The sequence below is a fragment of the Solibacillus sp. GQ1 genome (genome assembly GCF_059758555.1).
On the sequence record NZ_JCAXEX010000003.1, the window covers coordinates 1 to 115343 of the forward strand.

General features: G+C 40.1%; 103 protein-coding genes, 1 tRNA gene, 1 other RNA gene and 2 riboswitches (1 of these 107 running past the window's edge). Of the genes, 74 read left to right on the top strand and 31 right to left on the bottom strand.

The annotated features are described in order from the left end of the window. Positions 1 to 72 (top strand) — tRNA-Glu (locus tag AC6CH1_RS14285). Positions 73 to 187: 115 nt separating this feature from the next. Next, positions 188 to 610, top strand: coding sequence for a hypothetical protein (locus AC6CH1_RS14290; protein ID WP_498318117.1), 423 nt, complete (start codon positions 188 to 190; stop codon positions 608 to 610). Between the two features lie 403 nt (positions 611 to 1013). On the opposite strand, the gene AC6CH1_RS14295 is transcribed toward AC6CH1_RS14290, so the two are convergent. Then, positions 1014 to 2138, bottom strand: a complete 1125-nt coding sequence (locus AC6CH1_RS14295; RefSeq protein WP_251690459.1) for a cupin domain-containing protein — start codon at positions 2136 to 2138, stop codon at positions 1014 to 1016. A 57-nt stretch (positions 2139 to 2195) separates the two neighbouring features. Beyond that, positions 2196 to 3146: a fumarylacetoacetate hydrolase family protein gene (locus tag AC6CH1_RS14300; RefSeq protein ID WP_498318119.1), complete on the bottom strand. Its 951-nt coding sequence runs from the start codon at positions 3144 to 3146 to the stop codon at positions 2196 to 2198. Between the two features lie 239 nt (positions 3147 to 3385). Here AC6CH1_RS14300 and AC6CH1_RS14305 point away from each other — a divergent pair, with 239 nt between their 5' ends. Further along, positions 3386 to 4600, top strand: a complete 1215-nt coding sequence (locus AC6CH1_RS14305; RefSeq protein ID WP_251690461.1) for an FAD-dependent monooxygenase — start codon at positions 3386 to 3388, stop codon at positions 4598 to 4600. 29 nt (positions 4601 to 4629) lie between these two features. Here the strand turns inward: AC6CH1_RS14305 and AC6CH1_RS14310 are convergent, their stop codons facing one another. Continuing rightward, entirely contained in the window at positions 4630 to 5391 is a 762-nt protein-coding gene (locus AC6CH1_RS14310; RefSeq protein ID WP_498318121.1) for an IclR family transcriptional regulator, read from the bottom strand. A gap of 52 nt (positions 5392 to 5443) precedes the next feature. On the opposite strand from AC6CH1_RS14310, the gene AC6CH1_RS14315 reads away from it, so the two are divergent. Both AC6CH1_RS14315 and AC6CH1_RS14320 read left to right on the top strand, forming a co-directional pair. After that, positions 5444 to 5953, top strand: coding sequence for a DinB family protein (locus AC6CH1_RS14315; RefSeq protein ID WP_498318122.1), 510 nt, complete (start codon positions 5444 to 5446; stop codon positions 5951 to 5953). Positions 5954 to 6082: 129 nt separating this feature from the next. Further along, positions 6083 to 7081 carry an MBL fold metallo-hydrolase gene (locus tag AC6CH1_RS14320; protein ID WP_498318124.1) on the top strand — a complete coding sequence of 333 codons (999 nt, stop codon included), beginning with the start codon at positions 6083 to 6085 and terminating at the stop codon, positions 7079 to 7081. 46 nt (positions 7082 to 7127) lie between these two features. On the opposite strand, the gene AC6CH1_RS14325 is transcribed toward AC6CH1_RS14320, so the two are convergent. Together AC6CH1_RS14325 and AC6CH1_RS14330 are read right to left on the bottom strand one after the other, a co-directional pair. Continuing rightward, positions 7128 to 9281, bottom strand: coding sequence for a leucine-rich repeat domain-containing protein (locus AC6CH1_RS14325; protein WP_498318126.1), 2154 nt, complete (start codon positions 9279 to 9281; stop codon positions 7128 to 7130). A gap of 141 nt (positions 9282 to 9422) precedes the next feature. After that, a complete protein-coding gene (locus AC6CH1_RS14330) occupies positions 9423 to 10484 on the bottom strand; it encodes an S-layer homology domain-containing protein (RefSeq protein WP_498318128.1) in 1062 nt (353 codons plus the stop codon). A 139-nt stretch (positions 10485 to 10623) separates the two neighbouring features. On the opposite strand from AC6CH1_RS14330, the gene AC6CH1_RS14335 reads away from it, so the two are divergent. Both AC6CH1_RS14335 and AC6CH1_RS14340 read left to right on the top strand, forming a co-directional pair. Beyond that, a complete protein-coding gene (locus AC6CH1_RS14335) occupies positions 10624 to 12576 on the top strand; it encodes an S-layer homology domain-containing protein (RefSeq protein WP_498318130.1) in 1953 nt (650 codons plus the stop codon). A 158-nt stretch (positions 12577 to 12734) separates the two neighbouring features. Beyond that, complete coding sequence (locus AC6CH1_RS14340; protein WP_498318132.1) at positions 12735 to 13664, top strand: AEC family transporter; 930 nt, start codon at positions 12735 to 12737, stop codon at positions 13662 to 13664. A 407-nt stretch (positions 13665 to 14071) separates the two neighbouring features. Here AC6CH1_RS14340 and AC6CH1_RS14345 read toward each other — a convergent pair whose 3' ends face one another. Beyond that, entirely contained in the window at positions 14072 to 15562 is a 1491-nt protein-coding gene (locus AC6CH1_RS14345) for a catalase (protein ID WP_251690468.1), read from the bottom strand. 316 nt (positions 15563 to 15878) lie between these two features. Between AC6CH1_RS14345 and AC6CH1_RS14350 the strand changes: the two genes are divergently transcribed. Continuing rightward, complete coding sequence (locus AC6CH1_RS14350) at positions 15879 to 17726, top strand: SLC13 family permease (RefSeq protein WP_498318134.1); 1848 nt, start codon at positions 15879 to 15881, stop codon at positions 17724 to 17726. A 63-nt stretch (positions 17727 to 17789) separates the two neighbouring features. Here AC6CH1_RS14350 and AC6CH1_RS14355 read toward each other — a convergent pair whose 3' ends face one another. The 3 genes from AC6CH1_RS14355 to AC6CH1_RS14365 all read right to left on the bottom strand — a co-directional run bounded on the left by AC6CH1_RS14355 (position 17790) and on the right by AC6CH1_RS14365 (position 22229). Continuing rightward, positions 17790 to 18752, bottom strand: a complete 963-nt coding sequence (locus tag AC6CH1_RS14355; RefSeq protein WP_498318136.1) for a fumarylacetoacetate hydrolase family protein — start codon at positions 18750 to 18752, stop codon at positions 17790 to 17792. 165 nt (positions 18753 to 18917) lie between these two features. Further along, positions 18918 to 20126, bottom strand: coding sequence for an MFS transporter (locus AC6CH1_RS14360; protein WP_251690471.1), 1209 nt, complete (start codon positions 20124 to 20126; stop codon positions 18918 to 18920). Positions 20127 to 20402: 276 nt separating this feature from the next. Further along, positions 20403 to 22229, bottom strand: a complete 1827-nt coding sequence (locus AC6CH1_RS14365; protein WP_498318138.1) for a V4R domain-containing protein — start codon at positions 22227 to 22229, stop codon at positions 20403 to 20405. 449 nt (positions 22230 to 22678) lie between these two features. Between AC6CH1_RS14365 and AC6CH1_RS14370 the strand changes: the two genes are divergently transcribed. From AC6CH1_RS14370 to AC6CH1_RS14465, 20 genes are all read left to right on the top strand, one after another. Continuing rightward, positions 22679 to 23878 (top strand): acyl-CoA dehydrogenase family protein, encoded by a 1200-nt coding sequence (locus AC6CH1_RS14370; protein ID WP_498318140.1) that lies wholly within the window; start codon positions 22679 to 22681, stop codon positions 23876 to 23878. 101 nt (positions 23879 to 23979) lie between these two features. After that, positions 23980 to 24972 (top strand): VOC family protein, encoded by a 993-nt coding sequence (locus AC6CH1_RS14375; RefSeq protein WP_498318142.1) that lies wholly within the window; start codon positions 23980 to 23982, stop codon positions 24970 to 24972. Between the two features lie 11 nt (positions 24973 to 24983). Then, positions 24984 to 25838: an alpha/beta fold hydrolase gene (locus AC6CH1_RS14380; RefSeq protein ID WP_498318144.1), complete on the top strand. Its 855-nt coding sequence runs from the start codon at positions 24984 to 24986 to the stop codon at positions 25836 to 25838. 68 nt (positions 25839 to 25906) lie between these two features. Continuing rightward, positions 25907 to 27391 (top strand): FAD-dependent tricarballylate dehydrogenase TcuA, encoded by a 1485-nt coding sequence (tcuA, locus tag AC6CH1_RS14385; protein ID WP_498318146.1) that lies wholly within the window; start codon positions 25907 to 25909, stop codon positions 27389 to 27391. A 13-nt stretch (positions 27392 to 27404) separates the two neighbouring features. Then, a complete protein-coding gene (locus AC6CH1_RS14390; RefSeq protein WP_498318147.1) occupies positions 27405 to 28262 on the top strand; it encodes an alpha/beta fold hydrolase in 858 nt (285 codons plus the stop codon). A 20-nt stretch (positions 28263 to 28282) separates the two neighbouring features. Next, positions 28283 to 29491, top strand: coding sequence for an acyl-CoA dehydrogenase family protein (locus AC6CH1_RS14395; RefSeq protein WP_251690478.1), 1209 nt, complete (start codon positions 28283 to 28285; stop codon positions 29489 to 29491). Positions 29492 to 29518: 27 nt separating this feature from the next. Then, positions 29519 to 30472, top strand: a complete 954-nt coding sequence (locus AC6CH1_RS14400; RefSeq protein ID WP_251690479.1) for a VOC family protein — start codon at positions 29519 to 29521, stop codon at positions 30470 to 30472. Positions 30473 to 30542: 70 nt separating this feature from the next. Continuing rightward, complete coding sequence (locus AC6CH1_RS14405) at positions 30543 to 31019, top strand: flavin reductase family protein (protein ID WP_179946262.1); 477 nt, start codon at positions 30543 to 30545, stop codon at positions 31017 to 31019. Between the two features lie 14 nt (positions 31020 to 31033). After that, a complete protein-coding gene (locus AC6CH1_RS14410) occupies positions 31034 to 31804 on the top strand; it encodes a 2-keto-4-pentenoate hydratase (protein WP_498318149.1) in 771 nt (256 codons plus the stop codon). Positions 31805 to 31821: 17 nt separating this feature from the next. Then, positions 31822 to 32709 carry an acetaldehyde dehydrogenase (acetylating) gene (locus AC6CH1_RS14415; protein WP_427711707.1) on the top strand — a complete coding sequence of 296 codons (888 nt, stop codon included), beginning with the start codon at positions 31822 to 31824 and terminating at the stop codon, positions 32707 to 32709. After that, positions 32706 to 33701 (top strand): 4-hydroxy-2-oxovalerate aldolase, encoded by a 996-nt coding sequence (gene dmpG, locus AC6CH1_RS14420; RefSeq protein ID WP_498318151.1) that lies wholly within the window; start codon positions 32706 to 32708, stop codon positions 33699 to 33701. The genes AC6CH1_RS14415 and dmpG overlap by 4 nt, the downstream gene beginning before the upstream one ends. Before the next feature lie 134 nt (positions 33702 to 33835). Continuing rightward, complete coding sequence (locus tag AC6CH1_RS14425; RefSeq protein WP_498318153.1) at positions 33836 to 34789, top strand: SMP-30/gluconolactonase/LRE family protein; 954 nt, start codon at positions 33836 to 33838, stop codon at positions 34787 to 34789. 139 nt (positions 34790 to 34928) lie between these two features. Further along, on the top strand, positions 34929 to 35879 hold the full coding sequence (locus tag AC6CH1_RS14430) for a VOC family protein (RefSeq protein WP_498318155.1): 951 nt from the start codon (positions 34929 to 34931) through the stop codon (positions 35877 to 35879). A gap of 52 nt (positions 35880 to 35931) precedes the next feature. Beyond that, the gene (locus AC6CH1_RS14435) at positions 35932 to 36717 is read left to right on the top strand and encodes an FAD synthetase family protein (protein WP_498318156.1); all 786 of its coding nucleotides are present in this window, start codon (positions 35932 to 35934) and stop codon (positions 36715 to 36717) included. 14 nt (positions 36718 to 36731) lie between these two features. After that, complete coding sequence (locus AC6CH1_RS14440; protein WP_498318157.1) at positions 36732 to 37595, top strand: isocitrate lyase/PEP mutase family protein; 864 nt, start codon at positions 36732 to 36734, stop codon at positions 37593 to 37595. Between the two features lie 22 nt (positions 37596 to 37617). Further along, complete coding sequence (locus tag AC6CH1_RS14445; protein ID WP_498318159.1) at positions 37618 to 39036, top strand: FAD-dependent oxidoreductase; 1419 nt, start codon at positions 37618 to 37620, stop codon at positions 39034 to 39036. A gap of 9 nt (positions 39037 to 39045) precedes the next feature. Further along, a complete protein-coding gene (locus tag AC6CH1_RS14450; RefSeq protein WP_498318161.1) occupies positions 39046 to 39780 on the top strand; it encodes an SDR family NAD(P)-dependent oxidoreductase in 735 nt (244 codons plus the stop codon). Positions 39781 to 39801: 21 nt separating this feature from the next. Further along, complete coding sequence (locus AC6CH1_RS14455; RefSeq protein WP_251690492.1) at positions 39802 to 40248, top strand: GlcG/HbpS family heme-binding protein; 447 nt, start codon at positions 39802 to 39804, stop codon at positions 40246 to 40248. 5 nt (positions 40249 to 40253) lie between these two features. After that, complete coding sequence (locus AC6CH1_RS14460; protein WP_498318163.1) at positions 40254 to 41633, top strand: FAD-dependent oxidoreductase; 1380 nt, start codon at positions 40254 to 40256, stop codon at positions 41631 to 41633. Next, a complete protein-coding gene (locus tag AC6CH1_RS14465) occupies positions 41630 to 42475 on the top strand; it encodes an aspartate/glutamate racemase family protein (protein WP_251690494.1) in 846 nt (281 codons plus the stop codon). The genes AC6CH1_RS14460 and AC6CH1_RS14465 overlap by 4 nt, the downstream gene beginning before the upstream one ends. Positions 42476 to 42526: 51 nt before the next feature. Here the strand turns inward: AC6CH1_RS14465 and AC6CH1_RS14470 are convergent, their stop codons facing one another. Continuing rightward, the gene (locus tag AC6CH1_RS14470) at positions 42527 to 43996 is read right to left on the bottom strand and encodes a helix-turn-helix domain-containing protein (RefSeq protein ID WP_498318165.1); all 1470 of its coding nucleotides are present in this window, start codon (positions 43994 to 43996) and stop codon (positions 42527 to 42529) included. Between the two features lie 156 nt (positions 43997 to 44152). Here AC6CH1_RS14470 and AC6CH1_RS14475 point away from each other — a divergent pair, with 156 nt between their 5' ends. From AC6CH1_RS14475 to AC6CH1_RS14505, 7 genes are all read left to right on the top strand, one after another. Continuing rightward, positions 44153 to 45487 (top strand): YjiH family protein, encoded by a 1335-nt coding sequence (locus AC6CH1_RS14475; RefSeq protein ID WP_498318167.1) that lies wholly within the window; start codon positions 44153 to 44155, stop codon positions 45485 to 45487. A gap of 25 nt (positions 45488 to 45512) precedes the next feature. Next, positions 45513 to 47174 (top strand): urocanate hydratase, encoded by a 1662-nt coding sequence (hutU, locus tag AC6CH1_RS14480; RefSeq protein ID WP_087617084.1) that lies wholly within the window; start codon positions 45513 to 45515, stop codon positions 47172 to 47174. A 45-nt stretch (positions 47175 to 47219) separates the two neighbouring features. Continuing rightward, positions 47220 to 48449, top strand: coding sequence for an imidazolonepropionase (gene hutI, locus AC6CH1_RS14485; RefSeq protein WP_498318350.1), 1230 nt, complete (start codon positions 47220 to 47222; stop codon positions 48447 to 48449). Beyond that, positions 48446 to 49414, top strand: coding sequence for an agmatinase family protein (locus AC6CH1_RS14490; protein WP_498318169.1), 969 nt, complete (start codon positions 48446 to 48448; stop codon positions 49412 to 49414). Before hutI ends, AC6CH1_RS14490 begins: the two co-directional genes overlap by 4 nt. A gap of 337 nt (positions 49415 to 49751) precedes the next feature. Beyond that, positions 49752 to 50018 (top strand): hypothetical protein, encoded by a 267-nt coding sequence (locus tag AC6CH1_RS14495; RefSeq protein ID WP_251690499.1) that lies wholly within the window; start codon positions 49752 to 49754, stop codon positions 50016 to 50018. Then, the gene (locus AC6CH1_RS14500; RefSeq protein ID WP_498318171.1) at positions 50011 to 51207 is read left to right on the top strand and encodes an RtcB family protein; all 1197 of its coding nucleotides are present in this window, start codon (positions 50011 to 50013) and stop codon (positions 51205 to 51207) included. The genes AC6CH1_RS14495 and AC6CH1_RS14500 overlap by 8 nt, the downstream gene beginning before the upstream one ends. Positions 51208 to 51338: 131 nt before the next feature. Then, positions 51339 to 52394 carry a nitric oxide synthase oxygenase gene (locus AC6CH1_RS14505; RefSeq protein WP_498318172.1) on the top strand — a complete coding sequence of 352 codons (1056 nt, stop codon included), beginning with the start codon at positions 51339 to 51341 and terminating at the stop codon, positions 52392 to 52394. A 43-nt stretch (positions 52395 to 52437) separates the two neighbouring features. On the opposite strand, the gene AC6CH1_RS14510 is transcribed toward AC6CH1_RS14505, so the two are convergent. Together AC6CH1_RS14510 and AC6CH1_RS14515 are read right to left on the bottom strand one after the other, a co-directional pair. Then, positions 52438 to 52992 (bottom strand): restriction endonuclease, encoded by a 555-nt coding sequence (locus AC6CH1_RS14510; RefSeq protein WP_498318173.1) that lies wholly within the window; start codon positions 52990 to 52992, stop codon positions 52438 to 52440. A 61-nt stretch (positions 52993 to 53053) separates the two neighbouring features. Next, positions 53054 to 54253, bottom strand: a complete 1200-nt coding sequence (locus tag AC6CH1_RS14515) for a CynX/NimT family MFS transporter (RefSeq protein ID WP_498318174.1) — start codon at positions 54251 to 54253, stop codon at positions 53054 to 53056. A 142-nt stretch (positions 54254 to 54395) separates the two neighbouring features. After that, positions 54396 to 54576: riboswitch (Lysine riboswitch) on the top strand. Positions 54577 to 54668: 92 nt separating this feature from the next. On the opposite strand from AC6CH1_RS14515, the gene AC6CH1_RS14520 reads away from it, so the two are divergent. From AC6CH1_RS14520 to AC6CH1_RS14535, 4 genes are all read left to right on the top strand, one after another. Next, complete coding sequence (locus tag AC6CH1_RS14520; RefSeq protein ID WP_427711755.1) at positions 54669 to 56123, top strand: amino acid permease; 1455 nt, start codon at positions 54669 to 54671, stop codon at positions 56121 to 56123. A gap of 257 nt (positions 56124 to 56380) precedes the next feature. Then, positions 56381 to 57076, top strand: coding sequence for an RNA 2'-phosphotransferase (locus tag AC6CH1_RS14525; protein ID WP_498318175.1), 696 nt, complete (start codon positions 56381 to 56383; stop codon positions 57074 to 57076). A gap of 125 nt (positions 57077 to 57201) precedes the next feature. Then, positions 57202 to 57303: riboswitch (purine riboswitch) on the top strand. A 147-nt stretch (positions 57304 to 57450) separates the two neighbouring features. Next, positions 57451 to 58023 carry a xanthine phosphoribosyltransferase gene (locus tag AC6CH1_RS14530; protein ID WP_251690506.1) on the top strand — a complete coding sequence of 191 codons (573 nt, stop codon included), beginning with the start codon at positions 57451 to 57453 and terminating at the stop codon, positions 58021 to 58023. Between the two features lie 89 nt (positions 58024 to 58112). Continuing rightward, positions 58113 to 59402, top strand: coding sequence for a nucleobase:cation symporter-2 family protein (locus tag AC6CH1_RS14535; RefSeq protein ID WP_251690507.1), 1290 nt, complete (start codon positions 58113 to 58115; stop codon positions 59400 to 59402). Positions 59403 to 59560: 158 nt separating this feature from the next. Here the strand turns inward: AC6CH1_RS14535 and AC6CH1_RS14540 are convergent, their stop codons facing one another. From AC6CH1_RS14540 to AC6CH1_RS14550, 3 genes are read right to left on the bottom strand one after another with little or no spacing between them, the layout of a single operon-like run. Beyond that, positions 59561 to 61171: a PilX N-terminal domain-containing pilus assembly protein gene (locus tag AC6CH1_RS14540; RefSeq protein ID WP_498318177.1), complete on the bottom strand. Its 1611-nt coding sequence runs from the start codon at positions 61169 to 61171 to the stop codon at positions 59561 to 59563. 1 nt (position 61172) lies between these two features. Beyond that, the gene (locus AC6CH1_RS14545) at positions 61173 to 61613 is read right to left on the bottom strand and encodes a PilW family protein (RefSeq protein ID WP_498318179.1); all 441 of its coding nucleotides are present in this window, start codon (positions 61611 to 61613) and stop codon (positions 61173 to 61175) included. A gap of 14 nt (positions 61614 to 61627) precedes the next feature. Further along, complete coding sequence (locus AC6CH1_RS14550; protein WP_498318181.1) at positions 61628 to 62110, bottom strand: type IV pilus modification PilV family protein; 483 nt, start codon at positions 62108 to 62110, stop codon at positions 61628 to 61630. Between the two features lie 420 nt (positions 62111 to 62530). Between AC6CH1_RS14550 and AC6CH1_RS14555 the strand changes: the two genes are divergently transcribed. The 9 genes from AC6CH1_RS14555 (at position 62531) to AC6CH1_RS14595 (ending at position 71844) form a co-directional block, all read left to right on the top strand. Next, positions 62531 to 63922 (top strand): VanW family protein, encoded by a 1392-nt coding sequence (locus AC6CH1_RS14555; RefSeq protein ID WP_498318182.1) that lies wholly within the window; start codon positions 62531 to 62533, stop codon positions 63920 to 63922. Between the two features lie 14 nt (positions 63923 to 63936). Next, entirely contained in the window at positions 63937 to 65601 is a 1665-nt protein-coding gene (locus tag AC6CH1_RS14560) for a GspE/PulE family protein (RefSeq protein ID WP_498318184.1), read from the top strand. A 12-nt stretch (positions 65602 to 65613) separates the two neighbouring features. After that, on the top strand, positions 65614 to 66657 hold the full coding sequence (locus AC6CH1_RS14565) for a type IV pilus twitching motility protein PilT (RefSeq protein WP_498318186.1): 1044 nt from the start codon (positions 65614 to 65616) through the stop codon (positions 66655 to 66657). Then, a complete protein-coding gene (locus AC6CH1_RS14570) occupies positions 66654 to 67862 on the top strand; it encodes a type II secretion system F family protein (protein ID WP_498318188.1) in 1209 nt (402 codons plus the stop codon). Before AC6CH1_RS14565 ends, AC6CH1_RS14570 begins: the two co-directional genes overlap by 4 nt. A 97-nt stretch (positions 67863 to 67959) precedes the next feature. Next, positions 67960 to 68403, top strand: coding sequence for a prepilin-type N-terminal cleavage/methylation domain-containing protein (locus tag AC6CH1_RS14575; RefSeq protein WP_498318189.1), 444 nt, complete (start codon positions 67960 to 67962; stop codon positions 68401 to 68403). A 123-nt stretch (positions 68404 to 68526) separates the two neighbouring features. Beyond that, the gene (pilM, locus tag AC6CH1_RS14580) at positions 68527 to 69504 is read left to right on the top strand and encodes a type IV pilus biogenesis protein PilM (RefSeq protein WP_498318191.1); all 978 of its coding nucleotides are present in this window, start codon (positions 68527 to 68529) and stop codon (positions 69502 to 69504) included. Then, complete coding sequence (locus tag AC6CH1_RS14585) at positions 69501 to 70091, top strand: PilN domain-containing protein (protein ID WP_498318193.1); 591 nt, start codon at positions 69501 to 69503, stop codon at positions 70089 to 70091. The genes pilM and AC6CH1_RS14585 overlap by 4 nt, the downstream gene beginning before the upstream one ends. Further along, positions 70091 to 70801: a potassium transporter gene (locus AC6CH1_RS14590; RefSeq protein WP_498318195.1), complete on the top strand. Its 711-nt coding sequence runs from the start codon at positions 70091 to 70093 to the stop codon at positions 70799 to 70801. Before AC6CH1_RS14585 ends, AC6CH1_RS14590 begins: the two co-directional genes overlap by 1 nt. Before the next feature lie 290 nt (positions 70802 to 71091). Further along, on the top strand, positions 71092 to 71844 hold the full coding sequence (locus AC6CH1_RS14595; RefSeq protein WP_498318196.1) for a prepilin peptidase: 753 nt from the start codon (positions 71092 to 71094) through the stop codon (positions 71842 to 71844). A 54-nt stretch (positions 71845 to 71898) separates the two neighbouring features. On the opposite strand, the gene AC6CH1_RS14600 is transcribed toward AC6CH1_RS14595, so the two are convergent. The 9 genes from AC6CH1_RS14600 to AC6CH1_RS14640 all read right to left on the bottom strand — a co-directional run bounded on the left by AC6CH1_RS14600 (position 71899) and on the right by AC6CH1_RS14640 (position 81129). Continuing rightward, positions 71899 to 72123, bottom strand: a complete 225-nt coding sequence (locus tag AC6CH1_RS14600; RefSeq protein ID WP_251690519.1) for a hypothetical protein — start codon at positions 72121 to 72123, stop codon at positions 71899 to 71901. Positions 72124 to 72209: 86 nt separating this feature from the next. Then, the gene (gene fumC, locus AC6CH1_RS14605; protein WP_498318197.1) at positions 72210 to 73601 is read right to left on the bottom strand and encodes a class II fumarate hydratase; all 1392 of its coding nucleotides are present in this window, start codon (positions 73599 to 73601) and stop codon (positions 72210 to 72212) included. A 371-nt stretch (positions 73602 to 73972) separates the two neighbouring features. Further along, positions 73973 to 74284: a hypothetical protein gene (locus AC6CH1_RS14610; protein ID WP_498318198.1), complete on the bottom strand. Its 312-nt coding sequence runs from the start codon at positions 74282 to 74284 to the stop codon at positions 73973 to 73975. A gap of 106 nt (positions 74285 to 74390) precedes the next feature. Further along, complete coding sequence (locus AC6CH1_RS14615) at positions 74391 to 74951, bottom strand: SLOG family protein (RefSeq protein ID WP_498318199.1); 561 nt, start codon at positions 74949 to 74951, stop codon at positions 74391 to 74393. Positions 74952 to 75022: 71 nt separating this feature from the next. Next, positions 75023 to 76225 (bottom strand): ornithine--oxo-acid transaminase, encoded by a 1203-nt coding sequence (locus tag AC6CH1_RS14620; protein ID WP_498318201.1) that lies wholly within the window; start codon positions 76223 to 76225, stop codon positions 75023 to 75025. Positions 76226 to 76291: 66 nt separating this feature from the next. Continuing rightward, entirely contained in the window at positions 76292 to 77455 is a 1164-nt protein-coding gene (gene norA, locus AC6CH1_RS14625) for a multidrug efflux MFS transporter NorA (RefSeq protein ID WP_498318202.1), read from the bottom strand. A 112-nt stretch (positions 77456 to 77567) separates the two neighbouring features. Next, complete coding sequence (locus AC6CH1_RS14630; RefSeq protein WP_251690525.1) at positions 77568 to 78401, bottom strand: MerR family transcriptional regulator; 834 nt, start codon at positions 78399 to 78401, stop codon at positions 77568 to 77570. A gap of 119 nt (positions 78402 to 78520) precedes the next feature. Continuing rightward, positions 78521 to 79705, bottom strand: a complete 1185-nt coding sequence (locus AC6CH1_RS14635) for a YbfB/YjiJ family MFS transporter (protein ID WP_498318204.1) — start codon at positions 79703 to 79705, stop codon at positions 78521 to 78523. A 149-nt stretch (positions 79706 to 79854) separates the two neighbouring features. Then, entirely contained in the window at positions 79855 to 81129 is a 1275-nt protein-coding gene (locus AC6CH1_RS14640; protein WP_251690527.1) for an L-lactate MFS transporter, read from the bottom strand. A gap of 808 nt (positions 81130 to 81937) precedes the next feature. Between AC6CH1_RS14640 and AC6CH1_RS14645 the strand changes: the two genes are divergently transcribed. The 17 genes from AC6CH1_RS14645 (at position 81938) to AC6CH1_RS14725 (ending at position 101919) form a co-directional block, all read left to right on the top strand. Next, complete coding sequence (locus AC6CH1_RS14645) at positions 81938 to 82549, top strand: flavin reductase family protein (RefSeq protein ID WP_498318205.1); 612 nt, start codon at positions 81938 to 81940, stop codon at positions 82547 to 82549. 20 nt (positions 82550 to 82569) lie between these two features. Continuing rightward, positions 82570 to 83679, top strand: a complete 1110-nt coding sequence (locus AC6CH1_RS14650; RefSeq protein WP_498318207.1) for a mandelate racemase/muconate lactonizing enzyme family protein — start codon at positions 82570 to 82572, stop codon at positions 83677 to 83679. Then, positions 83680 to 84357, top strand: coding sequence for a GNAT family N-acetyltransferase (locus AC6CH1_RS14655; protein ID WP_498318209.1), 678 nt, complete (start codon positions 83680 to 83682; stop codon positions 84355 to 84357). Positions 84358 to 84821: 464 nt separating this feature from the next. After that, positions 84822 to 85004, top strand: a complete 183-nt coding sequence (locus AC6CH1_RS14660) for an amino acid transporter (protein WP_427711809.1) — start codon at positions 84822 to 84824, stop codon at positions 85002 to 85004. A gap of 164 nt (positions 85005 to 85168) precedes the next feature. Beyond that, positions 85169 to 88300 (top strand): AfsR/SARP family transcriptional regulator, encoded by a 3132-nt coding sequence (locus AC6CH1_RS14665; protein ID WP_498318211.1) that lies wholly within the window; start codon positions 85169 to 85171, stop codon positions 88298 to 88300. 372 nt (positions 88301 to 88672) lie between these two features. Then, positions 88673 to 89926, top strand: coding sequence for a substrate-binding domain-containing protein (locus AC6CH1_RS14670; protein ID WP_251690533.1), 1254 nt, complete (start codon positions 88673 to 88675; stop codon positions 89924 to 89926). Between the two features lie 94 nt (positions 89927 to 90020). Further along, entirely contained in the window at positions 90021 to 90779 is a 759-nt protein-coding gene (locus tag AC6CH1_RS14675; protein ID WP_251690534.1) for an ABC transporter ATP-binding protein, read from the top strand. Then, positions 90772 to 91479 (top strand): ABC transporter ATP-binding protein, encoded by a 708-nt coding sequence (locus AC6CH1_RS14680; protein WP_498318213.1) that lies wholly within the window; start codon positions 90772 to 90774, stop codon positions 91477 to 91479. The genes AC6CH1_RS14675 and AC6CH1_RS14680 overlap by 8 nt, the downstream gene beginning before the upstream one ends. Before the next feature lie 12 nt (positions 91480 to 91491). Beyond that, entirely contained in the window at positions 91492 to 92355 is an 864-nt protein-coding gene (locus tag AC6CH1_RS14685; protein ID WP_498318215.1) for a branched-chain amino acid ABC transporter permease, read from the top strand. A 4-nt stretch (positions 92356 to 92359) separates the two neighbouring features. Continuing rightward, entirely contained in the window at positions 92360 to 93385 is a 1026-nt protein-coding gene (locus AC6CH1_RS14690) for a branched-chain amino acid ABC transporter permease (RefSeq protein ID WP_498318217.1), read from the top strand. After that, the gene (locus AC6CH1_RS14695) at positions 93382 to 94386 is read left to right on the top strand and encodes a 3-oxoacyl-ACP synthase (protein WP_427711818.1); all 1005 of its coding nucleotides are present in this window, start codon (positions 93382 to 93384) and stop codon (positions 94384 to 94386) included. Before AC6CH1_RS14690 ends, AC6CH1_RS14695 begins: the two co-directional genes overlap by 4 nt. A gap of 1 nt (position 94387) precedes the next feature. Then, positions 94388 to 95287 (top strand): intracellular short-chain-length polyhydroxyalkanoate depolymerase, encoded by a 900-nt coding sequence (phaZ, locus tag AC6CH1_RS14700; RefSeq protein ID WP_498318218.1) that lies wholly within the window; start codon positions 94388 to 94390, stop codon positions 95285 to 95287. Positions 95288 to 95303: 16 nt separating this feature from the next. Next, a complete protein-coding gene (fabG, locus tag AC6CH1_RS14705; RefSeq protein WP_427711822.1) occupies positions 95304 to 96035 on the top strand; it encodes a 3-oxoacyl-ACP reductase FabG in 732 nt (243 codons plus the stop codon). A gap of 15 nt (positions 96036 to 96050) precedes the next feature. Continuing rightward, complete coding sequence (locus tag AC6CH1_RS14710; protein WP_498318220.1) at positions 96051 to 97529, top strand: class I adenylate-forming enzyme family protein; 1479 nt, start codon at positions 96051 to 96053, stop codon at positions 97527 to 97529. A gap of 144 nt (positions 97530 to 97673) precedes the next feature. Continuing rightward, the gene (locus tag AC6CH1_RS14715) at positions 97674 to 99776 is read left to right on the top strand and encodes an MMPL family transporter (protein ID WP_251690541.1); all 2103 of its coding nucleotides are present in this window, start codon (positions 97674 to 97676) and stop codon (positions 99774 to 99776) included. Between the two features lie 104 nt (positions 99777 to 99880). Next, positions 99881 to 100549 carry a response regulator gene (locus AC6CH1_RS14720; protein ID WP_251690542.1) on the top strand — a complete coding sequence of 223 codons (669 nt, stop codon included), beginning with the start codon at positions 99881 to 99883 and terminating at the stop codon, positions 100547 to 100549. Beyond that, entirely contained in the window at positions 100546 to 101919 is a 1374-nt protein-coding gene (locus AC6CH1_RS14725) for a sensor histidine kinase (RefSeq protein WP_498318221.1), read from the top strand. The genes AC6CH1_RS14720 and AC6CH1_RS14725 overlap by 4 nt, the downstream gene beginning before the upstream one ends. 52 nt (positions 101920 to 101971) lie before the next feature. Here the strand turns inward: AC6CH1_RS14725 and AC6CH1_RS14730 are convergent, their stop codons facing one another. From AC6CH1_RS14730 to madL, 3 genes are all read right to left on the bottom strand, one after another. After that, a complete protein-coding gene (locus AC6CH1_RS14730; RefSeq protein WP_498318223.1) occupies positions 101972 to 102910 on the bottom strand; it encodes a carbohydrate kinase family protein in 939 nt (312 codons plus the stop codon). 257 nt (positions 102911 to 103167) lie between these two features. Continuing rightward, a complete protein-coding gene (gene madM, locus AC6CH1_RS14735; RefSeq protein WP_251690545.1) occupies positions 103168 to 103929 on the bottom strand; it encodes a malonate transporter subunit MadM in 762 nt (253 codons plus the stop codon). A gap of 1 nt (position 103930) precedes the next feature. Next, entirely contained in the window at positions 103931 to 104338 is a 408-nt protein-coding gene (gene madL / locus AC6CH1_RS14740; protein WP_427711829.1) for a malonate transporter subunit MadL, read from the bottom strand. 192 nt (positions 104339 to 104530) lie between these two features. Between madL and AC6CH1_RS14745 the strand changes: the two genes are divergently transcribed. The 7 genes from AC6CH1_RS14745 to AC6CH1_RS14775 are packed head-to-tail and all read left to right on the top strand — an operon-like array spanning position 104531 to position 111189. Then, positions 104531 to 105181, top strand: a complete 651-nt coding sequence (locus AC6CH1_RS14745) for a GntR family transcriptional regulator (RefSeq protein WP_251690547.1) — start codon at positions 104531 to 104533, stop codon at positions 105179 to 105181. A 23-nt stretch (positions 105182 to 105204) separates the two neighbouring features. Continuing rightward, positions 105205 to 106131 carry an ACP S-malonyltransferase gene (locus tag AC6CH1_RS14750; RefSeq protein ID WP_498318225.1) on the top strand — a complete coding sequence of 309 codons (927 nt, stop codon included), beginning with the start codon at positions 105205 to 105207 and terminating at the stop codon, positions 106129 to 106131. A 2-nt stretch (positions 106132 to 106133) separates the two neighbouring features. After that, on the top strand, positions 106134 to 107783 hold the full coding sequence (mdcA, locus tag AC6CH1_RS14755) for a malonate decarboxylase subunit alpha (RefSeq protein ID WP_498318226.1): 1650 nt from the start codon (positions 106134 to 106136) through the stop codon (positions 107781 to 107783). Positions 107784 to 107795: 12 nt separating this feature from the next. Further along, positions 107796 to 108665, top strand: coding sequence for a triphosphoribosyl-dephospho-CoA synthase (locus AC6CH1_RS14760; protein ID WP_251690550.1), 870 nt, complete (start codon positions 107796 to 107798; stop codon positions 108663 to 108665). Further along, positions 108619 to 108915, top strand: coding sequence for a malonate decarboxylase subunit delta (locus AC6CH1_RS14765; RefSeq protein WP_498318227.1), 297 nt, complete (start codon positions 108619 to 108621; stop codon positions 108913 to 108915). The genes AC6CH1_RS14760 and AC6CH1_RS14765 overlap by 47 nt, the downstream gene beginning before the upstream one ends. Then, complete coding sequence (locus AC6CH1_RS14770) at positions 108908 to 110596, top strand: biotin-independent malonate decarboxylase subunit beta (RefSeq protein ID WP_498318228.1); 1689 nt, start codon at positions 108908 to 108910, stop codon at positions 110594 to 110596. Before AC6CH1_RS14765 ends, AC6CH1_RS14770 begins: the two co-directional genes overlap by 8 nt. Continuing rightward, positions 110587 to 111189 carry a malonate decarboxylase holo-ACP synthase gene (locus AC6CH1_RS14775; RefSeq protein WP_498318230.1) on the top strand — a complete coding sequence of 201 codons (603 nt, stop codon included), beginning with the start codon at positions 110587 to 110589 and terminating at the stop codon, positions 111187 to 111189. Before AC6CH1_RS14770 ends, AC6CH1_RS14775 begins: the two co-directional genes overlap by 10 nt. A gap of 137 nt (positions 111190 to 111326) precedes the next feature. Here the strand turns inward: AC6CH1_RS14775 and AC6CH1_RS14780 are convergent, their stop codons facing one another. The 4 genes from AC6CH1_RS14780 to AC6CH1_RS14795 form a co-directional block, all read right to left on the bottom strand. Then, entirely contained in the window at positions 111327 to 111857 is a 531-nt protein-coding gene (locus AC6CH1_RS14780) for a GNAT family N-acetyltransferase (protein WP_498318231.1), read from the bottom strand. A gap of 181 nt (positions 111858 to 112038) precedes the next feature. After that, positions 112039 to 112230, bottom strand: a non-coding RNA gene (ssrS, locus tag AC6CH1_RS14785) — 6S RNA. A gap of 147 nt (positions 112231 to 112377) precedes the next feature. Beyond that, positions 112378 to 113022, bottom strand: a complete 645-nt coding sequence (locus tag AC6CH1_RS14790) for a YfbR-like 5'-deoxynucleotidase (RefSeq protein ID WP_427711843.1) — start codon at positions 113020 to 113022, stop codon at positions 112378 to 112380. Between the two features lie 361 nt (positions 113023 to 113383). Next, the gene (locus AC6CH1_RS14795; RefSeq protein WP_427711845.1) at positions 113384 to 113554 is read right to left on the bottom strand and encodes a YjfB family protein; all 171 of its coding nucleotides are present in this window, start codon (positions 113552 to 113554) and stop codon (positions 113384 to 113386) included. 570 nt (positions 113555 to 114124) lie between these two features. Between AC6CH1_RS14795 and AC6CH1_RS14800 the strand changes: the two genes are divergently transcribed. Both AC6CH1_RS14800 and AC6CH1_RS14805 read left to right on the top strand, forming a co-directional pair. After that, positions 114125 to 114868, top strand: a complete 744-nt coding sequence (locus AC6CH1_RS14800) for a 3D domain-containing protein (protein WP_427711847.1) — start codon at positions 114125 to 114127, stop codon at positions 114866 to 114868. 86 nt (positions 114869 to 114954) lie between these two features. After that, on the top strand, positions 114955 to 115343 hold the 5' portion of the coding sequence (locus AC6CH1_RS14805) for a superoxide dismutase family protein (RefSeq protein ID WP_498318233.1). Its footprint extends 151 nt past the window's final position; 389 of the gene's 540 nt are visible here — the first part of the coding sequence; its start codon is at positions 114955 to 114957; its stop codon lies off the right edge, out of view.

The window sequence follows — 115343 nt, forward strand, 5'->3', positions numbered from 1 at the left end:
GGCCCGTTGGTCAAGTGGTTAAGACACCGCCCTTTCACGGCGGTAACACGGGTTCGAATCCCGTACGGGTCATATACACTTGAAAGAAAACACATTGCAAATTATGCAATGTGTTTTTTTGTTATTTTAAAAATGAATTCAACATAGGGAATTATTTGAAATACTGAATGTTAAGGAGTTTGAAGAAATGAGTATGATAGTCTATATAGGCTTTAATTTTCCGATAAAACTAAATGAAGGTGATGTAGAACATGAATATGAAGTTGACTATGTTTGCCCCGATGCAGAACATCTTAACATAGTTAAACAAAAGCATTTTACGACACCCTATATCTTTAAGATTTTACAATTTGCAAATCCTATTTGGGAATTGACGGACTATAATAAGGCTTATTCTCCACATAACTATGAAAAATCCCAAAAAAATTTTCTCGATTTATGTCATTATCTAAAAGAATTGCTCCCGAAAGGTGATATTTGTGAAATATACATCTGCTGGGACGGAGAAGAAAATGAAGAGCTAGAAGTTGAATTGAAGATTAATTTAAATGATTTACAAATTGAAGCCATTGAAATATATGAAAAGTGCTTTATTCATTTAGAAAACTAAAAGGTTAAATTTAGTATGAGTATTGTCATGAAAGGAAAATAATTAGAGGAACTTAATTTGCTGAGCTCCTCTAATTATTTATTTCAAAGTCAACAATTAATTTAACAGAGCCTTTTATTTAGTAAAGGGAAAAATGAAGGTTACCTGATAGACTGTCCAGCTGTAATGAGGCCATACAAATAGTAAATCATACAGCTATTACAACTTTATACTTTAATAAAAAACATCCTACAGACAAATCGCTTTCGGCATGGACGATTTATCGATGTAGGATGTTTTTTTGAGATATATTATAAAAGGGATGCGTGGAAAATTGTTCAAAGTTCAATTGTTATACTGTGTGATTATAAATGAAGAATTTTACGATCTATAAAAATTGGGCAGAACTTTTATAGATGCTGCATTAACGGAATGCTGCTTTAAATTCTCCAGTCACTTCCTGGTGCCCATTATTCGATTCATATGCTTGCTCGATTTCTAGTTCAAAACGATCCATAATCGGAATATCGTTTACAGAGAATAAGTAGGAATCTTTAGAAGCAAAGTGCTCATACCAAGCCCAGTTTGGAACTACGAAATAATCGCCTTTCTTCCAATCGAAGCGTGTACCATTTATAACCGTGTAGCCTTCACCTCTATGCACCTGATAAACAGTAGAGTGCGTGTGGCGTAAAGCCTTTGTATGCATGCCGGCTGGTAAGTGCTGCATACGTGTACCTAATGTCGGGTTGGCTGCTTTACCTGTAGAAGGATTAATATATTCAACAGCAAAACCATGATGCGGGTCCGGATCAAATGACATTAAGCCATTAATTCCTTCAACCGTACGATCCCATTTATAGTTGGCAAGTGGTGCTACTGTATACTTGTCATCTCCGACAGGGCGTACCATTCCTCCACGATAACGCTTTTCCGTGAAGTTATCCGGAATATTCGGCTCTTGTAAACCGCCTTCATAAGGGTCGAAGAAAGTACCGCCGATTCCGTATAAAGTCGGGATATCCAGCGCGTCTGTCCATAACATCGGCTCATCGCCAACGTGTTCATGCCCGTGCCATAAACCTTTAGGTGTAATTAAAAAGTCGCCTTCCTCCATGAAAATACGTTCGCCTTGTACGATTGTGTAGGCGCCTTGTCCTTCAGAAATAAAGCGCAATGCTGATTGAGAGTGACGGTGAGATGGGGCTTTTTCACCCGGTAACAGCATTTGTACCGCTACGTAAATCGTTTGTGTAGTAGATGCCCAACCCCATGGCTGACGATATGTTAATCCTGGATTTTGGAAATAGATTGCACGACGTTCTCCACCACGATCTGGTGTAAAGATTTGTGCTGCTTCGCCCATTTTCTTTTTAATTAGTTCATCACTCCAAAGGTAAGCTTGTGCTTGTGGCTTTGGTGTATGATTCATAATTTCCGGAATGGCTTCCCAAAGTGGACCTAAATGATATTGTTCAATGTCTTTCGTAAAATCCTTTACCGTGTCACTTTTCATAAACTCTTTTACTTCTTCTGATACTCCTGCCATACATCTTCACTCCTTTAATAGTAATTGTGCAAAAAGAATACTAGACCGTATTGAAGGTTATACACTTACTGGCACATTTGCAGCTGCTACTTTGTTTTCCAGAGCACCAACTTTATCAATTTCGATGCGGACAACATCACCGTCTTTCAAGAAAGTCGGAGGATTCATTGCAACCCCAACACCACCTGGAGTACCTGTTAAAATTACATCACCCGGCTCTAATGTCATTAAGTTAGAAAGGAAAGCAACTAGCTTTTGTACAGAAAATACTAAGTTAGCCGTGTTCGTTTGCTGGCGTACTTCGCCATTCACTGTCAATACAACAGATAACCCTGATGGATCCGGTAATTCATCAGCTGTTAATAAATAAGGTCCCATCGGTGCAGAACCGTCTACTGTTTTACCTTGCAGCCATTGTAATGTACGACGTTGAATATCACGATAAGTCACATCGTTCGTAATTGTATAGCCGGCTACGTAATCCAGGGCGTCTTCTTCTGAAACATTACGGGCTTGTTTGCCAATAACAAATGTAAACTCTGCTTCATAATCAAGCTGTTCAGAAATCGGATAGAATGGAATATCATCATCCGGACCTAAAAGTGTGTTGGCAAATTTAGCAAAAATAACGGGATGTGTTGGCAATTCACGGCCCATTTCCAGAATATGTTCACGGTAGTTGTGACCTACGCAAATGATCTTTCCTGGATTTAATACTGGTGCTCCAACATGTACTTCGTTACGATCAAAAATCGCTTTTGTAATAGAAGCATTTGGATTCTCTAAAATGAAGTCGACAGCTTGTTGCGCCAATTCAATAGATTTTTTCCCGCCTTCATAAATTCCATCTGTAGTTGCCGGCACATAAGCATGGGCAATTTCCTTATAACGATATTCACCTTCTGCTTGCAATTTCGCTTCAAAAGCATGGTTTAAATCGATTACTTGTTCCTTCACAATCGCTCCAGCACGTGTAATACCGTTCACTGTATAGTTGACTAATTTCATAGTTATCCTCCTTTATCGAAATAGAATACAAAGTTCTCTATTTAAAGAAAATATAAAGTACTTTAGGTAGTAAAGTCAATATTTTTCAGAAAAATCTTTTAAATAAGTGATTTAGGACCTATTAAAATCAATTAATTATCAGTAAATTTAGAAATATTATTGACAAATGTTTCTCTTTTACGTTACATTTTCATTATAAGTAAACAAAGTTCTCTATTTATAGAATCGGAGGTAATGATATGACAAATATTAGTGATGTAATTGTAGTTGGTGGGGGAATTGGTGGTTTAGCGACAGCGCTTTCAATAGTACAACGCACAGATAAAACGGTAGCAGTATTAGAACAAGCACCTGCATTCGGAGAAATAGGAGCAGGTATCCAATTAGCACCTAACGCACTGCATGTATTAGACCAATTAGGTGTTAAAGAAGAAATATTGAATGTAGCGGTCGTACCGAAGCGCTTAGTGCTAAAAGATATTTATACGGCAAAGGAATTAGCTGTACTTGATTTGACTGACGGTTTCCAGGAGCGTTTCAAGCAGCCGTACGTTGTATTGCACCGCTCGGATCTACACCGTGTTTTATATGAAGCATGTTTGAAAAATAACCGTATTTCATTTAAAAACGATGAGCAAATCCAAACAGTATCACAAACGCCAGGTCAAGTAACGATTACAAACCAACGTGGTGAGTCCTATACAGCAGAAGCAGCAATCGGGGCAGATGGTATTAAATCAAATGTACGTAAGCTATTTTCTCAAGACGAAATGATCTGTTCAGAGTATGTAGCATACCGTGGGACATTACCGATTGAAGAGATTACTGCTGAAGGCGATATTGCAATGGATGACGTTATTATGTGGATTGGACCAAACTTACACTTAGTACAATATCCTGTTCGTCGCGGTGAGTTATATAATCAAGTCGTTGTGTTCAAAACATATGACTATAAACCGGAAGGCGATTGGGGTACACCGGAAGAAATGCAACAACGCTTTGAAGGTGCACATCCGGATGTAGAACGTGCGTTAAAATATATTTCGACTCAATTCCGCTGGCCGATGTTTCACCGTCTTCCAATTGAAAACTGGACAGATGAAAATGTAACACTATTGGGAGACGCGGCTCATCCAATGCTTCAATATTTAGCACAAGGCGGTGCTCAGGCACTTGAAGATGCATATGTATTAGGCGAAGCTCTGGAAAATGAAGCAACATACAATGAAGCATTTCTACGCTACCAGAAAGAGCGCCAGCCGCGCACAGCAATGGTACAAAATTCAGCGCGTCGCTGGGGTGAAATTATTCACGCAAATACAGCTGACGACCTTGACCGTGCGCTTGTGTTATTACGTGATCATTTATTCGGCAGTCACAAGGAAACAAACTATGATGTAGCAGACTTTTTATATAATTACTTCAACACACGCAAAAGTGAAGTTAAGAGCTGAATAAGGGAAAATTAAAAAGAGAAAGGGGATTAGTTCCCTTTCTCTTTAAAGCCATATACAGTCGACATTTCTTTACTCATATCAATAATTTGCTGCATCATTTCAGATGAAGTGTCTGTAGGAACGTCCTCTTCAAAGCCAACAACTGTGATGGCACCGACAAGCTCATTTTTGTAATTGAGTATTGGTAAACCGATAGAGGAAACATGACGGACAAGAGGCTCATGTGCAAACGAAAACCCGTTTTTGCGAATTCCTTTCAGCTCGCGTTGAAAAGCCGCAACATCAAAATTGGTAAGTTCATTTTGCTGAGCTTCAATCCAGTTCGTAATTTCCAAGGAATTAGCATAGGCCGCAAAAATTTTTCCTGTAGATGAATTAATCGGCAGTTTCGTACCGACTTGCGCACCGATACTTAAGCCAAAATTCGTATTCCAAATATTTGTGATAACCGGGGAATCATTTACCCAAAGCGATAGCAATGTCGTCATATTTGTGAGATTGCTAAGTTCTTTAAAATAGGGTGTAAGGCGTTCGATAAAATCGTCGTTTTGCATGGCAGCATTCCCGTATTCCAAAAATTTATAGCCGAGTGAATAGCTACCGGTCTTTTGATCACGATAAAGCAAATCTAACTGGATAAGTGTATTTAAATATTTATAGAGATTACTTTTAGAAATGCCTGTTTGTTCCTGAATATCGGAAAAACGTAGTGGGTGGTCGCTTTGCGCAACGACATCGATAATTTGAATACCTAATGATAATGATCCGATTGTAGTACTGCTTGACATAGTATTCTATTCACCTTTCTTAAAAAGTCATTCAAAATAAGGAGATTATATCATGAAAACTAATGTTATGGAAAAGAAGTTTGAAAGTTTCGAGAAAAGCATCAATAGTATGGTTGATCTAATAAGTGTAACAGAGAAGGATGTGCTGTATAAAAAACCATCCGAAGAAAAATGGTCGGTTATGCAAATCGCTGCTCATATTATTGAAGCAATCGAGTTTTGGGTAGCCGATTTAGAAGCGTTATTAGTCGTACCAGGAGCAAAATGGGGACGTAACCATGAACATGTCCGTCGTTTAGCGGCGGTAGATGTAAATTATGTAGCGACTGTTTCAAAGGAAAAAGCGATTGAAAGGCTCAATGCGCTCATTCCTTTAGTGAACGAAAGCTTTGCAAAAGTGCAACAGGAAGATTTAGAGAAAACAGCCCCTAGCTACAACCCGAATTTTGATGGCAAGCCGTTATCATTTCTAATCAACCATCTAATTGTATTGCATACTGAAAGTCACGTAGGGCAGATGCAACGCCATATAGAATTGGTACAGCCGCAAAAAGTAGAGTAAGAGTCGGAAGTATCCACTGTTTGATGTGCGTATAGTAAGGTATTATAAAGATACAATAGAGAGGGCTGTCTGGAATGGATTTCGGGGCATGCCCTTTCTGCGTATAAAACAGTGGAAGCAGGTGGAAAAGTGGATACAATAATAAAAACAGGGAATAAAGCAGTCTATCCGATTATTTTCCCTTCTGACTATAGTGGATTGGGGAGTATTAACTGTTATGTCTACCAAAATGGAGAAAATTATACATTAATCGATGCGGGCATTAAAAATGAGGAATTTGAGCAGTTTTTTTATAGGAAATTGAAAGAATATAATATAGAAATTAATCAAATTACCGGTATTATTTTAACTCATTTTCATAATGATCATATCGGGGTAGTAAATCAAATAACGAATGATTACCCGATTCCTGTCTATGCCAGTGAAATTGCCATTCCTCGTTTGAAGTGTGAGCATGATTATTTACAGCAGAAGCTTAGCTTTTACTATGATTTGTATGAGCAATACGGGGTACCAGAATTTGGACGTGAACGAATGGCAAAAATGGAGAATACCCTTCAAAATAAAGAACAGGTGATGATCTATCCACCGATTATGAAACTGGAAGACGGGCAAGAAATCGGAGGATTACGCGTAATGACTGCTCCTGGCTATTCACCGGATTCAATTTGTTTGTTTGATGAGGAGACAGGATGGCTATTCGCGGGGGACTTTTTATTGGCTACTGGTATGACGAATGCTTTAATCGATCATGACGAATCAGGAAACGTAACGAACCCGATTAGCCAATATATAGACTCGATTGAAAAAATGAAAGCTTACAATGTGCGCACCGTGTTTGCCGGACATAAAGAGATTTATGAAAACTTGAATGAAGTGATGGAGAAAAGCTTAAGTAAAATAGAATACAAGCTGCAAAAGGTTGTATCTAAAATAAGTGAAGGACATCATCATACTGCGAAACAAATAGGAGAAGCAATCTATGGTGCCCGCTTTGCGAAATATTTTACATTTATTATTTCTGAAATTATCGGATTAACACTTCTGGCAGAACAACGCGGTTTGATTGTGCGTGAGTTGCGGGACAGGGAATGGTATTTTACCGTTACAAGTTTGATTGAAAAATAAATGTAAACAGCTGCCCGGGAGAGGCAGCTGTTTTTGTTATAGCGTATTATTTCCATCTCACATAAAGTGTCGTCGGAGTTGTTTGGGGCTTATTCCATTTTGCGAAAGCTTTTGTATACTTACTCGTTGTATAAAGATTGTTCAGCGGTTTTGTATTGATACCAAATTCATATTTAGCAGATGCTTTATTAATGTCGGCGGATTTAATAATCGTTGTTTTCTTACCTTGTAATGTAATGGTTTTCAGCGGGTTCATAAGCACTGAACTGAACTCTAATGACTGGACATTTGCAGGCACTGTCAGCTTTGTTAGCTTATTATTGAAAAACGCACCATTGCTGATTGTCGTTACTTTAGAAGGAATCGAAACCGAGCTTAGCGCATTGTTCGCAAACGCAGCTTCTTTCAATACTTTTATATTTTTAGAAATTTGGACTGATTTTAATTTGTTATTAGCAAATACATACGGTCCCATCGCTGTTACACTGTCCGGTATGACGAGGGAAGTTAACCTGTTCATATCAAAGGCATGCTGGCCAATTGATGTTAACCCGTATTTTAATGAAACAGATGTTAAAGCATTGTTTATGAATGCATATTGTTCGACAACTTTAATGTTATTAGGAATCGTCACTTTAGTTAAATTATTATCCGCAAATACAAAGCTTTCAATCACAGTTAGTTTTGACGGAATGGTGATTTTAGTTAATTTATTATCGCTAAAGGCTCCGTACTTAATACTTTGCACATTTTCCGGGAGTGCTAGCGATGTTAATTCGTTTGTTTCAAAAGCTTGGTCACCAATTAGCTTTAATGTTGCCGGGAATTTCACAGATTTAAGTTTATTTGTATGAAAAGCGAATCTTTCAATGGCCACGACAGATTTTGGAATTGTTACATCTGTTAGTTTATTGTTCGCAAATGCATTGGCCGAAATAGTTTTTAATCCATCTGACAACGTTAATGCAGTCAAACTATTAAAGGCAAATGCATACTGTCCTATATTTGTTACGCTGTTCGGTAATGATAGGCGCGGCAGCTTATTGTACTGGAATGCACTGTGGCCAATTGTCTGTAATGTATTCGGTAAAGTTAAACTTGTGATGCCATTGTTCGCAAAAGCGAAGTCTGGAATGGTTTTAATCCCTTTGCCGACTTTTACTTGTGACAAGCGGTTTGCGTAAAAGGCTTTTTTGCCAAGGTGCGTAACAGAGTCTGGGATCGAGACGCCGGCAATTTTATTATTGCTGAATGCTTCCTTACCAATAGTTTTCAAGTTGTTCGGTAAGACAAGAGTTTTCCCTCCAAATATGTTTTCACTGAAGCTGAACGCATTGTTGCCGATTACTTCCACACTAGCAGGAAGTTGAAGCGGCATATTTTTATCGTAATTAACGGATGCAAATGCATAGGGTCCGATAACACGAATTGTATTTGGCAATGTTATACTAAATGGCTTTTTATTCAATGCTTTGTCAGTAGCTGAAACGATGGAGTGTTTAGTTGTAAAGGCAAATGGTGCGATTTCGGTAACGGGAATGCCATTGATGGCAGCCGGAATATTGAACGACTCAGCGCCTGCATTTTCGTCAAAGCCGGTAATTTTAATTTCCTGTTTACCTTTATATTCGGTAATAGCATAATATAAATTTTCATATTGGTGGTCCTGATTACTTTGTAAATGAGCAGGTAATGTCACATCTACATTACGATCGCTGTATAGAGCGCCGACGATTGATGAACCAATTGTTGTGACTGAATCTGGAACAGTAAGGGATGAAATGGAATTCCCCATAAAGGCTTCTGTCCCGATTGCTTCAAGTCCGACTGGTAATGTAACGTTTTGAAGAGAGTTGTTTATAAATGCTCCATCACCGATTCGTTTCAACGTTTTGGGAAAACTAACGGTATGGACGATTCTCTCTTCATAATCAGGCGCATCATAATTAAACCATTCTGTATCAATCGCAAAAGCATTATCCGCAATTTCCGTTACAGGAAAGCCGGCGATTGTTTCGGGAATAGTTAAATTTTTTGGTGCAGAAGAGCCAATAATTCGTACCTCTTGTTTTCCATTTTCAGCTGTAAAAATTACATAATGAAAATTTTTGTATGTCTCATATGGTGCAGCAGTTGCAGAACTGCAAAATCCGATAATAGAAACGAGCATTAACGCACAGGAGATAATGATTTTTTTCATAGGTTAAATCCTTTCTTTATTTTGGAATTAACGTACAGACGGATTATTTGGAAATAAGTTTCAAAATTAAATCAATATTATTTAATGGTAAATTACAACTTGAAAAGGTTCCTGCCACCTTATTAGACAAGAACCTTTTTGCTACTCTAAAGTGAGCGTTCCACTATATGTCGTTCCTTGATCACGGCCGGCTTCACAATAAAACTCGGTTGTTTTAATTGTCTTATTAGTAAGCCGTTCGAATTCAATAACACAACGGTCACCATCTGCTGTTTTGGATAACCGCGCTTTTGTATCGGTTGTGAATGTCGCTGTTCCTTCAATAGTGCCGGATGCCCAGCCGTCATACGTATAATAGATCAATTGGAAACCGGTTTTCGTACTATTAGAGATTGTTAATACACGCCCCTTTGAATCCAAGTCGCCTTTCCCGTAAGTATGAAAATACGTATACTCGCCGTCCCAAGTTTTATTTGGCTTCTTGTCGGCAGCAGGGGACCAGTTTGCACCTGCGCGTAATGAGCGATCTAGCATATTGCGGGCTGAGGTAGCACGCTGATAAAGAGGGCTATTACTAGCAAAGCTTTCTTCTGCTATGTCTGAACGATAAAAGAAGTTTTTATTTTGCATGTTATAAAAAAATAGAACAAGCTGTGCACGCGTTAAATTATTTGTTGTACCGAAAAAACGCTGTAAATTAGTTTGCTCATACTTTGCATTTTGTCCGTTAGAAATATGATGATCGAGTAAAAAACGGATTGCTTTATTTAAAGTCGTTTGTCCATCTGCTATATAGGCAATTGCCTGTGCAACAGTCCCACGCTTTACAGCAGTTCCTCGGATGTTGTTATGAAAATAGCCGTTTAAAGGTACTTGATAGGCAGCAAGCGTATTATAGTTTGCATCAGATGGGATCGCTTTCGGTGTGAACTTTTCCAGTTCTCCCGAGACAGGCTCCAAATCAAAGTATCCTACTAAAATTTGGGCAAATTGTTGTTCTGTGACCGGTTGGTTTGGACGGAATGTACCGTTAGCATAGCCGTTTATAATATTGAAATCATATGCCCATTTAATCGCATCATACGCATAATGGTCTGATGGAACATCTTTAAACACTTGCTTCGCTGCCAATGAGTTAGCCGGAAAAGTAAAAAAAGATAGCCCTAAAATAATAGAAATAAATGCTAAGTAGAAGCGTTTCATAAAAAAGCCTCCTTTATAATTGGATTAATTTTACTTTAACATGACTTTCTCTGAATTCCACTTACTTTATATTCTAAAATATGGGATAAGAGCCGATATAATAAATACGGTATATAAAATGAGATAGGTAGTGATACATATGAATAAATCGAAGTTAATGCTAGCTGCTTTAGTTGCAGTCCCAGTAAGTGTTGGCATGATGGGGGAAGTAGAGGCGGAGCAAACCGAAATGTTGGGCGATTCTCTGGCAACACCTGTAGATATTAATAAAGTGATAGATGGATTGAATACAAACTCGACTAGACTGGAACTAGAAAAAGTTCAGGAAGCTTATAACAATCTTTCGCTGGAATTACGCCAACAAATTAATAACTTCGGCAAAGTGGAAGTACTTTTGGAAGACTTGAAGAAGAAGGAAGCGCAAATCGCCAATCGTATCGCCGCCGAAAAAGTTACCGAAATGATTCAAACATTCAACGATGAGCCAACGCCTGCTAAGATTAGTGCAGCCCGAAAAGCTTACGATGCATTAAATAGCGAGGCAAAAAAGCTAGTAGATGAGCGAGTAGTTACAAACCTGGAATACTTTGAAAGCCGTTTAGCTGTGCAAAAGGGCCAAGCTGAAAAAGAAGCAAAAGTCGTGATGGATCGCATTAAACGTATCGATAAAACAAAATATACCGAAGCTCAGATCAAGAGTATTCGGCTGGCGTACAATTCATTGAGTGATTTTGCGAAGTCGTTTGTAACAAACCTCAATATTTTAATTGATGGCGAGAATTATATTATTTATCAAAATACGGTTGTTAAGCAGGCAAAGCTTGATGCCAATGCATTTGATGTATACATGAACGATATTAGCCGCAGCTCGACGACACAGGAAATTGCGAGAGCTCGTTCCCTTTACAACAAATTATCGGCGGAAGCGAAGAGACATGTAACAGCGTTGGAAAAGCTTGTCCGCCTTGAAACTATGTGGAGAGATCCGCATTATATTGAACTTGTTTATACGTATTACCCTGATTATATTCATGAAATAAAGCCAGGCGGAGTAGTTATTGAGAAGCCAGCATACGACCCGCTTTACATTCCGGACGATTCCGCAAGTACAGTGGCAACAACGATTCCAAAAACGGCAAACTGGTCCCAATATGAAACAATGACATACCAAAATGGGCGATATACAACACAGATTACCGCTTCTCAAGTAAAAAACATCGCAGACCGGAATATGCGTTTAAAAGCCGGAGATATTGAAATCGTTATTCCTACATCTGAAATACAGACTTCTAAAGCAACTGTGGGTGTATCTTTAAATGTGACGAATAATCAGCTGCACATCCAATTTACTGAAGGAAATCGTGCAAAAACATTTGAAAGTACAGTAGAAGTTCATGTTCCGGTAGCTAAATTAAAAGCGAATACTTCGCAAGTTATTCAACGTGTTCTATCAACCGGTACATCACCGGCATCATTTAAAGTGGATGGCTCAAAATTCATTATCCGCACAGTGACAGGTGGTACTTTTAAAGCATCGAACAGCCAAGTTATTTACACGGATATTCCGAACAATGATCAAGGACGTGCGATTCGAGAGCTGACAAAGCGTGGCATATTATTTAATACGAAAAGCCGACTAGTTCAAAGCTATAAACAAGTAAGCAAAATCGATGCAGCAGTGATGATTGCATCTGCACTTGATGTATCAAGTAACACTAAATCAAAATATTTGGATATAGCAAATACCCAGCAGTTAAAACTAGTTCAAGGTTTATTGGAAGCAGGTATCATGAGCGGGGCCACATCGAGCCGTTTCGCACCTAATGCCTCGCTAACAAAGCAAGAAGCAGCCATCATTATTGCCAACATGTACCGCTATTTAAATCAGGATTTGGCAAAGGCGTATAATGAGTTAAACTTCAGCTATCCAGATGTAACAAACCTGACATTGGAAGCACGTCAAAGCATTGCGATTTTAGAGCTGTTTGGGGTTGTTGATGGGGAAGGTTCGTTTAATCCTGAGAAAACATTATCACGCGGGGAGTTTGCTGAACTATTTTACAATGCATTAATAGCAATCGATTACTTATAAAATTCTCAAATCTATGATTTTCTATCCGGAAATCATAGTTTTTTTAAGAAAAAAATCGCTAAGCTGAAAACGGAAAAACTGTCAGATCTTCTGACAATTCCTTTGCAAATACGCTATAATTAACAACTACAGCACACATGCACAAAAGGAGTTTTCGCATGGTCTATTTATCGATGATTTTCTTCAAAATTGTTGCACCGATTTTAATTTTGCTTATTATAGGTGCCGTATTACAGCGCAAGTTTCAGTTTAACCTTAAAGCATTATCCCATCTCATTACATACTGTTTCATGCCCGCAGCGGTGTTTATCAATATTTATGAAACATCCATTGAAATGAGTGTGCTCGGACAAATTACAATTTTTATTATTTTATTTATCGGTGCGCAAATGCTGTTAAGTCAGCTGCTCGCAAAACTGTTAAAACTTGATAAAAAGGAATCGGCTGTTTTTAAAAACAGTGTTGTACTTATAAACTCCGGCAACTATGGGATTCCGGTTGCGCAAATGATTTTCGCGACCCAGCCAATTGGGGTAGCGATACAAGTCATTCTTGTTATTTTTCAGAATATGACGACGTATACATATGGCTTGTATAATTTAATTTCATCAACAAAATCAGGAATTGCAATTGTCCGGGACTTTTTGAAAATGCCGATTGTCCATGCGCTTATTATTGGCGCGGCATTAAATTACTTTCATGTCCCGATTCCGGAAACGTTTAGTATTCCACTTGAACATATTGCAGACGGATTTGTAGCGGTTGCACTTATTACATTAGGGGCACAGCTTTCTACAATCGAAATGCGTTCGATGTTCAATAAAACCATTTTTGTCAGCTGCTTTACACGGTTAATAGTCGGCCCGGCAACAGCACTTCTTATTATTTTTGCATTGGGCTTAGACGGGGTAGTGGCACAGTCGCTATTTATCGCAAGTGCATTCCCGACATCGAGAAACAGTTCGAGCTTGGCACTTGAGTATGATATTGAATCGGCAACAGCAGCCCAGACAGTACTGTTTTCTACGATTATCAGCTGTTTAACGGTGACGTTTGTTATTTATTTATCGACAATATTATTTGCATAATAGCGTTAAAACTATTTGTAAGAAACGGTTACTTTTAAAAATTGTTTGGAATGAAGGGCGACTCCAGCGGGAACAGCAAAATTTATTTTGCGACGAAAGCGAAGCGACAGGAGCACCGACGCCTGAGACTACAGGCTCAGGCCGTGCCCGCGGAAAGCGTCCCGGAATGGAAATCAATTTTACGCACAGCTAAAAAACCCATTTTTCTCATAGAGAAAAATGGGTTTTTGGGTTATGTGGCAGCTCTTTTTCCATAAAAAAAACCGCAAGTATCCCCTCAGATACTTGCGGTTGTAAGCGATTATAGTTGGATATCAATAACGCTTTCGTAATCTAGTAAAACTAAATTATTGAATAGCTATTGAATTTAACAATTTGAGCAAGAAGCTAAATTCATAGAGTAAATCTTAGTACATACTTACCGTATTAGCGTATGGGTTTGAAAGGTCCATACCATCTAATGAAAGACCCATTGCCTTCGCTACACCTTCACCATATGCTGGATCAGCTAAGTAGCAGTGTAAAATGTGACGACGTTTGATGAATTCTTCAACACCGTTCATTTCAGCAGCAGTTGTTTCAAATAAACGTTGTTGCTGTTCCGGTGTTTGAAGACGGAATAATTTACCTGGTTGCTCGAAGTAGTTGTTGTCATCTTCACGGAAGTCGTAGATGTCAGCTGGACCATCAAGAGCTAATGCAGGATCTTTATATTGTGTTTGACCTTGTAGGGCACCGTAGCTATTTGGATAGTAAGTAATAGCTGCACCACGGTTTCCGTCAGCACGGCCTTGTCCATCACGGTGATATACCATGAATGGGCATTTTGGTGTGTTTACAGGAATTTGGTGGTGGTTAACGCCTAAACGGTAACGAGTTGCATCTTGGTAAGCGAATAAACGAGCTTGCAACATACGGTCTGGTGAGAATGAAATACCAGGGACAACGTTTGATGGAGCGAATGCAGCTTGCTCAACATCAGCGAAGTAGTTTTCCGGGTTACGGTTTAATTCGAATTCCCCAACTTCAATTAGTGGGTACTCAGACTTGTACCAAACTTTTGTTAAATCGAATGGGTTGTCTTTAGAGTTGCGAGCTTGCTCTTCAGTCATCACTTGGATGTACATTTTCCATTTCGGGAAATCGCCTTTTTCAATTGACTCGAATAGGTCACGTTGTGAAGATTCACGGTCTTTACCGATAATTTCAGCAGCTTCTGCACCTGTTAAGTTTTCGATACCTTGTTGAGAACGGAAGTGGAATTTCACGTAAACGCGTTCGCCGGCTTCGTTGATCATTGAGTAAGTGTGAGAACCGAATCCGTGCATTTTGCGGTAGCCGTTTGGAATACCACGGTCAGACATTACGATTGTTACTTGATGTAATGCTTCAGGTAATGAAGTCCAGAAATCCCAGTTTGAGTTACCGTTGTGCATGTTTGTTTTTGGATCACGCTTAACAACGTGGTTTAAATCCGGGAAGTGTAATGGATCACGGAAGAAGAATACAGGTGTGTTGTTACCAACCATATCCCAGTTACCCTCTTCAGTGTAGAATTTTAATGCGAAACCGCGAATGTCACGCTCAGCATCAGCCGCACCGCGCTCACCTGCTACAGTTGAGAAACGTGCGAACATTTCTGTTTTCTTACCAACTTCAGAGAAGATTTTTGCTTTTGAATATTTTGTGATGTCATGAGTTACAGTAAATGTACCGAATGCACCTGAACCTTTTGCGTGCATACGACGCTCAGGAATTACTTCACGGTTAAAATTCGCTAATTTCTCAATTAGGAATACGTCTTGTAATAAGATCGGGCCACGGCGACCAGCTGTTTGAGAATCATCGTTCGATACTACTGGAGCACCAGTAATTGTTGTTAAACGTTCGTTTGTCATGTATAGTTCCTCCTAAATCTTTTTGAAAAACTCTTCATAAATAATATAACAAATCTAAATCATAATTTCTACTAGATTATAATAATTCTTTTTAAGGAATCTTTATATTAAAGAATTAGTTATTAATAATGGATATTGAAGAAGATTCTGATAACATAGTTTTCTAGTAAATTATACCTTTTATTAGCAAGAAAAGGTAAATATTACTCCGCATTTTAGTTAATAATAGCTTTTTATTTATTAATCGACAAAGGTGGGGAGTTCTCCTATTATTTCCTATATAATAAAAGCGACTACCATACGAAAGGACATGGTTATGCAACTTATATTAACTTTTATCATTTTGGCAGTTACGATTATCTTATTTACGACGAATCGATTGCGGGCAGATCTTGTCGCAGTAATGGCACTATTATCATTTGTTATATTAAATATTTTAACACCTGCTGAAGCGCTGGCAGGATTTTCGAATTCTGTAGTCATTATGATAGCAGGGCTATTTGTTGTCGGGGCAGGTATTTTAAGAACAGGACTTGCTGGTATGGCAGGAAATCTACTATTGAAATGGTCGGGAGATAATGAGCTCCGTCTCTTTATTTTGCTGCTGGTCATCGTCGCAATTGTCGGGGCGTTTATGAGCAATACTGGTACGGTCGCGTTAATGCTGCCGATTGTAGTTTCGATTGCAATCAGCATTAAAGTCAGTCCGTCCAAGTTTTTAATGCCGCTATCCTACATTGCGAGCATGTCGGGGCTGATGACATTAATTGCATCGCCGACAAACTTGATCGCTTCACAAACACTCATTGATCATGGCTTCGAAAAACTTGGATTTTTCACGATAACTCCAATCGGAATTATCGCGACGATTACCGTTATTATTTATTTAGTATTAGTACGTAATGTGCTGTTACCTAATGAGGAAAACCGATCTCAGTCAAATGCGGGATATAAGCTCTCTCCAAAGAAAATTGCCAAGGAATATGATCTGCATGATAAGCTGTTTCGTGTTGTCGTTAATGAGCATTCAACAATCTCGGAACAAAAGCTCGCTGATTTGAAACTTCCGGCAACCTATCATATTTATATTATGAAAATAAAACACGGTGCTGTGCAGGAAGGGCTTAATTTAAGGCCGATGACGTACCAGGAGCTGGCGGGACCGACAAGTATTATTCATGTTGGAGACGAGCTGTATGTACAAGGTTTGGCCGATGATGTAGCACAGTTTGCCCATGATTTTGCATTAACTGTTCAGCCATTTGAAGATCATGCGAAAGAGCTCGTTACGAAGAAAATCGGTGTAGCGGAAGTGTTATTAACACCTCAATCACGTCTTATTAAGGAAACGGTTAGTAAAATCGGTTTCCGTGAAAAATACAACTTAAACATTTTAGGAATCAACCGTAAAGGCGAATATTTATTGAAGAACATGGCCGATCAGAAGCTGCGTTTCGGTGATGCGATTTTAGTGCAGGGAACATGGGATGAAATTGAGCTGTTGTCCCGCGAAACACAGGATGTGGTCGTAGTAGGTCAGCCGCGCGAATTAGCAGGAGCTATTGCAGCAAACGGAAAGGCACCGATTGCCGGTATTATCATGCTGCTGATGATCGGGCTTATGGTGTTTGAAGTATTTGATGCTGTCATTGCTGTATTAATCGGGGCGGTTCTTATGATTATTACAGGCTGTCTGCGCAATATGGATGATGCCTACAGTAAAATGAACTTCGAAAGTATTGTACTTGTAGCGGCAATGCTTCCGATGGCGACAGCGCTTGAGAAAACAGGCGGGATGACGATTCTCGCTGAAGGCATTATCAATGTACTCGGTGATTTCGGTCCATATGGTGTATTGATGGGAATTTATTTATTAACCGTTGTTTTCGGGCAATTTGTTAGCAATACGGCAACGGCGGTACTGTTTTCGCCGATTGCCATCACTGCAGCACTTGCTATGGATGCGAACCCGTATACATTCATGATTGGGGTAGCAACTGCTGCTAGTATGGCGTTTGCAACACCGATTGCATCTCCGACAAACTCCCTTGTCTTAACAGCGGGCGGCTATAAATTTATGGATTTCGTTAAAGTCGGTGTTCCGTTACAAGTCATTATGTTTATTGTCATGATGATTGCAGTACCGTTGCTGTTTCCGTTTTAATCGGTACAGAAGGTAGAATTTTTATAAGGGGTATCTGAATAGGCATGTCATTCAAATACCTCTTTATTTTATTGTAACAGCCTGTACAATTTTATTTTCCTGTACGCCTAAATCAATGACACCATCTTCACTTTTAATTTCCAGGCGCATCACATCGCCAGGCTGTAAATAGCCGTTATCTTTTTGTGAATTATAGAATGCCTCTACTTTTTCTTCATATGAGATGGAGTTATCATAAATAATGCTTAAAATATCAGCATTCAGACGTAGACCTACACCAGCAGGAGTACCAGTTAAAATAAGGTCACCGGTTTTCAAATCAAAGATGCTCGACATTTCGGTTAAAGTTTCAGTCGGTTTAAACAATAGCTGATCTGTTTTCACCTGCTGCCGTGTCTCGCCGTTTACGGATAAATGGAGCTCCAACTTTTCCAAATAATCAATTTCGCCGTCTTCCAATAAGTAAAGATACGGTCCAGTAGGGCAGAAGCCGCGATAGCTTTTTCCTTTAAACCATTGCTGTTCAACGATTTGGACATCCCGTGCTGAAACGTCATTCGTAATAACCAATCCTGCAATATAATCTTTTAAATTATGCTCCGTCACTTCAACCGCTTCCGTCACGTCCTGCTTCAAAATAATGCCTAGCTCAATTTCATAGTCGAGTAAGTGAACATGTGCAGGGCATACGATATTTGCTGTTGCAGAAGTTAACGTACTTGGAGCCTTAGTAAATAATAGGTTATAGGGCGGCTTCTGCTGTGAAAAACCGGCTTCAACACGGTGTGCGCTGTAGTTAGTACCTTGGCAGTAAATGTTTGCATCGTCTGTTACAGGCGAAAGAATGGTAATGTCAGCTTGGTTCACAATATGACCAGACTGTTTTGCAGTAACAACATCCTCCATACCCGTTGTTAAAATATCCCGTAATGTTCGGTAAGAACCGTTGATTACATATAGTTCATCTTCTAACACACCCCATTGAATCAAATCACCTTTTTGAAAACGTACTAATTTAATTCCCATTACAACCCCTCCTAAAATAGTAAAGCTAACGTAATTTTAGATGAAATAATAAAAAATAGTTAGTTGTAAATTAATGGATTTATAAAGAAGAAATCAATAAAAATTAATGAATAATAAAAAAACTGTTCAACTATGGGGATATCCATAGCGAACAGCTTTTTAATGTTAAGCAACTTCTGTCTGGCCTTCACTATCATTAATGGATAGTGGTGATTTTCTTGTTATAATAACTGCCCAGACAATTGCTAAAACAAATAGACCAATAGAAGATACTAGTAAAGTAGAGCGTCCGCCTTCCAAGCCAAATACACCTAGGAGAGTGGCAAACATATAAGGGCTTACAATACCGCCCAAGCCTTGACCTGCAGCAGCGATTCCGACATAAGAAATCCCTTTTGCCATGTTTGATAGCTCCGATACTCGTGCTAATACGCCAGGAAGTACGATTCCTAAACCCATGCCGCCGAGTACACTTGCTACAAAGATCATCGGTAAACTGCCTACTGCAGAACACCATAAAATCCCGGTAGCTGTTAACAGTACACCAAATGGTACGATCAGGTTTGGGATCACCGAACGCAGTTTACCGAAGATGAAGCCTGTTATTAATGTACCTGTTGTAAAGAGTGAAATCGCCAGACCGGCTTCCGTCGCATTTCCTAAACCTTCAGTCTGAATAATAATTGAGATATTTGTTACATAGCCATAAATGAAGGCAGAGAAAATAATTTGCCCAATTGTAAAGCCATATACTGTTTTTGGCGCTTTAAAAAGAACATCTTTAATTGAAGCATTGGGTACATCTTGTTTTTTCGGCTCCGGTAAGAACAGGAAAGTAATGGCTAAAATCCAAATAGGGAATAAGTACACTAGGAATCCATAGTTCCAACCGTAAGCGTCTGCCAGCATACCGCCAACTACTTGGAAGAAAATTGCCCCAACACATGCGATTGTCGATGTACCGAATCCAATCAGGAAATCACGTTCACGACCATCAAAGAAACCAGTAATGATATCAATGGATAAAGGTAAAGTTATACCAACACCAAGGCCTAATATACCGCGGAAAACAATAATTGCGAATAGATTGCTTAAGAAGAATGGCATGATACCACCGATTAAGAATAAAATTAAACCGGTCATTAATAATGCACGTTTAGAAAATTTATTTGCTAGCTTACCATAGAAAAGGGAAGGAAAAATTTGAAGCAAACCTGGCATTGTCGCAATTAACATAACAGTAGTAGGGCTAAACTCCGGGAAGGCTACAATAAGGTCTGCCATAATTGATCCCGCTACACCAGCAGCTACGTCTTGGAAAGCGATCAGGACAATTAAAAACTTTAAAAAACCTCTTTTGGATGTTGGAAACATTAAATACCCCCTAATTTTTATTTTGTTTGAATCTTAAAGACTTAGCATGTTGTGCAAAATACCCCCCTCAATCGATTGAATATTCAGATATTAACATGTAAGCCCTTTCACGGTAACGATAATAATTTGCGGAAAAGTATTTTTTAATTAAACAAAAATTGTTAAATAACGTTACGGAGTTCTTTGTCTGAATGCGTTTTTAATAATCGAAAGTAACCACAAATAAAAAAGAGTACAAAACTACGGAAATACCGTTGTTCTGTACTCGAAATTCAGTTATTCTATTTCAATTTCACCTAAAACTATTAATGATTCGATTAAAAGGATTAATTCAAAGAGGTTTTTAGAGCTGCGCAGGTTCCGATCGAGCAATTCTTCAATTTTTTGAATTCGGTAAACAAGCCCGCTCATCGATAAATTCAAGTCAACCATTGTCAGATTTAGGTTTCCGTTATGATTTAAAAATGTGTATAAAGTCTTCAAAAATTCGTCTCTTTTATTTGGTTTTAATGACAGAATAGGTTCCAGCTCACGATGAGCCAATTTCACTATAATATCGCTGTTTTGGTGATTAATTAACGAACCAAGTATATTCGTATTCTCGAAATATACAATCATGTCCCGCTTATTAATATTTAAAGAAGAAATTGCCTGACGATGTGCTTCCACAATGTCATCAATATCATTAATGACGCGGCTTAGTCCAATACGGAAATCATAATTTCTGAATTTGCGCTGCAAATGCTTCAATATATTTTGGAAAATATCATCGGTATCATCCTTTTTAGGGAACAAAAATACAATTTCATCCTGGAATTCTGTAATGAAAATCGATGTTTGATGCATTTCCAAATAGACAATGACTGACTGAATAATTTTTGAAATAGTGGATGCTTCATGAACGGGTATTCCTTTTTTAGTGATGCCAAGACTTCCGATATAAAAATCTTCATTTAAATCAATTTGTAGGAGGTAACTGCGGCTGATCATACTTTTCTTTGATGTATACTGCTGCTGCAGCAACTGTTCAAAAAAGTAAGCTTTAATATTTTCAGTCGCTTCCAGACTCGATTTTTCATTTAAATAACAAAGGGAGATGGAAACAGCCGAGCGTTGTAAATAATGCATTTCTTCTTTAAAATTCGTATCCTGCGAAAAATATATGAATGATATATAACCGATAATTTGCTTCTGTACGATAATCGGACTAATTAACCGGGTATGTTTCGGACAATCTACCTGACTTGGCTGCATAGGGTCGATTGGCTGGATTAAGATTTTTCCGGACTTCGTTTGGGGCATTTGCTGAATAAAGTCGTCTTTAATAAAATCCAGCTGCTCCTGAGTCATACCGATCGAGTGGTGTGTATTAAAGCTTAAATCCTGTACGATAGCAGGTATATTCAACGTATTGTAGATAGTTTCCAAAATCTGGTCGATATGCATTCCCTGTGAAATACCCAATGTTAAGTTGTTATGGAAAGTCGATACCTTTTCTGTATGTTTCTTCTCTTCGAAAAGCTCCATATATGTTTTGTTCAAGTCATCGATCATACGCGTCTGACTAATTTTCTTTAAGTCGGATTGAGTTTCAGGATCCCAATGCTCCAGCATGCGCATTTCAAATGCACAATGCTCGTCTCCTTTGGCACGACAAGTCATTTCCACAATATATACTTCCTTTTTCGTCAAATAAGAGGTAAAGCCGCTTGAATAACCGGCCAATGTATGACAAATACAAGAATCGCTTTGCCCGAAATGTTTCAGGTGCTCCTCAACTTCATAAGAATTAACCCAAATTCCTTTAGCGTACATATACTTGACCGTATCATCAGAGTGTAACTGTAAAACTCTTTCCGAAAGGAGATCTGTAATTTGTCCGGAGGCAAGATGATACCCAACAGCACTGTTTAATTTTTCGGTTAATGTAAGTGGTAAATAATCGACTTCTTTTGCGTGAGTAATACCAATATTCCAGCCGTAACGCTGTAAGAAAAATTTTGCGTACTCAAGGCCTAAGCTTTCGATTAATTCCTTCCTTAAAATCCCAAATGTATTAGTAGTAGTGTACAACGCTTTATCTACATAAGATGAGCCAGTCATTTTCAACCTCCTGAATATTCGGAATATTAACTATTTTTAAATGAAACATACCACACTTTACATTGAAATGAGAAGATAATTTTTAATTTTTGTTAAATATTAGTAAAAAAATTACTATTTTCAACTTGTTATTATTTTTTATAGAAACTTTAATTCGGGTTCTGTCACTACGATTTTTTCAAATATAACGTATTAAAATTATTATCCGAAAAGCTGCTCTACATAGAAAAAGCGTTTAATTAAATTGGAAAAATGATTGCCGTATAGATGAAACAAAAAGGCTTGAACAATCTATAAAAATCGTATTTTTATATGATTGGACGTTTGCTGTACGATCAAGATTCGTTAATTTTTACTTATATTTGATTGTAAATTCCATAGATATTCACCATATTATTCGTAATTTAAAACCGTAATATTGGATTTAACAAATAAAAGGAGTTGAAATGATGACGACAGCGCTTACAGAAAGACAAATTGAAGTAATGAATAAAATGCAGGAGATTGCAGCGAATGTTCGTAAACGTGTAAAGGAAACAGAGGAGATTAGAAGAATACCAGAAGCGACAATGCAGGAATTGAAAGATTCTGGCTTAATGTATATTTTACGTCCTGAACGATACGGTGGTTTACAGGCAAATGTCGAAACTTACAGCCAGGTCATTATTGAACTATCGAAAGCATGTGCTTCAACTGGATGGATTGCTTCTCTTTGTGCAATTCGCGATATTATGGTGGCGGAATCATTCAGTGAAAAGGCCCACTTGGAAATTTTCTCTGACAACCCGGAGGATGTATTATTTGCAGGTGTATATGAACCAAGATCTTGCACTGTACGGAAAGTGGAAGGCGGTTACCTTGTTGAGGAAGGTCACTGGATGTTCTGTTCAGGTTCACTGCATGCGACATGGGGTTACTTCGGTATGTATACAAAAGATGAGAACGATAACATTTTAGAGCAGCTGTTAATGACAGTACCATTTGATGTACTGGAAATTGAAGACGACTGGCATACGTTAGGTCTTCGAGGAACGGGCAGTAATGCGGTGAAAATGAAAAATGTTTTCGTACCGGAACACCGAGTTACATCATTTGTGAAAATTTTAGACGGAGATTTCCAATCACCGCATTTACGCGATATTCCATTATATAACTCTGCACTGTTCCCATGTTTAATTTTATCATTGGGCTTACCGGGTCTTGGTGTTGTGAAAGAGATGCTCGATAATTTCAAACAATCATTACCGTACCGTACTGCCCAGCATATGGGTGTGAAAATGATTAAAGATGCGGCAAGCACACATCAGTTATTAGCAACAGCTGAGTTAAAAGTAGAAACTGCTGAACTTTACTTTATGAATTTAGCAAAATCGATTGATGAGTGGGCAGCAAAAGGGGAGATTATGCCAAAAGATTTACGCCTGAAAGCTTTGGCGGATATTGGCTACGCAAATGAAATGCTGAATGACGCGGTTCAGGCAATTTTAAAAGCGAGCGGATCCGGCTTTGTATATGATGCCAGCCCGATGCAGCGTCTCCTTCGTGATTTCTTAACATTAAACTCCCACCGTTCATTGTCACCGGTTATTACGAGAGAAAACTATGGCAGACAATTAGCAGGTTTACAGCCAAATCAAATTCGTTATTAAGTAAATATTTACGGATTTTTCAGAAAAAACAAAAAAGTTTTCTTGTAGTTTGAGAGTTGTGAATTAAAGTACAGTTACTTTTAAGTAAGGGGGCTAAGTGAATGAAACAAGCAATAGCAAAATTAGGGTATGTCGCATTACAGTCTTCGAATGTGGAAGCATCATTGCATTTTTTCCAAGATGTTATCGGCCTTGAGCTAACAGAACAGATTGGAGATACGTATTATTTACGGGCGTGGGGAGACTTCCAGCACCATACACTGTCCATTGCGCCAGGTGAAGCAGGTCGGGTAACCCATATCGGTTTCCGTACAAAGCGCAAAGAGGATGTTGCTTTATTCGCGGATCAATTAGGCGGAAAAGGCTATGAAATTGAGCATATCGCTGCTTGGACAACACCGGGAATCGGTGAAGCAATCCGTTTTACAGCACCATCTGGACATCGATTAGAACTTTACTATGATATTGAAAAACCGGTTGTGGAAGAAAGCCGTCGCTCTGTCCTGAAAAACCAAACGTATAAATCATACAACAAGGGCGCTTCTCCTCGACGTCTTGACCACGTTAATATTCATACTGATGCGGATTCAAGTGTCACTTATAAATTCTTCACGGAAGAACTTGGTTTCCGGATCAATGAATGCGTTGAAACAGAAGAAGGGGATATTTTAGCCGGTTGGATGAGTGTAACACCATTGGTACATGATGTCGCTTTAGTATCTCATGAAAAACTTGAAACAACAGCGCGATTCCACCACATTTCTTACTGGCAAGACAACTCAGGCGATTTGCTGCGAGCTGCAGATATTTGCAAAGAGCACGGACTGCAAATTATAGGACCTGGAAAACATAGCATTTCACAGGCAATTTACTTATATGTGATCGATCCTGGAAGCGGTTGCAGAGTGGAGCTGTTTACAGGCGGCTACTTAATTTTCGAGCCGGACTGGGAAACAGTTGTATGGCGTCCCGAAGAACGTGCATTTGGAAACACTTACTGGGGGGACAGCATTACAGGCAATCCGCTTATTGTCCCAACAATTGATGCAACAGGTATTAAAGAAAAGAAAGCAGTTCCAGCATTAGAAGTATAGGAGGATGAAAAATGACAGTAGCAAATGAAGTGACAATCAGATCAGGTCACGTGAAAACAGGTAAATATACATCATTTGTCCATGAGGCAGGTTCAAAGACAAATGAAACGATTCTATTTTTACACGGTTCAGGTCCTGGTGTAACATCAATCGCCAACTGGAGTTATGCATTAAATGACTGTGGAAATGATTTTCACTGTTTAGCACCTGACCTATACGGTTTTGCGGATAGTGATCATCCGGATGAACCGCTAAAAAACCGTCAATTATGGATGGATTGCTGGGTTGAGCAATTAATTGAGCTGCTAGATTACTATGAAATCGAAAAAGCCCATGTAGTAGGGAACTCGTTAGGCTGTTCCATTGCGCTAGAACTGTTGCTTGAATATCCTGAACGTTTTGACCGCGTTGTATTAATGGGTCCGGGTGGCACACCAAATACGAAGCTAAGCTTAGAATTGGCTCGCGCAAAATCATTCTATGACAATCCTTCTAAAAAACGTTTACAACAAATTATGGGTTGGTTCGTTTACGATAAAGACACAATGCAACCGGTTATTGACGGTTTAACAGATGCACGCTATGCCAATGCGATGCGTGAAGAAGTGAAGCGCTCAAATAACTCAATTTTCTCAACGGCAGCTGTACCGATTCCAGTCGTAGCATTGAACCGCATTAACCATGAGATTTTATTAATTCATGGTCAAAACGATAAAGTATGCTCAATCGAATCAAGCTATTATTTAGCAGAACATATTCCGAATGCACAATTGCATGTATTCCCTCAATGCGGTCACTGGACACAAATCGAGAAGAAAGAGTCGTTCAATTATTTAATTCAACAATTCTTCAACCGTAAAATTTAAGTCTTTCTGAGTGTTTTCCGCTGAATGATAATAAAGCGCTTACAAAATGAAGTGGAAGTGATTTGAAAATGTTAAATGAACAAGCAGATATCGTCGTAGTAGGTGCCGGAAATGCCGCGTTATGCGCGGCCATTTCGGCAGCAGAACATGGCGCAAAAGTAACGGTACTGGAAATTTCCTCTGAAGAAGAAAAGGGTGGCAATACGACATACACGCACGGATCAATTCGCTTTGCTTTTAAAGATGGTGAAGAGGTTAGGCAATTGCTGCCGGATATGACGGATGAGGAATTTGCGATGACGGATTTCGGCAGCTATCCAAGCGAACAGTTTTTTGATGACGTATGCACAATGTCGAATTTTCGTACAGATTACGATTTAACATCGGTCATGACCGACAAGAGCTTTGAAACGATGCAATGGTTACTCAATCACAATATTAAATTCATCCCGATCTATGGTCGGCAGGCATATAAAATAGACGGAAAATTCAAATTTTGGGGCAACATGGTCATCGAAGCAGTCGGCGGCGGAAAAGGCTTAGTTGATGCGTTACATAATGAAGCCAATCGTTTAGGTATTACAATCCATTACAATACGGCGGCTGTTGATCTCGTCACAGAGCAGCGCAAAGTAAAAGGAATGATCGTCCGTCACGCAGGAGAAGAACGCCAGATTGACTGCCAGGCGGTCGTACTGGCAAGCGGCGGCTTTCATGCGAATGTCGAAATGCGTACAAAGTATTTAGGGCCTGGTTGGGATACGGTTCATACGCGCGGCTGTAAGTATAACGTGGGAGACGGCTTACGGATGGCGATGCAGCTCGGGGCCCGTACTACAGGAAACTGGTCTGGTGCACACGCAGTTGGAGGCGACCGTTATTTGCCGGATTATAAGGAAGGCTTCCAGAAACTAAGCTATCCGTTCGGCATCCTCGTGAATAATGAAGGCAAGCGCTTTATAGATGAAGGCTCCGATTTCCGGAATTATACGTATGCCAAGCTGGGACGTGAAATATTAAAGCAGCCAGGGCAGTGTGCATGGCAAATTTTCGATGCAAAAACAAAACCTTTCCTGCGAGAAGAATACGAAGGGCGTCACGTTTCGAAAGTGTCCGCCCCTACGTTGGAGCAATTAGCCGAAAAGATGGACGGCATCAATAAAGATCATTTCCTGCAGGAAGTTCATGCATTTAATGCAGCGGTCAACCGTGATGCGGCATTCAACCCGAATATATTGGACGGCAAAGCAACAATTGGTTTGGACGTTCCGAAATCCAATTGGGCAAACCCGATAGAAGAAGGTCCTTTTGAAGCGTATGCCATCGGGTGCGGAATTACATTTACTTACGGTGGTTTGAAAATCTCGAAAAAAGCGGAAGTCATTCATAATGATTTCACAACAATAGATGGTTTGTATGCAGCGGGTGAAATTGTCGGTGGTTTGTATTACGACAATTATCCGGGTGGTGCGGGTTTAACTTCCGGTGCGGTATTTGGCCGCATTGCAGGTGAACAGGCCGCAAAATATAGCCGAAGAAAAATTACGATTTAAGGGAGGAAATTTTATGACAATTATAGAGCGCAAAGTAAAAACAGGCGATTACGAAACATTTATTATGGAGGGCGGCATCGGAAATAAAGATGCGGTTATTTTAATCCACGGATCTGGCCCTGGAGCAAATGGTAAAGCGAACTGGCAATTTGTCATCGATGAATATGCGGAAGATTTCCATGTAGTTGCCCTTGATCTATTCGGTTTCGGCAGCACGGACCATCCGGAAGAATATCCGGAAAACGGTGTGCAATGGATGTCGGTACGCGTGAAGCAAGTACTCGATTTAATGGATGCGTTGAACATTGAAAAAGCAAATCTGATCGGGAACTCTTTAGGCGGCGTTGTAGCAACATATTTGAACATGGCTGCTCCAGAGCGCTTCAATAAAATTGTTCTAATGGGTGCAGGTGTCTCGTTGTCACAGCCAACACCGGAACTGTCAAAACTGGCAAACTTCCATTTAGACCCGACAAAAGAAAACTTGCGCAACTTACTGAGCTGGTTCGTCTATGACCTGGATCGTATGCAGGATTTTGTGGACCAAGTAGTAGAGGCACGTTGGGAAGCATTCCAACGTCCGGAGATCCAACGTTCATACCGTGAAAACTTTACACGTTCAACAATGATAGAATTCCAAATTCCGCAAACGGCACTGGAGCGTATGCAAAATGAATTTTTATTAATCCATGGTTACCACGATCGTTTCGTGCCAGTACAAAGCAGCCTTTATGCGCTGGAACATTTACCAAATGCAGAGTTGCACATCATAAAAAGATGTGGTCACTGGGCAATGATCGAACAGCGTGAAGAATTTTTACACGCGACAAAGCACTTTTTCACAAAGGATAAAAAAGAAGTACATTCTTAAACATAATAGGGGGCTATATCATGGGAGAAACAGTAGTAAGTACATTATCTGTAAGCGAAATGCTTGTTGAGAACGCTCGCCAGCTCATTCCAAAATTACGTGAAGCAACATTGGAAATCGATAAAAACAGCCAAATTCCAGATGAAATCATTCAGGAAATGCGTGAAAAAGGATTATTGAAGGTTTTACGACCAAAAATCTTCGGTGGACATGAAACAAGCATGCAAAATTACTTTGATGTCGTAACTGAAATCAGCCGCGGAAATCCGTCTGCCGGATGGTTCACAGCGTTAAGCAATATTCGCGATTACATGATTTCATATGTATATGGCGAAAAAGCGCTAGCAGAAATTTTTGGGCCAAACCGTGATAATGATGTGATTTTAGCAGGGAACTTTAAACCGATCCGTATCGATATTGAAAAAGTTGACGGGGGTTACTTCATTAAAGACGCACAGTGGCCGTTCGTATCGGGTGCTCCGTACGCTGACTGGTTCTACTGTGGCGCACCGGTTGACGATGGCAATGGTGGAATTGAAATGGCGATTTTAATCGTGCCTCGTGAAGATGTAACAGTTTTGGATGACTGGGATGTAGTCGGATTAAAAGGGTCAGGCAGTAACAGTATTGTCATTAAGGAAGTGTTTGTCCCGGATCACCGGATTTCATTAGACCGCTTAGCACAGCAGCGTCATTATATGATCGATGAATTAAAGGATAATCCGTTATACCGCACACCATTCGTACCGTCACTGACATTATCGATTGCAGCGCCGGTATTAGGTACTGCTCTTGGCGGATTCGATGTCCATATGGAACGAGTGAATAAAGCCGGAATCGGCAATACATTCTACAACAAAATGTCGGATGCACCACTAACGCATTTACAGATCGCAGAAATCGATATGAAATTGGAGTGCGCAAGGTCATTATTCGAAAATGCGATTGAAATTTTAGACGAATATTCAACGAGCGGCAAAGAATTTACGCAAAAAGTGAGTATTCGCATTAAGGCTCAATACGGCTATGCCAACCAATTATGTAAGGAAGCCTATGATTTGATGCTGGCAGGAGCAGGTTCGGTATTTGCTTACAATAATAACGTATTCCAGGCATTTTACCGCGACTTTATTACGATGCATTTACATGCATTCATTACACCGTCAAGCTTGCTTGAAACACATGGACGTTTAATGGTGGATCTAGAGCCAAACACATATTTCGCATAGATAAATAATCAAAAAGGGGAATGCACTATGACAAATCCGGAAATTTCAAAACTTGGCCACTTTGGTTTAGTTAGTACAGATTTAGAAAAATCACTTTGGTTTTTTAAAGAAGTAATTGGACTTGAAGAAACAGAAGAAGCAGACGGTGTTCACTATTTACGTGCATGGGGTGACTTCGAGCACCATACATTAACACTTCGCGCTGGTGAAGAGTCTCGCCTTGATCATATTGCATGGCGTACAAAGCGTCCGGAAGATGTAGATGCTTTTGCGGAAAACCTGCAAAAAGAAGGAATCGAAATCAACTGGGTAGAGGAAGGCACGGAAAAAGGCCAAGGAAAAGCATTCCGCTTCCAGCTGCCTAGTAAACATACATTCGAAATTTATTTTGATATGGAAAAAACATTGGCTGCACCGGAAACACGCTCTGTATTAAAAAATCAGACGCATAAATCATGGAATAGAGGTGTATCGCCGCGCCGTATTGACCATGTGAATCTATTAAGCTCTATCCCTGCAAATGAATTTTCAGATTTTATGATACAACATTTAGGCTTTAACTTACGTGAATATGTGGAAGCACCGGACGGCAGCTATTTAGGCGCATGGTTAAGTGTAACACCACTCGTACACGACATCGCATTCAGCTTTGATCCGCATTCCGCTTCTACACATGAAGTACACCATATTTCATACTGGTTGGATAATGCACAGGATTTATTGCGCGCAGCGGATATTTTAAAGGAAAACGGTATTGAGTTTAAAGGTCCAGGAAAACACGGTATTTCACAGGCAATGTACATTTATGCAATTGACCCTGGCAGTGGCGTACGTCTGGAAATCTTCACAAACGGTTACTTAATTTTCGAGCCGGATTGGGAGCCAATTCGTTGGACACTAGATGAGATGAGCTTAGGTTTCACTTATTGGGGCGATCAAATGGACAATAACCCTGAAAATAACCCGACAATTAAAGCGTAACAATGTTTCGCGGTATAGCGGATAGTTTACGAAGTGAAAATATAATCTGCAAAGAGGAGGCTTCATTATGATGGATGATCGTTTATTTAGAAATGCGATGGGTAAGTTTGCGACAGGTGTTACCGTCATTACAACAGAGCACGATAAACAAGAGCATGGGATGACAGCGAATGCATTCATGTCTGTTTCTTTAGAGCCGAAGCTGGTTGTGATTTCAATCGGTGAAAAAGCGCGCTGCCTGCCAAAAATTAAAGAGAGCGGCATCTTCGGTGTCAATATTTTAGCTGAAGATCAACAAGATTATTCAATGGTTTTTGCCGGTCAAAAGAAAGATGAAGTAGTAGAGGTAACTTTCGAGCGTTTAGCAGGTGTACCGGTTTTACAAGGTGCCATTGCACAGATCAGCTGTGATGTTGTATCGGAGTACGTTGAAGGCGATCACACATTGTTCATCGGCAAAGTACGGGATATTAAGCTGGATGATTCGAAAGAGCCGTTACTATTCTATGCGGGCAAATACCGTTCATTAGAAACAATTACTGTATAACAGGGGGATTAAAATTGGATATTCAACAAGCTGCTAATGCATTATTAACTGCTGAACGTTCGAAACAGCCAATTGAACCTTTTACGTCGTCAACTGATATTTCAGTTGACGACGCTTATCATATTCAGCTGTTACAAATTAAAGAGAAATTGAAGGAATCTGAACTGGTAGGCATGAAGGTTGGATTGACGAGCGAAGTCATGCAAAAGATGTTCAATGTAGACACGCCTGATTTCGGGCACATTTTGAGCACGATGGTTTATGAAAATAACAGTACAATTTCGAAATCGCAGTTTATTCAACCGAAAGTAGAATTCGAAATTGCTTTTTTATTAAAAGAAGATTTAAAGGGCCCGAATGTGACAGTCGAACAAGTATTACAGGCAACAAAAGCGATTGCACCGGCAATTGAAATTATCGATAGTCGCATTATGGACTGGAAATTTAAATTTGAGGATACGGTTGCAGATAACGGTTCATCTGCCGGCGCAATTATTGGTACACCATCTGATTTACCATCTTTTGAAGAACTCGCGAACATTCCGATTGTCGTGAAGAAAAATGGTGAAGTGATCGATCAAGGTGTAAGCAATGCGGTAATGGGGAACCCGGCGAAAGCGATTGCCTGGCTTGCCAATATGTTGAGTGAATATGATATTTCACTGAAAGCGGGTCAATTCATTTTAGCGGGTGCGATTACAGCGGCAGTATTTTTCGATGCAAATGACGAGTTTGAAATTGATTTCGGTAATTATGGACAGTTGAAAGTACAGTTTACAGATTGAGGATTGAGGTGAGCAAATTGACGAAGTTAAAAGTAGGTATCATCGGTTCAGGGAATATCGGGACGGATTTAATGTATAAAATTGAGCGTTGTGATGCACTGGAGATGGCGGTCATGGTAGGTATTGATCCGCAGTCGGAAGGTTTGGCACGTGCACGTGACCGTGGCTATATTGCAATCGAAAATGGTATTGAAGGGTTTAAATCACAGTTAGATCAAGTAGATATCGTTTTTGATGCGACGAGTGCCTATGCTCACAGAGAGAATTACGAGGTTATTAAAGCTGCAGGTAAAAAGATGATTGATTTAACACCGGCAGCAATCGGGCCGTTCACTGTCCCGCCGGTGAATTTAAGTGAGCATTTTGAAAAAGACAATGTCAACATGGTAACTTGCGGTGGACAGGCGACGATTCCGATTGTGGCAGCAATCTCACGTGTTGTACCTGTTGACTATGCAGAAATCGTTGCAACGGTTGCAAGTAAAAGTGCGGGCCCAGGTACACGGGCGAATATTGATGAATTTACACGGACAACTGCAAATGCAATTGAAGTAGTCGGCGGTGCGAAAAAAGGGAAAGCAATTATCATTTTAAACCCGGCAGAACCGCCTATTATGATGCGTGATACAGTGCATGCGCTCGTAGCGGAGACAGGGAAAGAAGATGGAATTCGCGCTTCTATTAAAGAGATGATTGAGGAAGTAAAAACATACGTCCCGGGTTACCGTCTATGTGGTGAACCGATTTTTGAAGGTAATAAAGTATCAGTTTTATTAGAAGTGGAAGGGATTGGCGATTTCTTCCCGCCTTATTCAGGAAATTTGGACATAATGACGGCAGCTGCTGCACGTGTAGCAAATGAATTAGCCAAAAATCTAATAGCGCAAGGAGCGGTTGTGCGATGAGAGACATTCATATTTTAGACGTATCGTTACGAGACGGCAGTCACTCCATGAAGCATCAATATTCCGAGCAACAAGTACGTGACATTGCGAGAGGATTAAATCAGGCGGGTGTTGAGTATTTTGAAGTTGCACATGGTGATGGCTTAGGCGGATCGAGCTTGCAGTACGGTCTGTCTGCTGTGGACGAGCTGAAGTTAATCGAAGCCGCAGCCGCTGAATGTACCGATTCAAAAGTAGCTGTCTTACTTATTCCCGGCATCGGAATTAAGGATGATTTAAAAAATGCCGTGAATGCAGGCGCAAAAATGGCACGTGTTGCAACACATGTGACAGAAGCTGATATTTCAGCACAGCATATCGCCTATAGCCGTGAATTGGGACTGAAAACTGCCGGATTTTTGATGATGGCACATATGGCTCCGACAAGCGTCATTGTCGAGCAGGCTAAATTATTTGAAAGCTACGGTGCAGAAATCGTGTATGTGACAGATTCTGCAGGTTACCTTTTACCAGATCAAGTGACGGAACGCATTCGGGCATTAAAAGAAAATATCAGCTGTGAAATCGGATTCCATGCACATAATAATATGTCACTGGCGATGGCGAACTCTTTAGCGGCAATTGATGCGGGCGCTACTTATATTGACGGCTCATTACGTGCATTAGGGGCAGGCAGCGGCAATACGCAAACCGAAGTATTAGTTGCGGTATTACAACGGATGGGCATTCAAACAGGTGTTGATCTGTACAATATTATCGATGTCGCAAATGACATCGTCGCACCTATTTTACCGCGTCCTCAGGAAATTTCAGGTTCGAGCTTAATTATGGGTTATGCAGGGGTGTATTCTAGCTTCTTACTCCATACAGAAAAAGCTTCCAAACAATTCGGTGTTGATGAGCGAGATATTTTAGTTGAGCTGGGACGCCGTAAAACAGTAGGCGGACAGGAAGATTTAATTTACGAAGTGGCACAGAGTTTGCGGAAATAATGAGAAGCTGTGTTCACAATACATTTATATATGAAACAAACCGATAATTTTTGAATGCTACCTTAATATATATGAGGTAGCTTTTTATTCATCTCATATTTTTAAATACTTATATAGATAGAGAAGGTGAGCGCATGAAGATTTGTGGGAAATACCGCGCAAAATTTGCAGACGGTCCAATCTGGCATCAGGCATACGGTGTGATTTGGCTTGATATTGCGAATAAAAAAATCATCACATTCAATCCGGAAACGGAAAAAGAAGATGTGTATGATGCAATGGGATGGATTCAATCGATCATCCCGACTACAGATGGTCAGTTTATTGGAGTTTATAAAGACGGCCTCTATTTTATCAATTTTAAATTAGGTCTGAAAAAACCGTTTGTTTTGCCGCCCGATCTGTCTGAAATACATTTTTTAAATGACTCTAAATGTGGACCGGATGGACGACTATGGGTAGGCTCTACAGATGGTTTTTTTAAGAAATTTAAAGAAACACCGCAAACTGCATTTTCCAACTATCCATTCGAAAATGCAAAGTTAATGTCCATTGATGCAGAAGGCAAAATTCAGACGCATTTATCAAAAGTAGCGATATCAAATGGTTTAGAGTGGGATCGCAAAACAAATAAATTTTATCATATCGATTCGTCGAAACATGCAATCTTTCAATATGAATTATCAGAAAACGGACAGCTGCTATTTGAAAAGATTGTTTATACTTTCAAAATGGACGAAGGGTATCCTGCGGGCATGACGATCGATAGTGAAGGCAATTTATATGTAACTTTATTTAAAAGCGGTCTTATGGCAAAAACGAGTAAGGAACAAACCCGTGTTGTATGTATTAGTCCACAGGAACAGCAGATTAAAGGAGAATTCATCATCCCTGTTTCCCATGTCACTTCCTGCACAATCGGCGGAAAAAATTTGAATCACTTATATGTGACAACAGCCTATGAAGCATTGCCGGAAGCGCGAGTTAAAGAGGAACCGCTAGCAGGCTATTTACTGCAGTTTCCGATAAAAACGACAGGTGTATTACCGTATGAGTTTATGCTGGCGAACAGCGGTAGTGATTCTTGAAATTCAGTAATTTTTTACTAAAAGTTAGATTTTTCTGAATAAAAGTTTCCTAGATATCAAAAAGTACATTTTGTAACATTGAAAACAATAACAACCTTAAACAGGTTACTCATATCCATCATTTTGAGGGGGAATTGCAGTGGCACCAGAAATCGCTAAATTAGGACATGTTGCTTTAGTGTCAACAGATTTGGAAAAGTCATTAGTTTTCTTTAAAGAGGTTATTGGATTGGAAGAAACAACTGAAATTGATGGTGTTCACTATTTGCGTGCCTACAGTGATTTTCAGCACCATACATTGAGCATTGAAGCCGGTGAAAGTGCTCACGTCAAACATATCGGCTGGCGTACAAAAACAGCTGAATGTGTTCAAGGCTTCAAAGAACTTTTAGACGAGCAAGGAATAGATGTTAAGGAATATCCAAAAGGCACAACACCGGGCATCGGTAATTCGATCCGTTTTCAATTACCAAGCGGCCATACATTTGAACTCTATTATGACGTTGAAAAATCAAAAGCTGCATCGGATAAAGCTTCGATTCTAAAAAACCAAGTATATAAATCATGGAATAAAGGGATATCGCCTCGTCGATTTGATCATGTAAATATTCATACGACGACAGATGTAGATAAAACCTATGCATTTTTAACAGAAGTGCTCGGCTTCAATATGCGTGAATATTTACGTGGCGATGACGGCATTTTGGCAGGGTGGATGAGTGTGACACCCCTTGTACATGATGTGGCGATGATAAAAAAGGAAACGCTTCCAACACCGGCCCGTCTCCACCATATCTCGTACTGGCTGGATGATACACAGGATATTTTACGTGCTGCAGATATTTTAAAAGAAAACAATCTGCCATTTATCGGTCCAGGGAAACACGGTGTATCTCAGGCAATCTATTTATATGTAATGGATCCTGGAAGTGGTTGCCGTGTGGAATTATTCTCGGGTGGTTACCTGATTTTCGAACCAGATTGGGAACCGGTTGAATGGACATTGGAAGAACGTGCCTTAAGTAATACATATTGGGGCGACAGTGTACAGGATAAAGAATTAAATAATATTACGATTGAAGCAAGGTAAGGACTTAAGGAAACCTCTAAATTACGCCATTTTAGAAAGGTAGTGAAGAAGCATGAAAACAATTATCGTAAATGAAAAAAATCTACCGATTGTCCAGCAAAATAGCGAACCGGCAGTAATGGCATTAGGATTTTTTGATGGTGTGCATAAAGGCCATCAGCAAGTGATTTTAGCAGCCAGAAAAAAAGCCCGGAAAAAAGGCTTGAAATTGGCTGTGATGAGTTTTTTCCCCCATCCGAAAACGGTCTTTTCAAATGAAGAAGTAGACTATTTAATGCCGATGGAGAAAAAGGCCGAACGCTTTCAGTCATTAGGTGTCGATTTGTTCTATATTGTGGATTTTACGAAATCGTTTGCTGCTCTTCAGCCGAAGCAATTTGTACAGCAATATTTAGTGGGGCTTCAAGTGCAGTATGCTGTAGCAGGTTTTGATTATACGTACGGAGCTAAAGGAGCCGGTACGATTGCGACGATCCAGTCAGACAGCGACTGCAAAATAAAAGTTGATGTTGTAAAGCGTTTTGCCATTTCAGGTGAAAAGGTGAGCTCGACATGCATTCGTGAAAAGCTGAAACGGGGCTATGTCGAGGAAGTAACGGCGTTATTAGGAAAGCCGTATAGCGTTCAATACTCGATGAAACACGGGTTGCACGACTACTATACACTTCCTCAATGCGGAGAATACTATGTCACGATTTTAGCCGGCAAGCGCGCGATTTCGCAGAAAGTTTATATAAAGAATTCACAGGACATTATTTTTTACCATGATTTAAATATTGAAGATTGTTCGATTTATTTCCATCAACGCGCTACCCAAAAATACCAAGAAATTAGTTGAGAGGCTGGTTAAACTTGAAAAAAACAGAGATGTTTCAACAGTTATTAGCAAGTAAAGACACATTTATATTACCGGGCGCCTTTGATGCAATGACAGCCCGTATTATCGAAGAAACGGGATTTAAGGCCATTTATGCAACAGGGGCCGGCATTTCAAATGCACAGCTTGGCTGGGCTGATGTAGGGCTGACGACTTTAACGGAAATCGCCCAGGTCGTTTCCTGGATGAGTGAAGTGACATCGATTCCGATTGTTGTTGATGCAGATACAGGCTTTGGTAATGCCATCAATATGCAGCGAACGGTAAAGGTGCTGGAAAAAGCCGGTGCGGCTGCTTTGCAAATCGAAGACCAGGTAATGCCGAAAAAATGCGGTCATTTCAACGGTAAAGAAGTGATTTCACAAGATGAAATGGTCGGAAAAATTAAAGCTGCCCTTGATGCACGTACCGATGATCAGTTAGCAATCATTGCCCGTACAGATGCATTAGGTGTCCTTGGTTTCGATGAGGCGATTGAACGAGCAAATGCTTATAAAGAGGCAGGTGCACACGCAATTTTTGTGGAAGCGCCAACTACGTATGAGCAACTGTCGCGTATTACAAAAGAGGTACCGGGTATCCCGCATATTATCAACCTTGTGGAAGGTGGTAAAACGCCTTTAGTATCACGTCAGGAAGCGCAAAATTTAGGCTTCCAGATTATGCTGTGTGCGAATTCGGCTTTACGCGGTGCGATTAAAGGTGCTACGGACGCCATGCAAATTTTAATGCGTGATGAAAGCCAGGAAAACATTCATGATGTCATTTGCACATGGGAACAACGACAAGAATTGTTTAAGTTAAAAGAAATTCAACAACTGGAAAAACAATATTCTTAATATTCGGAAAGATGGTGTGGATATGAGCGGAGTGGACTATGATTTAGTCATTGTAGGTTGCGGGGCAGCAGGAACAGCATCTGCATTAGCTGCAGCTGAACAAGCGAAGGAACAAAATGAAGATTTAACGATTGCCATTTTAGAGCGTGCACCTTTTGAACAGCGCGGTGGAAACACACGCTGGACGGCTGCTTATATGCGTATGGAAAATATCGATAAGCCGGCAGATGGTCTTGTTGAGGATATGGTCTCATTTTCAGATTCATTCATGGATCGTGCCTATGCCGAAACATTACGTGATGAAGCAGGAGAAACATTACGTTGGGTGGAGTCGAAAGGTGTTGAATTTGACTATTTGCCGACGATGTTTTTGACAGCATCAAGACCCCGTCTGTTACCAATTGGCGGAGGACGCGCGATTATTGATGCACTCACTTTACGCGCACGTGCATTAGGGGTAGAAATCATTTATGAAACTACAGCATGGGATTTAACGCTTGATGATGAAGGAGCGGTCAATGGCATTAAAGTACGTATGGCTGACGGATCATCAATCGTACTGAAAACAAATGCGGTCATTTTAGGTGCGGGCGGTTTCCAAGGAAATAAGGAAATGATGGCACAGTATATCGGCAGGGATGCACATAAAATTCCCCCTGTATCTGAAGGTGGCCTGTTTAACAAAGGCGAGGCAATTCGTATGGCACTAAAAATCGGGGCTGCCGGAAAAGGGCAGTTTGATGCTTTCCATGCCGAAACAGTTGACCCGCGCAGTAAACGCGAAGAAGCGGGCGTTATGTTGTTCCCGTATGCCATTCTCGTGAATAAGCAGGGAAAACGCTTTACGGATGAAGGGGTTACGACTATTGATGAGCAGTATGAGGAAGTGGCACGTAAAATCTTTTACCAATGCGAAGACCACATCGCCTACATGATTACCGACCAAAAGATGTACAACATCCCGAATTATGAAGAGGCGCTGCAAACCGATATCCCGGCAATCGTCGGAGAAACGATTGAAGATATCGCAAATCAAATCGGCGTTAATGCCGAAAATTTAAAGCACACAATCGATGAATTCAATGCAGCATGTCCAACAGGTGAATTTATTTATAACCGGGTCGATGGCCTTGCAACAACTGATTTGGAATTAAATAAATCGAACTGGTCCATTCCGATTAATGAAGGTCCGTTTATAGCGTATCCGATTATTTGCTGCAACGTATTTACAAATGGCGGATTAGCGACAGATTTAAATGGACGTGTCGTAACAGGTGATGAAGTAGCGATTCCGGGCCTTTATGCTGTAGGTGAAACTTCAGGTGTGTATTACGGCAAATATCCGGGCGGTACATCGGTGCTGCGCTGTTTAGTATTCGGTCGCCGTGCAGGGCATGATGCGGTGCGTTATATTGCGGAAAAGGAAAAGTCTTATCAATAGGAGGCTCATATGGAATTACTAGGTAAAGTAGCGCTTGTGACAGGCGGAGGCCGGGGCATCGGCAAAGAATCAGCCTTATTATTAGCTTCAAAAGGTGCGAAAGTTGCTGTTTGCGCGCGTAATGAACAAGAGTGTGCAGAAGTGCAGCAGCTGATAGAAACAAAATATAATGTCCCTTCAATCGGAATTAAATGTGATGTTTCTGATTATGCACAAGTCCAGGAAGCTGTGGCTGTTGTCTCGAAGGAGCTTGGACCGATCGATATATTGATCAATAATGCAGGGGCGATGGCATTGAAGCCATTTACGGAAACAACTCCCGATGAATGGATTAAAATGCACGACATAAATGTCCATGGACCGTACTACTTCTGCTTTGAAACGGTTCCGTCGATGATTGAAAGACGTACAGGAGCGATCATAAATATTTCTTCCATCTGGGGAACAAAAGGCGGCCCAAACCGCAGTGCCTATATTTCTTCCAAACATGCGGTAATCGGGTTTTCAAAAGCATTGGGTGAAGAATTAAAACCATACGGGATACGCGTGAACGCTGTTTGCCCGGGGCCGGTTGATACACAAATGACCAATGAACTTGGAGCGAACTTGAATAAAGACGGCTGGTTGGATGCCATTGATATTGCCAATGTCATCGTCGACCTTGTACTCCCAAAAAGCAGAGCGATTACTGCCACTTCAGTAGAAGCTTTCGGATTTGGTGCACCAGTAGGTTTAGCTAAATAACAATGAAAAGGGGATATTAAAATGACAGAATTAACATATTCATTCCGACAAAACACAGTTACTTTAGATTTAGCAAAGAAGATGTTAGAAAAGGCAGAGGAAAAAGGGAAAGAGCTAGGCATGAAGTTCGCGATTTCAATCGTTGATAAAGCCGGGAATTTAAAAGCATTTTCAGCTATGGACGGCGCACCGGTATTGGCTCTGGAAATCTCACAAAATAAAGCATTTTCAGCGGCAGCGTATAATCGTGCTACACATGAATGGTACGACCGTTTAAAAGATGATCCGCCACTAATGGAAGGTCTTGTTCATACGAATCGCCTCGTTATTTTCGGAGGCGGTTATCCAATTCAATTAGATGGTGAATGCATCGGAGGAATCGGTGTAAGCGGCGGTCACTATACACATGATATGCAAGTTTGCGAAGCCGCTCTTGAACTGTTGGCCGAAACAGTTAAGGAGGCGTAGTACGCATGGGCCGTGACCATCTTATAATCGTTGGTGCGGGTATGGCGGGACTTTGCGCGGCAGTGGAGGCTTCTGCTGCTGGCGCAAAGGTCATTGTCCTAGAAAAACAAGCTGAAATTGGCGGCAGTTCTTTATTAAGCGGCTGTTTTATGGCATTTGCCGAGACGGATTTTCAGAAGAAGCTCGGAATTGAAGATACAACAGAAAGCTTAATGGAGGATTTTCTCGCTGTAGGTCATTATAAAAACAAACGTATACTCATTGAGGCGTACGGTAAACATCAGCTTGCTACATACAACTGGCTTGTCGAACAGGGAGTCCAATTCCAGACATGCCAAGCTGTAAGTGGACATTCCAACCCGCGCGGACATACGATCATTCCTAGCCAGGCGATTGGCCAATTACGTGCAAATGCTGAAGCAAACGGTGTAGTAATAAAAACAAATGCACCCGTTGTACGTTTACTAAAAGACAGTGGGCAAGTTTTTGGTGTTGTATACGAAGAGAACGGTGAGCAGGTCGAACTTACTACGGATTACGGTGTCCTGTTAACAGCGGGCGGCTTTTCTCAAAGTGAAGAGCTGCTGGCACAGTTTGCTCCGCAGTTAGCGAACACTGTACGTCTCGGTGGTGCCGGTAATAAAGGTGACGGGATTAAACTAGCTGCTTCGGCAGGTGCATGGCTGGAAGACTTTACTTATTTGAAGGGCACATACGGCTTTCATCCAACATCGACAAATGCTAAAAAGCGGCAGGCCCATACGTTTTATAAAGGCGGCATCATTGTTAATGAACTAGGAAAGCGTTTCGTGAATGAATCGATTTCATATAAGTTGCTTGGCGATGCAGCATTACAACAACCGAATTGCCGGAGCTATCAAGTATGGGATCAGACGGTCATGGACAAAAGTGTCGCAAATGATGCACTTTATGATTTTGACTTACTTTACAGAGAAGGTTTAATTGAAAGCTTTGACACAATTAATCAGTTAGCAGAGAAAGTAGGTCTACCAGTAGAAGCATTAAAGCAAACGATTTCTTCTTATAATACGGATGTGAAAAAAGGGCAGGATACAGCATTTGGCCGCACATCGCTCACACATAAATTCGGTACACCATCGGCAATCGAAACAGCTCCGTTTTATGTAATGGAAACAGCAACAGCGATGCTTGCTACGTATGCAGGTGTTCAAGTCGATGAACAGACGCATGTACTCGATCCATTCGGAGAGCCAATCAAAGGTTTATTTGCTGCAGGCGAAATGGTTGGAGGTTTCCACGGAGCAGGTTATATGACGGGAAGCTCGTTAGGAAAAGCTGCAATATTTGGTCGCATAGCTGCAAGAACAGCAATACAAGCAAACAAGCAGGAGGTACTTAAATGAAAATTTGGCACCAAAGCTTAACATCAATTGAAGATATTCCGGAATATCGCGATGCGGTCATTCAGCATATTTTAAAAATTGCGCGTCCAGATGTAGATGTCGTCCTTCACGGCATGACGAATGATACGTACCCTGAAAATTACCCCGGTCACTATATTACTTATAACTATTTGCAAAGCTTGCATAAGGAGCAGTTCATCCGCAATGCATTAATCGCGGAAAAAGCGGGTTATGATGCGGTGTTTATTGGAACAATTCCGGACGTCGGCTTAATTGAGGCCCGTGCACTTGTTGATATCCCGGTCATCGGGTATGGGCAAGCTTCAATGCATATGGCGTCAATGCTTGGATCCAAAATCGGAATCGTTAATTTCCTGGCGCCGTTAGCCGATCAGCTGCGTTTCAATGCTCAGCAATACGGGCTGGCGCAAAAGCTTGGACCGATCGTACAGGCGGATATCGGTTTTTACGATATTATGGAGGGCTATAAAAACCCTCAGCCAATCATCGATAAATTTATTGCAGCTGCTGAAATAGCAATAGCGCAAGGTGCCGATGTCATTATTCCGGGAGAAGGGCCAATGAATATCTTCCTGGCAACCCACCATATTCACCATGTTGGCAATGTACCGATTATCGATTCATTTGGCACAGGAATTAAAATGTGTGAATCACTTGTCGATCTGCAGAAGGTAAGCGGAATGACGATGACACGTGTCGGTTATTACAACGAAAAACCACCAACAGAGATTGTGGAAAAGTTAAGAGGTTATTATAACTTGAAACAAACAGCAGCCGATATGGATTTCGGGCTATCCGTTCGCGCTACGGCGTCTGTATAAAATACAAATACCTAGGCCATTTTAAAATGTGCCCAGGTATTTTTAATTTTCCTAAACAGAATTTCCGGCTGTTTTCCTCACCTGCAATCGGTAGCGGTAAGGGGTTAACTGATAGTATTCCCTAAATACCTTAGTGAAGTAATTGCCGTCCGTGAATCCGACCATTTCCGCGATTGTCCCGATGCCCAAACTCGTTTCTATTAATAACTTTTCGGCTTGCTGTACGCGATACTGCTGCAAATATTTCCGGAACGGAATGCCGCGTTTCTTTGAAAATACATTGCTCAAATAATTGGTGCTTATATTTAATTTATTCGCCGTATGCTGTAATGTCAGCTCAGCTTTATTATAGTCACGTTCAATTATTTCAACAGCCAACTCCGTATAATCGGCAATTTGCTGTAGCTGCAAATTTTTTCTCGCATCGATCAACCGCTGTGTAAATAAAATAAACTCTTGTAAAATCGCATATAAAATCGGATGCTCTAAAATAAAATGGAACAGTGCGCGGTATTGCTGTTCCATTTTCGCTTGCTGCTGCAGATGATATTTCATCATAAATCGGCGGATTTGCGCTAAAATACTCGTCAAATGAATGCGCACATCATCCTGGTGGTAATAGGTAGAACCTTTTGTCAGCGTATATAAAAAAGTTTTAATTGCTTTTAAATCACCATTTTCAAGACTTGTAATCCAGAGCTGCTGTTCCTCAGGAGTTAATAGCGGATCTAGCCTCGTCACATGAAGTGTTTGCGAACTTTTAAAAATATGGGAATACCCTTTATAAAAGCGCTGCGCCAATGTTTTTTTACATGCTTGATACATTGTCAGCAGTGTTGTCTCCTTACCATCATAAACAGCGATATTCAGCGATTCCCCACTGAATTTCTCCCATTCCTGGCTCATGATTCGAAGCTGCCTGAATAGATTGGTAAAAACATCGATTTCAACAATACAAATCACCCGGTTTTGCAGCGGCAGGGCAATAAGATTCTGAAAAATAGGCAGTTCAATGAGCCACTCATACAGCATAAAATTATGCTCGTAATCTGCACACTCAATTAAAAAGAAGGACTTTCCATCTAATGGGAAATTTCCGGGTTTATTTAAATACAAATCCGAATATAGTTGCGTTTCTACTGGAATCGTACTGCTTGAATTTGCTGCCGGCTTAGTCGAAGGGATTTTAAGTAGAGCAGACTTTAATTGCTCTAATGGTACGGGCTTCACAAAAAGATCGATTGCCTTTAAGCGAATTGCTTTCATTGCCTGCTGAAAAATAGGTTCTGCTGTAATACCGATAACGGGAATCGCCTGTTTTTGTATAAACTGCTCTATAGAAGGAGAAACAAGTTCCATTTCAATAAGAAGTACTTCCGGTCGTGTTTCTTCAAAAGCTTCAATTAATTTACTGCCATCTATTACGCCAATGACTTCAATTTCCCGCATAAAATAATTTTTTAAATACCACTCAATTCCTGCAATTTCTTCAAAATCCCGCTCAACAATTAAGATTTTCAATCGAACACCACCTTTAAAAATTACTATTTCATATATAAATTCTACAATTCATTCAAATTAATTTTACTTTATTCAAATATTACTATAATTGATGTTTTTATTCTATTTATTCGGAATTGAAAGAAAACTAAAATAAGAATACAAAGGAGTGGTGGGATGACAAAGTACCAGGAGGAACACGAACTGCCGAAAGTTGGACAGTTTGAAGTGAGCATTTTCATTAAAATGGTGTTTTGCAGTTTAATCGGGATTATTAGTTTTTTTATCACATTTGAATGGAATGGAAAAACATCGATCTTAATCGACCATATCGTAAGTGCATTCACGACATTCGCACCAACGTTAGTAAACGGGTATGTGTTGATTCTTTTAGTACTTGGAGCATTTTATCCATTTGTCACGAAAAAGTGGAATACATCAAAAGTAAACATAGTGTTATCAATTTTTAAATTGGGGGGACTTGTTGCAGGGGTAATGCTTATTTTTGGATTTGGTCCGGCATGGTTGTTTAATCCGGATATCGGTCCATTTTTATTAGAAAAACTTATTAAGCCGGTAGGACTCGTCATTCCAATTGGATCAGTTTTCTTAGCATTGCTTGTTTGCTATGGCTTACTTGAATTTATAGGGGTGCTCATGCAGCCGGTAATGAAGCCTATTTTCAAAACACCAGGCCGTTCAGCAGTCGATGCGGTAGCTTCATTTGTTGGCAGCTATTCGGTCGGCTTAATATTGACGAACCGTGTTTATAAAGAAGGAAAATATACAGCGAGAGAATCAGCCATTATTGCGACAGGCTTCTCTACAGTGTCAGCTACTTTTATGGTAGTCGTTGCGAAAACACTGGATTTAATGGAATACTGGAACTTATTTTTCTGGGTGACATTAGTTGTGACATTCGTCGTTACAGCAATTACAGCCCGAATTTATCCATTAAACAAAATTAAGGATGATTATTATGAAGGTTCAACTCCACAGCCTGAAAAGATTGTAAAAAAGGACCGTTTAAACATTGCTTGGACAGAAGCGGTAGAAGCCACAAAATCAAACCCGTCTTTGCCTAGAAATTTATATATTCATTTAAAAGACGGATTTATTATGGCGATGGGGGTCATACCTTCCATTTTATCTATTGGACTATTAGGAATGGTATTGGCAATTTATACACCGCTGTTTGACTGGTTGGCATACATTTTTGCCCCATTTACTTATTTACTGCAAATTCCTGATCCGATGCTGACAGCTAAAGCATTGTCATTATCGATTGCAGAAATGTTTTTACCGGCAATGATTGTAACAGAGGCAGTTCTTGTAACGAAGTTTATCGTAGCCGTCGTTTCGATTTCAGCTATTTTATTCTTCTCAGCTGTCATTCCGGTTATTTTATCGACAGACATCCCGTTATCAATTCGCCAAATGATCATTATCTGGTTTGAGCGAGTTGTTTTAACACTCATTTTCGTTACACCAATAGCGTTTATCTTGTTCTAACTTCAAATTAAAGGAGAGATTTTTTATGGTATATAAAACAAACATCCGTGCACCACGTGGTTCTGAGCTTTCATGTAAAGGGTGGACACAGGAAGCGGCAATGCGCATGCTGATGAATAATCTGGATCCGGAAGTAGCGGAAAATCCGGATGAACTGGTTGTATATGGCGGTATCGGAAAAGCGGCACGTGATTGGGAAAGTTACGAAAAACTCATTGCGACATTAAAAGAACTGGAAAATGACGAAACGATGATTGTGCAATCCGGAAAACCGGTTGCAGTATTTAGAACACATGAAAATGCACCTCGCGTACTGATCGCCAACTCGAATCTAGTGCCTGGCTGGGCGAACTGGGACCATTTCTATGAACTGGAAGAACGCAACTTAATGATGTACGGGCAAATGACGGCGGGCTCATGGATCTATATCGGGGCACAGGGAATTCTCCAAGGAACATATTTAAGTTTTGTGGAAGCAGGGAAAAAGAAGTTTGGAACAGCCGACCTTCGTGGTAAGTGGATACTAACTGGTGGTATGGGCGGCATGAGTGGTGCCCAGCCATTAGCAGGAAAAATGGCGGGTGCGGTCATTTTAGTTGTTGAAGTGGACCGTGCGCGAATCGAACGAAAAATAAATGAAGGCTACTGTGATTACCTTGTCGAAACAGTAGATGAGGCGATAGAGCTTGTAAATAAGTTAACGGCTGCTAAAGAACCTGCATCAATTGGTTTAGTAGGAAACTGTGCGGACATTAACCGTGAGCTGTTGAATCGCGGCATGATTCCGGATTTCGTTACAGACCAGACATCTGCCCACGACCCGATTAACGGCTATATTCCAAACGGGATGACGTTGGAGGAAGCGCTTCAATTGCGCAAAACAGATGTGAAAACATATGAGCGCCGTGCAAAGGAAACGATGGCAGAGCATGTACGAACAATGCTTGAATTCCAGCAGGCAGGTGCGGAAACATTTGACTATGGAAACAATATCCGTGCCTATGCAAAGGAAATGGGTGTGGAAAATGCTTTTGATTTCCCTGGTTTTGTACCTGCCTATATCCGCCCGCTATTCTGTGAGGGAAAAGGACCGTTCCGCTGGGCAGCACTGTCAGGAGACCCTGAGGATATTTACAAAACAGATGCTCTGGCAAAAGAAATGTTTGCTGAAGACACAGCATTAGTAAACTGGATTGATATGGCACAGAAAATGGTGAAATGGCAAGGCTTACCTGCCCGTATTTGCTGGCTGGGGTATGGCGACCGCCACCGCTTTGCACTGCGCGTAAACGAGATGGTTGCAAATGGTGAACTGAAAGCGCCGATTGTATTTGGCCGTGACCATTTGGACTCCGGATCAGTCGCTTCACCAAACCGTGAAACAGAAGGAATGCAGGACGGATCGGATGCTGTATCAGACTGGCCGTTATTGAATGCGCTCGTCAATACTGCAGGCGGTGCAAGCTGGGTGAGCATTCATCATGGCGGCGGTGTAGGAATGGGTTATTCCCAACATGCCGGTCAAGTACTAGTAGCTGACGGCACAAAGCTCGCAGCAGAAAAGATCAATCGCGTGCTTATTTCAGACCCGGGTATGGGGGTTGTACGCCATGCAGATGCAGGCTATGACATTGCAGTTCGCACAGCAAAAGAAAAAGGTATCAATATGCCGATGCTAAAAGGATGATGAACTTTGGCTATTTTAATAAATAATGCAAATGAAGTATTAACAATGGAAAGTGATGTGAAATTACCTCGCCGTCGTGAGCAGATGAGCGAGCTCGGCCTGAAAAAAGAGGTAAGCGTATTAATTGAAGGAGACCGCATTGCAATGATTGCGCCTCTTGAAGAAATAAAACAAGAATATCCGCATCTAGTAAGCGATGCCGAGGTTATTGATGCACGAGGGAAGATTGTCATGCCGGGCCTTGTGGACTGCCATACACATTTAGTGCATGGGGGAACGCGTGAACATGAGCTGAATATGCGCCTTGCCGGAAGGTCCTACATGGATATTATGAATGCTGGTGGCGGGATTCACTATACGACGACAAAAACACGTGAAGCGAGTTTTGATGATTTATACAGCAAAACCGTTCGGCACTTAAACGAGTTTTTGCGTCACGGCGTTACGACGGTTGAAGCAAAATCAGGCTATGGCCTTGATCTTGAAAACGAAATCAAACAGCTTTATGTTGTGAAGAAACTGCAGGAAGAGCATGTTGTTGATATTGTCTCGACTTTTATGGGTGCACATGCTGTTCCGAAAGAATTTAAGGGTAATGAAGATGAATTCGTAAAAATTATCATAGAGCAGATGATTCCTAAAGTGGCTGAGCTGGAGCTTGCGGAGTTCAATGATGTCTTTTGTGAAAAAGGAGTGTTCACACCAGCGCAATCCCGTTTGATTTTGGAAGCGGGGAAAGCATACGGGCTGACACCGAAAATTCATGCAGATGAAATCGAGCCATATGAAGGTGCAGAACTTGCTGCAGAAGTCGGGGCTATTTCCGCAGAGCATTTACTCGTTGCTTCAGATGAAGGGATTGCTGCAATGGCGAAGGCCGGTACTATTGCTGTGCTCTTGCCGGGAACTGCCTTCTTTTTACGTGCACCATATGCAAGAGGCCGCCTAATGGTCGATAGTGGCGTACCTGTAGCCATTTCAACGGACTTTAATCCGGGTTCGTCGCCAACGATCAGCTTGCCGTTCATTCAAAACTTGGCGTGCATGAACATGGGAATGACGATGGAAGAAGTACTTTGTGCAACAACGATCAATGCTGCCCATGCGATAAAACGTGCAGATCAAGTCGGTACGCTCGAAAAAGGAAAACAGGCAGATGTACTGATTCTAGACGTTCCGAATTATAAGCAGCTTCAATATTTCTACGGGATGAATCATACCGATACTGTAATTAAAGCAGGAAACGTCGTTGTGAAAGGTGGCAGCTTACTGTGAGCAAGTTCCTAGTAAGTCCGGCAACTTCTTGGAATCGGGTGGAATCTGGAGATTTGAAGGTAAAAGACTGGATTGTGCCAAGTTATGGGGAGCTTTCAGATTCCTTTGATGTGGTCATTACAGGAGTACCACTGTCACGTTCGTCAATTAGTGCTTCAGCAGCTTCGGAATATCCGGATTTTTTCCGAAAAAGCTGGAATCTGTTTACTACGTATTCAATTGATGAAGATGTAGATGTGCGGGAATTTCGGGTTGCTGATGTCGGTGATGTGAAAATGCACGGAACGAATATTTTGCAATGTCATGACAATATTGAACAGGCGATGACGGATGTATTGAAAGATTGTCCTGAGAGTTTCTATGTACAAATTGGCGGGGATCATTCGATTACTGCGCCGGTTGTGAGAGCATTTGCCAATTCTTCTGGGCAACGAATCGGTATTTTACAGTTCGATACCCATCTGGATTTACGGACAACAGAATCGGATGGCCCGACAAACGGTACACCAATCCGCCAGCTGCTTGATGCTGGTGTAGTGAAGGGTGAAGATGTGTATAACATCGGGCTGCACGGTTTTTACAATGCCCCGAGTCTAATACGTACTGCGAATCATTATGGTGTAAACCGCATTACATTAAAGGATTTCCGTCGCCGTGGCGCGGAGGCCGTAATTGCGAATGTCATGAAGGAGCTTTCCAAGAAAGTAGATCTTGTTTATGTGACAGTAGATATGGACGTACTTGATATTGCATACGCACCGGGAGTTCCTGCTTCTACACCAGGTGGCATGCGGACAGATGAGCTGTTCGATTTGCTGTATGAAGTAGGGAAATACGAAATTGTAAAAGGCATGGATTTCGTCTGTGTCGACCCGCATCGTGATACACGTGAATTACAGACGGTAAAAGCCGGAGTGTACGCATTTTTAACGATGATGGTATCGAGATTTGTTCATTTAAAATAGTGAGGGGAATGGGCTGTTTGAAAAGTTTAACCGCTTTTCGAATGGCTCATTTTTTGTTAAAGAGATTTGGTTTTCTAATAAGTTCTAGAGATTTTCTAATATCCGCACTCGAGTTGCTAATAAACCGGTCATTTTCTAATAAAGCACATGGATTTTCTAATATCGATTCCAAATTTTCGAATATAGAGCCGAAAGTTTCAAATATCTTCTACGAGTTTTCAATATACTCCTATAACTTCTAATAAAAAAGCCAACTGCCATACAGGAAAATTTATGAAACTATTCCTTGCCCCCATTCGTAAATAGAAACAATTACTTTCACAAAGGGAGGTCTTGCATGAAACGTAAATTCCTGTTTGCAATCATCGGAGCACTGCTTTTACATATTCTATATTTCACCGCACAACTGTTAATCGGTTTAGTTCAAACATTTTTCTACAAACCGCAATTCGCACCGGATACGGTTGTGCTTCAATCTGAAATGACATTCGGGTTTGTTAACCAAGGATCCCCAATATTACTGCTTGGTAGTTATATTGGTGTCGCAATTCTTATATTCGGTGTACTCAGTTTAAAAAAGAAAGGCGTGAGCAGCATTGATTGAAATTAACGGAAAATATACAAACGCTAAAATTTATACGAACACACCACAGGAAACGGCGATTCAGCAAATTGATGAACTCGTCAATCAGTCGTTTATGGAAGGGACAAAAGTACGGATTATGCCCGACTATCATGCCGGAAAAGGCTGTGTAATCGGCACAACAATTCAGTTGAATGACCGTGTTGTACCGAATCTGGTCGGTGTTGATGTAGGGTGTGGGGTGCTCGTTTCGGAAATCGGTAAAGGCAAAATTGATTTTAATGAACTCGATACAACGATCCGACGTTTCGTACCGAGTGGCAACGAAATCCATGAAAATGCGCTAAATATAAAGGATACTGAACTTTTTGCAAACGAAAACTTTATCGCACGCGGATTACAAAATGAGTATACAGAACGCTCGCTAGGTACATTGGGTGGCGGCAATCATTTTATTGAGCTGGCAAAAGACGAGACGGGAGTTCATTATTTATTGATCCATACGGGCTCGCGCTATGTCGGGGCAAAGGTGGCGAACTGGCATCAAAAGCGGGCATTCGAGTCATTGCAGCGTGAAGATTTAACTGAAAGAATTGCAGCACTGAAGAAAGCCGGAAACAGCAAAGACATCCAAAAAATGATAAAAGCATATAAGAACGAAAATCCGGTTGCACCAAAGGATTTGGCTTATTTAGAAGGCGATCTGTTCCGGGATTATATTGCCGACATGAAACTGGCACAGCGTTTTGCACATGAAAACCGAGTGCATATTGCCAATACAATCGCCGAGCATATGAAGTGGGAATTCGCGGAACAGTTTGATTCTGTACACAATTATATTGATACGGATGCCATGGTTTTGCGTAAAGGGGCAGTACGGGCTGCAAAGAATGAAAAGCTCGTCATCCCGATGAATATGCGGGACGGTTCTCTTATTTGTATCGGAAAAGGGAATGCTGACTGGAATGAATCCGCCCCACATGGAGCTGGCCGCATCTACTCGCGGACAGCCGCAATGAAAAACTTGTCGATGGATGATTTTAAACAGACGATGCAAGGAATTTGGACAACTTCGGTAACTGAAGAAACGCTTGACGAAGCACCAATGGCCTATAAGCCGATGCAGGAAATTGTCGAGCAAATTGGAGAAACGGTGACAATCCAGAAACACGTGACACCAGTTTATAATTTCAAAGCGAGTGATAAATAGAAGAGGTAACAAAGAACCACTTTATGAACAAATTTAGTCATGTATGAAATATACATGTTTTAATCGGTTGTTGATTCATTGAGTTTCCCTTTCTAAGAGGCCAAAATATAGGCTAGAAGGAGATGAAATAGATGGCAACAACGACTGCAGTATTGCATGAACGAATAGATTTCCTTACTTTATATAAAAAAGAAACAAATCAGACAGAAGAATGGCTGAAAGAGCGGTTGGAAGAGGCCCAGCATCCGGACTTTACCTTAACAACAGATGAGCTTTCGTACGGGGCGCGGGTTGCATGGCGCAACAGCAATAAATGCATCGGTCGCCTGTTTTGGAATAGCTTAAACGTGTTTGATGAGCGCCATTTATTAAATGAAGTTGAAGTTTATGATGCGCTAATAAAACACATTGATTTTGCGACCAACAATGGGAAAATCAGACCGGCCATTACACTGTTTGAACCGAACCGTGTACGCATCTGGAATCATCAGCTAATCCGCTATGCTGGGTATGAAACAGATGATGGAATTGTTGGAGATTCCGATTCACTCGAGTTTACGAAAATATGTGAAGGTCTCGGCTGGCAAGGCGCACGTACAAACTACGATGTTTTACCGCTTGTCATTCAAGTGGACGACCGGGAGCCAAAGTTTTTTGAAATGCCAAAAGAGCATGTACTGGAAGTTGCGATTACCCATCCGGATTATGACTTTTCGCCTTTAAATATGAAATGGTATTCAGTCCCCATTATTTCGAGTATGCGTTTTAATATTGCCGGCACCGATTTTCAGGCAGCGCCGTTTAATGGGTGGTATATGGGAACGGAGATCGGGGCGCGCAATTTAGCGGATACGTACCGCTATAATTTCCTCCCGAAAGTGGCGGAAGCAATGAGACTGGACACTTCGGTGAATGCGTCGCTTTGGAAGGACCGTGCACTTGTTGAACTGAATGTTGCGGTTCTTCATTCATATAAAAAAGCGGGTGTAAGTATTGTCGATCATCATACCGCTGCTCAGCAGTTTCAGCTTTTTCAAAAGCAGGAACATGTAAGCAACCGTGATGTAACGGGAAACTGGGTATGGCTTGTACCGCCATTATCTCCTGCAACTACTGATTTGTATCATGAACCGATTGCCAACACGATAAAAAAACCAAACTACCTATACCAGCAACAGCCATATTAAAAATAGGTGTGCAGGAAGCGAAAGCCTCTGCACACCTATTTCTTTATCTTTTTTTTAACATAATCTGAATCAATTCATCACGATCGATTAAATAAACGTCATTGATGTCGGCAAGCTTTTCTGCCTGGCGTGTAAAATGACTGTTTGTGACAACCCATGCCTCTGTTGCTTCATACATTTTTACCGCCCCGATAATTTCCTGAACCGCTTTTACACCGACCGTACCGGAATAGCGTTTTGCCTGGACTGCAATAATATCTTTTCCGTCCTTTAAAATAAGGTCGGCACCGTAGTCACCGCTCGTTGCGGTATAGCTCACTTTAAATCCGCGGCGTTTAAATAACTCGCCTAAAAATCTCTCAAAATCTTCACCGGTCATTTTATCGACTTCGCGAATGCCGGACTTTCGTAACTTCCTCGTCTTCAGCGATCTTAGCCAAATTTTAAACGCGATATATAGTACGAAATAAGCGACAATTCCAATACCGATGCCTTCAGCTGTTCGCGTTACATAAAAGCCAGCTGCACCAGCTGATGCGATGAAAAATAGCGGGATGACCGGCAGGCGTTTTTTATTTCGTCTTCTCTTTTTACGCAATAGTCCTGTACTCCTTTTATTTACTAACGCTATTATATCATAAAAGGGTACATACGTTTGGTTATATCGTACGGTTGTTTGCGCTCATAAAGGAAGCGAAAAATAACAGAACAGAAATTAAAATAAACAGTACAATCGGAATTGACCAGCTGTCAGTTAAATCATGAACATAACCAAACAGAACCGGTCCGATTGCGGCAACGAAATAACCGATTGACTGTGCAAAGCCGGAAAGTTCAGCTGCATCATAGGCTGTCTTCGTACGCAATGAAAACAGCATCAGCACTAAACCAAACGAAGCCCCGCCTGCAAAGCCTAGTAAAATCATCCATACGACGGCAAGGCTAGTCCATTCCATCAACACACCAGTAAAACCGACTAAGTAACATATCGTAAAGAAAACGACGATTGGACGTTGTGAAGCGATTTTACCGGCAATAATCGGAATAATAAATGTCATCGGAATTTGCGCAAACTGCATTACGGATACCATCCACCCGGCAGCCGCAGCATCCAGGCCTTGGCTAATGAAAATCTCCGGTATCCACGCAGACGAACAGTAAAATATAAACGATTGAAAGCCCATTGCTCCAGCGACTGCCCAGGCAAGCGGTGATTTCCACATATGCATTTTCTTTGTTTGCGAAGAGGGCATATGTAATTCCACTTTTTCCTGGCGCAAAATCGGCAGCCAAATTAGCAATGTAAGAATACCTAAAATAATCGTAATACCTGCTGCAATTTGCCAGCCTGCGCTTGCAGCAATAGGATAACTGAAGCCCGCAGCAAGTCCGGAAGAAATGTTCATCGATACGGAATAAATCCCTGTTAATAAGCCAATATGTAATGGGAATTTCCATTTGAAAAAACTAGGGATAAGGACATTACCAAATGCAATTGCGACGCCGATTAATATTGTTCCTAAAACGAGTAAAGACGTTAGCCCAAGGGAACGAAGTAAAATCCCTACACATAGCAAGATGACGGAATAAAATAATGTCCATTCCATCCCAAACCTACGGGCAATACGCGGTGCAAATGGTGAAACGACCGCAAAGGCAATTAAAGGGATAGTCGTTAAGAAGCCTGCAAGAAAGTTCGAAATCCCAAGGTCGTCACGAATAAATGAAATAATTGGACCGATTAATGTAATCGGTGTACGTAATGTTGTCGCAAATAAAAATACGGCAACCATAAAATAGATGAGTGTTCGGTTGGATAGTATTTTTTTGCTATTTTGATTTAATTGTTCGGTGTCCATATTAATTCTCCTTTTGACTAGTAATATATATTTGAGTAGTGTGAATACTCTTAAAAAACAGAATAATGTTGAAGCCATTGCTATCAAAAAAATGTTATGTTAGACTTTTAATCAATTAAATAAAACATTACCTCATGTAGATGTATGAGGTAGAGGTCGCAATCATTAAGACTAGTATAGCTGAGATTAGGAAGAATCGGGGAAGCTTTATGAAAGGAATGGTTGCCGAAGTGTTATTTTTCTTCTTGAAAATAATGCTGGGGCTGTTTTCGATAAGGAACAGAACTGTCACATGTGTGAGCATGTGTTGAGCTATCTTTCAAGTTTGATGAGGTGTAAATATAACCATCACAAAAACTTGTGGTGGTTTTTCTTTTACATTTCACAAGCAAAACAAAAAGGGAGTTTTATATTCATGAGTGAGATTAAAATAGATCAGCTCGGTAATAACGGGTTGAAAAAGAGTTTGAAAAGTCGCCATGTAACGATGATTTCGCTTGGCGGAACAATCGGAACAGGTTTATTCTTAGCATCGGGTGGTGCGATTGCACAGGCAGGTCCTGGCGGGGCATTGCTCGCATATGCACTGATCGGCGTTATGGTGTATTTCCTAATGACATCATTAGGAGAAATGGCTGCCTATATGCCAACATCCGGTTCGTTTAGTACGTATGCAACAAAATTTGTCGATCCGGCATTAGGCTTTGCGCTTGGCTGGAACTATTGGTACAACTGGGCAATTACAATTGCAGCAGAAATTGCAGCTGTTTCGTTAATTATGAAATACTGGTTCCCGGACAGTTCTTCAATTATATGGACAATATTATTTATCGTAGTTGTTTTATCATTTAACTTAGCTTCTGTAAAAGCTTTCGGTGAAGCGGAATACTGGTTTGCGATGATTAAGGTTGCGACAGTAATTGTCTTCATCATTGTCAGCTTCTTAATGATTTTCGGTATTTTAGGCGGGAACGATCCGGTCGGCTTTACAAACTTCGTTAAAGACGACGCCCCATTTAATGGCGGTTTCCTGGCATTGTTCGGTATTTTCCTTGCTGCCGGTTTCTCATTCCAAGGTACGGAAATGCTTGGGGTAACGGCAGGGGAAACAGATGACCCGGCCAAAAATATTCCAAAAGCTGTACGTTCAGTATTCTGGCGTATTTTACTGTTTTACATTTTCGCAATCGGTGCAATCGGGTTGCTTATTCCGTATACGGATTCACGCCTCTTATCAGAAGATATTGCGACAAGTCCATTTACATTAGTATTTGAAAACTTAGGTGTGGCATTTGCGGCATCTGTTATGAACGCAATCATTTTAACGGCGATGTTATCTGCAGGGAACTCAGGGTTATATGCAGCAAGTCGTATGCTTTATCAGTTAGCGGTGGATGGAAAAGCACCGAAACTATTCATGAAAGTAACATCGCGCGGTATTCCGATGTATGCGCTGTTAGCAACATTGGCAGTGGGTTCATTAGCATTCCTTGCATCGTTTTTCGGAGACGGTGTAGTATACATTTGGTTATTAAATGCTTCCGGTATGTCCGGCTTCATCGCTTGGCTAGGCATTGCAATCAGCCATTACCGATTCCGCCGTGCCTATGTCGCACAAGGGAATTCATTGAGCGATTTACCGTATGTATCCAGATTCTTCCCATTCGGTCCGCTATTCGCCTTTGCCCTATGTATGATTGTCGTGTTAGGTCAAAACTATATGGCTTTCATGGGTGGAACAATTGACTGGTATGGTGTTGTCGTTTCATATATCGGCTTACCACTGTTTGCCGCTTTATGGTTTGGCTACAAATTTAAACACAAAACGAAAATCGTTCCTTTAAAGGACTGCGATTTAACAAATAAATAATTTCTGAAACGCAATGTGAGCTTGTACGCTTTCATTGCGTTTTTTTATATTGAGGATTATTTGTTTTCAACTGAGGAATATATAGGGGGAAGTGAGGATTATTTATTCTCAAGTGAGAATTAAATGAGAGCTATTGAGGATTAAACATTTTTCGAGTACGATGAATACAAGAATGTTATTATAAAATAAACAAAATTCCCGTATTTTATTATGCTGGAAATAAATTATGTAACACTGAAGAATAAGGAAGTGAAAACATGCCTATTTCAAAAGGTTTCTATAAAAAAGTGTATCCGTGGTTAATAGGGGAAGATAGAAAAGATGTGTTGTATCGACCGTTTCTTACAAAGGGGAACCCGTACAAATCCCGAATTTTCCTAGTAAGTTTGCATGCGTTGCCGTTATTTAAAGTGGAAGACAGAAGCGAGCAGACTTTTGCAGAGTCATTAGTGAATAGAGATCTTTTCCATGACCTTTATTTAAGTGAAATTAAAGGGGCACCCCGTGAATTTAAAGGTTCATTGCAGTTTGAAAACTGGCTGGAAAATCAGCACCAGGAATCCATCATTTATACGTCGCTGAATACATATCAGCTGGAATCAGCCGATGAAGCGAAGTTAGCTAAAAAAGAGGATCCAGCTAATTTTGAGCGGGGAAATCTTATTTTTAAAGAAGTGGTAGAGGAGTTTCAGCCGGAAATTATTATTTTGCAAGGGACTGCCGCATACGAGCAATTTAAAGCGCGGTATGCTGATCGGTTAGCTATTTTTAATGGAGATGTGACAAAGGTCCAATTACTGGAACAGACCGGCCCATTCGCGGAGATGGTTTATGAAGATGGCAAAAAAGTGTCAATTTTCGTTACCCGCAGCATGAGCTACTTCGGCGCGGACGGTTCGAAGTTCGAACAATTTAAAGAGAATTTAGCTAAAACATTAGAAAATAATGCCTAAAACCGAACATTATCCCACATATAATTTACTTTTTAACCAAATTTCCGAAAAATAAGAATAATTTTATTATTTAAATGTTATTGCAAACTATCATTTCCATGATTATAATTGGAACATTCATATTGTTAAATTAAATATTCGCCACTCATATAATAGCAAGGATAAGGCTTGCAAGTTTCTACCGGTTTACCGTAAATAAACCGACTATGAGTGAAGCATGCTTAATGAATGTATTTGTCCAATTATTATAGATTGCACAAAACATTTGTTATTACTTTTGAACTTACTCGGAAGTCTTGCTCCACTCATTGTAGGGAGCTTGCCTTTCGAGTTTTTTGTTTTTGTTTACATTCAAATGGGAAGGAGCTTTTATCATGAAGCTTTTAAAGGAAAAAATAGAAAAAGAGGGCCAAGTGCTTTCAGATACAGTATTAAAGGTAGATTCGTTTTTAAATCATCAGATTGACCCATTGTTAATGAAAGAAATCGGCGACGAATTTGCGAGACGTTACTCGGACCAAATCATTACGAAAGTATTGACGATCGAATCATCCGGTATTGCACCTTCAACTTTTTTAGGATTAACACTAGGTGCTCCTGTTGTCTTTGCACGCAAACGCAAATCACTGACATTAACGGACAACCTGTATACATCAAAAGTACATTCATTCACGAAAAACGAGACAAACGAGATTTCGGTATCGAATAAGTTTATTACTGCGGATGACAATGTTGTTATCATTGATGACTTTTTAGCGAATGGCGAGGCATTGAAAGGCTTAATCGACATTGCCAACCAGGCAGGTGCAACAATTGTCGGTGCCGGTATCGTAATTGAAAAAGGCTTCCAAGAAGGCGGCAAAATTTTACGCGAGCAAGGACTGCGCATCGAATCATTGGCAAATATTAAATCATTGGCAAACGGCAAAGTAGAATTTTACGATTAATTTAACAGCTCACATTTTTAAAAGGTAATAAGTTCAGACGATGTAAATTGACTCAGCAAGAGTACACATATATTGGAGGAAAACTTTTTATGAATAACACGAAAGCAACAATGCTTGGAATTCAGCATTTGTTGGCAATGTATGCAGGAGCCATTTTAGTACCGTTAATTATCGGTGGGGCATTAGGATTCAGTTCAGCGCAAATGACGTATTTAGTAGCGATCGATATTTTCATGTGTGGGGTAGCAACACTGTTCCAAGTATGGAAGGGTAAAGTAATCGGCATTGGGTTACCGGTTGTATTAGGCTGTACGTTTACAGCGGTAAGTCCGATTATTGCAATCGGTTCTGGCGGCGGCTTAGGTGATGTTTACGGTGCAATTATCGCTTCAGGTATTATCATCGTATTAATCGGTGGCCTTTTCGGGAAATTAATTAAATTCTTCCCGCCTGTTGTAACAGGTTCGGTTGTAACAATTATCGGGATCAGCTTAATTCCAGTAGCTATTAACAATATGGCTGGCGGACAAGGGGCAGCAGACTTTGCATCAGGTTCAAATGTGGCGTTAGCGTTTATTACATTATTAATTATTTTAGTAATTTACCGCTTCACAGTTGGCTTCGTTCGTGCAATTGCTATTTTATTAGGTATGGTGTCAGGTACAGTAATCGGTATTTTCATGGGCAAAGTTGATTTTGCCCCGGTTGTTGAAGCATCTTGGCTGCACATTATGCAACCATTCTACTTGGCAACACCGACATTCAATGCTTCTGCTATTTTAACGATGACATTGGTGGCAATGGTATCACTAGTTGAATCAACAGGTGTTTACTATGCATTAAGTGATATTACAAAAAAAGATTTAACTTCAAAAGATTTATCTAAAGGGTACCGTGCAGAAGGACTAGCATCGATTATCGGTGGTATTTTCAACGCATTCCCGTATACAACATTCTCACAAAACGTAGGACTGATCCAAATGTCAGGCGTACGCGACCGCAAAGTCATCTTCATTACAGGCGGTATGCTGGTAGCACTTGGATTCCTGCCAAAATTAGCAGCATTAACTACTATTATCCCAACACCAGTACTTGGTGCAGCGATGTTGGCAATGTTCGGTATGGTTATTACACAAGGTGTTAGAATGCTAGCACCAGAAATCGCAAAATCAATGGAAAACGCAATGGTCGCAGCACTAGGCGTCGGTCTAGGAATCGGCGTTGCAACAGTACCAGGCATTTTCGAAAACCTTCCGTCATGGATGTCGATTTTGACTTCTAATGGGATTGTTGCGGGATCTGTAACGGCGATATTCTTGAATGTGTTGTTTAATATGGTCGGGACGAAGCGTGTTGATCCGATGCATGTGATGGAGTAGGTAGAGCTAACAAATAGAATGAATAAAAATAATCCCACAGAAAAGTTAATTTGTTAGCTTTTCTGTGGGATTTTTAATGTTGATTTGATCGGGAATATGTAAATTCTAGTTACTCAATACATTTTTATATCAGAATTGTAGGTGCTCGGTGCGGGAAATCAAATTTCTTTTATTGCTAATTCTTTTATAAAACTACTACTATCTTTAATTCGAATTGGAGTATAAGATGGTAAGGTTGGGAGTGAGACAATTGGCGTACCGTTATTAATCGAGGTTCCCCCACTACCTAGAATATTGTCAGCAATTACAGTTCCCTTAATGCTACCACCTTCTAGTAAATTAAGTTTAGCTTTTGGTGCTACAATGTATTGCCCTTCAGTAGGAACGCCACCACTAATTGTAATGTTACGACCACCAGAATATATATTACCATAAAAACCAGCTCCTCCAGTTAGAGTTATGTCTGCTGTTTTACTATAATAAGAGCCGTAAAGTTGTGTTTCATTACTAAATGTAGGTCCTGCAGTACCTTCGTAAAAAATATTTAGTTGTTTAAGATTTGCATTAGGTTGATTATTAAAGGAGCCCTTAATATTAATAGAATTCTTCACAAAGATGTTTAATTTACCAGTGCCTTGGATTTTAATATGTCCTTGTTTGATATTAAAGTCATTTACATATAAATTAACAGTGTTACTTCCAATATTTAGAGTAAGTGTATTATTATCATCTACTTCAAATTTCTTGAATCGCGTATCCTTCTGTAAACTATAGACATAATCTTTAGTTATATAATTCGTTGCTAAAAAATTTCCATCATTAATTACATTTGTTTTATTCCATTGATCCTTTGCAACTTCTAGGTTATCAGGTAGTTTTAGTTGTGATAGTCTTAGAGCTTCATTAGTTGGATATGCTGGTAATAGTGAATCGATATCTAAAGAAATCGGGGCTTTTAGTTTTCCAGAAAAATCTCCCATCGTAGACGGATATACAAATTTACTAGGATTGGAAACACTGACGTTACCGTTTACCCTAGCACCGCCATCTAAACTAAGTGTTCCATTTAAGGAGGCAGCACTACCGTTAATAGTACTACTTCCAGATAAGTTGATATTTCCTTTTGTAATAGCAATATAATCAGAAAGTTGGGTTGAGCCTGTGCCTCCAGAACCTCCAGATTCCTCCGAACCTTCAGTATAGTTTGGTGATTTCACCTCAAGTTTTTGTTTCAGTTCTCGGCTTTGTTTACTGTTTTCGAATTTTCCAACTGCCGATATCGTAAATGTACATTCTGTCGACTCGCATGAAAAATCAACTACTGTATCTGATATAGGTTGTTCTGAAAACTGTTGCTCAAGTAAGTAGGAGTTCGTATAGCGATTATTAGTACTATTACATTTTGTTTTTGTACTATCTCCAATAATGTCATTATATTTTTCGCAGTATTTACTTTTAATTAAGAAGGTATAGTAATTAGTAACGCCACCATGTTCTTCGATAATTTTTTTTTGTTTGTTTTCATCGGGATCATTAATATCCGATTGGAGTTTCTTGTAGATTTGCTCGATTGTTTGAAGAATTTTGGCTTTTTCTAAATTGATACCAGTTTCTGCTATATAGTATAGTGATTGGTCAGAGCGTTCAAGAATTGTTATTTTATTTGAATTACTGGTAATTGTAATTAAACTTATACCTAAAATAGAGACTAAAGACAAAACTAAAATAGTTAGAAAAAGAGCATAGCCTTGCTCGTTCGAATCCCTCATATTAATCTCCCTTCCTAAAAGCGATATCAGTTTTATATTTTTCACCATTTAAAAAAAATTCGATTCGTACACTGTATTTTGAGTTATCGGTCATATTAAAATTAACGATGTCATTCGCAATCTGTGAACTGTTTCTCATTAGACTCTTTTCGTTTGGATTAAATGTGTAAGTTGCAATTGGGATTTTGGTATCATCTTTAAAAATATATTCATTTAATTTGTATTCGACACTAGAAGTACTTCTTAAATCTTTAGTGATCAGTTTTAAAATGTAAGAAGAATCAGTAATTTGCTTCGATTCAGCAGATTGTTGACTTTTTATATTAATACTAGAAATCATGAAATTTGTAGCAAAAATACCCATAATACTTAAGATTACTATAATTGCCATTATCTCAATTAACGTTAATCCGTTTGAGTTGTTAAGTACTTTGTTTCTCACTATTAATCCGCCCTTTAATTTGATTTCCATGTGTATGCATTTTCTATAATTGTTTTTATAATCTCCTGTTCGTCTTTTAGTTCGGATACTGTAATTTTAATAGCTGTTAAATGGGGATAATTGCAAAGTATAGAAACATATAAATTTACTAAATAATTATCTACTAATTTTGAGTAAGTGTATTTTTTACTGTAACTAAAATTAGTTTTCGAAGTACTGTTACAACTTCCTAAAACTTGTTGTTGAAATATGTACCCGCTGTTGAAGTTTGAGTTTGCTGAGATTGTATTACGTGAAACAGTTTTAGAGAATAAGAAAATTTTTTCCATTTCAACTTGAGCAATATAAGTAGAGGAACTAATATTTTCAGATTGTATATTAGTTTTCTTGGTTTGAAGAAATAGCCCGAAAAATGAAATCAAAATAATAGTAATTAATACAATAGAAGCAACGACTTCCACTAAAGAAACCCCGCTTTCTTCCTTCAGTAATTTCACAAGATAACTCCCTTCTTCTTTTGGTTTTAAATTAAATGGAATGATGCTGAACTCCAGTTATATTACTCAATACATAAAAATAATGATATTTAGATGTAAAAATTGAATAATATAGGTAAAATGAAACACTATAAAATAAAATTAAATAATTAACAAATAATATATAGTCATAAAGTAATTCATCGTGTATTATAATAGTAACATAAGTAGACATTTGGTAAAAGGGATAAAAATTAGTACATAAAATGAATTTTATGAGATAATATATTGAATTTATTATAATATTTTCCATAAACTGGTTGTGTGAAATGGATATATAAATTAAGTTTTTTTCTTCATATATCATATTAAAGATTAAATTTTAGTTATAAAGTCCTTATTTATATTTAATGAATCAGAGTGATTAGACGGGGTGAGTATATGAAAATTATCTTTAGGCCAATAATCCCAATAGCTTTGCTAATAATCCTTTTATCAATCTGGATCCCAAACTTTATAGTTAGTTCGGTTGCTTCCGCTGATAATAATGCAGTGGGCTCTACAATCGGCGGGGTAGAGACGGGTGATTTAAAGGGTGAGGAATTAAAAGCATTGCTGACGAATGCTGTTAACGATTGGTTTTCCCAAAACTTAACTGTTACTGGCGGGGGGACTTCAGTTGAAGTGAGCTCCTCCACATTCCAGTTTGATATTGAGAGTACGGTAGCAAACTATGAGAATCAGGTTCATAAGTCATGGTTTGCTTTCTGGAAAGATACGCCGAAAGTGCACCTCCCTCTTATTATTTTTCCTAGTGAGGTTGTGAAAAACGAGATTAGTAATGTTTCATCTTGGGATACAGATTTGACTTATAACAATGTAGAGCTGAATGCAGCGTATTTAAAAACTGATCCTGTTGAAGCAGTTGTCATAGATGTATCGGTATTGGAAACAGATCGGATTTCATTGTCAGTCGAACCGATGCCTGAAGGAACAATGGGGATTAATGAACTGGTCCTTGCACTTCATGAAACGGTAATAGAACCGCAGATGGCTTTTTCGATGATTGAAAAGCTTGGCGATACAATGAACTTGGCGAACCGTGAAGCCATTAATTTTGTTACATCAAATTTATATAATGCAGCACTGAATATTAATGCAGAAATACTGGAACGGCATTCGCAAAATAAAATCCCTTCCTATTTAAAAGCTGGCTTGGAAGCAAAGGTGGATCCACTTGCAAACGAAGATCTCAAATTCGTAAATAGTTCATCCAATCCAGTTGTTTTAAAACTGATTATGGAAGAAGGAAATTTGAAGACTGAGGTATATACACCGGCAAAGGAAACGGAAGTAGATGTGACGGTATCGCAGGATGAGGAAATCCAGCCCCGTACAATTACACGTTATTCCGCAGACCTGGCAATTGGTCAGACTGAACAATTGCAGGAAGGTGCGAAAGGTTTACGCGTCTCGGTTTATCGTACAGCTTTTGATGAGCAGAAGCTTGTGAGCCGTGATTATTACCCGCCTGTTGACCGGATCATTGTGAAATCATCTAAACAACCGGAAGTGAAGACACCAACAGAAATTTTGAACAACGACCCTGCCTATCAAGTCGATTTAGATGGAGATGGTTTCCCGGATTCTGATACGACTAACGGAAATGGGTCAACTACACCGGTTAGTGGTTCCCAAAGTAACGGTTCGAATTCATCAAACAATTATCAAGGGGCTGCATCGAATAATTCCGTAAACGGAGATCCGGAAGAAGAAAATCTCCCTCCTGGCAGCTATTACGATAAAGGTGGAAATTTAATTACTCCAAAATAAAGGAGGGCGTAGATATGAAGGCGAAATCGAGAAAACGCTTAGGGGACTTGCTTTTGGAGTCGGGCGTTATTACTGAAGCACAGCTTACTTACGCACTGGCAAATAAAAGCCGGGATGAAAAGCTCGGGGACTTTTTCATTAAAGAAAACATATTGACGGAACAACAGTTAATTGAAGTACTGGAGTTCCAGCTAGGTATTCCGCATATGACGCTAAGTAACCATGTCATAGCACCGGAGCTACTGCAGCTTGTACCGCGAGAACTGGCGAAGCGTACGAATATTATGCCGGTGCGTCGGGATAAAAATAAGCTGCTTATTGCGATGGCAGACCCGATGGATTATTTTGCGATTGAAGAAGTCCGCATGGCGACAGGCTGTCAAATCGAAACGAGTATTGCGACGAAAGACGATCTGTACCGAACGATTACAAAATACTATGACCTACAAGCGTCGATGGATGCAGCATTAACAGAGATTGAAGTGAATACACCGGAAGTGCAGCAGGAAATTACCGATGAAGATTCGGCTATTGTACGTCTCGTAAACCAGATTATTAACAATGGGGTTGCCCAGCGTGCATCGGATATTCATTTCGATCCGCATGAAACAGAGTACAGAATTCGTTATCGTGTCGACGGAGTGCTTCGTACAGAACGTTCTTTGCCAAAGCATATGCAAAATATGATGACGGCACGTGTAAAAATTATGGGCGGACTGAATATTACGGAAAATCGTATTCCGCAAGATGGTCGGTTTAAAGTTAATATTGAATTCAAAAGTGTCGATATTCGTCTTTCCACATTACCGACTGTTTATGGCGAGAAAATTGTTATGCGTATATTGGATATAAGCAATGCCGCAACAGACATATCGCATCTAGGGTTTTCAGAAAATAATGAAGTGATTTTCAGGAAGATGATTGAGAAACCGAATGGCATTGTGCTCATTACAGGTCCTACAGGTTCAGGGAAATCCTCCACGTTATATGCCACACTATCCAATTTAAATAATGAAGGCGTAAATATTATTACAGTAGAAGATCCGGTCGAATATCAGTTAAATGGTGTTAACCAGATTCAAGTGAAAGAAGAAGTAGGATTAACATTTGCAGCAGGGTTACGTTCAATTTTACGTCAAGATCCTGACATTATCATGATCGGGGAAATCCGCGATCTGGAAACAGCACAAATTTCGATACGTGCATCGTTAACAGGGCATCTCGTATTAAGTACACTACATACAAACAGTGCGATTGAATCGATTTCAAGGCTGCAGGACATGGGAATTGAACCGTTTCTCATTTCTTCGTCGCTTGTAGGAATAATGGCACAGCGTCTTGTACGTCAAATATGTCGTGACTGTACGACAGAGATAGAGCCTACGATCAGGGAAAAACAAATTTTTGCGAATAACGGATTAGAAGTGAATAAGATTCGAAAAGGTCGCGGCTGTGCGGCATGCGGAAACACCGGCTACCGAGGACGACTTGCTATTCATGAGTTGCTTCCTGTTGACCGTGGATTGAAAGATCTCATTTTAAACGGGGCAAGCGGCTATGAAATTGGCGACTATATGCAAAACGCCGGGCATAACACATTACTGCAGGATGGCTTACTGAAAGTGCTTGCTGGTGTCACGACGACAGAAGAAGTGTTGCGTGTGGCGACAATTGACTAGGGAGGAATGGACATGACATTGAACATACAAGATTTACTGCAGCGTGCGTATGATGAAAATGCATCCGATTTGCATGTCACTACCGGCATCCCTCCTGTTTACCGAGTAAATGGTCAGTTAAAGCAATATGGGAATGAAATTGTTACGGAAGACATGGTAACCCGCATGGTACAGGATATTTTACCGGATTATAAACTGGAGGAATTCGAGGATAAAGGTGAAACCGATTTTAACTATTCATTGGAAGGTTTATGCCGTTTTCGTGTAAATGCGTACCATCAGCGTAATGCAAGTGCCATTGCAGCTCGTTTGATAGCCAGTGAAATTCCGACAATCGAATCATTGAATTTGCCGAAAGTTCTTTACGATTTAGCTGAAAAACCACAAGGGCTTATTTTAGTAACAGGTCCAACCGGATCGGGGAAATCTACTACGCTGGCAGCAATGATCGATTATATTAATGAAAATAGATCAAAACATATTATTACACTGGAAGATCCAATCGAATATTTGCATACACATAAAAAATCGGTGGTAAATCAGCGTGAAGTAGGTATCGATACGGGTTCATTTGCGAATGGCTTACGTGCATCACTTCGTCAAGATCCGGATATTATTCTAGTTGGGGAAATGCGAGATTTAGAGACCATTTCAACAGCAATTACAGCAGCGGAAACAGGTCATCTAGTATTTGCTACACTTCATACATCCAGTGCACCGACAACAATTGACCGCATTATCGATGTGTTCCCGCCGCATCAGCAAGGTCAAATTCGAATACAATTGGCGAATGTACTGCAAGGAATTATCTCACAGCGGTTATTCATTCGAAAAGACAAAGCCGGCCGAGTCGCCGCGACTGAAGTTTTAGTAAGCGTTCCGGCTGTAACAAATTTGATAAGAAATGAAAAAATTCACCAACTCCCGAGTGTGATGCAGACAAATCGGGCGTTAGGGATGCATACATTAGAGACATCCATACAAGTTCTTGTTTCTTCAGGAAAAGTTTCGTTGGAGGAAGTACGTCCTTATCTGAATGCGGGTGAGTATATTTGACCGTATTTAAATATGTAGGCCGCACAAAGATGGGGGCAACACAAAAAGGGACGATTGATGCAGCTAATAAAGCAGCCGCCATTTCAAAGCTTCGTGAAAAGGGCATTAATCCTCGGGAAATCGAAGAATCGAAAAGTCTATTGCATATGGAAGTCAGCCTTGGCAGTAAAAAAGTAAAAACACAGGATTTTGTTATTTACTGCCGTCAGTTTGCGACATTGATTCGGGCAGGTGTTTCACTCGTAGAAGCGACCGATATTTTAGCGAAGCAGGCGACAAGTAAGCCACTGAAAAGAGCGCTTGAAGCGGTAGAAGAAGATATTCGTTCCGGTATTCCATTTTCGGATGCAGTCAGGAAACATCCGAAAGCATTTCCCGAACTGTTCGTCAATATGATGCGTTCGGGGGAGGCAACAGGGAATATCGATGATACGCTGGAGCGTCTGGCAAATTCTTACGAAAAGTCTTTCCGCTTAATCAAAAAGGTGCAGTCGACCTTGACTTATCCTGCAATGCTTTTAGTAATGATTGTGGTTGTTGTGTTTTTCATGCTGATTTTCATTGTCCCGACTTTTGTTGAGTCGTTTGAATCAATGGATGCCGAACTCCCGACTTTAACGGTATGGACAGTAGCTCTAGGAGATTGGCTGAGGCAATACTGGTGGTTCCCTATTGGAGCCCTAGCTATTGGGGTTGTGGTATTTCAATATCTTTACAGGAATAATGAACAGTTTCATTACACCGTCCATTATTTGATGCTGAAGATGCCGATATTTGGTCCGCTTTTACAAAAAACAGCGATTGCAAGGTTGACGCGCAATTTATCATCTTTATTTAGCAGTGCGGTTCCGATTTTGCAGGCATTGACGATTTCACAAAAAGTATCTGGAAACCCGGTTGTTGGAAAAGTCGTAATGGATGCACGGGCAAGTTTGGAAAGAGGAAGTTCGTTGACAGAGCCGCTTGAGGAAAGCTGGATTTTCCCGCCAATGGTAACAAGTATGACAAGAATCGGTGAATCTACTGGGTCTCTTGATTATATGTTGGAGAAAATTGCGGATTTCTATGAAGAGGAAGTTGACAGAAATGTTGATACTTTAAAATCTTTAATTGAGCCATTAATGATTGTGTTGTTAGCAGGAGCAGTTGGTCTTATCGTTGCGGCAATTTTCTTGCCGATGTTTAGCCTTTATGAACAAATGTAAATGGAAAATTAAAAGACGTTTTGCAAGGAGGCATCGAAGCGATACAAAGCGTCAGTGCAAAAATCAAACATTTATTAAGATAAGAGGAGGATTTAATATGTTAAATACATTAAAAAAACGTATTAAAAATGAGAAAGGTTTATCTTTAGTAGAATTACTAGCAGTAATTGTAATCTTAGCTATTGTTGCGGCGATTGCAATTCCAGCGATCGGTAATATTATTGATAGTTCACGTGTAAAAGCGGCCAAAGCGGATGCGGCAAGTGTTTATAGTGCAGCGCAGATATATTTTGCGGAAAACTCAAGTGCAACGCAATTTACAAATGATACTACAGGCGGCGCCACGGCTACACCCAATGTTGGCGACTATGTTACAGATTTAGGAACAATTACAACTTTTACAGTTAACAAAACGAATAAGACAATTGCAGCAAAAGGAACATCTGGTGGAAAAGGCTATACTATTACAGCCGCAACTTTATCGGAATTAAACATTGAAAAAGGTAAAATTGATGCAGAAGATAAATTCAAATGGAATTAATCATCCCCCAAAGAACACCCAACCCAACAGCGTTTGGGTGTTCCATTGAGTGATGATTGCGCCACCAAAACAGGCGCTTCTCAAAATAGGCATTACATTAAAGGTTAAAGGGGAGGGTCCCTCATGTTCAATATGAAAAGAAAATCGCATGTATCCATCGTAATCAGTGATTATGTAATGCGTGCACTCGTTTTAAAAGGCGCAACAGTGGATCAGCCCATAATATACGAAATGCCCTTACCGAAAATTGCGATTCAGGAAGGGGCTATTCTCGATGAGATGGCGATGTATGAATTGATTAAATCAAATGTCCAAAACTGGGGCGGAAGAAAGCAAAATGTTCGCTTCCTTGTACCGGATACATCGATTTTATTGAAAACATTTGAACATCCTGCTGATATAAGCGGCAAAAACCTGAAAGAATATGTGCAAATGGAAGTTGGTCAGTCGATTCATCTGCCGTTCCAGGAGCCTCTTATCGATGTACATGACCCGATTGAAGGGGACGGGAAGGCTGTACTTTTTGCCGCACCGCCTGATGAAGTCGGAAAGATGATCGGTTTGCTGTTGGACAACCATTTGAATCCGCAAGTAGCCGATATACGAGCTTTATGTAATTTAAGATTGCTTGAACACATCCAGTTTATCGATAAGAACCGTACATATATGATAACGGACTGGTCAATCAATGAATTGTCGATTTGCATCTATTCAAACGGAGAAGTAGAGTTTCTGCGATTCCAAACGATTGACACTGACCCGGATAACTGGCAGCAAAATATTGTCGAAAATGATGAAATCGAATTTAACTATACAGCTGATTTGGATGATTTCCGTGCAGCAACTACTGATCAGGTGCTGGAAATCGACCGTATGATGAATTTCTTTAAATTCTCTCTCCATAAAGGTGAAAGAGAAGTTGATGAAATCGTCGTTATGGGAGATCATCCGTTACTGCAGTCAATTGAGGCACTGTTGAATGAAAATCTGCCGACACCGGTAAGCATTGTCAATGATAAAGTAATCAACGAGCATTTTCCGAACTGCAAAGCAAAGCATGCGACTTTGCTGGGACTTGCTTTAAAGGAGGTTAACGAATGATTCCGGATATTAACCTTCTGCCCAAAATTGAAAAGGGCGCGACGAGTTTTAAGTTAGCCTTTATTTTAGTTGGGATTTTATCGATATTGACAATAGGCTTGCTGGCAATCACTTATTTTGGTGCGAGAAGCGAAATTGCGAGCGCTATACCTGAACGTGATTCGTTATTGCTGACAAGGGACACATTAAACGCCGAAGTCACTTCATCGCAAACAGGAAGTCAAGGTTCATTGGAAGAATCGGTCGCTTTTGTTGAACGTGTTTCATATCCGGTCTCTCCGATTATAATTGAGACACGAAATTTATTGCCGACGGATACATACTTGCGTTCTTATGCATTTTCTGAGACAGGCGTACAAGTAGCGGTAGATTTCGAAACATTGAATGCTATTTCAACATATGTAAGCCAGCTGGAAAAAAGTCCGTATTTTAATGATGTTCAAGTGGGAACAATCCAAAACTTTGAACTTAATCCAACTGGTGAAGAAGTTATTGATACACAGCAATTCACGGAAGTTCCGCGATATAGCGTAGAAATTTTTCTCGTAATCAATCAATTGCACGTAGCTGCTGGAGGTGAAGAGTAATGAATTCCATCTCAAGTAGTAAAAACGGGACACTCCTCATCGTAATAGCATTGGCGATGGCTTTGCTGTTTGCTATGTATTACTATGTCGTCAAACCGAAGCAGGACGAGGAACAGATGATTCGTTCTGAAATCAACAGCCTTCATGCAGAAATCGCAGCAATAGAGGAAACAATTGCAGCAAATCAGTCAGAGCAATCTCAAACGAATGTAAATAAATTTGCACTACGCAAAAAGGTGCCGGATAACCGGGAAATTGATGAGCTGATTTTATCGATTGAGGAAATGCAGTATGTAACAGATTCACGAATTCAAAGCATCGATTTTAATAACTATGATGCCCTCGTATCTAGTTCGGGACTACAAGACCCGCTTTCTACACCGGAAACGGAAGAAGAGGCTGCAACAGAATTAACAGAGAGTGCTACTGATCAACCAGAGGATACGGAGGTTTCAGAAGAATTGCCCGTTTCCACAATCGCTGTAGAAACATTACCGCCTTCACTGAAGTTAGTTACATTTAACATCAATGTGGCTGCACCAAATGACGTAAATTTGCTGCAGTTCATTGAAGAAATTGAAAAGAAAGAACGCGTGATGCGAATCGATATAATTGATTTCGCGCTTCCAGGTGAAGAAGACAAATTTACAGAAGAAGCATCGGAAATCGTAACAGCCGACATTCAAGTCACAACTTTCTACTACGAGTAGGTATTTATTCGAATATATAATTGTGTAGAAATTAAAAGTCACTGTCTTTCTAAGTTGTGCATGATGTCCCCTTTGAAAGTGAGGATTAAAAATGCATTTGAAGATTATAGACTCACGATTGAGGATTAAGATACCGTTATTGAGGATTAATCTGTATCAAGTGAGGATAATCTGCCCCAAACTGAGGATTAAGTTTCTCATGGGGAGCTGAGTTGACACTAGAATGTGTCCGACCCAGAATGGAAATCAACCACTTGATATATAGCAGGTACAAGTAAGGAGCATCTAAAATGGAGATTATGTATACAATATTTGCGGGGATTTTTGGATTGGTATTTGGCTCATTTTACAATGTAGTCGGATTACGGGTACCGAAAAAAGAGTCGATTGTGACACCGCCATCTCACTGTGTCCATTGCAATCGACGTTTAAGCGCTATTGAACTCGTACCTGTTTTTTCGTATATATTTTTACGAGGGAAATGCCGGACTTGTGGTGTGAAAGTGTCGCCGATTTACGCATTTACGGAACTGGTAACAGGACTTTTATTTGCGTTTGCTACATGGCAGCTTGGCATCACATGGGAATTGGCAGTAGCTTTACTGTTTATTTCACTATTGGTCATTATAAATGTTTCGGATATCGCGTACATGCTTATTCCGGACAAAATTCTATTGTTTTTCCTGCCGTTTCTAATCATTGGCAGAATTCTTTCGCCGCTTGATCCGTGGTGGGATAGTATTATCGGCGCCGCAATTGGCTTCTCAATTTTACTGTTAATCGCCATTATTTCAAAAGGTGGAATGGGCGGTGGGGACATTAAGCTGTTTTTACTGATTGGATTAGTGTTGGGAACGTTCAACACGTTATTAACCTTATTTTTGGCATCGGTGATTGGGATGATTGTCGGTATCGTCATTTTGAAAATCCGTGGGAAAGGGCGCAAAACCCCTGTACCGTTCGGACCATCAATTGCTATTGCCGCGATCATCGTATACTTTTACGGTGACCAGCTCATCAATATGTATTTAAACCTTCTATAACGTAAAAAAAGGGGTGCCCTGAATTCATTTTCTGGGCATCCCTTTAAATATGTCTTAATAATCTATTATAACTTTCTCAAATGGGTGATTAGTCAGAAGCTCATGTGTTGCAAGTTCCACTACTTTTTCTACAGTATCTCCTAAAACTAATATGCGGTAGTTGCCAAAATCATTATAATAGGCATCTGCTTCAACATATTGAGTCGTTTCGTTCTGTATATTTCTGCGAATATTTATGACGATTTCATAACCATCCTTTACAAATTGAATTTTTTTCAATAAAAACAACCTCCTCAACAATAGTTTATTACCGGCTGAAAGTAATTGACTAAACTTGTTGGAAGGTTGTGTAGGATCGTTAAAAATTATTCAGCATTTGGATAAATCATCGTTTTTGGATCAACATAACGGTCAAATTCCTCATCAGTTAAAAGACCTGATGCAATAGCAGCTTCTTTTAATGTTGTGCCTTCTTTATGCGCCGTTTTCGCGATTTTCGCCGCATTTTCATAACCGATATACGGGTTTAACGCAGTAACAAGCATCAACGAATTTTTCAGGTTAGCGTCCAGTACTTCCATATTCGGCTCGATACCTACTGCACAATTGTCATTGAATGATTTCATAGAATCGGCCAACAGGCGTGCTGATTGCAGGAAGTTATAGATGATTACTGGCTTGAATACGTTCAACTCGAAATTACCTTGTGAAGCTGCAAAGGCGATTGTTGCGTCATTGCCGACAACTTGAGTCACGACCATTGTCATTGCTTCACTTTGTGTCGGGTTTACTTTACCTGGCATGATTGATGAACCTGGTTCGTTTTCAGGAATCGTAATTTCACCGATACCAGAGCGCGGACCACTTGCCAGCCAGCGTACATCATTGGCGATTTTCATTAAATCCGCAGCCAATGCTTTTAATGCACCGTGCGCTGTCACGACTTCATCATGGCTTGTCAAAGCATGGAATTTATTTTCCGCAGATGTAAATTCAATACCTGTTAGTTTGCTGATTTCTGCAGCTGTGCGGGCACCGAATTCCGGATGGGCGTTAATGCCTGTACCAACAGCAGTACCGCCAATCGCAAGCTCTTTCATGAACTGCGTGTTCACCATAATCATTTTTTCGCATTTTAACAGCATATGGTGCCAGCCGCCAATTTCCTGACCAAGTGTAAGCGGTGTTGCGTCCTGTAAATGGGTACGACCGATTTTAATAATATCGTTAAACGCTAACGCTTTTTCTTTTAATGTCGCCTGTAACAGCTTTAAGCGCGGCATTAGGTAGTTCTCTACGATTTCAACTGCAGCAATATGTAGTGCAGTAGGGAATGTGTCATTTGAGCTTTGTGACTTGTTGACGTCATCGTTAGGATGAACCTTTTCATCCGATCCGGCTGCCGTCAGCTTTTCGTTCGCTAAGTGGGCAATTGTCTCGTTCACATTCATATTTGTCTGTGTACCACTGCCTGTTTGCCAGACGACAAGAGGGAAGTGTTCATCCCATTTACCTGCAAGAATTTCATCGGCTGCTTCTACAATCGCATTTTTCTTCGCATCGGATAACTTGCCTAATTTATTATTGGCAATCGCCGCTGCTTTTTTCAAAATAGTCATGGCACGGATAATTTCAATCGGCATTCTTTCTGTGCCAATTTGGAAGTTTTCTTTGCTTCGCTGTGTTTGTGCACCCCAAATTTTGTCTGCTGGTACACGGATTTCACCTAAAGTGTCTTTTTCAATACGGAATTCCAACTAAATCATCTCCTTTAATATATGTATACCCAATTTTCCATGAAAAAATGGCAAATCGTGTGAGGGGATTTGCCATTCTTCCAGGAGAAAAGATCAATCCAATTAATCTTTTCGAAATATGAGAAAAGTAATTAATGAGTTTCGAATCTGAACTGGGGGGAACAGTATCGAAAAGGTTTTACTAACCTTATAATGATAATGATAATCTTTATCAATTAGGAAGTCAATACTTTTATTAAACAAATTTTTAGAAAATTCGATTTGCTGAATCTCCCAATATGTAAAACAACGCCGAAAGCACCGAACCAAATAGGATACTTTAGACGTTGTTGTTTTTGGTATTCACTTAGGAAGTCATCCCCTTAATTTTTTTAGACTATTTTTACATAAAAATCGCGACCGTTTGTCAGTTCAGGAATTTCTGTATTTTTTTCGTTTTTATAATAGTCTGAAATAATATTAGCAAGACCGGTATAGCCATTTAATAATGTTCCTTGTTTAATTTCTTTCGCGATATTATGGAACTCAAAATAGTGAAGTGCATCATCGCTCATCCCGTATAAAATTCTCTCGATATCTGCAAGGGGAATGTTGATTCCTCTCGTATATCGGCACTCACGCTTATACGTATGGTGCGGTATATTGATTGGTGTTGTTTCATTAATCATCGTCAATTGGTTCATAATGTGGCCTCCTTAAATAGTAAAATATAATTTGTTTAATATATTATACCCCAAAACAAAAATCTGTAGTCAGAATATTTACTGAATTTAGATATTTAAATAACTTTTACCAATCATCTCCTTGCTGCATTTCCTCAGCCACCATTTGTAAATCATATGCATTGATCATCAACAGCTCATATTGATCATGCTGCTCCATATACTTCTGGATGAGGCTAAGCACATATTTTGGAGACCCTTCATTTTCTTCATCGTAGACGAGCAATGTCGCATCCGTGTTATCGATAATGAACTTGTCCTTTTCAATAAACTGCCATGGTGCTTCGTAAGGGCGCTTCGTCACACTTGTCACAAAATCGGCCTTACTTACTATATGCATAAAGGTCTCTTGTTTATGCTCATTCCAATTTTTTTCCTGTTCCAAGAAGGGGGTGATAATGGAGTATTTGAGTTGAGGGTAGTCGTTTTTCAGTTCCAGTACAACTTGTGCTGCCCATGTTTCAACACCTTGCTGGCCGCTGATCACGACCCACTCAAGTCCGTCTTCTATAAGAATGCGCAACTGGTTTTCCAGCGCCTTTTTAATAACCGGGACACCAGGATGCTTGTCATTGAATATTCCTAATTCATGTGGACGGTAGCCCGTAATATAAAGTGATTTCATCATAAGTCTCCTTTGCTTAACCATCAATAAAATAAGGGCACTATGCATAACACAGCGCCCTCTAAATATACTACCTATTCACTAAAAACAGCTTTAATTTGCTTAATTGCCCAATCCAGATCTTCTTTTGAAATAATGAGCGGTGGGGCGAAACGGATTACTGTGTCGTGTGTTTCTTTGCAAAGCAATTTGCGTTCTGCCAGTTTTTCGCAGTAGGGGCGAGCAGATTCGTGAAGCTCAACGCCTATGAAAAGACCGCGCCCGCGCACATCTTTAATGACCGGGTTCTTAATTTCCTGAAGCTGTGCTTTAAAGTAATTGCCAAGCTCCAATGAACGCTCTGTCAGCTTTTCATCTATTAATACATCAATCGCTGCAATCGATACGGCACATGCCAGCGGGTTACCGCCGAAAGTTGAGCCATGTGAACCTGGATTGAACACACCGAGAATATCGTCATTCGCTACAACAGCTGAAATCGGATAAACACCGCCGCCAAGCGCCTTACCTAAAATGTAGATGTCCGGTGTAACATCTTCCCATTCGCAGGCAAACAGTTTTCCTGTTCGTGATAAACCTGTTTGGATTTCATCTGCAATAAACAGAACATTATTTTCTTTACATAAGTTATATGCTGCTTTTAAGAAGCCTTCAGTCGGAATGATAATACCTGCCTCTCCCTGGATCGGCTCGACGATAAATGCCGCTGTATTCGGTGTAATAGCTTCCTTCAATGCATCAATATTACCGTAAGGAACTAATGTGAAGCCTTCCAGCATCGGGCCGAAACCGCGCTTATACTCTGCTTCCGAGGATAAAGACACAGCACCCATTGTACGGCCATGGAAATTGCCGTTACAGCCGATAATCTGCGCTTTGTTTGCTTCGATGCCTTTTACTTCATATCCCCAGCGACGGGCTGTTTTAATCGCCGTTTCAACAGCTTCAGCACCTGTATTCATCGGCAGTACCATATTTTTGCCTGTTAGCTTACTAACCTTTTCATACCAAACGCCTAATGTCGCACTATGAAATGCACGTGACGTAAGTGTCACTGCATCTGCCTGATCTTTTAACGCCTGAATAATTTTCGGGTGGCGATGACCTTGGTTTAAGGCAGAATACGCCGAAAGCATATCTAAATAGCGGTTGCCTTCAGGGTCTGTCACCCAAGAACCTTCTGCTTTTTCGATTACAATCGGAAGTGGGTGATAGTTGTGCGCCCCGAATTTTTCCGTAGTTGAAATAAGTTGTTCTGATTTTGATTTTGTTGTCATGATGAAATCCTCCTTATGCAAATTTACTTGTAAAACAGATAAATCTATTGCAAAAGACAGAAAAAATTACATATACGATGCAGGTTTCTTCCAAATTAATGTTAACAGAATACCAAAGAAGATGACAACCGTTGCAAAGTAATATGGGTAGTTAACATCAATATCGAATAACATCCCGCCTAAAATCGGCCCGAATATATTCGCCAAACTTGTAAACATCGAATTCATTCCTCCGACGAAACCTTGCTCATTGCCGGCAATTTTTGATAAATAGCTCGTAACGGCAGGACGGAATAAGTCGAAGCCGATAAAGACGATACATGTTACAAGTAAAATAGCAAAATATGAGCTGACAACAGTCATTAAAAATACAAGAACCCCCGATAAAATTAAGCTGTAGCGAATGAGTTTAATTTCTCCCCATTTTTGTGCAAGCCGGTCAAACAGTAATACTTGCGCAACTGCTCCGAAAATCGCGCCGCCTGTAATAATAATTGCGATATCCACAGGGGTAAACCCGAATTTATGATCGACAAACAGACTGAAGAACGATTCGAATGCCGCGAGTCCGAATGATGCGACAAAAATTAAAATAAATGCAATCAAGTACATCGGTTCTAAAATGCGTTTAAATCCGGATGTTTGTGCCGGTGCATTTTCCGCATGTTCCGTATTGCGTTCGGGTTCACGCAGTAAAATAATCGATAAGATTGCTGCCGTTGTACCGAGCGCCCCTGCAAAATAGAAAGGCACACGTGTACCGAAATCGGCTAAAAATCCGCCGATGCCCGGTCCGATAATGAAACCTGTACTAATTGCCGCGCTCATGTAGCCAAGTGCTTTTGATCGTGTTTCCATTGTTGTAATGTCCGCAATAAAAGCCGTAACAGCAGGCATAATAAACGCTGCACTGATCCCGCCTAAAACCCGGGAAATGAAAAGAACTTCTATCGTTTTTCCTAAACCGAATAGAAATTCCGAAATACCGAAAATAAATAATCCGAGGACGATCATAATTTTACGTCCATATTTATCAACCGCTTTACCAGCGAGAGGTGAAACAATCAGTTGTGCAATTGCGAATGCTGCTGTTAAATAGCCGATAACTTGGCCGCTTAATTGCAGTTCATTCATTAGAGTAGGGAGTACCGGGATAACCAAACCGATTCCTAGAAAGGCGATGAACAGGTTTAATAATAGTAACCCTAATGTTATTTTATAGTCTTTCATTGTTATTGCTCCTTATTAAGTTGTAAAAAAATCGTTAATCCGCACTTTCTAACATAAACCCTACAGTAGCTATAGAGTCAATAGAACTGTTTTAAATAATTGTAAAAATTAGTTAAAGTAGCTTAATCTTTAATTCCACGATGAATTGATCTTCTTCGTTTGGAGAATAGTTAAGAGGCATGAAGATTTCATAGACAACCGGAACAACCTGTATATGCTGCTCTTTTATATAATGATAAAGTTTTTGGTATTGGGTTAAATACGTGTCCCTTTCAAAAATAAACGCAATGCATACGTAGCGTCCTGCAGGTATCGTTTTCACGTCCATATCTGTTGTTAAATGGGTAATATACCTATCTGTAATCAGCGGTGTGAAAACATGGCTGTAATGCAGCTCATCCAGACTGTCGTATTGTTCGTAAGGAAAAATACATCCATAACGATTGCTCAGCAAGCTGTTTTCAACTTCCAATGTTTTAATTAAGGAACTGTAGTACGTATTTGGAATATAGTACGGCGTCAGTTCATTTGTTTTAATCGATAAAATACGGACCGATTCTTCATTTTTGAAATAGACTGTATCCATTACATCGATCGCCAGCTGTTCTTCCATCTGCCTTTTCGTTTTATATAAGGACTGCTGAATCTCGTACATACGGTTCATTTGCTGTTCAATGACACTTTCCTGCTGTTGCAAAAAGGAGAGAAGTTCGGCAGGGGTAAACTGTTGCGCCGCTTTAATTTCCTCCAATGAGACACCGATATATTTCAATGATTTAATAATATCCAAATGATAAAATTGTGAGTCTTTGTAGTAGCGGTAATTTGTTTTAGGATCGACATAGGAAGGTTTGAATAAGCCGATCTGATCGTAGTAGCGTAATGTTTGAATAGAGATATTCGTCAGTTTGGAAACTTCACCGATTGAATAATGTTTTTCTTCCATAGAATGTCCTCCGAAGTACAATGTTATCGGTATCTTAACATTAATGGGGGATAGGGGTAAATTATTTTGGAAAACCGAAAAAATCACATCTCCATAATTTCATGAGATGTGATTGAGGTTCAATATTTTATATCCGCAGCTAGATGAACAGGGCTTTTCCTGCTGTAGAAATACCCGACGAGTAACAGTACAAGCGCGAGTGTAACGGTACCTCCTGCAAACAGCAGGGGGGCTTTAAACGTGCGGAAATGAGTTTCCAGACGAGATGCAATGACCGGTCCGATAATTTGTCCAATAGCATAGAACGTAGTCAGTATTGATACGACATAGTTGCTTTGCTTTGGAAACAGCTGTCTGGAATAGGCAGTCGACATCGTTACAAGTCCAACAAACGTAAAACCAAATGACATCGCCGACAATAGTACGCTCCATGCTGATTGAGATAAAACAGGAAGCAGAATGCCGATAATCTGCAAGGAATAGGCTGTAGCCATCATCGAAACAGGTGAAAAACGGGACATGCATTTCATCCAGATCGGTGCTGACGGAATGGCAGCCAGCCCGGCCAGTACCCAACTATATCCGGCATAGGCGCGCAATGCTTCAATATTATAAATAATGTCGACTAAAAAAGTACCTGTAATAATATAGCCTAGTCCTTCCAAGCCGTATGCAATAATCAGCCATGGCATAAACCCGCGCCAAATATTGTTGTCCGCAGACTTTGGTTCCTTTATATGATTCGCAACGTTTAATTGTCGCCATAAAAAGATTGTCGTTGCTAAAAATAGGACAGATAATGCGCCAAGACCAAGCCAGGATCCTTGCCAGTTAAAGCTCGCTTCAAAAAATGGTACGAAAAGTCCTGATAACGCGATACCCAATCCGACTCCGCTAAACAAATAGCCGCTCCAGCGGGTTAATAAATTTGCTGCTAAATAATCCATCACGATACTTGATGTAAGAACAAATATGAAGCCACTCGTTAAGCCAGCGACAAAACGTAACACTATCCAAATTAAATAAGATTCAACCAATCCCATTAAAATGATTGAGAACACATTCAGAAAAACATTAATTAATAGGAAGTTCTTTTTTGACTTGTAAACAAAGCCCGCACCTAAAGCTCCGATGAAATATCCGATATAATTGCTTGATGCGAGCCAACCGCCTTGTGCAAACGATAAGTTTTCATCTACACGCATGAACGGTAAAATCGGTGTGAAAGCAAATCGGCTAATCCCCATTGCAACAGCTAAAAATAAAATGCCCCCTAAAATAACACTGAAATGTTGACGGTTCATGAACATCCCCCCTGGAAAAACAACCCTTCCAGTAATTGTAACACTCTTAAATTCAAGAGTAATAGAGAAAATACCCGCAAAACTAAGAGAAAAAAGAAAAGAGATGAAGCGAAAGTTGGATACCTTCGTTTCATCTCTATATAATCCCCTTATGAATGAACAGGTTCTCCCTGTTTCCCTTTGTGTTTTGTACTTGCTTCTTCTTTTGCGCGTTGTTTTTTCATTTTGTTGACATTCGAGCGCATTAATAAAGAAATTCCTAATGAAATTGCAATTAAGAAACTGAATAAGTAAAACAATGGTACATAGCTATTTGCAGCTTCATAAACAGTTGATGCGATTAGTGGACCGAAAATCCCACCAAGTGACCAAGTTGTTAATAAATATCCGTGAATAACACCAAGTTGTTTCGTACCGAATAAATCACTTGCAAACGCTGGTAAATTCGAGAAACCACCGCCATAACAACTAACTACTAAGAATATGAACAATTGTAATAGAATGGCGTTTGTAGTGAATGGTAGTGTAATAAAGGCAATTAATTGAATCGTGAAGAAAATAACGAATACGTTAGAACGCCCGATATAATCTGATCCAGCTGCCCAAAGTAAGCGACCGCCACCATTAAATAAGCCCATTAATCCAACCATTGCTGCAGCTGCAGCTACAGATAAACCTGCAATTTCCTGCGCCATTGGAGAAGCAACAGAAATTAACATTAAACCAGATGTAACATTAATTAAATGCATTGCCCAAAGCATCCAGAACTGTTTTGTACGTACAGCTTCACGTGCAGACATTTGTGCAATTTCAGTTGTTTTTGCTTTTCCTGATGCAATTGCTTCTTCTACTTCGCCCGGTTTAGGCGGAGCGATATAAAGTGCACCAATCATCATTAATACAAAATAGCTAATACCTAAAATAAAGTAAGTGTTTGAAATACCGAAAGACTCCATTAAGTTTACAGCTACCGGTGCGGTAATTAATGCACCAGATCCGAATCCTAATACTGCCATACCTGTCGCCAGACCTCGACGATTAGGGAACCATTTAACAAGTGTAGATACTGGAGCGATATAACCAATACCCATCCCAAGTCCACTTAACAGTCCGTAAGTTAACCAATATAAAACAACCGAATCCATAGCGATTGCGATCCCTGCGCCACCTTGACCTAAACCAAAGAGTACTGCGGCAACCATCGCTGCTTTTCTCGGTCCTAATTTCTCTACTGTACTACCAAATAGTGCGGCAGCAAAACCTGCTAACCCCATCATAATTGTAAACGCGATTGTAATTTGCGATGCATCCCACCCAAGCTCTTCAGCAATTGGATTTTTATACACGCTATATGCATAAGCTCCACCGATTGAAAGGTGAATAGCGATTGCTGATGCAGCAATTAACCAACGATTCTTTTTCAAAAAATTTCCCCCTCACACAAAAATAAATACCAGTTATACGACATTTCTCTACTTGAAGTAGTTATGTCTAAAGTATGAACGTCCATGTACATTAACTTAACATTAACTTATTATGTTGTGCAAGTAGAATTTCACAAAATATATTATCTCGAAAAAACATATATTTCTCTTTTGGGTAATAAAATTGTACTTAAGGCAATTATTTTTTGATGGTAAAAATGCGCTTTAACGTTGATAAATCAAGGTTTTGCCGGTGGTGAAGTATTAGTTTAATATAGCAATATGTTAAGGGTAGGATAATATTGTAAACTGTAATAAATTCTATTTAAATAACTAAAAATACTTAGTTGTGCAAGTAATTTCTCTTAAATGTTTGAAACGGATTATTGGAAAATACTTTTGAACTCATAATATAACAGTTACTAATACACATAAAAAACCTCATAAATAGCTTTATGCACTGCTAAATCAACGTTTTTGCTAAATTTTATAATCTAAATAGCCCTGTTTTTATACTTTCCTTATAGAATGGCGAAACTGTTTATAACAGTTAGTTGAATAGGAAATATTTGAAGTTTCGCTGAAGAATTTTGATTGAAAAAGAAAAATATCTAGGAGGAGGTAGAGGGATTTTGTTTCAATAACCTTGAAAAAGCCTATTAAAACAGCCTTTAAATCACACAAAATATGGAACGAATTAAATATGTATAAAAGTATTTGTCCTAAATTAAAATGCAGAAAAACTATTTGACGTGTTGCAATCAGTTCTCTAAAGTCAAATTAGTGATAAGAAAAGAGGCGAGTTTTTATGAAGAAAATTGATCCAAAACAAATATCAGAACGTGAAAATTATAAATTTCTGATAGGTTCCATCATTCCAAGACCAATTGCCTTTGTTACATCGATATCTGAAGATGGGGTTGTGAACGCGGCGCCATTTAGTTTTTTCAATATCGTTTCTTCAAATCCTCCGATGATTTCGGTAAGTATCCAACGGAAAAAAGGGGAGCCAAAAGATACTGCAAGAAATATTCGTGCAAAAGAGCAATTTGTTGTCCATATTGTTGATACTGAAAATGTAGAACAAGTAAATAAAACAGCTGCAAACTTACCACCGGATGAAAGTGAGATAGCAGTTGCAGGTCTGTCATTAGTAAAGAGTGAAAAAATCGATGTTCCGGGTGTAAAGGAAGCGAAAGTCCGACTGGAATGTGTCCTTGAAAAAGCACTGGAACTTGGCGGCGATGATGAAACTGCAGGCTGCGACCTGATCATCGGAAAAGTCGTGTACTATCATATAGAAGAAACTCTGTATGAAGAAGGCCGAATTGATCCGGAAGGACTTGGCGCAATCAGTCGTCTTGCTGGAAATGACTATGCAAAAATCGGTGAGCAATTCACAATTAAACGCCCGCTTTAATAAAAGGAGAACAACTAAGAATGCAAATCAAAACAATTGAATTATTTAATATTGAATTACCATTAATTGAACCGTTTATCGTAAGCTACGGAACATATCCGAACATGCCGTCCATTATTGTAAAGATGACATCACAATGCGGTTTAGTCGGCTGGGGTGAGGCAGTTCCGGATGAACATGTGACAGGTGAAACATTGGAAGGCACTTATGCTGTATTGAAACATACATTGGCACCGGCGATGATCGGGGAAAACCCGATGAATTTTGAAAAGATCCATGCCAAAATGGACGCGCTCATCTATAGTGCGCCAGCTGCCAAAGCGGCAATTGATATCGCATGCTTTGATCTGGCAGGGAAAAAACTTGGAGTACCTGCCTATCAGTTAACAGGCGGGCGTTATTATGAGAAGTTTCCGATTACACATGTGTTAAGCATCGGAACACCTGAAAAGATGGCAAATGAAGCTGCAGAACGTGTAGAAATGGGATACAACTCATTCAAAATGAAAGTCGGACGCGATGTAGCGAGTGATGTTGCCCGCATTAAAGCAGTACGTGAACGTGTCGGGAATGAAATTGCGATTCGTGTTGATGTCAACCAAGGCTGGGTAAACAGTTCAACAACGATGCAAGCAGTTCGTGAGCTTGAACAATTGAATATCGACTGGCTGGAACAACCGGTACGTGCGGATGATATTGATGGCATGGTTGAAATTAAATCGAAAACATCGATTCCTGTCATGATTGATGAAGGTTTACGCGGTGTGCGTGAAATGCGCGAAATTATTGCAAAGCGTGCAGCGGACAAGGTAAATATTAAATTGATGAAATGCGGGGGAATATATCCTGCAATGAAGCTAGCACATATGGCGGAAATGGCAGGGATTGAATGCCAAATCGGTTCAATGGTCGAGTCTTCGGTCGGTTCGGCGGCAGGTTTCCATGTTGCCTTTTCGAACAAAGTATTTACGAGTGTGGAATTAACAGGACCGTTAAAATTCTCAAAAGATATCGGAAACCTTCAATATAATGTCCCGTATATTCAGTTGAATGAACGTGCAGGTTTAGGTGTCGATGTGGACGAAGCGGTTTTGGCGGAATTAACACGTGACCATTGTGTGGTGCAGTAAATGATTGCGTCAGGATTTTTAGGGAATGAACGATATGAAGTGTATTTATTGGATGAAACACGTATTCCGGAATTAATCACTTTGCAGCAGGAAGTAGTCGATGCACTGCCGGACAAAGCTATATTACAGCCGCTCGATAATGAAGAGCTGAGCTTTATTTTAAGCGGGCACGGACTGATGATTGGGGTCTTCATTGAAGGAAAATTAATTGCCTTTCGAGCATTGCTGGAACCAATGATTGATGAAGAACATTTAGGCTATGATATTGGCTTGAAAACAGAGGATGAATTGCGGAAAGTACTGTATCAGGAAATTTCCAATGTTCATCCGGGTTATCGTGGTTATCGTTTGCAGCGTACGATGGCAGACATCATTATGCAGCAAGTGGATGAATCGAAATTTAATACCGTTTGTGCGACGGTCATGCCGGGCAATATCGCAAGTTTAAAGGACAAGTTTTCGCAACATATGCATATTGCAGCATTGAAACTGAAGTATGGCGGGAAACTGCGCTATGTATTTAAGAAATCACTTCCTTATAAGGCGTATGAGTGGACTGAAGAGCAATTTGTCCCAATGGATAATACGGAGGCACAGCAGCAACTTCTAAAATCAGGCTTCATCGGTATATCGATGAGAGCGGATGGGGCAGACTGGTTTATTCAATATGTAAAATAATAAAGGATGTGGCGATAATCAGTTATTCGCCACATCCTTTATCGATTTAATTCCGTCCATGTCGTATGAATACTCCTTTAAATATCATTGTCGTCAAAGCAATCCAGATCGTAACAATCACTGTTATCTTCGTATAGGTAAGATACGTCATTTTCGTCAGATGCAATGTAAGTATAGTTTGGCATGTGTATCAACTCCTTTTTATAATTATAAAATATTCAGAAAATTAAGTAAAGTACTTTTTTAAAGTACATCAACTTAGAAAAGTGGCAAAGAACACCATGAAATCTATATTTATAGGCATTGGTTTCGCTTTCATTTCTATAAAATGACTATTTATATAATTAGTTTTCATACAGGTTTTCATACATAATTGGCTGACAACGAAGTTTTAAATTTCTTAGTATTCTTTGAAACTTTCTGTACTGAAGAATAGTACATATTAAAAAAGAGAGGGTGATTTGATGGAGAAAAAACCGTTCAACGATGCCGATGAGCACTATCAAAAGCATGTCGGTACCCCAACTTCCTATAAGATGAAGCAAATGCCCAAGCCGATTCGATTAATTGGCTATTTTTTCTTCGGTTTCATGGCAATCGCTACTACTTTAATAATTCTATTAATGCTGTTGGACAAAATTCTCTAGTGTAACATAGAGGATTTTTTCTTTTCTTAAATAGTTATAATATTCAACATGAAAGATTAATATACTATATATTAGTCTCGTTTTATATAAATTCTGTATTTTAAAGAATAATTTTCTGCTTTATGATAATATGTTTGTAATTAATTACAGATGGGGTGGGAAGCATGGAGCAACATATTTTTGTCTCGAAACTTATACCTCCGACACCAGTCAATAACTATTTAAGAAGAGCAAAGTTAATGAAAAAGCTTTCGGATTGGCCGCATGCAAAATGTACCATTTTACATAGTAGCGCAGGTTACGGGAAAACATCGCTTATTAGTCAATTTTTAAACGATCAAAAAACAAAATCCTCCTGGTATCAGATTACGCCGGATGATGACTCAATATTTCCGTTTTTACGTCATTTTATCTATAGTATTCAGCAGCATTTCCCATCGTTTGGAGAAAAATTAAAAGGTTGGGATGAGACGTTAAAGTTTCATAATATGGAAGAGTTACTGCAGCTTTCAAAACAAATCGCCAATGAGCTGCACTATATAAAAGATCCTTTTTTAATTGTACTGGACGATTATCACCATGTGTCGCACGTATTTCCGATCAATTACATTATGAATCAGCTGCTTCAATTTTTACCTGCCAACCTCCATATCATTGTCGCGACGAGGAAAATGCCGGAATGGAGCTGTTTGTTGACGCTTCGTATGAATAATCAGCTGATCGAGTGTTTAGAGCCGGAATTTACTTTTGCGGAAGAAGATGTTCAATATTTATTTGAAGCTTTTTTTGACCGGCAAATAACGGACGAACAAAGCGAATTTATTATGCAAATGACTGAAGGCTGGGCGATGGCGATCATGCTGCTTGGCTATAAAGCGAAATATAGTCAGGAACAGCTCATCGATATCGCGGAAGGTTCGGTCGGGAATTTTTTTGCCTACCTTTCCGCGGAAGTATTCGATAGGCTGGACGAACAACTGCAGCTTCAGCTTTTAAAGCTTGGCATTCATCAAGTGATTTCCCTTGATGTCATTACGGAATTGTACGGGGTGGAATGGATCCAGCAAGTGAAGCCGAAGTTGGATGATCTTGCGTTTATAACACCATTGGCAGGAGGAACAAAATACCGGTTCCATGCACTGTTCCAACAGTTTTTGCAGCAAAGGCTGAGCGAATACTATCCGGATCTGCATGAAGAATTCCATAAACAGGCAGCCCGGTATTATGCCAATCATAATTTAGGTGTATTAGCTGTTACCCATGCAACCCAGCTGAAAAATAACCGGTACTATATCGAGTTACTGATGCAATTTGCACCACAGTTTATTGAAGCAGGGCAGTTTGAATTTTTACTGGAACGGCTGAAAGATTTTGCGATTGAAGAAAAACCTTATCAGCTTCTTTATTATGAAGGGGAATGCCAGCGTTACCGTGCGCAATATGAACGGGCAAAAAATGCGTACAATGAATGCTTTATAAAAGCGCAGCTGCAGCAGGACCGGTTATTTTTAATGCGTTCGCAGTTTGGGCTGGCCAATATTTATTTGGATACCCTTCAGCCGGTTTTTGCGGAACATCATCTGCAGCAGGCAATTAGTTTATTGAACGAAGTAGATGTGAATGATACAGAACGCCATCTTATTAATAGTTTGTATACCGAAAATCTGATTAATTTAGGGAAAGCGGGGGAGGCGCTGCGCTGGAGCCAGTCGCAAAACCTGCAGCTAAGCATTAATAATATCGATGCGCGTCTTTATTTGCGCCACGGTCAGCTGAATAAAGCGAAAGAGTTGTTGAATACGCGTGTGTCAAAGCCGTTCCAGTGGGAAGAAGCACACCGAACGACCGATTTACTGCTCGTTTTGATCGATGTATTAATGGGTGAAAATACGCAAGCCTATAGCCGAATAATAGAAGGCGGAAAAGAAGCGCTCGTTGATATGCCATATACACTTGCGCTGACAAAGTTGCGTAAAGGACTGGCGCTGTTAAATATGGAGATGAAAGATTTTGAACGTGCGAAAGGCTGTTTTGATGAGACGCTTGAGCTCCTCAATCTCATTCATGTAAAACGTATTACTGCCGAGTGTTACATGGGACTTATTTTGTACCACCGCGATAATGTGTTGGAGGCGAAACGCCATGCACAAATCGGACTGAGGGAAACAAATAAAGTGCAGGATTTCTGGATGTCGGCACTGCTGCTGACGGCATTGACGAAAGTGTTGGCAGAAAACAGCCTTTTTGAAGAAGCGATTGATACGGCAAAACAGGCATTATCCTATTATGAACGCAGTGAAGATACGTACGGTCAGATGATATGTTTCTTTTGGCTGGCGTATTGTTTTGCCAAATTAAATGATCAAGAACATGCATTAACATATCATCGTCGCTTTTGGGATTTATGTGTGAATGACTATCCGTTTTTCATGGAGAAGAAAACCCTTTTCGGACCGCGCTATTTAATCGTATTTATCCAACTCGCAAAAGAGCTGCAGCAGGAGACGCTCGTATTTAGTCAGTTAAATTTAAATGCAGCGCCAAGTACGGAGCTATCATTGACATTATTTGGTCCTGTGCAAATTTCCCGTGAGAATGAAATGATTCAGGATAAAGAGTGGAAGCGTTTGAAGGCGAAGGAACTGTTTTTGTATTTATATATTCACCGCGAGCAATTTGTATCACGCCAGCAAATTTGCGATGCGATCTGGCAGCAGGATGAAGAAGCGATGCAACGGGATTTTAAAGTTGTTTTTAACGCGATGTTAAAAACGTTGGAGCCAACTAGATCGGCGCGTGAGGAAAGCAATTTTATTAAACGCCATCAGCATTTATATAAATTGGAAGAACGCTGGATTCATAGTGACGTTGCCCACTTTATGTATTATGTGCAGCGCGGATTGGAAGAAAAGACCGCCAAGCTTTCAAATGAATGGTTGAAGCTGGCGATGCGGCTTGTGGATGGCCCGTTCTGTTCTGACATGGAACGGGAATGGCTGGAACCTATTCAGGCACAATATAATGAACAAATACTGCTCATTTTAGAGCGTGTCGCCCAAAATTACGTTCGCCTGCAGCAGTTTGAAAAGGTGATTCGGTGGGCAGACCGAATTATTGCTCTTGATGACGGTCATGAAGAGGGCTACCGGTTGCTCATGCTTGCCCATTACTATTTAGGGAACCGCCGGGAAGCAATCAAATATTATGAGCGCTGTGTAGATGTACTGGACGACCAATATAAAATCACACCAATGGAACCGACTGAACGACTGTATGAGCTTGTGTTGAAAATGTAAATAAATTGAGAGCTATGTTGAAGATGCCATTCAACATAGCTTTTTTATTTGGGTCCAGGAGGATCAACGCTGTTTATTGGAAAAATGAAGCGGGTTATTAGAAAAAGTCGGTGGGATATTGAAAGATTGAGAACTGATATTCGAACATCTAGATGTGATATTAGAACAACCGCAAGAAATATTAGAAATCGCAATTATATTAGAACGAATTAATTTTTATTAGAACAAATCAGCTTTTATTAGAACAAATCTTCAGCAATTCGCGCTCCTCAATAGTTCCACTCATCCAATGTAACTCATTTGTAACTTCGCGATGTTACATTACGGTTAAGCAGATAGCTATGCTGAAAATTTTGCTAGGAGGGACATTGAATGAAAAAGCGTTTATGGTTAATTTTTGCGGTATTATCGATTTTCTTATTGGTTGCATGTAACAGTGATTCAACAGACAGCGATGATTCATCAACTACAAATTCAGCTGAGCAAGGTGAGAGCGGAACAACGGAAACAGCTGCATCAACTACTCCGATAAAAGTCGGTGTACTTGCATCGTTAACGGGAGCTCTTGAATCATACGGTAAGCAAACGAAAAACGGATTCGAATTAGGTCTTGAATATGCGACTGACGGCACGATGGAAGTGGAAGGCCGTAAAATCGAAATCGTTTGGGAAGATACAGAAACGAAACCCGAAGTAGCCGTTCAAAAGGCAACGAAGCTTTTAGAGGATGACGCGGTTGACTTTTTAGTTGGTTCATCAAGTTCAGGTGACACATTGGCAGTACTTCCACTAGCAGAAGAATACGAGAAAATTATGATTGTAGAACCAGCAGTAGCGGACAGTATTACAGGTTCAGAGTTCAACCCTTACATTTTCAGAACGGCGCGTAACTCTTCACAGGATGCATACGCAGCAGCAGCGGCAATTGCTGGAGAAGGTGTAAAAATTGCAACGTTCGCACCGGATTATTCATTCGGTTGGGATGGTGTATCTGCATTTAAGGCAGCAGCTGAAGGATTAGGTGCTGAACTTGTCCTAGAAGAATATGCAGACCCGGCTGCAACAGACTTTACATCAAACTTGCAAAAAATTATTGATGCGAAACCGGACTTCTTATTCGTAGTATGGGCAGGGGCAAACTCTCCTTGGAACCAGATTGCGGATTTAAAACTGCAAGAAAAAGGGATTAAAATTTCAACTGGTGCACCGGACATTATTGCACTTCAATTTATGGAGCCATTAGTAGGCATGGAAGGATTCTCTGTTTACCACCATACACTACCGAATAATGAAGTGAATGATTGGTTAGTAGAGGAACATAAGGCACGATTCAATGGTGAAGTGCCAGATCTATTTACACCGGGCGGATTTACAGCAGCAGTTGCAATTGTAGAAGCACTGAAACAATCAGGTGGAGATGCGGACGGAAATACGTTAATACCATTAATGGAAGGTATGTCATTTGAAACACCTAAAGGAACGATGACATTCCGTGAAGAAGACCACCAGGCATTACAGACAATGTACGCGATCCGCCTTGAAAAAGTAGCGGAATTTGATTATCCAGTACCGGTATTACTGCGAGAATTACTTCCAGAAGAAACGGAACCTCCTATTTTAAACTAGTAAATAAGTGAGGCTGTCTAAAAAGTGTTGAACTTTCAAGACAGCCTTTTGTTATAAGGATCACCATGTAAATGAAAAACGAGAGGGTGAGATGATGGAACCGATTTTAAAAACGAACAACTTATCGATTAAATTCGGCGAGCATAAAGCGGTGGACAGCATTAATTTTGAAATGACAGCAAAGCATTTTAAATCCATTATTGGGCCAAACGGTGCGGGAAAAACAACATTCTTCAATTTAATTAGCGGCGAGCTGGAGCCGACTGAAGGGGATGTATTTTTTAAAGGTCAATCGCTTCGAAAAAAGTCATCGGTGGACCGGACGCGATTAGGAATTGGAAGGTCATTTCAAATTACAAATGTGTTCCCGAATTTAACGGTGCTGGAAAATGTACGCCTTGCTGTGCAATCGAAACGAAAAGTGCGCTTCCATATGCTCAATCACTTTTTGAAATATAAAGAGATTACGAATGAAGCGGTTGAGATTTTGGAACAAGTGTTATTAACCGACAAAATGCATCAAGTGGCGAATCAGCTTTCACACGGTGAAAAAAGAAAACTGGAAATCGGAATGTTACTGGCACTTGATACTGAAATTTTACTATTGGATGAGCCGACTGCCGGCATGTCATTGGAAGAAGTACCTGCAATATTGGATGTGATTCGTTCGATTAAGGAGCGCGGCGATAAAACGATTTTATTGATCGAGCACAAAATGGATATGATTATCGACTTGTCCGATTCGATTATGGTGCTGTTCAACGGTGCGTTGTTAGCTGACGGGTCACCTGAGGAAATTATGAACAATGAAACGGTACAACAAGCGTATTTAGGAGGCCTTGCATATGAATAATATTTTAACGCTGGAGCATGTGGAGACATTTATTTCACAATATCACATTTTGCAAGGCATCAACTTTGAAGCAAAAGCGGGAGAAGTATCGGTTTTACTTGGGCGGAATGGCGCAGGAAAAACGACGACACTTCGAACGATTATGGGTTTAACACCGGCATCGAAAGGGGCAATTCATTTCGACGGGAAAGATATTACAAAAATGACGCCTTATGATATTGCGAATAGTGGTATTGGCTATGTGCCGGAAGATCAGGGCATTTTCGGACAGCTGACAGTAGAGGAAAACATGAAAGTGGCGATCCGAAAAGAAACGGACGCAACGATGCAAAAGCAGGCGTACATTTTAGAGTTATTCCCGGATTTAAAAAAGTTCTGGAAAAAGCAAGGCGGCAATTTATCGGGTGGCCAAAAGCAAATGCTTGCGATGGCAAGGGCTTTTGTCAATGACAGCAAGCTGCTTTTAATCGATGAACCATCCAAAGGTCTTGCGCCAATTGTTATCGAGAAAGTAATGGAAGCTATTAATGAAATGAAAAAGCATACATCGATTGTACTTGTCGAACAGAACTTTATGATGGCGAGTAAAATCGGCGATACATTTACATTGATTGATGACGGGCGGACTGTGCAATCAGGGGAAATGCAAGGCTTAATCGAAGACGAACAGCTTAAGCGTAAATATTTAGGGATCGGATAGGAGGGGAAACGGATGGAACTAATAATCAGTTTAACGATAAATGGACTAGCGACAGGAATGCTTATTTTTTTACTGGCAGCCGGATTGACGCTTATATTCGGGTTAATGGATGTGCTGAACTTTGCGCATGGCGGACTGTTCGTATGGGGTGCCTATACAGGGGTATTCACCTATTTATGGAGCAACAGTTTTATAGTCGGAATTGTTGTAGCGATTCTCACAGGTCTAGTTCTTGGATTTATTACGGAAAATCTTATTATTAAGCCGGTTTACGGAAATCACGTACAGCAAATTTTAATTACGCTCGGGTTCATGCTCGTGCTTCAGGAAATGATTAAAGTCGTTTTCGGTCCAAACGGTGTACCTGTTAAAGTTCCTTCTTACTTGGCAGGCAGCTGGCAAATTGGCGATTTAACGATTATTAAATACCGGATTTTTATTATCGTTGTAGGTTTTGCTTTATTTGGTGTTCTGTATTTCATTTTAAACCGGACGAAAATCGGATTGGTTGTTCGGGCTGGTGTTATGAACCGGGAAATGACACAGGCATTAGGTATCAACATTAAGCGCGTATTTTTACTTGTCTTTATGTGCGGTGCAGCATTGGCGGCGTTGGGCGGAATGCTGATGGCTCCGTATTCAGGGGTTGTGTATGCGGAAATGGGAATGGAATATGCGATTTTAGGATTTATCGTTGTAGTCATCGGTGGAATGGGAAGTTTCCAAGGTTCATTGATGGCAGCGATTTTAGTAGGGCTTGCCGGAAGCTTTATGGCGTATTATGTGCCGTTTCTATCCGTTGCGGTCAATATGATTTTAATGGCAAGTGTCCTGATTTTCCGTCCACAAGGCTTATTCACAGTTGCGAAGGGGTGATTCTATGTTAAAACAGCCATTAATTTTATCGAAAATGAATTTAGTGTATGCAGTCGTAGTAGGAATCATGGCCGTATTACCGTTTGTACTGGATTCTCGAACGATGACAATTTTATTAACGCAGTTTTGTATTTTTGCAATACTTGCGATGAGTTACGATATTTTACTAGGTTACACGGGTATTATCTCATTCGGTCACGCGATGTTTTTTGGAATTGGTGCGTATACGACAGCGATTATGCTGAGTGATTTCGGTCCGTCAATCGGTATATTCGCTGCTTCAATTGGGGTCGGAATCGTGTTATCCGCCATTATTAGTGTAATAAGCGGCGCATTGACGCTCCGGTTGAAAAGTCACTTTTATGCCATGTTTACATTAGCGATTTCAGGGTTGTTCTTAGTGTTGGCGGAAAAGTGGCGTACCGTTACGAAAGGGAATGACGGGTTTACATTCCGTGCACCGGAACTGTTTCGTGAGCGACTGTATTTTTACTTTTTAGTGCTCATTTGCCTAGTTGTGATTTTCATTTTACTGAAACGAATTGTTGCATCACCATTCGGGAAAGTCCTTGTTGCAATTCGTGAAAACGAGCAGCGTACACGATCGCTCGGGTTTAAAACGCTAGGTTATAAAATCATCGCTTCTGTTATTGCGGGTGCTGTTGCAAGTTTGGCAGGTTCGCTTTACGCGATATCGTTGCGCTTTGTCAATACGAGCGTTCTGACAATGGACATTACACTCGATGCATTGATGATGACGATTATCGGAGGGGTTGGAACGTTAATCGGGCCGATCATCGGGGCAGGTGTCATTGAGTTTGCCCAGCATTATTTATCGGGTCTTGCAAGAGACTATCCTATTTTTGAACGATGGATTATCTTCTTCGGTATTCTGTACATTTTAGCTGTAATATTCTTCCCGCGTGGCATCGTAGGTACAATTTCAATGCGTTACCATGAGTGGAAGATGAAAAATGGCCAAAAAACAAAGGCATCTGTAAAGCTTCGTGAAAAGGAGATACAGCGATGATCGGAATAACGGGATTAGGAATGTATTTACCTGAAGGAAGAATGACCGGTGCCCAAATTGCGGAAAAAGCAAATATTCCAACGGCTGTCGTTGAGACGAAAATGGGCATTGTTGAAAAAGTGGTTGCCGGTCCAAATGACCATCCGGTTGAAATGAGTGTGAAAGCGGCGAAGGAAGCCATTTCCGAAGCGCAAGTGGATGCAAAAGATATTGATGTCGTAATTTATATCGGGGAAGAGCATAAAGAGTACCCGTTATGGACGGCTGCGATAAAAATTCAGGAAGAAATCGGTGCGGTGAACGCTTGGGCATTTGATGTCCAGCTTCGATGCGGTACGGCAATTATGGCGATGAAAGTAGCGAAAAGCTTAATGCTGGCGGATGATTCCGTCAAGACCGTGCTTTTGGCTGGCGGGTACCGCAACCATGATTTTATCGATTATGAAAATGAGCGGACACGTTTTATGTTCAATTTAGGTGCAGGTGCAGGTGCGATGATTTTGCAGAAAAATGCGGGCGGACATGAAGTACTGGAGGCATCGCTTATTACAGACGGCTCATTTTCGGAAGATGTCGTTGTTCCAGTAGGGGGCACAAAGGAACCGCTAACGGTTGACCATATTCAGGAAGGTCGCTATATATTGGATGTTCTTGATCCTGAAGGCATGAAGCTTCGTTTGGAGCAGAAATCATTAAGCAATTTTTTAAAGGTAATTCGCCAATCGCTGCAGAAAAGTGGATATAGCGATAATAATTTACATTATGTTGCGATGCTCCATATGAAAAAGTCTGCACATGACTACGTATTAAAAGAGCTCGGTCTCTCAGAAGAGCGTTCGATTTATTTATCGCATTACGGACATATCGGGCAAATCGATCAGATTTTATCTCTTTGCCTCGCGCGTAAGGAAGGGAAACTGCAGGAAGGGCAAATTGTTTCATTAGTGAGTGCAGGCATAGGATACGCATGGGGTGCTATTACAGTAAAGTGGGGGGCTTAATATGAATAAGCTGGACGTTTTAGTAAAAGTGGAATTATCAAATGGTGAGACTTTATCATATCGGAAGCGAGAAGGCGGCGATGAACTTGTTCTATTAGTTCATGGCAATATGACAAGTTCGAAGCATTGGGATTTACTGATGGAATCATTGGATGAGCGATTCACAATTTATGCGGTAGATATGCGCGGCTTTGGCGAATCCACGTACAATAAACGAATTACATCGATCAAAGACTTCAGCGGTGATATTAAGCTTTTCGTTGATGCGCTTGAGTTAAAGGATTTTACGATTATTGGCTGGTCGACAGGCGGTAATGTGGCGATGCAGTTTTGTGCAGATTACCCGGGCTACAGTAAAAAGCTCGTTTTATTTGCTTCCGGTTCAACACGAGGTTATCCATTTTATAGTTCAAATGCGGAAGGTACGCCGGATCTTACAAAGCGCTTGGCGACAATCGAGCAAATTGAGAAGGACCCTGTCAAAACCATCCCAATGCAGCAAATGTATGACACGAAAAACCGTGAAGGGCTGAAGTTTGTATGGAACAGTGCTATTTATACGCAGAAGCAGCCGGACGAAGCACGCTATGAACAATATGTGGATGACATGCTGACACAGCGAAATTTGGCGGATGTGTACCATGCATTAAATACATTTAATATAAGTGCAGTCGATAATGAAGTCGCAAAGGGAACGAATCAAGTGAAGGATATTCACATTCCGACATTTGTTTTATACGGTGACCGTGATTTTGTAGTGAATGGGGCGATGACAACCGAAATTATCGAGGATTTTGAAGGCCGTGCACAAACTATGAAACTGGCAAACTGCGGACACTCACCGCTAGTCGATTGTCTGGATGAAACGAAAGAAGCAATCGAGGAATTTATCTTATCTTAAAAGGGGTCGGGGCTATATGCGTTTAGAAAATAAAGTAGCAATTATTACAGGTGGTGCGGGCGGTATTGGCCTTGCAGCGGTAAAGCGTTTTTTAGAAGAAGGTGCAAGAGTAGCCATCGTAGACTATGACAAACAACAAGGCGAAAAAATTGAAGCAGAGCTGGGGGAGAATGTCGCTTTCTTTGCAGTTGATGTATCGAAACTGGCTGACGTAAAGGAAATGGTTGAACAAGTTGTTGATCGTTTCGGCAAAATCGATATTTTAATAAACAATGCTGGGATTACCCGTGACGCAACGCTTGTAAAAATGAGTGAGGAGGATTTTGAAAAGGTCATTCAAATTAACTTAAATGGTGTTTACTACTGCACACAAGCAGTAGCTCCTCATATGATCGCACAAGGGTCAGGGAAAATTATCAGTACTTCATCGGTAAGTGGTGTATACGGTAATTTTGGTCAAACAAACTATGCCGCAACAAAAGCGGCCATTATTGGGATGACAAAAACTTGGGCAAAGGAACTCGGACGTAAAGGGATCAATGTAAATGCTGTTGCTCCTGGATTTACCGCAACGCCAATGGTCGAAAAAATGCCGGAAAAAGTGCTCCAGCAAATGGAGGGCATTACAAGTTTGCAGCGATTAGGGAAACCGGAAGATATCGCCAATGCTTATTTATTTCTTGCATCGGATGAAGCGAGTTATATTACAGGTCATGTTCTGCAAGTTGATGGCGGCATTATGATGTAGAAGGTGGGATGGCTAATGCAACAGCTGGACTTTTGGATTGCGAAACGAGCGGGCCAAACACCGGATAAAACGGCTTTAATTCAAATAGAAACAGGTGAGACGTGGACATATAAAGAGCTGATGCAGCATGCGTATGGATGGAGCAGCACTTTTTCCAAACAGCAGTTGCAGCGGGGAGATCGTGTTGTAACGTTGATGGAAAATTCAATTGAAAGCTTTGCCATTTTAATTGCTTGTCGCTTAAACGAATTGATCTATGTTCCGTTGAATACAAAATTATCTATATCCGAATTACAGGTGGTTTTATCCGATTGCACACCCGCTTTATTAATTACGGATGATACGCATTGTGAACGCGCAATGCAGCTTTCGCCAGCCAAACTTTTAACATGCGGTAGCTCTGAATTAGTTGAGCCTACTACATATAAGTGGCGTGATGAACCTCAGCTTCCATGGATGATTATTTACACCGGGGGAACGACCGGTAAACCAAAAGGTGTTGTCCTGTCATACGAAGCTGTCACTACGAATGCGATGAATACTGTCATTAGCTGGGGGTTAAACGATAAGGACTGCACGCTGAATTATATGCCCCTTTTTCATACAGGAGGAATTAATGCACTTGCATTGCCGATTTTAATGGCAGGCGGAACAGTAGTAATCGGCCAAAAATTTGATCCGGAAAGAGCAGTTCGGGCCATTAATGAATTTAACACGACAGTTTCATTGTTTGTACCGACAATGTATCAGTCGATTATTGAAACGGAGTATTTTAAACAGTCCAGTTTCCCGACAGTGAAAGTATTTTTATCGGGAGGCGCACCTTGTCCGAAACCTATATATGAATGTTTTAAAAAAAGAGGGCTGTTTTTTAAAGAAGGGTACGGGTTAACTGAAGCAGGTCCGAATAACTTTTCCATCGACGCAGAAGTAGCGATGAACAAAAAGGGTGCAATCGGAAAAAGTATGCTGTTCAACGAAGTAAAAGTTATCAATAAAGAAGGTCAGCGATGTGCAGAGGGGGAAGTTGGCGAACTTTGCTTAAAAGGCAGCCATGTTTTTACGCACTACTGGAAAAATGAAGAGGCCACAACCGAGACATTTGAGGATGGCTGGTTAAAGACAGGTGACTTAGCGAAGTTTGATGAAGACGGCGATTATTATATTGTCGGACGGAAAAAGGAAATGATTATAACGGGCGGAGAAAATGTATATCCGCAAGAAGTCGAACAATGTTTAATCGCCCATGAAGCCGTGCAGGAAGTTTCGGTTATAGGTATTCCAAATGAAAAATGGGGCGAATGTGTTGTAGCGTTTGTAATTTCTGAACATCCCTCCGAACAAATTCAATCGAAGCTTTTAAAGTACTGTAAAGAACATCTCGCCAATTACAAAGTACCGAAGCAAATCTACTTTCTGCAGGAACTTCCGAAAACCGTCGTTGGTAAAATTGATAAAAAGCAGCTAATGAATTGTGTATTAATAACGGAATAGAAAGTGTATGCACCCGATAGTAAAAGACCAAAATGTTAGAAATTGGACATTTTGGTCTTTTGTATTGAATTGATTTACCGGAAAGTTTATATGAAGTTCATATAGCTCCTTTATAATGCAGAAGTGTTAAAAAGGAGGATATCGATGAATAAGTTTTTAAATCCAATTACAGATTGGGTATCAACAAAACGCGGTGCCTGGATTACCCTCATTGTCTGGCTAGTATTGATGATTGGCTTAAGCGCCGGTCCGATGCTAAGTGAATATAAAGTGACAAACTTCCAATCACTGCCGGATGATGCACAATCAATTATCGCTGAAAATAAATTAAGCGAATACTTCCCGAATGATGAAGGAACACCAGGTATATTGGTTTTCCATAATGAAAACGGGGAAATTAATGTCGACAGCGTAAAAGAAATTTTAAACGCAATAATTGCGGAAAATATTGAAGGTGTTGACCAAATAGTTGACATTGCGAACTTGCCGCCACAAGCTTTAGCAGGATTCACGTCGGAAGATAAAACGACTATGATCGTGCCAATGACGCTGGAGCAAGGTCTTGGAAATTCGGAATATGCGGAAATTAATGATTTTGCATCTGAAATCGGAAATGAAGCAGCTGAAAAAACAGGAGATACACAGTTCTATATTACTGGTCCAGCAGGGATTGCCGGCGATACAGTAAAACTGTTTGAACAAGCAGACTTACAGTTATTATTCGCGACAATCGGGATTATTTTAGTATTATTAATCATTATTTACCGTTCTCCGCTTTTAGCGATTATTCCATTACTGGCAACGGTTATTGTTTATCAAGTAGTAAATCAGTCAGTTGCTTTAATGGGGGCAGCTGGTTTAGAAATTAATAACTCTACAACATCGATTATGAGTATCTTATTATTTGCTGCAGTAATCGATTACTCATTATTCGTGTTCTCGCGTTACCGCGAAGAATTGAACCATTACGAAAACAAATATGAAGCAATGAAATATGCGATGCGTGCAACTGGCGAGCCGGTATTCTTTGCGGGCGGAACAGTATTGGCGGCAATGCTTGTGCTATTCTTCGCAGACTTCCGTGACTACCAAAACTTCGCACCAATCTTTGGTACAGCAGTATTTGTTATTATGCTAGGTTCAATTACATTAGTTCCAGCGTTATTTGCCTTATTTGGCCGTAAAGCATTCTGGCCGAAAGTACCGAAATTCGGTGAAACAAAGGAAGTAAAGCATGGAATTTGGGGAGCAATTGCCAAGTTTGTTGTAAACAAACCTTATTTATCAGGCGGATTGGTCCTGATTTTCATGATTATTACTTCATTAAATGTGTTCAATTTAGATTATGAATTTGATACGGTAAAATCTTTCCCTGAAGAATTGCCGTCACGTGTCGGCTATGAAATCGTCGAGTCGCGCTTTGATAAAGGGGAACTTGCACCGACTTCATTATTAGTAGAAAGTAAACAAACATTAACTGAACAGCAAAAGCAAGATTTAACGGAAGCTTTATTAGCCGAAGATGAGATTGCGTCTGTTCGTTCATCAGCCGTTTCGGAAGACGAAACAAAACTGAAATTATCAATGGCTTTTGATTTAAATCCATATGATCCGGAAGCGATCGATAAGCTTGAAGAAATGCGTAAAAACAGCGCGGAATATTTAGCAGCAGCCGGAATTGACGGGGAGCTGCACTTTGCGGGAACAACAGCTAAACTGCTGGATGAACGTAATGTAAACAACGATGATATTATTAAGATTGTAGTTTTAGAAACAATTTTAATTCTAGTACTATTATTTGTCCTTACGAAGTCTTGGAAAATGCCGATTTACATGATGGCAACAATTTTAGTGTCGTATTTATCGGCATTGGGATTAGGGTTATTCTTAGTTGATGTATTATTTGGCTACGATGCAATCAGTACACGTGTACCTGTCTATGCATTTATATTCCTGGTTGCGCTGGGTATCGACTACAATATTATTTTAGTGTCCCGATTCCTTGAAGAGCGCAAACGTACAACAGTGAAACAGGCGCTGGAAATTGCTATCCGTAATACAGGCGGCGTTATTTCGTCAGCAGGTATAATACTCGCAGCAACTTTCGCGGCATTAATGACAATGCCGATTGCCGATCTATTCGTATTCGGCTTTATCGTTGCAGTAGGTATTCTTATTGATACATTCCTAGTACGTGGTATGTTATTACCGATGTTGATATTAACATTTGAAAAAGACAAGAAGTAATGGTTAGATGAAGAGACATCGAGTAATTCGATGTCTCTTTTTATGGATAAAATGAGAGTAAATATACATGAAATAGAACTTCAATTATTAAAGGCGGTGATTCAATGCGGATATTAGTTGTAGATGATGATGCATTTATACGGAAACTAATCGGCATCCATTTGAAAAAAGAGGGGTTCGAAGCGCTGTTTGCGAGTGATGGCATGGAAGCGTTAAATATATTGCAGCAAGAGCCGGTCGATTTGGCGATTGTCGATGTAATGATGCCGAAAATGGATGGCATAAGCTTGACGAAAAATCTCGCTGAAATCGGTGTACCTGTATTGATGCTAACTGCCAAAACGACACTCGATGATAAGGAAAGAGGATTTTTGGCAGGGGCGGATGACTATATGGTGAAGCCATTCGAACCGAAAGAATTGTTGTTTAGAGTGCGCGCGATTTTACGGCGCTTTCAAAAGGTTGAACGAAGTCAAATAAAGATTGCCAATATGCTCATTGACCGGCAAACGTATGAAGTAAAAGTAGGAGAGCAAGTATCATTATTGCCTTTAAAAGAGTTTGAGCTATTAGGCATTTTATGTTCCAGACCGGAAGTCGTATTTACACGAGACCAGCTAATGGAACAAGTATGGGGTTATGATTATGACGGGGATGATTTTACACTGACAACACATATTAAGCGTCTGCGCAGCAGGTTGGAAGAAGTGAATGCACAGGTGAAAATTCAAACCGTACGCGGAATCGGCTATAAAATAGAGGAATTAAAATGAAAACATTATACAGGCAATATATTATCGTGACATTGGCTGTAATTATTATAAGTATTACGATGTCGATGTTGTTAATCGGACAAATATATAAATCGCAAATACGACCTGATACAGATGCCAAAAATTATGGGGTAGCCCAGGAAGTACAGCAAATTTTAAAATCAATGCCTAAAGAAAGTGCAGATGCCTACTTTGAGTCCATTGCAAAGCTTGGCTACCAAATAGGGGTTATTTATCCTGATGGTAATTTAATTTCATATGGAAGTGAGTTTAAAAAAACAAAGCTCACGCCTGAGATGATAGGCATCGTCGGTACGGATGAAGTGTATCACGGCATTCGGGATTATAACGGATCTTCCTACTTTATGAATCATTTCGCGAATGATATTCGAAATACAATCGGTGTGTCGTTTCAACTTAATGATGAAAGCTATGCATTTTTTATTCGTCAGGAAAATGCCACACTGTTTTCTGAAATGCATTTGTTGATCGTTAGTTTCATTATTATTACTGCTTTAGTTATATTATTGACGATGATTTTGCTTGCCCGTCAACTTGTAAGGCCATTAAAACAATTGCAGCAGGCGACAAAGCAAATCGCTCTTGAAAATTATGATATCCAATTAACGATTGATCGTAATGATGAGCTAGGTCAGCTTGCAACACAGTTTCAAAAGATGGCCAATCGCCTTGCAGAAAATGATCAGATTAAGAAAGACTTCATCAATAATGTATCGCACGACTTTCAATCGCCGTTGCTCAACATTCAAGGCTACGCAAATGTACTTAAGGACGCTGACAATACGGAAGAAGAACGTGTGCAATATTTGGAGATTATTGAGCTGGAAACGAAGCGTCTTTCGGCATTGACAAAGCAACTGCTTTTACTAAGCTCGCTTGACCAGAAGAATTTACCGGTTGAAAAAAAGACTTATTCGTTAGATAAACAGTTGAAAGAACGGCTGTTTTCAAAGCGATGGAAACTGGACGATAAGCAGATGGAGCTTGTATACGAGCTGGAACAGGTTGAAGTTTTTGCTGATGAACAGTTAATGGAGCAAGTTTGGGATAATTTGCTGTCAAATGCCATTCGCTACAGTGAGGATAAAGGAAAAATTATAGTAACATGCAGTAAAAAGGACAATCAGATTTTTGTAACGATAAAAGATAACGGGATCGGTATTCCTGAACAATCACTTGAAAAGGTGAAAGAACGATTTTACCGGGTTGACCCTTCACGCTCGAGTCAAAGCAGCGGGTTAGGTTTGGCGATTGTAACAGAAATCGTTAACCGGCATGCGGGCCAGTTTACTATTGAAAGTGAGCTTGGAAAGGGAACTAAAGTGACAGTTGTTTTAAATGTTCATTAATAGAAGAAGGGCGCGTTAAAAGTGGAATGAAACTTTTAACGCGCTCGTTTTATTATTGAAGTTCTTTTAATGCAGATAGGGCTTCAATTGCACCGACTTTTTCGCATACTTTTGATGCAGCACGGTTGGCAAATTCGATAACGGTTACCCATTCATTAAACGAGAGATTTGTGTCTTCAAATTTACTTAACTGATACAAAACGGCACCGACAAAAGCATCACCTGCACCGGTTGTATCGATGGAGTTTACGGGAAATGCAGGAACGGTTGTAATTTGCCCGTTTTGAATAAGCATTGTACCGGAAGCGCCTTGTGTAATGGCGATTGTCTTTTCATTAAACTTTGTAAGCCATTCGATTGCCTGTTCGAAGTTTTCTGTCCTTGCGAATAGTAACAGTTCCTCATCACTCATCTTAATGAAATTTGCTGCTTCAACGAAAGGTTCGCATTTATGAATGAATAAATCAGAATCACCCTTCCATAAGTCTGCCCGGTAGTTTGGATCAAATGAAATAAAATGGTTTTGCAGGTGCAAAGTTTGCATTAACTGTTCGTAAGTTTTACTGAAAGGTTCGCTTAAAAGGGCAGTGGCAGAGCCGAAATGAATCAAATTCATTGTCATGAGTTGTTGCAGATCCAAATCTTCAACACTGAGCAACTTGTCGGCACCACGATTAAAGATAAAATCCCGCTCACCATCTTTCTGTCTTGAAACAAAGGCCAAAGTAGTGGGTGCAGACGGATCCATTATCAAGTGATCCGTATGAACACCTGCTTGCTCCAACGTTTGTTTTAAAAAGTGACCAAATGCATCTTCGCCCACTTTTCCGCAAAAATGAGCCTGTCCTCCAAGCATCGCAATAGTTGCTGCTACATTTGCCGGAGCACCGCCTGCCTGTTTTTCAAACATTTTCGCTTCTATAATGGATACTTCCGTATGAGTTGTAAAAAAATCGATGAGCAATTCGCCAATGCAAAGAATTTTTTTCATAGCCGTCCTCCAAATATATGTGTTTCACTAAATATTGGCATAAAATTACTAGAATTAAAAATATTTACCCTATGAGTTAATAAAAAGTACAACAAAAAACGTGAGTACATTACTCACGTTTTATCTACTAATTGTAATTTCAACTTTCAGAAGGTGGATTTATCTTATAAAATTCTGGGGGAATGTTATAGAGAAAAATGTGACACCTTTTTGAAAATATGAAATTGCACCTTATATATCGAGAATGAATGATTAACTTACCAAATCATATCTGTTAAGATGAATAACAGGGTAGGGCAAAGTAAGCAGCCTAATCCTGTGTAGAAAGTAGCTGTAACGGCGCCATACGGGACCAATCGTACATCCGTTGCAGCTAATCCTCCCGTAACACCGGAAGTAGTACCCATTAAACCACCGTAAACCATTGCTGTTAATGGATTGTTTAAACCAATGAATCGTGCAATAAACGGTGTACCTACCATTACTAATACCGATTTTACTAACCCTGCTGCAATACTGATTGCAATAACTTCTGAACTTGCACCTAATGCAGCTCCCGTTACTGGACCAACAATATAAGTAACTGTTCCTGCACCGATTGTAGCAAGACTTACAGCATCTGTATAACCAAAAATAAGTGCAAAAATAATACCAACTACAAACGATAATCCTACACCGATAAACAGTGAGGAAATCCCGCGAATACCTGCTTTTTTAATTTCGTCAAAGTTTGCTCCGAATGATGTAGCTACAATAGCGAAGTCACGAAGCATACTGCCACCTAAAAGACCGATTCCAGCAAAAATTGAAATATCAGCTAAACCTTTTGTACCGTCACTATAAACTCCTCCGAAGTAAGCTAATACTAATCCGAGAACAATCGCAATAGCCGAGCCATGAATAAGCCCCTTCGTTAATTTATTTGAAATCAAGTAAGCGACATACATAGTAATTCCGACAATAACGAATCCGGTAATTAAACCATTAGATTCTAGTGCAGTTTTTAGAGCTTCCCACATATTAGTTTACCTCCCCTGTTGCTGGGTGATTTTTATTGAACTCAATGGCAGATTCTTTCGCCTTTTTCCCACTTAACAATGGAACAACTAACCAACTAATAAGAACAACTGCAATTCCTGCAATGATCGCTAGAGGACCTCCAGTTAATGCACCTAATACATTTTGACTCGCTGCCATTGCGATAACGATCGGGATATACATTGCATTCCAGAAAGCCAAGCCACTTTGAGCAGGCAGACTGATTTTCCCATTCTTCTGTAATTTATCAACGACTACGATTAATAGTAACATCGCAATACCTACGCCACCCACATTTGAATCAATCCCCATTAAAGTTCCGATTAATTCACCACAGAACATCCCGAATAAGAAACATCCAGCTAAAATGGCAACACCATATATAACCATAACTACACCCCTTTGATTGTTTAGAACAGTCGACTGTATTCTGAATATAGAATAAACAATAATATATACATAATCAAGAAAAAAATTATTTTTTTTAGAGAAAATTAGATAATACGATTGAAATTTATGTTTTAAAGATATATTATGAATTGTATACAGTCGACCAAGTTCTTATAGAAGGAGAAGGTTTAATTGAATTATTTTGAAAGAGCATTGGACAATGCTTTATCGATTAGAATCGCCAATAACTTGCTCGAACAAGTATTAAATGGTGAGTTAAGACCGGGAGATCAAGTCGTTGAATCGATATATGCAGAACAATATGAAACGAGCCGCTCTCCTGTAAGAGAAGCAATATATTTATTAGCTACAGAAGGAATTATTGAACGTGTACCTCGAAAAGGGGCGTTCATTAAGGGTTACACATTGGATGATATGAAAGATTTACTGGATGTGCGAAACCATTTGGAAATGCTGGCAGCCGAACGTATAGAAAATCCTAGTAAAGAAAAAGGCACACTGAAAGAAATGAAAGCCGTCCTAACGAAGATGACAAAAACGAAAAGCTATACAGAATATACGCACTTAAACTATCAATTTCACTTTCTCATATTCAAATTAAGTAATAGCCTAGTGCTAAATGATATGTACAGTAAAATAGCACTTCCGTTACTTCGAATTCAAGTAATCCATTTTTCTAATAATGAAATTATCGAAAAATCGATTATAGAACATACAAGTATTTACGAATGCTTAAAGAATGATGACTTGGATCAGCTGAAGTCCATTTTAAGAAAGCATACAGAAGATGTAATTTTCAGTGTCCGAAATAAGCAATTATAAAGCAAAGGGAGGGGAAGTTAACGATGAAACAGGCATGGCTTTTTCCAGGACAAGGTTCGCAATATGGCGGGTTTTTAGAGTCACTTCCTACACACCCTACTATTAAAGAAACTTTAGATGAAGCTTCGGATGTTTTAAAAACGGATATTAAGCTGCTTGCAACAGCAGAAAAATTAAAGAGTACAAAAAACGTCCAGATTACAATGCTGGCAGCCGGTGTTGCAACAGCGCGCGCCTTTCTAAATGAAGGTGCAAAACCAGATTATTTGGCAGGTCACTCGGTAGGTGCATTTGCCGCCGCGGTGACGAGCGAGGTACTAACATTCAATGATGCCCTGAATTTAGTTTCACTTCGTGGGGAACTGATGGAATCTTTACAGGATGAGGCGTATGGAATGGCGGTTGTTGTAGGATTGCCTGAATCAACTCTTATAGAAATTACACAGAAATTCCATACGGATGAAAAACCGGTCTATGTATCCAATCGTAATGCACCGCAGCAATTGACTTTATCGGGTCATAAGGAAGCAATGCAAAACGTATTGGACTACGTGTCAGGAAAAGGGGCAAGTTCAGCAAAGATGCTGAATGTTTCTACACCATCCCATTGTCCATTGTTTTTACCGGTTCAGGATCGATTGGCAAAGGAGATGGAGAACATAACGCTCCAAAGGCCGAAATTTCCGTTGATTTCAAATCGAAATGCACGGGTACTTCGCCAGTCTTCCCGTATCGTTCAGGATTTGGCTGAAAGTATTGCTTTACCCGTCAGATGGCATGATGCAACTTCGATTTTATTTGAAAACGGAGTACGTCAGTTTATTGAAATGTCGCCAGGGGATGTGTTAAAAAAACTTGCCAAAAATGCATTTCAAGAGGCGGATAGTTACAGTGTCGAAAAGGACGGATTTAATAATTGTCTATATTTAGCAAAAAATGAAGGGGTGTAAATATGGTATTAATTCAACAGCAACGTTCTTGGTCAACAAGGTTGGAAGGAAAGAAAAAGAGATTGGCGGAAGTGGAGCATCTAGTAAACGGTGTAACAATTCCTACAGAGAAAATTGTAGATGTTCTTGAGTTGCTTATTAAACCGGGGGATCGGGTTGTTCTTGAAGGTAACAATCAAAAGCAGGCGTCATTTTTATCACAAGCTCTAGTAAAGGTCGATCCTGAGCGTGTACATGATTTACATATGATTATGTCCAGTGTGTCGCGTCCGGAACATTTAGATATTTTTGAGGAAGGTATCGCTAAGAAAATTGACTTAAGTTTTGCGGGACCTCAAAGTTTACGTATCGCACAAATGATAGAAGATGGCCGATTAATTTTAGGGGATCTGCACACATATGTTGAGCTTTATGGAAGATTGTTTATCGATTTAATTCCGAATGTAGCGTTAGTTGCAGCTGATAAAGCAGATCGTTTCGGAAACTTATATACGGGACCAAATACGGAAGAAACACCGACAATTGTAGAAGCAGCAGCTTTCCGTGATGGAATTGTCATTGCTCAAGTAAATGAAATTGTAGATGAACTGCCACGTGTCGATATTCCGGGTTCTTGGGTCGATTTCATCGTTGAAGCGGATGAACCGTATGAGCTTGAGCCGTTATTTACACGTGACCCGCGTCATATTACAGATATTCAGATTTTACAGGCGATGATGTGTATTCGCGGTATTTATGAAAAACACGGCGTTCAATCATTAAATCATGGGATTGGTTTTAATACAGCTGCAATCGAGCTGCTATTACCTTCATATGGTGAGCAATTAGGCTTGAAGGGGAAAATATGCAAAAACTGGGTTCTTAATCCGCACCCGACACTAATTCCAGCGATTGAAACTGGCTGGGTAGAAAGTGTCCACTGTTTTGGCGGTGAACTAGGGATGGAAAAATATGTGCAGGCACGTCGCGATATTTTCTTCACAGGTAAAGATGGCAGTCTTCGTTCAAATCGAACGTTGGCACAGCTTGCAGGTCAGTATGCAGTTGACTTATTTATCGGATCGACGTTGCAAATGGATGCATATGGCAATTCTTCGACGGTAACAAAAGGGCGCGTTGCAGGTTATGGTGGTGCACCGAATATGGGACATGATCCGGGCGGACGCCGTCACTCAACAGAAGCTTGGTATAACATGATGACGAGTCAGGATGAATTGGCTCGCGGGAAAAAGCTAGTTGTGCAAGTAGCTGAAACATTCCAGGATGCCAACACACCAGTCTTCGTTGAACGTCTAGACGCAATTGATGTAAAGAAACAGGCGAATCTGGCAGTCGCACCGGTCATGATTTATGCCGAAGATATTACACATGTTGTGACAGAAGAAGGGATTGCCTACCTGTATAAAACAGATAGCCCGGCAGAACGAAGAGAAATGATTGCTTCCATTGCAGGGGTAACACCATTAGGGATGGAAAATGATGTGAAGCGTACAAAATCACTTCGCGAGCGCGGTTTAGTGGCAATGCCGGAAGACTTAAATATTTTACGCGGTGAGGCGAATCGTTCATTGTTGGCAGCAAAAAATATTGATGAGCTTGTTCAATGGTCTGGCGGTTTATATGAGCCACCATCGAAATTCAAAAGTTGGTAAGGAGCTGAAGGGATGAAACAGCATGTGATTTGTAAACGGATTGCTGATGAGGCTGTTGCAGCATTGATCGAAGAAGTTCAATTAACACCAAAGCCTGGTTTAGTAGATACAGAAAATAATGGTGCGCATCATGATTTATCTTTAACAAAAATGCAGAATTCAGCACATTCATTGCACAATACGTTTTATCAAATGGCAATGCTGAGTTTCAACCGACAGCCAACAGTAGAAATAAGGGAACAATTTGGCGCAATTGGACGGAATGGCGAAAAGGAAATGTTTGCGGTTACTGAAAATAGTAATACGCATAAAGGGGCGATCTGGTCGATTGGTTTACTCTGCTCCGCAATAGCAAGAAGACAGGGCAAGGTACTCTTTCCGCAAGTATTTAATGATGCTGCAGAACTGGCCAATCTTCCGGATCAATATATTCCAAAGTCCAAAACGAATGGGATCAAAGTAAAAGAGAATTATGGGATTCCAGGTGCCAGAGAAGAAGCGCAGCAGGCATTTCCGCATATCCAAAAGTATAGTTTGCCAGCGTTTTTACAGGCGGCTCAGAAGATGTCGCTAAGAGATGCGAAACTTACTACATTATTAGTATTGATCGCAAATTTAAACGACACGTGTTTACTTCATCGAGGCGGTCTTGAAGGATTGGAGTTTGCGAAACAGGAAGCGAAGAAACTGCTAACAAGCTTTTCAATTTCAAATATGAAGAAACTAGATGAGTTGTATATTAAGCACTGGTTATCTCCAGGGGGATCGGCTGATTTGTTGGCGGCCACATTATTCGTAATTAATATGTCAGATAAACTGAAAAGGGGTGCACAGCATGGAAAAGTTGAATTACACGTTTCAGGCAAATCGTCAGGTTACTAAGCAAGCGCATATCGGGGTTGTAGGATCGGGGGATTTAGAAATACTGATCCAGCCAATCGAAGGCTCGGAAACAAAAGTAGAAGTTCGTACAGGAATTACGGGTTATGCTGAAACTTGGCAAAAAGTAGTGGAGCGTTTTGTTTCTCAGCAGGATATATTGGCTTCAATCAAGATTAATGATTTCGGTGCAACACCAGGTGTCGTATCGATACGACTTGCACAGGCGGCGGAGGTGGTTTTCGGTGAATAATTCTATTACATTACCTGTAAGTATAGTAGAAAGTAAAGCAAGAGAACGTGCACTTTTACTATTAGATGAAGGAACAGCACATGAAATATTAGGTCCTTTCGACTTTTTTGAATCACCTCATTTGGAAGCACAAAACATCGTGCCGCAAAGTGATGACGGAATGATTATAATGCAAGGGACAATTCGAGGTCGTCGTTCATTAGTTATTTCAATAGAAGGAAGTTTCCAAGGTGGAGGAATCGGTGAAGTTTCCGGCGCAAAATTTGCAGGTGCTTTAGAGCGTGCATTTGTGTCATGTGAAGCAGGGGAACTGATCCATCCGGTCATCATTTACGATACAGGCGGCGTTCGTCTGCAAGAAGCGAACTACGGGTTGCTTTCAATTGCTGAAATTAGTTCTGCAATTGTTGCATTGAAAAAATATGTACCTGTAATCGGTATTATTCCGGGGAAAGTCGGTTCTTTTGGAGGAATGTCGCTAACAGCTGGTCTTTGTTCCGCTTTAATCATGACACGAGAAGGGCGACTTGGCATGAATGGCCCTGAAGTAGTTCAGCAGGAAGCGGGTATCCAAGAGCTAAATGCAAAACAAAAGCCGTTTATCTGGAAAATGATTGGTGGATCAATGCGCTACAATTCGAATTTAGTCGATGCTGTTATTGAGGATGATGTTGTCAATTACTTAGATACGCTGGAAAACTTATGGACAAATAACAACTTCAAACAAAGAACAATGGAGTACGATACATTCTTAAATACGCTGAACCATTTGCAGTTTGAACAGAAAATCGGTACTGATGAAGCCCAGGAGATTTTAAGTAACCGATCGGAATTGGCAGCTGGTGAAGCAACGGTTACAGATGGGGAAAATACAAGCAGAGGCCGTACGTGGTTTAATGCATTTACAAATAACGCACCATCAATTTCAGAAACGCCATCTGTTTTAGTGGCAGATGCCCATTTAAATGGAGAAAAAGCTCGTTTCATTGCTGTTGTGCCAAACAGTGAAAATAAATTTTACCGTGCCCGCAATGGGGAGTTTGGTCTGCAGGAAGCCTGGACGGTTGCGAAATATGTTCGTCAGGCAATCGAAGAAGATAAGGATTCAGCAGAAAAGAGATTAATCGTTCCAATTGTCGATGTTCCGGGTCAGGCATTCGGCTACCATGAAGAATTATTCGGCATTTATTTAGCGTGTGCAGCAAGTGTTGAGGCATATGCAGTTGCTCGACAAAGTGGGCACCCAATTGTTACATGTGTTGTAGGAAAAGCAATTTCAGGGGCATTTCTGGCACACGGTATGCAAGGAAACCGTATTATTTCGCTTGATGATTCAGAAGTGCAAGTACATGTAATGTCCAAAAAATCAGCAGCGCTTGTTACAATGCGTACTGTTGAAGAATTGGACGAATTCGCGAAGTCTGTTCCATCGATGGCGTATGATGTCCATTCATTCCAAACGCTTGGCGCATTACATGAGTTGATCCACGGTATTAACGCAGACGAACCATCTAAAGAACAAGTTCGAAAAGTTCTTCATTCAATTGTAATGGCAAAAGAAGATATAATTCAGTCTGGAGATAGAACGTTAGCAAATCGAATTCAATCAAAAGTAGCGGTTGAAAATGGTCGTAAAGCATCGATTGCTGTACGTGAAAAGATTACACAACAATGGAACTGACTGTACATGATTTAGTGTATTTAAAGTCCATGGATCAAATTGATTACTTCTGTGATTATCCTGTTTGGATGGATGAGGACGAAATGGCTCAAGGTATTGCTGTTGTGAGACGTATGAAAGTAGAGGCTGGGAAAGTTGCGATAGGATTTCGTGGGGATAATCGGTCGAAACGATTTGCAGCGATTACGACGATATCTAATATTAAACGTGTAATTCGACCGTTTGATGTTCTGATAAATCCGTATCCTGCGACGCATGTCCAATCACTTACTTATATTGAAAAGATATTGGACGGTTTTAAATGGGGGATTGGCGGAAGTATTGGTTTTTCAATGGGAACTGGAATCAATGTCTGCCATGAAAACAGTGATATTGACATTATTTTGTACTGTGAAAAGCTACATGAGCTGGATCAGTTGAAGCCTATTCTCTCAGAGCTGCAGAAAAGTCCCCAACGTGTTGATGTCCAGGTGGAGATTTTAGGCGTTGGGGCGGTTGTATTAGCTGATTACTTAAACCACTCTTCTTTTATAGTAAGAACGAGTACTGGACCGATTCTGCTTGAAAAAGAGTCATTGATCTATAAGGGATAGCGAATTATATGATCTCTTCCTCATTAAATAACGAACAGTTATTTAATGAGGTTTTTTGTTTGAGCAAATTTGCAGAGTTACTAAAAATAAAGGCCTATATCTTATTGAAGATACAGGCAGTAGGTAAGGGAACTAAATTAGTCTGTTTTTAATCGTGAGTACATATTGATGTCGATAAAATTTCCTTTAGATTTTTCGAATTGCCTAAGAGTTCCTTCAAACTTGAAACTAAGTTTTTGTAAAACCTTGATTGAATTAAAATTTGCGGGTTCTACTTTTGCCTCAATTCTATTTAGTTTTAAAGTGCCGAAAGCACATTCCAGTAATGCACTGATACCTTCAGGTGCAAACCCCATGCCCCAATAGGCTTTAGCGATGTCGTAACCAACTTCCGCCTTCGCATTTTCAAAATCTATAGCGTTAAATCCACACGTACCTATTATTTCATTCGAATCCCGTTCAATCATGCTGAAACGAACAGCTTTACCGGCCTGAGCCAAATCCTCAAGCAGTTCGATCATATCTTTCGCCTGAGTTTCATGTGTAAAGCTGGATATGTTCATGAATTCAGTTACATGTGGATCAGACCATATTTTAAACAAGCTGGGTGAGTCTGAAATTTCCATTCTCCTCAAATACAATCTTTTAGTATTCAGTTCTTTTATCAATTTAATTACCTCCAATATTTTTTAATCAGTTAGATAAAAAATATTGCCATCTGCGCATAGTTCAGTCCCTTCAAGGTTATAGATTTTATATTCAGATGATACCAGGAAAAGGAAAATAAAAAAACACCTACACATAAATTCGTGTAAGTGTCTGTAAGATTTAATGGCTGTATTGCTTATGTAAGCAGCCACATTGCCGTAGTTATTATAGAAAGTTTTAAACCACCACTCCTCAAAGTGGGTGTTCGCAAATGCTATCCTGTCTATCCTGAAGTCAAAAGAGTCCAGGCACGCCATTCCAACATCGATGTAAAACTCCCTGTATAAGTATAAAGGTTAAAACTTAATATTCGTACGTACAACGTAGCCTTATTGTTATCTTATAGTAAGTTAATGTGGAATGCAATAAAGTATGTTTTAAAAAAAAAGTCAAATGATTTGAATGGATATATTGAAGATTTTCAGTAGGATTTATTTCCAAAATAAAAAGCCTTCCTTATTAATCGGAAGCCTTCTGTTATTATTCAGTATGCTGTTGTAAAATGTTTTCCGTTAAAAGTGCTATATCGATGACCGTTTTTTCCGTAACAACATCTGATAAAATTTCGTTGCGGAAATAATCTACAGATATCGGGAGATCTATCAATAATAACTTACTAAGTGCTGTTTCATACATATGAACAAACTCTTTGTCTGTATTCCCGCGCTTCAGCTCTGCAAAAGACTCGTAAAACTGATCCAGCTTGTCAGCAAATTCAAGCAGTCGTCCTTCAATTGTCTCGTCTTTGCCTTCTTTCATACGGTCAAAAAATACATCCTGTAAGTCATGTGGAATTTCTTCCCGAATAAATTTCTCCATCATTTTTTCTTCGACATGTGAAAGCATTTGCTTTAGTTCAACACTTGCATGTTTGACAGGTGTTTTAATATCCCCGATAAACACTTCGGCAAAGTCATGATTGATCGTTTTTTCGTATAGCGATTTCCAGTCAATTTGACTGCCTGCACGTTCCTCCAGTGTTGCGAAGAACATCGCATACTGGGAAACTTTCCATGAGTGCGCTGCCACATTATGTTCTTCAAATTTAAAGCGACCTGGACAGCGGATGATGCGCTCTAAATCATTTAGACTTGTAAAAAATGTATGAATACCTATAATAATCACTCCTTTTAGCTTATATCATCAGTGTACTATTAGTTATACCCGAAAAATGTTTTTTTAAAAGTGTTTAACCAAAATTTAACGCAGCGTTTACATTAGGCATTATAATTTCTAATAATGAAAAACCTACAAAAGACTTGGTCCATTATCTAATAAAAGTTGGATTATCCAATATAGTATGTAGAACTTTTAAAATGTCTCCTCACACTTCGATTATGTGATTCCGAAGTGCGCCAATAACAGGCGCCTAATTTTTAATAAGTAAAAAGTGTTCTAATATTCTCTGTCTGTCGCAGCCATACCTGAATTTAAAAACAGAAAGGACGCTCACAATTTACGTGAGCGTCCTTTCTGTTTTTTTAAACTAAACCTGGACGTCAATCATTTGTCCTTTATAAGGGTGGGGTGCTGGAGTTGCTTGCGGTTGGGGCATAGCATCAATCATTTGAACAGCAGTCGCCGCACCGGTATTCATTGCCTTGTCTAAAATACTCATTTGCACAGTTTGCTGTAGTGATGCTAGCTGAGCTGACATAATGGCGTTTAATTCCATAGTTATCCCTCCTTGTCATTTATCCCGCATTAACGGGTAGTAATTTATCTGCCTCGAAAGCGAAGCGGCAGAGGTAAGGCTCCCGCCTCTAGATTTAAGCAGTGCGAAAAGAAATAGGCGGGAGATCAACTACCCGTAAAAGCCCGATTGGTTCGGGCCAACACGATGTTGGTCACACAAGTGTTGTCACAGGATGTGACGATTTTAACTTGTGTTCCTTCTAACTCAGTGGGATTGAGAAAAATCCTACTGTTTGAAGTTTCACTTTATATCGTCAAAATTGAAAGAATTATTAAAGGAACAAGGGGATTTGTAATAAGTCTGAAAACGAATTCCCAATTATTATTCGTTCTTATCCTGTCACTCCGCAAAAAAATGGTAAATCTATGTATAAATCGCTTCAAATTTAGTAATAATTATCCAAAAGCTCTGCAATGTGCTTGTAATGGAGGGTTCATATCCGCGTCATCGTGTTGCAATGTATTTGCTGTAAGGTTAATAGCAGAGTCGAAATAACCTAAATTTATTTGGAAAATATGGAGGGACAGAAATTTGACAAAGAAAAAATTAATGGCAGTTCTATTGGCAGGAGTATTCGCTACAGGGGGGCTATTTGCATCTCAAGCTTCTGCAGATACTTATACGATCCAACCTGAAGATACACTTTATAAAATAAGTAAACAGTTTCAAACATCAGTTGAAGAGATAAAGGAATTGAACAATTTAACGAGTAATACAATTTTTGTTGGTGATACATTAAAAATCGGGGGTCATGATGAGAAAGTATATACGATTGCACCAGGCGATACATTATTTCATATTGCATTAGCTCATGATGCAACAGTTGACCAGCTGCAGAAATGGAACAATATCAATTCGGACTTAATTTATCCGGGTGACTCCATTACAATATCCGGACCTCAACAGGAATACGCCAAGAGTGAAGTGAAAAGCGCGACAGGCGGCACACAGGCAAAAACAACAACAAGTTCAGCCCCTGATACAGGTAGAACGATGACTGTTGAAGCGACAGCGTATACAGCCTATTGTGAGGGATGTTCAGGAACAACGGCAAACGGTACGAATTTACGCGCCAATCCAGATTTAAAAGTAATTGCAGTAGACCCGCGTATCATTCCGTTAGGGACAAAAGTTTGGGTTGAAGGTTATGGAGAAGCCGTTGCTGCTGACACAGGCGGGGCAATTAAAGGCAATAAAATTGATGTATTTATTCCAGACTTAGGTAACGCCTATGAATGGGGCCGCCGTACAGTACAAATAAAAATTTTAGACTAATACGAAAAGAAGCTGCTCAATTTTTGGGTGGCTTTTTGTATATTCAGCCCTCTTTATTGAAATACTAGAAGCAAGGAGGGGATAGTGTGCGAGTAATTAGCTTATTCGTATGTGTACTATTATTAAGCGGATGTAATTTATTTCAAAAGGAAACCGTCCCGGTAAGTGCACCAGAAGCATTATCTGCGAAGGCGCAGATGTATGATACAAAGAACAACCTAGTTGGTGAAATCTTATTTAAAGAATCATCTAAAGGAGTCGAACTGACTGCTGTTTTAAATAATTTACCGCCGGGTGATCACGGAATCCACCTGCATGAAGTAGGGAAGTGTGACCCCCCTAGCTTTGAATCGGCAGGAGCTCATTTCAATCCAATGAAAAAGCAGCATGGCGTCGATAATCCAGAGGGCCCGCATTTAGGTGATTTACCGAATATTACTGCCGATGAAGCGGGTAATGTGGAGTTAAATTATGT

Coding starts and splice junctions, on each gene's coding strand:
- AC6CH1_RS14290 (WP_498318117.1), top strand. CDS start 188: ATGAGTATGATAGTCTATATAGGCTTTAATTTTCCGATAAAACTAAAT.
- AC6CH1_RS14295 (WP_251690459.1), bottom strand. CDS start 2,138: ATGGCAGGAGTATCAGAAGAAGTAAAAGAGTTTATGAAAAGTGACACG.
- AC6CH1_RS14300 (WP_498318119.1), bottom strand. CDS start 3,146: ATGAAATTAGTCAACTATACAGTGAACGGTATTACACGTGCTGGAGCG.
- AC6CH1_RS14305 (WP_251690461.1), top strand. CDS start 3,386: ATGACAAATATTAGTGATGTAATTGTAGTTGGTGGGGGAATTGGTGGT.
- AC6CH1_RS14310 (WP_498318121.1), bottom strand. CDS start 5,391: ATGTCAAGCAGTACTACAATCGGATCATTATCATTAGGTATTCAAATT.
- AC6CH1_RS14315 (WP_498318122.1), top strand. CDS start 5,444: ATGAAAACTAATGTTATGGAAAAGAAGTTTGAAAGTTTCGAGAAAAGC.
- AC6CH1_RS14325 (WP_498318126.1), bottom strand. CDS start 9,281: ATGAAAAAAATCATTATCTCCTGTGCGTTAATGCTCGTTTCTATTATC.
- AC6CH1_RS14330 (WP_498318128.1), bottom strand. CDS start 10,484: ATGAAACGCTTCTACTTAGCATTTATTTCTATTATTTTAGGGCTATCT.
- AC6CH1_RS14335 (WP_498318130.1), top strand. CDS start 10,624: ATGAATAAATCGAAGTTAATGCTAGCTGCTTTAGTTGCAGTCCCAGTA.
- AC6CH1_RS14340 (WP_498318132.1), top strand. CDS start 12,735: ATGGTCTATTTATCGATGATTTTCTTCAAAATTGTTGCACCGATTTTA.
- AC6CH1_RS14345 (WP_251690468.1), bottom strand. CDS start 15,562: ATGACAAACGAACGTTTAACAACAATTACTGGTGCTCCAGTAGTATCG.
- AC6CH1_RS14350 (WP_498318134.1), top strand. CDS start 15,879: ATGCAACTTATATTAACTTTTATCATTTTGGCAGTTACGATTATCTTA.
- AC6CH1_RS14355 (WP_498318136.1), bottom strand. CDS start 18,752: ATGGGAATTAAATTAGTACGTTTTCAAAAAGGTGATTTGATTCAATGG.
- AC6CH1_RS14360 (WP_251690471.1), bottom strand. CDS start 20,126: ATGTTTCCAACATCCAAAAGAGGTTTTTTAAAGTTTTTAATTGTCCTG.
- AC6CH1_RS14365 (WP_498318138.1), bottom strand. CDS start 22,229: ATGACTGGCTCATCTTATGTAGATAAAGCGTTGTACACTACTACTAAT.
- AC6CH1_RS14370 (WP_498318140.1), top strand. CDS start 22,679: ATGACGACAGCGCTTACAGAAAGACAAATTGAAGTAATGAATAAAATG.
- AC6CH1_RS14375 (WP_498318142.1), top strand. CDS start 23,980: ATGAAACAAGCAATAGCAAAATTAGGGTATGTCGCATTACAGTCTTCG.
- AC6CH1_RS14380 (WP_498318144.1), top strand. CDS start 24,984: ATGACAGTAGCAAATGAAGTGACAATCAGATCAGGTCACGTGAAAACA.
- tcuA (WP_498318146.1), top strand. CDS start 25,907: ATGTTAAATGAACAAGCAGATATCGTCGTAGTAGGTGCCGGAAATGCC.
- AC6CH1_RS14390 (WP_498318147.1), top strand. CDS start 27,405: ATGACAATTATAGAGCGCAAAGTAAAAACAGGCGATTACGAAACATTT.
- AC6CH1_RS14395 (WP_251690478.1), top strand. CDS start 28,283: ATGGGAGAAACAGTAGTAAGTACATTATCTGTAAGCGAAATGCTTGTT.
- AC6CH1_RS14400 (WP_251690479.1), top strand. CDS start 29,519: ATGACAAATCCGGAAATTTCAAAACTTGGCCACTTTGGTTTAGTTAGT.
- AC6CH1_RS14405 (WP_179946262.1), top strand. CDS start 30,543: ATGGATGATCGTTTATTTAGAAATGCGATGGGTAAGTTTGCGACAGGT.
- dmpG (WP_498318151.1), top strand. CDS start 32,706: ATGAGAGACATTCATATTTTAGACGTATCGTTACGAGACGGCAGTCAC.
- AC6CH1_RS14425 (WP_498318153.1), top strand. CDS start 33,836: ATGAAGATTTGTGGGAAATACCGCGCAAAATTTGCAGACGGTCCAATC.
- AC6CH1_RS14435 (WP_498318156.1), top strand. CDS start 35,932: ATGAAAACAATTATCGTAAATGAAAAAAATCTACCGATTGTCCAGCAA.
- AC6CH1_RS14445 (WP_498318159.1), top strand. CDS start 37,618: ATGAGCGGAGTGGACTATGATTTAGTCATTGTAGGTTGCGGGGCAGCA.
- AC6CH1_RS14450 (WP_498318161.1), top strand. CDS start 39,046: ATGGAATTACTAGGTAAAGTAGCGCTTGTGACAGGCGGAGGCCGGGGC.
- AC6CH1_RS14455 (WP_251690492.1), top strand. CDS start 39,802: ATGACAGAATTAACATATTCATTCCGACAAAACACAGTTACTTTAGAT.
- AC6CH1_RS14460 (WP_498318163.1), top strand. CDS start 40,254: ATGGGCCGTGACCATCTTATAATCGTTGGTGCGGGTATGGCGGGACTT.
- AC6CH1_RS14465 (WP_251690494.1), top strand. CDS start 41,630: ATGAAAATTTGGCACCAAAGCTTAACATCAATTGAAGATATTCCGGAA.
- AC6CH1_RS14475 (WP_498318167.1), top strand. CDS start 44,153: ATGACAAAGTACCAGGAGGAACACGAACTGCCGAAAGTTGGACAGTTT.
- hutU (WP_087617084.1), top strand. CDS start 45,513: ATGGTATATAAAACAAACATCCGTGCACCACGTGGTTCTGAGCTTTCA.
- hutI (WP_498318350.1), top strand. CDS start 47,220: ATGGAAAGTGATGTGAAATTACCTCGCCGTCGTGAGCAGATGAGCGAG.
- AC6CH1_RS14495 (WP_251690499.1), top strand. CDS start 49,752: ATGAAACGTAAATTCCTGTTTGCAATCATCGGAGCACTGCTTTTACAT.
- AC6CH1_RS14505 (WP_498318172.1), top strand. CDS start 51,339: ATGGCAACAACGACTGCAGTATTGCATGAACGAATAGATTTCCTTACT.
- AC6CH1_RS14515 (WP_498318174.1), bottom strand. CDS start 54,253: ATGGACACCGAACAATTAAATCAAAATAGCAAAAAAATACTATCCAAC.
- AC6CH1_RS14520 (WP_427711755.1), top strand. CDS start 54,669: ATGAGTGAGATTAAAATAGATCAGCTCGGTAATAACGGGTTGAAAAAG.
- AC6CH1_RS14525 (WP_498318175.1), top strand. CDS start 56,381: ATGCCTATTTCAAAAGGTTTCTATAAAAAAGTGTATCCGTGGTTAATA.
- AC6CH1_RS14530 (WP_251690506.1), top strand. CDS start 57,451: ATGAAGCTTTTAAAGGAAAAAATAGAAAAAGAGGGCCAAGTGCTTTCA.
- AC6CH1_RS14535 (WP_251690507.1), top strand. CDS start 58,113: ATGAATAACACGAAAGCAACAATGCTTGGAATTCAGCATTTGTTGGCA.
- AC6CH1_RS14540 (WP_498318177.1), bottom strand. CDS start 61,171: ATGAGGGATTCGAACGAGCAAGGCTATGCTCTTTTTCTAACTATTTTA.
- AC6CH1_RS14555 (WP_498318182.1), top strand. CDS start 62,531: ATGAAAATTATCTTTAGGCCAATAATCCCAATAGCTTTGCTAATAATC.
- AC6CH1_RS14560 (WP_498318184.1), top strand. CDS start 63,937: ATGAAGGCGAAATCGAGAAAACGCTTAGGGGACTTGCTTTTGGAGTCG.
- AC6CH1_RS14565 (WP_498318186.1), top strand. CDS start 65,614: ATGACATTGAACATACAAGATTTACTGCAGCGTGCGTATGATGAAAAT.
- AC6CH1_RS14575 (WP_498318189.1), top strand. CDS start 67,960: ATGTTAAATACATTAAAAAAACGTATTAAAAATGAGAAAGGTTTATCT.
- pilM (WP_498318191.1), top strand. CDS start 68,527: ATGTTCAATATGAAAAGAAAATCGCATGTATCCATCGTAATCAGTGAT.
- AC6CH1_RS14585 (WP_498318193.1), top strand. CDS start 69,501: ATGATTCCGGATATTAACCTTCTGCCCAAAATTGAAAAGGGCGCGACG.
- AC6CH1_RS14590 (WP_498318195.1), top strand. CDS start 70,091: ATGAATTCCATCTCAAGTAGTAAAAACGGGACACTCCTCATCGTAATA.
- AC6CH1_RS14595 (WP_498318196.1), top strand. CDS start 71,092: ATGGAGATTATGTATACAATATTTGCGGGGATTTTTGGATTGGTATTT.
- AC6CH1_RS14610 (WP_498318198.1), bottom strand. CDS start 74,284: ATGAACCAATTGACGATGATTAATGAAACAACACCAATCAATATACCG.
- AC6CH1_RS14615 (WP_498318199.1), bottom strand. CDS start 74,951: ATGATGAAATCACTTTATATTACGGGCTACCGTCCACATGAATTAGGA.
- AC6CH1_RS14620 (WP_498318201.1), bottom strand. CDS start 76,225: ATGACAACAAAATCAAAATCAGAACAACTTATTTCAACTACGGAAAAA.
- norA (WP_498318202.1), bottom strand. CDS start 77,455: ATGAAAGACTATAAAATAACATTAGGGTTACTATTATTAAACCTGTTC.
- AC6CH1_RS14630 (WP_251690525.1), bottom strand. CDS start 78,401: ATGGAAGAAAAACATTATTCAATCGGTGAAGTTTCCAAACTGACGAAT.
- AC6CH1_RS14635 (WP_498318204.1), bottom strand. CDS start 79,705: ATGAACCGTCAACATTTCAGTGTTATTTTAGGGGGCATTTTATTTTTA.
- AC6CH1_RS14645 (WP_498318205.1), top strand. CDS start 81,938: ATGAAGAAAATTGATCCAAAACAAATATCAGAACGTGAAAATTATAAA.
- AC6CH1_RS14650 (WP_498318207.1), top strand. CDS start 82,570: ATGCAAATCAAAACAATTGAATTATTTAATATTGAATTACCATTAATT.
- AC6CH1_RS14655 (WP_498318209.1), top strand. CDS start 83,680: ATGATTGCGTCAGGATTTTTAGGGAATGAACGATATGAAGTGTATTTA.
- AC6CH1_RS14660 (WP_427711809.1), top strand. CDS start 84,822: ATGGAGAAAAAACCGTTCAACGATGCCGATGAGCACTATCAAAAGCAT.
- AC6CH1_RS14665 (WP_498318211.1), top strand. CDS start 85,169: ATGGAGCAACATATTTTTGTCTCGAAACTTATACCTCCGACACCAGTC.
- AC6CH1_RS14670 (WP_251690533.1), top strand. CDS start 88,673: ATGAAAAAGCGTTTATGGTTAATTTTTGCGGTATTATCGATTTTCTTA.
- AC6CH1_RS14675 (WP_251690534.1), top strand. CDS start 90,021: ATGGAACCGATTTTAAAAACGAACAACTTATCGATTAAATTCGGCGAG.
- AC6CH1_RS14680 (WP_498318213.1), top strand. CDS start 90,772: ATGAATAATATTTTAACGCTGGAGCATGTGGAGACATTTATTTCACAA.
- AC6CH1_RS14685 (WP_498318215.1), top strand. CDS start 91,492: ATGGAACTAATAATCAGTTTAACGATAAATGGACTAGCGACAGGAATG.
- AC6CH1_RS14690 (WP_498318217.1), top strand. CDS start 92,360: ATGTTAAAACAGCCATTAATTTTATCGAAAATGAATTTAGTGTATGCA.
- AC6CH1_RS14695 (WP_427711818.1), top strand. CDS start 93,382: ATGATCGGAATAACGGGATTAGGAATGTATTTACCTGAAGGAAGAATG.
- phaZ (WP_498318218.1), top strand. CDS start 94,388: ATGAATAAGCTGGACGTTTTAGTAAAAGTGGAATTATCAAATGGTGAG.
- fabG (WP_427711822.1), top strand. CDS start 95,304: ATGCGTTTAGAAAATAAAGTAGCAATTATTACAGGTGGTGCGGGCGGT.
- AC6CH1_RS14710 (WP_498318220.1), top strand. CDS start 96,051: ATGCAACAGCTGGACTTTTGGATTGCGAAACGAGCGGGCCAAACACCG.
- AC6CH1_RS14715 (WP_251690541.1), top strand. CDS start 97,674: ATGAATAAGTTTTTAAATCCAATTACAGATTGGGTATCAACAAAACGC.
- AC6CH1_RS14720 (WP_251690542.1), top strand. CDS start 99,881: ATGCGGATATTAGTTGTAGATGATGATGCATTTATACGGAAACTAATC.
- AC6CH1_RS14725 (WP_498318221.1), top strand. CDS start 100,546: ATGAAAACATTATACAGGCAATATATTATCGTGACATTGGCTGTAATT.
- AC6CH1_RS14730 (WP_498318223.1), bottom strand. CDS start 102,910: ATGAAAAAAATTCTTTGCATTGGCGAATTGCTCATCGATTTTTTTACA.
- madM (WP_251690545.1), bottom strand. CDS start 103,929: ATGTGGGAAGCTCTAAAAACTGCACTAGAATCTAATGGTTTAATTACC.
- madL (WP_427711829.1), bottom strand. CDS start 104,338: ATGGTTATATATGGTGTTGCCATTTTAGCTGGATGTTTCTTATTCGGG.
- AC6CH1_RS14750 (WP_498318225.1), top strand. CDS start 105,205: ATGAAACAGGCATGGCTTTTTCCAGGACAAGGTTCGCAATATGGCGGG.
- mdcA (WP_498318226.1), top strand. CDS start 106,134: ATGGTATTAATTCAACAGCAACGTTCTTGGTCAACAAGGTTGGAAGGA.
- AC6CH1_RS14760 (WP_251690550.1), top strand. CDS start 107,796: ATGAAACAGCATGTGATTTGTAAACGGATTGCTGATGAGGCTGTTGCA.
- AC6CH1_RS14765 (WP_498318227.1), top strand. CDS start 108,619: ATGGAAAAGTTGAATTACACGTTTCAGGCAAATCGTCAGGTTACTAAG.
- AC6CH1_RS14775 (WP_498318230.1), top strand. CDS start 110,587: ATGGAACTGACTGTACATGATTTAGTGTATTTAAAGTCCATGGATCAA.
- AC6CH1_RS14795 (WP_427711845.1), bottom strand. CDS start 113,554: ATGTCAGCTCAGCTAGCATCACTACAGCAAACTGTGCAAATGAGTATT.